The 110,431-nt window shown below is 68.6% G+C and carries 111 protein-coding genes and 1 tRNA gene (2 of these 112 cut by a window edge); 57 read left to right on the top strand and 55 right to left on the bottom strand.

Features of this window, described 5'->3' with window-relative positions:
* Window positions 1–552, top strand: partial view of an NAD-dependent DNA ligase LigA gene (ligA, locus tag NKJ07_RS15885; protein WP_318567768.1) — the 3' end only. 1,554 nt of this gene lie to the left of the window's left edge; 552 of the gene's 2,106 nt are visible here — the last part of the coding sequence; its start codon lies off the left edge, out of view; the stop codon is at window positions 550–552.
* Window positions 553–657: 105 nt separating this feature from the next.
* Here ligA and cgi121 read toward each other — a convergent pair whose 3' ends face one another.
* Both cgi121 and NKJ07_RS15875 read right to left on the bottom strand, forming a co-directional pair.
* Window positions 658–1,176 (bottom strand): KEOPS complex subunit Cgi121, encoded by a 519-nt coding sequence (gene cgi121 / locus NKJ07_RS15880; protein WP_318567767.1) that lies wholly within the window; start codon window positions 1,174–1,176, stop codon window positions 658–660.
* Window positions 1,173–3,650 (bottom strand): ATP-dependent DNA helicase, encoded by a 2,478-nt coding sequence (locus NKJ07_RS15875; protein ID WP_318567766.1) that lies wholly within the window; start codon window positions 3,648–3,650, stop codon window positions 1,173–1,175. Before NKJ07_RS15875 ends, cgi121 begins: the two co-directional genes overlap by 4 nt.
* Window positions 3,651–4,346: 696 nt before the next feature.
* Here NKJ07_RS15875 and NKJ07_RS15870 point away from each other — a divergent pair.
* Window positions 4,347–4,589, top strand: coding sequence for a ferredoxin (locus NKJ07_RS15870; RefSeq protein ID WP_318567765.1), 243 nt, complete (start codon window positions 4,347–4,349; stop codon window positions 4,587–4,589).
* Window positions 4,590–4,681: 92 nt separating this feature from the next.
* Here NKJ07_RS15870 and NKJ07_RS15865 read toward each other — a convergent pair whose 3' ends face one another.
* Window positions 4,682–5,365 carry a bacteriorhodopsin gene (locus NKJ07_RS15865; protein WP_425504771.1) on the bottom strand — a complete coding sequence of 228 codons (684 nt, stop codon included), beginning with the start codon at window positions 5,363–5,365 and terminating at the stop codon, window positions 4,682–4,684.
* 266 nt (window positions 5,366–5,631) lie between these two features.
* On the opposite strand from NKJ07_RS15865, the gene NKJ07_RS15860 reads away from it, so the two are divergent.
* From NKJ07_RS15860 to NKJ07_RS15845, 4 genes are all read left to right on the top strand, one after another.
* Window positions 5,632–6,477 carry a lycopene cyclase domain-containing protein gene (locus NKJ07_RS15860; protein WP_318567763.1) on the top strand — a complete coding sequence of 282 codons (846 nt, stop codon included), beginning with the start codon at window positions 5,632–5,634 and terminating at the stop codon, window positions 6,475–6,477.
* A gap of 2 nt (window positions 6,478–6,479) precedes the next feature.
* Window positions 6,480–7,544 carry a Brp/Blh family beta-carotene 15,15'-dioxygenase gene (locus tag NKJ07_RS15855; protein ID WP_318567762.1) on the top strand — a complete coding sequence of 355 codons (1,065 nt, stop codon included), beginning with the start codon at window positions 6,480–6,482 and terminating at the stop codon, window positions 7,542–7,544.
* Window positions 7,545–7,663: 119 nt separating this feature from the next.
* The gene (locus NKJ07_RS15850; protein WP_318567761.1) at window positions 7,664–7,792 is read left to right on the top strand and encodes a hypothetical protein; all 129 of its coding nucleotides are present in this window, start codon (window positions 7,664–7,666) and stop codon (window positions 7,790–7,792) included.
* Window positions 7,793–7,897: 105 nt separating this feature from the next.
* Entirely contained in the window at window positions 7,898–10,447 is a 2,550-nt protein-coding gene (locus NKJ07_RS15845; protein WP_318567760.1) for a DEAD/DEAH box helicase, read from the top strand.
* A gap of 135 nt (window positions 10,448–10,582) precedes the next feature.
* Here NKJ07_RS15845 and NKJ07_RS15840 read toward each other — a convergent pair whose 3' ends face one another.
* On the bottom strand, window positions 10,583–11,236 hold the full coding sequence (locus NKJ07_RS15840) for an Sjogren's syndrome/scleroderma autoantigen 1 family protein (protein WP_318567759.1): 654 nt from the start codon (window positions 11,234–11,236) through the stop codon (window positions 10,583–10,585).
* Between the two features lie 137 nt (window positions 11,237–11,373).
* Here NKJ07_RS15840 and mdh point away from each other — a divergent pair, with 137 nt between their 5' ends.
* Together mdh and NKJ07_RS15830 are read left to right on the top strand one after the other, a co-directional pair.
* Window positions 11,374–12,297, top strand: a complete 924-nt coding sequence (gene mdh, locus NKJ07_RS15835) for a malate dehydrogenase (RefSeq protein WP_318567758.1) — start codon at window positions 11,374–11,376, stop codon at window positions 12,295–12,297.
* Between the two features lie 709 nt (window positions 12,298–13,006).
* Window positions 13,007–13,951: a CPBP family glutamic-type intramembrane protease gene (locus tag NKJ07_RS15830; protein ID WP_318567757.1), complete on the top strand. Its 945-nt coding sequence runs from the start codon at window positions 13,007–13,009 to the stop codon at window positions 13,949–13,951.
* Between the two features lie 33 nt (window positions 13,952–13,984).
* On the opposite strand, the gene NKJ07_RS15825 is transcribed toward NKJ07_RS15830, so the two are convergent.
* Together NKJ07_RS15825 and NKJ07_RS15820 are read right to left on the bottom strand one after the other, a co-directional pair.
* Window positions 13,985–15,721, bottom strand: coding sequence for an excinuclease ABC subunit C (locus NKJ07_RS15825; RefSeq protein WP_318567756.1), 1,737 nt, complete (start codon window positions 15,719–15,721; stop codon window positions 13,985–13,987).
* A 150-nt stretch (window positions 15,722–15,871) separates the two neighbouring features.
* Window positions 15,872–16,282 (bottom strand): DUF7344 domain-containing protein, encoded by a 411-nt coding sequence (locus NKJ07_RS15820; RefSeq protein WP_318567755.1) that lies wholly within the window; start codon window positions 16,280–16,282, stop codon window positions 15,872–15,874.
* Between the two features lie 276 nt (window positions 16,283–16,558).
* Between NKJ07_RS15820 and NKJ07_RS15815 the strand changes: the two genes are divergently transcribed.
* From NKJ07_RS15815 to NKJ07_RS15800, 4 genes are all read left to right on the top strand, one after another.
* The gene (locus NKJ07_RS15815) at window positions 16,559–16,855 is read left to right on the top strand and encodes a DUF7967 family protein (protein ID WP_318567754.1); all 297 of its coding nucleotides are present in this window, start codon (window positions 16,559–16,561) and stop codon (window positions 16,853–16,855) included.
* Window positions 16,856–16,939: 84 nt separating this feature from the next.
* Complete coding sequence (locus tag NKJ07_RS15810) at window positions 16,940–17,923, top strand: ABC transporter ATP-binding protein (RefSeq protein ID WP_318567753.1); 984 nt, start codon at window positions 16,940–16,942, stop codon at window positions 17,921–17,923.
* Window positions 17,920–18,843 (top strand): ABC transporter permease, encoded by a 924-nt coding sequence (locus NKJ07_RS15805; protein ID WP_318567752.1) that lies wholly within the window; start codon window positions 17,920–17,922, stop codon window positions 18,841–18,843. The genes NKJ07_RS15810 and NKJ07_RS15805 overlap by 4 nt, the downstream gene beginning before the upstream one ends.
* Before the next feature lie 98 nt (window positions 18,844–18,941).
* Entirely contained in the window at window positions 18,942–19,121 is a 180-nt protein-coding gene (locus NKJ07_RS15800) for a hypothetical protein (RefSeq protein ID WP_318567751.1), read from the top strand.
* 151 nt (window positions 19,122–19,272) lie between these two features.
* Here the strand turns inward: NKJ07_RS15800 and NKJ07_RS15795 are convergent.
* Window positions 19,273–19,345, bottom strand: a tRNA-Gln gene (locus NKJ07_RS15795).
* 179 nt (window positions 19,346–19,524) lie between these two features.
* Between NKJ07_RS15795 and NKJ07_RS15790 the strand changes: the two genes are divergently transcribed.
* The gene (locus tag NKJ07_RS15790; protein WP_318567750.1) at window positions 19,525–20,100 is read left to right on the top strand and encodes an IMP cyclohydrolase; all 576 of its coding nucleotides are present in this window, start codon (window positions 19,525–19,527) and stop codon (window positions 20,098–20,100) included.
* A 116-nt stretch (window positions 20,101–20,216) separates the two neighbouring features.
* On the top strand, window positions 20,217–20,876 hold the full coding sequence (locus NKJ07_RS15785) for a metallophosphoesterase family protein (RefSeq protein WP_318567749.1): 660 nt from the start codon (window positions 20,217–20,219) through the stop codon (window positions 20,874–20,876).
* Window positions 20,877–20,923: 47 nt separating this feature from the next.
* Here NKJ07_RS15785 and NKJ07_RS15780 read toward each other — a convergent pair whose 3' ends face one another.
* Complete coding sequence (locus tag NKJ07_RS15780; RefSeq protein WP_318567748.1) at window positions 20,924–22,108, bottom strand: aspartate kinase; 1,185 nt, start codon at window positions 22,106–22,108, stop codon at window positions 20,924–20,926.
* 227 nt (window positions 22,109–22,335) lie between these two features.
* Between NKJ07_RS15780 and NKJ07_RS15775 the strand changes: the two genes are divergently transcribed.
* Complete coding sequence (locus tag NKJ07_RS15775; RefSeq protein ID WP_318567747.1) at window positions 22,336–22,773, top strand: hypothetical protein; 438 nt, start codon at window positions 22,336–22,338, stop codon at window positions 22,771–22,773.
* Window positions 22,774–22,818: 45 nt separating this feature from the next.
* Here the strand turns inward: NKJ07_RS15775 and NKJ07_RS15770 are convergent, their stop codons facing one another.
* A complete protein-coding gene (locus tag NKJ07_RS15770; protein WP_318567746.1) occupies window positions 22,819–24,408 on the bottom strand; it encodes a DNA-directed DNA polymerase II small subunit in 1,590 nt (529 codons plus the stop codon).
* Window positions 24,409–24,778: 370 nt separating this feature from the next.
* Between NKJ07_RS15770 and NKJ07_RS15765 the strand changes: the two genes are divergently transcribed.
* On the top strand, window positions 24,779–25,729 hold the full coding sequence (locus NKJ07_RS15765; protein WP_425504770.1) for a S26 family signal peptidase: 951 nt from the start codon (window positions 24,779–24,781) through the stop codon (window positions 25,727–25,729).
* A gap of 77 nt (window positions 25,730–25,806) precedes the next feature.
* Here the strand turns inward: NKJ07_RS15765 and NKJ07_RS15760 are convergent, their stop codons facing one another.
* Window positions 25,807–27,381 carry a Cdc6/Cdc18 family protein gene (locus NKJ07_RS15760; protein ID WP_318567745.1) on the bottom strand — a complete coding sequence of 525 codons (1,575 nt, stop codon included), beginning with the start codon at window positions 27,379–27,381 and terminating at the stop codon, window positions 25,807–25,809.
* An 891-nt stretch (window positions 27,382–28,272) separates the two neighbouring features.
* Here NKJ07_RS15760 and NKJ07_RS15755 point away from each other — a divergent pair.
* The 5 genes from NKJ07_RS15755 to NKJ07_RS15740 all read left to right on the top strand — a co-directional run bounded on the left by NKJ07_RS15755 (window position 28,273) and on the right by NKJ07_RS15740 (window position 31,364).
* Window positions 28,273–28,914 carry an Era-like GTP-binding protein gene (locus NKJ07_RS15755; RefSeq protein WP_318567744.1) on the top strand — a complete coding sequence of 214 codons (642 nt, stop codon included), beginning with the start codon at window positions 28,273–28,275 and terminating at the stop codon, window positions 28,912–28,914.
* Window positions 28,915–28,920: 6 nt separating this feature from the next.
* The gene (locus tag NKJ07_RS15750) at window positions 28,921–29,319 is read left to right on the top strand and encodes a DUF2073 domain-containing protein (RefSeq protein ID WP_318567743.1); all 399 of its coding nucleotides are present in this window, start codon (window positions 28,921–28,923) and stop codon (window positions 29,317–29,319) included.
* Window positions 29,320–29,324: 5 nt separating this feature from the next.
* On the top strand, window positions 29,325–30,077 hold the full coding sequence (locus NKJ07_RS15745) for a Zn-ribbon domain-containing protein (protein WP_318567742.1): 753 nt from the start codon (window positions 29,325–29,327) through the stop codon (window positions 30,075–30,077).
* 400 nt (window positions 30,078–30,477) lie between these two features.
* Complete coding sequence (locus tag NKJ07_RS24450) at window positions 30,478–30,567, top strand: hypothetical protein (protein WP_425504670.1); 90 nt, start codon at window positions 30,478–30,480, stop codon at window positions 30,565–30,567.
* A gap of 5 nt (window positions 30,568–30,572) precedes the next feature.
* Entirely contained in the window at window positions 30,573–31,364 is a 792-nt protein-coding gene (locus tag NKJ07_RS15740; protein WP_318567741.1) for a DUF7089 family protein, read from the top strand.
* 1 nt (window position 31,365) lies between these two features.
* Here the strand turns inward: NKJ07_RS15740 and NKJ07_RS15735 are convergent, their stop codons facing one another.
* The 3 genes from NKJ07_RS15735 to NKJ07_RS15725 form a co-directional block, all read right to left on the bottom strand.
* On the bottom strand, window positions 31,366–31,950 hold the full coding sequence (locus NKJ07_RS15735; RefSeq protein WP_318567740.1) for a DUF7090 family protein: 585 nt from the start codon (window positions 31,948–31,950) through the stop codon (window positions 31,366–31,368).
* Window positions 31,951–32,060: 110 nt separating this feature from the next.
* Entirely contained in the window at window positions 32,061–32,525 is a 465-nt protein-coding gene (locus tag NKJ07_RS15730) for a DUF2391 family protein (protein ID WP_318567739.1), read from the bottom strand.
* 202 nt (window positions 32,526–32,727) lie between these two features.
* Entirely contained in the window at window positions 32,728–34,104 is a 1,377-nt protein-coding gene (locus NKJ07_RS15725) for an aryl-sulfate sulfotransferase (RefSeq protein WP_318567738.1), read from the bottom strand.
* A 111-nt stretch (window positions 34,105–34,215) separates the two neighbouring features.
* Between NKJ07_RS15725 and NKJ07_RS15720 the strand changes: the two genes are divergently transcribed.
* On the top strand, window positions 34,216–34,896 hold the full coding sequence (locus NKJ07_RS15720; RefSeq protein WP_318567737.1) for a class I SAM-dependent methyltransferase: 681 nt from the start codon (window positions 34,216–34,218) through the stop codon (window positions 34,894–34,896).
* A gap of 24 nt (window positions 34,897–34,920) precedes the next feature.
* Here the strand turns inward: NKJ07_RS15720 and NKJ07_RS15715 are convergent, their stop codons facing one another.
* The 3 genes from NKJ07_RS15715 to NKJ07_RS15705 all read right to left on the bottom strand — a co-directional run bounded on the left by NKJ07_RS15715 (window position 34,921) and on the right by NKJ07_RS15705 (window position 39,278).
* On the bottom strand, window positions 34,921–36,036 hold the full coding sequence (locus tag NKJ07_RS15715) for an ABC transporter ATP-binding protein (protein WP_318567736.1): 1,116 nt from the start codon (window positions 36,034–36,036) through the stop codon (window positions 34,921–34,923).
* Window positions 36,037–36,340: 304 nt separating this feature from the next.
* The gene (locus NKJ07_RS15710) at window positions 36,341–38,056 is read right to left on the bottom strand and encodes an ABC transporter permease (RefSeq protein WP_425504669.1); all 1,716 of its coding nucleotides are present in this window, start codon (window positions 38,054–38,056) and stop codon (window positions 36,341–36,343) included.
* A 67-nt stretch (window positions 38,057–38,123) separates the two neighbouring features.
* Complete coding sequence (locus NKJ07_RS15705) at window positions 38,124–39,278, bottom strand: thiamine ABC transporter substrate-binding protein (protein ID WP_318567735.1); 1,155 nt, start codon at window positions 39,276–39,278, stop codon at window positions 38,124–38,126.
* Between the two features lie 100 nt (window positions 39,279–39,378).
* Between NKJ07_RS15705 and NKJ07_RS15700 the strand changes: the two genes are divergently transcribed.
* A complete protein-coding gene (locus NKJ07_RS15700; protein ID WP_318567734.1) occupies window positions 39,379–40,392 on the top strand; it encodes an AI-2E family transporter in 1,014 nt (337 codons plus the stop codon).
* A 9-nt stretch (window positions 40,393–40,401) separates the two neighbouring features.
* Here the strand turns inward: NKJ07_RS15700 and NKJ07_RS15695 are convergent, their stop codons facing one another.
* The gene (locus NKJ07_RS15695; protein WP_318567733.1) at window positions 40,402–41,199 is read right to left on the bottom strand and encodes a sulfurtransferase; all 798 of its coding nucleotides are present in this window, start codon (window positions 41,197–41,199) and stop codon (window positions 40,402–40,404) included.
* A gap of 309 nt (window positions 41,200–41,508) precedes the next feature.
* Here NKJ07_RS15695 and NKJ07_RS15690 point away from each other — a divergent pair, with 309 nt between their 5' ends.
* Window positions 41,509–42,369 carry a sulfurtransferase gene (locus NKJ07_RS15690; RefSeq protein WP_318567732.1) on the top strand — a complete coding sequence of 287 codons (861 nt, stop codon included), beginning with the start codon at window positions 41,509–41,511 and terminating at the stop codon, window positions 42,367–42,369.
* 285 nt (window positions 42,370–42,654) lie between these two features.
* Complete coding sequence (locus NKJ07_RS15685; RefSeq protein ID WP_318567731.1) at window positions 42,655–43,140, top strand: hypothetical protein; 486 nt, start codon at window positions 42,655–42,657, stop codon at window positions 43,138–43,140.
* Between the two features lie 74 nt (window positions 43,141–43,214).
* Here the strand turns inward: NKJ07_RS15685 and NKJ07_RS15680 are convergent, their stop codons facing one another.
* Window positions 43,215–44,960 carry a stage II sporulation protein M gene (locus NKJ07_RS15680; protein ID WP_318567730.1) on the bottom strand — a complete coding sequence of 582 codons (1,746 nt, stop codon included), beginning with the start codon at window positions 44,958–44,960 and terminating at the stop codon, window positions 43,215–43,217.
* A 291-nt stretch (window positions 44,961–45,251) separates the two neighbouring features.
* On the opposite strand from NKJ07_RS15680, the gene NKJ07_RS15675 reads away from it, so the two are divergent.
* Together NKJ07_RS15675 and NKJ07_RS15670 are read left to right on the top strand one after the other, a co-directional pair.
* Complete coding sequence (locus NKJ07_RS15675) at window positions 45,252–48,053, top strand: STT3 domain-containing protein (RefSeq protein WP_318567729.1); 2,802 nt, start codon at window positions 45,252–45,254, stop codon at window positions 48,051–48,053.
* Window positions 48,050–48,661 carry a transcription antitermination protein gene (locus NKJ07_RS15670; RefSeq protein ID WP_318567728.1) on the top strand — a complete coding sequence of 204 codons (612 nt, stop codon included), beginning with the start codon at window positions 48,050–48,052 and terminating at the stop codon, window positions 48,659–48,661. The genes NKJ07_RS15675 and NKJ07_RS15670 overlap by 4 nt, the downstream gene beginning before the upstream one ends.
* A gap of 232 nt (window positions 48,662–48,893) precedes the next feature.
* Here NKJ07_RS15670 and NKJ07_RS15665 read toward each other — a convergent pair whose 3' ends face one another.
* Entirely contained in the window at window positions 48,894–49,163 is a 270-nt protein-coding gene (locus NKJ07_RS15665; protein WP_318567727.1) for a DUF7553 family protein, read from the bottom strand.
* Window positions 49,164–49,320: 157 nt separating this feature from the next.
* Here NKJ07_RS15665 and uvrB point away from each other — a divergent pair, with 157 nt between their 5' ends.
* The 4 genes from uvrB to NKJ07_RS15645 all read left to right on the top strand — a co-directional run bounded on the left by uvrB (window position 49,321) and on the right by NKJ07_RS15645 (window position 53,716).
* Window positions 49,321–51,369, top strand: a complete 2,049-nt coding sequence (uvrB, locus tag NKJ07_RS15660) for an excinuclease ABC subunit UvrB (protein WP_318567726.1) — start codon at window positions 49,321–49,323, stop codon at window positions 51,367–51,369.
* 3 nt (window positions 51,370–51,372) lie between these two features.
* The gene (locus tag NKJ07_RS15655; protein WP_318567725.1) at window positions 51,373–51,891 is read left to right on the top strand and encodes an NUDIX hydrolase; all 519 of its coding nucleotides are present in this window, start codon (window positions 51,373–51,375) and stop codon (window positions 51,889–51,891) included.
* 270 nt (window positions 51,892–52,161) lie between these two features.
* Window positions 52,162–53,259: a sulfite exporter TauE/SafE family protein gene (locus NKJ07_RS15650; protein WP_318567724.1), complete on the top strand. Its 1,098-nt coding sequence runs from the start codon at window positions 52,162–52,164 to the stop codon at window positions 53,257–53,259.
* A gap of 1 nt (window position 53,260) precedes the next feature.
* On the top strand, window positions 53,261–53,716 hold the full coding sequence (locus NKJ07_RS15645) for a universal stress protein (RefSeq protein WP_318567723.1): 456 nt from the start codon (window positions 53,261–53,263) through the stop codon (window positions 53,714–53,716).
* 92 nt (window positions 53,717–53,808) lie between these two features.
* Here the strand turns inward: NKJ07_RS15645 and NKJ07_RS15640 are convergent, their stop codons facing one another.
* The 4 genes from NKJ07_RS15640 to NKJ07_RS15625 all read right to left on the bottom strand — a co-directional run bounded on the left by NKJ07_RS15640 (window position 53,809) and on the right by NKJ07_RS15625 (window position 57,091).
* Window positions 53,809–53,961, bottom strand: coding sequence for a hypothetical protein (locus NKJ07_RS15640; protein WP_318567722.1), 153 nt, complete (start codon window positions 53,959–53,961; stop codon window positions 53,809–53,811).
* Between the two features lie 112 nt (window positions 53,962–54,073).
* Window positions 54,074–55,246, bottom strand: coding sequence for an SPFH domain-containing protein (locus NKJ07_RS15635; protein ID WP_318567721.1), 1,173 nt, complete (start codon window positions 55,244–55,246; stop codon window positions 54,074–54,076).
* Between the two features lie 85 nt (window positions 55,247–55,331).
* The gene (locus tag NKJ07_RS15630; protein ID WP_318567720.1) at window positions 55,332–56,117 is read right to left on the bottom strand and encodes an HpcH/HpaI aldolase family protein; all 786 of its coding nucleotides are present in this window, start codon (window positions 56,115–56,117) and stop codon (window positions 55,332–55,334) included.
* Window positions 56,114–57,091: a hydroxyacid dehydrogenase gene (locus NKJ07_RS15625; RefSeq protein WP_318567719.1), complete on the bottom strand. Its 978-nt coding sequence runs from the start codon at window positions 57,089–57,091 to the stop codon at window positions 56,114–56,116. Before NKJ07_RS15625 ends, NKJ07_RS15630 begins: the two co-directional genes overlap by 4 nt.
* A 180-nt stretch (window positions 57,092–57,271) precedes the next feature.
* Between NKJ07_RS15625 and NKJ07_RS15620 the strand changes: the two genes are divergently transcribed.
* Window positions 57,272–57,463 carry a DUF7554 family protein gene (locus NKJ07_RS15620; protein WP_318567718.1) on the top strand — a complete coding sequence of 64 codons (192 nt, stop codon included), beginning with the start codon at window positions 57,272–57,274 and terminating at the stop codon, window positions 57,461–57,463.
* An 86-nt stretch (window positions 57,464–57,549) separates the two neighbouring features.
* On the top strand, window positions 57,550–58,059 hold the full coding sequence (locus NKJ07_RS15615; protein WP_318570472.1) for a 2'-5' RNA ligase family protein: 510 nt from the start codon (window positions 57,550–57,552) through the stop codon (window positions 58,057–58,059).
* 107 nt (window positions 58,060–58,166) lie between these two features.
* On the opposite strand, the gene NKJ07_RS15610 is transcribed toward NKJ07_RS15615, so the two are convergent.
* Window positions 58,167–59,516 carry a cytochrome P450 gene (locus tag NKJ07_RS15610; RefSeq protein ID WP_318567717.1) on the bottom strand — a complete coding sequence of 450 codons (1,350 nt, stop codon included), beginning with the start codon at window positions 59,514–59,516 and terminating at the stop codon, window positions 58,167–58,169.
* Window positions 59,517–59,744: 228 nt separating this feature from the next.
* Between NKJ07_RS15610 and NKJ07_RS15605 the strand changes: the two genes are divergently transcribed.
* A complete protein-coding gene (locus NKJ07_RS15605) occupies window positions 59,745–61,727 on the top strand; it encodes a PAS domain-containing protein (protein ID WP_318567716.1) in 1,983 nt (660 codons plus the stop codon).
* On the opposite strand, the gene NKJ07_RS15600 is transcribed toward NKJ07_RS15605, so the two are convergent.
* Window positions 61,700–63,796 carry an ATP-dependent DNA helicase gene (locus NKJ07_RS15600; RefSeq protein WP_318570471.1) on the bottom strand — a complete coding sequence of 699 codons (2,097 nt, stop codon included), beginning with the start codon at window positions 63,794–63,796 and terminating at the stop codon, window positions 61,700–61,702. The two genes, NKJ07_RS15605 and NKJ07_RS15600, sit on opposite strands and share 28 nt — an antisense overlap.
* 381 nt (window positions 63,797–64,177) lie before the next feature.
* Here NKJ07_RS15600 and NKJ07_RS15595 point away from each other — a divergent pair, with 381 nt between their 5' ends.
* A complete protein-coding gene (locus NKJ07_RS15595) occupies window positions 64,178–64,630 on the top strand; it encodes an ester cyclase (protein ID WP_318567715.1) in 453 nt (150 codons plus the stop codon).
* 14 nt (window positions 64,631–64,644) lie between these two features.
* Here the strand turns inward: NKJ07_RS15595 and NKJ07_RS15590 are convergent, their stop codons facing one another.
* From NKJ07_RS15590 to NKJ07_RS15545, 10 genes are all read right to left on the bottom strand, one after another.
* Window positions 64,645–65,316 (bottom strand): hypothetical protein, encoded by a 672-nt coding sequence (locus NKJ07_RS15590; protein WP_318567714.1) that lies wholly within the window; start codon window positions 65,314–65,316, stop codon window positions 64,645–64,647.
* A 134-nt stretch (window positions 65,317–65,450) separates the two neighbouring features.
* Window positions 65,451–66,359, bottom strand: coding sequence for an ornithine carbamoyltransferase (gene argF, locus NKJ07_RS15585; protein WP_318567713.1), 909 nt, complete (start codon window positions 66,357–66,359; stop codon window positions 65,451–65,453).
* 84 nt (window positions 66,360–66,443) lie between these two features.
* A complete protein-coding gene (locus NKJ07_RS15580; protein WP_318567712.1) occupies window positions 66,444–67,493 on the bottom strand; it encodes a [LysW]-lysine hydrolase in 1,050 nt (349 codons plus the stop codon).
* Between the two features lie 2 nt (window positions 67,494–67,495).
* Window positions 67,496–68,644, bottom strand: a complete 1,149-nt coding sequence (locus NKJ07_RS15575; RefSeq protein WP_318567711.1) for an aspartate aminotransferase family protein — start codon at window positions 68,642–68,644, stop codon at window positions 67,496–67,498.
* A complete protein-coding gene (locus NKJ07_RS15570; RefSeq protein ID WP_318567710.1) occupies window positions 68,641–69,546 on the bottom strand; it encodes an acetylglutamate/acetylaminoadipate kinase in 906 nt (301 codons plus the stop codon). Before NKJ07_RS15570 ends, NKJ07_RS15575 begins: the two co-directional genes overlap by 4 nt.
* Window positions 69,547–70,584, bottom strand: a complete 1,038-nt coding sequence (gene argC / locus NKJ07_RS15565; protein WP_318567709.1) for an N-acetyl-gamma-glutamyl-phosphate reductase — start codon at window positions 70,582–70,584, stop codon at window positions 69,547–69,549.
* 1 nt (window position 70,585) lies between these two features.
* Window positions 70,586–71,506: a RimK family alpha-L-glutamate ligase gene (locus NKJ07_RS15560; RefSeq protein WP_318567708.1), complete on the bottom strand. Its 921-nt coding sequence runs from the start codon at window positions 71,504–71,506 to the stop codon at window positions 70,586–70,588.
* A 2-nt stretch (window positions 71,507–71,508) separates the two neighbouring features.
* Complete coding sequence (lysW, locus tag NKJ07_RS15555) at window positions 71,509–71,688, bottom strand: lysine biosynthesis protein LysW (protein WP_136592438.1); 180 nt, start codon at window positions 71,686–71,688, stop codon at window positions 71,509–71,511.
* A 217-nt stretch (window positions 71,689–71,905) separates the two neighbouring features.
* Window positions 71,906–73,363, bottom strand: a complete 1,458-nt coding sequence (gene argH / locus NKJ07_RS15550) for an argininosuccinate lyase (protein ID WP_318567707.1) — start codon at window positions 73,361–73,363, stop codon at window positions 71,906–71,908.
* A 4-nt stretch (window positions 73,364–73,367) separates the two neighbouring features.
* Window positions 73,368–74,612 carry an argininosuccinate synthase gene (locus NKJ07_RS15545; RefSeq protein ID WP_318567706.1) on the bottom strand — a complete coding sequence of 415 codons (1,245 nt, stop codon included), beginning with the start codon at window positions 74,610–74,612 and terminating at the stop codon, window positions 73,368–73,370.
* A 444-nt stretch (window positions 74,613–75,056) separates the two neighbouring features.
* Between NKJ07_RS15545 and NKJ07_RS15540 the strand changes: the two genes are divergently transcribed.
* The 8 genes from NKJ07_RS15540 to NKJ07_RS15505 all read left to right on the top strand — a co-directional run bounded on the left by NKJ07_RS15540 (window position 75,057) and on the right by NKJ07_RS15505 (window position 82,628).
* The gene (locus tag NKJ07_RS15540) at window positions 75,057–76,358 is read left to right on the top strand and encodes an O-acetylhomoserine aminocarboxypropyltransferase/cysteine synthase family protein (protein WP_318567705.1); all 1,302 of its coding nucleotides are present in this window, start codon (window positions 75,057–75,059) and stop codon (window positions 76,356–76,358) included.
* Between the two features lie 268 nt (window positions 76,359–76,626).
* The gene (locus tag NKJ07_RS15535; protein ID WP_318567704.1) at window positions 76,627–77,724 is read left to right on the top strand and encodes an inorganic phosphate transporter; all 1,098 of its coding nucleotides are present in this window, start codon (window positions 76,627–76,629) and stop codon (window positions 77,722–77,724) included.
* 126 nt (window positions 77,725–77,850) lie between these two features.
* The gene (locus NKJ07_RS15530) at window positions 77,851–79,002 is read left to right on the top strand and encodes an inorganic phosphate transporter (RefSeq protein ID WP_318567703.1); all 1,152 of its coding nucleotides are present in this window, start codon (window positions 77,851–77,853) and stop codon (window positions 79,000–79,002) included.
* Between the two features lie 132 nt (window positions 79,003–79,134).
* Window positions 79,135–79,524, top strand: a complete 390-nt coding sequence (fer, locus tag NKJ07_RS15525; protein WP_318567702.1) for a ferredoxin Fer — start codon at window positions 79,135–79,137, stop codon at window positions 79,522–79,524.
* 131 nt (window positions 79,525–79,655) lie between these two features.
* Entirely contained in the window at window positions 79,656–80,669 is a 1,014-nt protein-coding gene (locus NKJ07_RS15520) for an A24 family peptidase (protein WP_318567701.1), read from the top strand.
* 195 nt (window positions 80,670–80,864) lie between these two features.
* On the top strand, window positions 80,865–81,260 hold the full coding sequence (gene hisI / locus NKJ07_RS15515; protein WP_318567700.1) for a phosphoribosyl-AMP cyclohydrolase: 396 nt from the start codon (window positions 80,865–80,867) through the stop codon (window positions 81,258–81,260).
* A complete protein-coding gene (locus tag NKJ07_RS15510; protein ID WP_318567699.1) occupies window positions 81,260–82,393 on the top strand; it encodes a DUF7118 family protein in 1,134 nt (377 codons plus the stop codon). Before hisI ends, NKJ07_RS15510 begins: the two co-directional genes overlap by 1 nt.
* A 7-nt stretch (window positions 82,394–82,400) precedes the next feature.
* Entirely contained in the window at window positions 82,401–82,628 is a 228-nt protein-coding gene (locus tag NKJ07_RS15505) for a hypothetical protein (protein WP_318567698.1), read from the top strand.
* Window positions 82,629–82,637: 9 nt separating this feature from the next.
* On the opposite strand, the gene glmM is transcribed toward NKJ07_RS15505, so the two are convergent.
* On the bottom strand, window positions 82,638–84,002 hold the full coding sequence (glmM, locus tag NKJ07_RS15500; protein ID WP_318567697.1) for a phosphoglucosamine mutase: 1,365 nt from the start codon (window positions 84,000–84,002) through the stop codon (window positions 82,638–82,640).
* Window positions 84,003–84,173: 171 nt separating this feature from the next.
* Between glmM and hisA the strand changes: the two genes are divergently transcribed.
* Together hisA and hisB are read left to right on the top strand one after the other, a co-directional pair.
* Complete coding sequence (gene hisA, locus NKJ07_RS15495) at window positions 84,174–84,896, top strand: 1-(5-phosphoribosyl)-5-[(5-phosphoribosylamino)methylideneamino]imidazole-4-carboxamide isomerase (protein ID WP_318567696.1); 723 nt, start codon at window positions 84,174–84,176, stop codon at window positions 84,894–84,896.
* A gap of 278 nt (window positions 84,897–85,174) precedes the next feature.
* Complete coding sequence (gene hisB / locus NKJ07_RS15490) at window positions 85,175–85,759, top strand: imidazoleglycerol-phosphate dehydratase HisB (RefSeq protein ID WP_318567695.1); 585 nt, start codon at window positions 85,175–85,177, stop codon at window positions 85,757–85,759.
* 39 nt (window positions 85,760–85,798) lie between these two features.
* Here the strand turns inward: hisB and NKJ07_RS15485 are convergent, their stop codons facing one another.
* The 5 genes from NKJ07_RS15485 to NKJ07_RS15465 all read right to left on the bottom strand — a co-directional run bounded on the left by NKJ07_RS15485 (window position 85,799) and on the right by NKJ07_RS15465 (window position 89,262).
* Window positions 85,799–87,115, bottom strand: coding sequence for a DUF5305 domain-containing protein (locus tag NKJ07_RS15485; RefSeq protein WP_318567694.1), 1,317 nt, complete (start codon window positions 87,113–87,115; stop codon window positions 85,799–85,801).
* A gap of 78 nt (window positions 87,116–87,193) precedes the next feature.
* The gene (locus NKJ07_RS15480; RefSeq protein WP_318567693.1) at window positions 87,194–88,360 is read right to left on the bottom strand and encodes a S26 family signal peptidase; all 1,167 of its coding nucleotides are present in this window, start codon (window positions 88,358–88,360) and stop codon (window positions 87,194–87,196) included.
* Window positions 88,361–88,428: 68 nt separating this feature from the next.
* Window positions 88,429–88,827, bottom strand: coding sequence for a PIN domain-containing protein (locus NKJ07_RS15475; RefSeq protein WP_318567692.1), 399 nt, complete (start codon window positions 88,825–88,827; stop codon window positions 88,429–88,431).
* Window positions 88,811–89,080 carry an antitoxin VapB family protein gene (locus NKJ07_RS15470; protein WP_318567691.1) on the bottom strand — a complete coding sequence of 90 codons (270 nt, stop codon included), beginning with the start codon at window positions 89,078–89,080 and terminating at the stop codon, window positions 88,811–88,813. Before NKJ07_RS15470 ends, NKJ07_RS15475 begins: the two co-directional genes overlap by 17 nt.
* Window positions 89,077–89,262: a hypothetical protein gene (locus tag NKJ07_RS15465; RefSeq protein WP_318567690.1), complete on the bottom strand. Its 186-nt coding sequence runs from the start codon at window positions 89,260–89,262 to the stop codon at window positions 89,077–89,079. The genes NKJ07_RS15470 and NKJ07_RS15465 overlap by 4 nt, the downstream gene beginning before the upstream one ends.
* Window positions 89,263–89,417: 155 nt before the next feature.
* Between NKJ07_RS15465 and NKJ07_RS15460 the strand changes: the two genes are divergently transcribed.
* Together NKJ07_RS15460 and NKJ07_RS15455 are read left to right on the top strand one after the other, a co-directional pair.
* The gene (locus tag NKJ07_RS15460) at window positions 89,418–89,669 is read left to right on the top strand and encodes a DUF433 domain-containing protein (RefSeq protein WP_318567689.1); all 252 of its coding nucleotides are present in this window, start codon (window positions 89,418–89,420) and stop codon (window positions 89,667–89,669) included.
* 178 nt (window positions 89,670–89,847) lie between these two features.
* A complete protein-coding gene (locus NKJ07_RS15455) occupies window positions 89,848–90,126 on the top strand; it encodes a PIN domain-containing protein (RefSeq protein ID WP_318567688.1) in 279 nt (92 codons plus the stop codon).
* 205 nt (window positions 90,127–90,331) lie between these two features.
* Here NKJ07_RS15455 and NKJ07_RS15450 read toward each other — a convergent pair whose 3' ends face one another.
* The 3 genes from NKJ07_RS15450 to NKJ07_RS15440 form a co-directional block, all read right to left on the bottom strand.
* On the bottom strand, window positions 90,332–90,622 hold the full coding sequence (locus NKJ07_RS15450; RefSeq protein WP_318567687.1) for a S26 family signal peptidase: 291 nt from the start codon (window positions 90,620–90,622) through the stop codon (window positions 90,332–90,334).
* 90 nt (window positions 90,623–90,712) lie between these two features.
* Complete coding sequence (locus NKJ07_RS15445) at window positions 90,713–90,847, bottom strand: hypothetical protein (protein ID WP_318567686.1); 135 nt, start codon at window positions 90,845–90,847, stop codon at window positions 90,713–90,715.
* A gap of 436 nt (window positions 90,848–91,283) precedes the next feature.
* On the bottom strand, window positions 91,284–91,775 hold the full coding sequence (locus NKJ07_RS15440) for a hypothetical protein (RefSeq protein WP_318567685.1): 492 nt from the start codon (window positions 91,773–91,775) through the stop codon (window positions 91,284–91,286).
* 112 nt (window positions 91,776–91,887) lie between these two features.
* On the opposite strand from NKJ07_RS15440, the gene NKJ07_RS15435 reads away from it, so the two are divergent.
* The 5 genes from NKJ07_RS15435 to NKJ07_RS15415 all read left to right on the top strand — a co-directional run bounded on the left by NKJ07_RS15435 (window position 91,888) and on the right by NKJ07_RS15415 (window position 95,993).
* Window positions 91,888–92,712, top strand: a complete 825-nt coding sequence (locus NKJ07_RS15435; RefSeq protein ID WP_318567573.1) for an IS5 family transposase — start codon at window positions 91,888–91,890, stop codon at window positions 92,710–92,712.
* Window positions 92,713–93,211: 499 nt separating this feature from the next.
* The gene (locus tag NKJ07_RS15430; protein ID WP_318567684.1) at window positions 93,212–93,883 is read left to right on the top strand and encodes a DUF7344 domain-containing protein; all 672 of its coding nucleotides are present in this window, start codon (window positions 93,212–93,214) and stop codon (window positions 93,881–93,883) included.
* Window positions 93,880–94,431 carry a hypothetical protein gene (locus tag NKJ07_RS15425; protein WP_318567683.1) on the top strand — a complete coding sequence of 184 codons (552 nt, stop codon included), beginning with the start codon at window positions 93,880–93,882 and terminating at the stop codon, window positions 94,429–94,431. Before NKJ07_RS15430 ends, NKJ07_RS15425 begins: the two co-directional genes overlap by 4 nt.
* Before the next feature lie 130 nt (window positions 94,432–94,561).
* Entirely contained in the window at window positions 94,562–95,065 is a 504-nt protein-coding gene (gene trpY, locus NKJ07_RS15420; RefSeq protein WP_318567682.1) for a TrpY family transcription regulator, read from the top strand.
* A 289-nt stretch (window positions 95,066–95,354) separates the two neighbouring features.
* Window positions 95,355–95,993 carry an IMPACT family protein gene (locus tag NKJ07_RS15415; protein ID WP_318567681.1) on the top strand — a complete coding sequence of 213 codons (639 nt, stop codon included), beginning with the start codon at window positions 95,355–95,357 and terminating at the stop codon, window positions 95,991–95,993.
* 43 nt (window positions 95,994–96,036) lie between these two features.
* Here the strand turns inward: NKJ07_RS15415 and NKJ07_RS15410 are convergent, their stop codons facing one another.
* The 6 genes from NKJ07_RS15410 to NKJ07_RS15385 all read right to left on the bottom strand — a co-directional run bounded on the left by NKJ07_RS15410 (window position 96,037) and on the right by NKJ07_RS15385 (window position 101,722).
* Complete coding sequence (locus NKJ07_RS15410) at window positions 96,037–98,865, bottom strand: TRAP transporter permease (protein WP_318567680.1); 2,829 nt, start codon at window positions 98,863–98,865, stop codon at window positions 96,037–96,039.
* Complete coding sequence (locus NKJ07_RS15405) at window positions 98,862–99,368, bottom strand: DUF1850 domain-containing protein (protein WP_318567679.1); 507 nt, start codon at window positions 99,366–99,368, stop codon at window positions 98,862–98,864. Before NKJ07_RS15405 ends, NKJ07_RS15410 begins: the two co-directional genes overlap by 4 nt.
* Before the next feature lie 51 nt (window positions 99,369–99,419).
* On the bottom strand, window positions 99,420–100,466 hold the full coding sequence (locus NKJ07_RS15400; RefSeq protein WP_318567678.1) for a TAXI family TRAP transporter solute-binding subunit: 1,047 nt from the start codon (window positions 100,464–100,466) through the stop codon (window positions 99,420–99,422).
* Between the two features lie 110 nt (window positions 100,467–100,576).
* Window positions 100,577–100,807 (bottom strand): DUF7569 family protein, encoded by a 231-nt coding sequence (locus NKJ07_RS15395; RefSeq protein ID WP_318567677.1) that lies wholly within the window; start codon window positions 100,805–100,807, stop codon window positions 100,577–100,579.
* A complete protein-coding gene (gene upp, locus NKJ07_RS15390; protein ID WP_318567676.1) occupies window positions 100,804–101,481 on the bottom strand; it encodes a uracil phosphoribosyltransferase in 678 nt (225 codons plus the stop codon). The genes NKJ07_RS15395 and upp overlap by 4 nt, the downstream gene beginning before the upstream one ends.
* 61 nt (window positions 101,482–101,542) lie before the next feature.
* Window positions 101,543–101,722, bottom strand: coding sequence for a DUF8107 family protein (locus NKJ07_RS15385; RefSeq protein WP_318567675.1), 180 nt, complete (start codon window positions 101,720–101,722; stop codon window positions 101,543–101,545).
* Window positions 101,723–101,781: 59 nt separating this feature from the next.
* Here NKJ07_RS15385 and NKJ07_RS15380 point away from each other — a divergent pair, with 59 nt between their 5' ends.
* Window positions 101,782–102,123, top strand: coding sequence for a hypothetical protein (locus NKJ07_RS15380; protein WP_318567674.1), 342 nt, complete (start codon window positions 101,782–101,784; stop codon window positions 102,121–102,123).
* Window positions 102,124–102,260: 137 nt separating this feature from the next.
* Entirely contained in the window at window positions 102,261–102,698 is a 438-nt protein-coding gene (locus tag NKJ07_RS15375; RefSeq protein WP_318567673.1) for an SRPBCC family protein, read from the top strand.
* A 182-nt stretch (window positions 102,699–102,880) separates the two neighbouring features.
* On the opposite strand, the gene NKJ07_RS15370 is transcribed toward NKJ07_RS15375, so the two are convergent.
* Together NKJ07_RS15370 and NKJ07_RS15365 are read right to left on the bottom strand one after the other, a co-directional pair.
* Window positions 102,881–104,350: a TIGR00341 family protein gene (locus NKJ07_RS15370; protein WP_318567672.1), complete on the bottom strand. Its 1,470-nt coding sequence runs from the start codon at window positions 104,348–104,350 to the stop codon at window positions 102,881–102,883.
* An 82-nt stretch (window positions 104,351–104,432) separates the two neighbouring features.
* Window positions 104,433–105,737, bottom strand: coding sequence for a CobW family GTP-binding protein (locus NKJ07_RS15365; protein ID WP_318567671.1), 1,305 nt, complete (start codon window positions 105,735–105,737; stop codon window positions 104,433–104,435).
* 109 nt (window positions 105,738–105,846) lie between these two features.
* Between NKJ07_RS15365 and NKJ07_RS15360 the strand changes: the two genes are divergently transcribed.
* The 3 genes from NKJ07_RS15360 to NKJ07_RS15350 all read left to right on the top strand — a co-directional run bounded on the left by NKJ07_RS15360 (window position 105,847) and on the right by NKJ07_RS15350 (window position 109,142).
* The gene (locus NKJ07_RS15360; protein WP_318567670.1) at window positions 105,847–106,143 is read left to right on the top strand and encodes a DUF7990 family protein; all 297 of its coding nucleotides are present in this window, start codon (window positions 105,847–105,849) and stop codon (window positions 106,141–106,143) included.
* A gap of 4 nt (window positions 106,144–106,147) precedes the next feature.
* On the top strand, window positions 106,148–107,113 hold the full coding sequence (locus NKJ07_RS15355) for an ArsA family ATPase (protein WP_318567669.1): 966 nt from the start codon (window positions 106,148–106,150) through the stop codon (window positions 107,111–107,113).
* A gap of 226 nt (window positions 107,114–107,339) precedes the next feature.
* Complete coding sequence (locus NKJ07_RS15350) at window positions 107,340–109,142, top strand: carbon starvation CstA family protein (RefSeq protein WP_318567668.1); 1,803 nt, start codon at window positions 107,340–107,342, stop codon at window positions 109,140–109,142.
* A 218-nt stretch (window positions 109,143–109,360) separates the two neighbouring features.
* Here the strand turns inward: NKJ07_RS15350 and NKJ07_RS15345 are convergent, their stop codons facing one another.
* The 3 genes in view from NKJ07_RS15345 to NKJ07_RS15335 are tightly spaced (at most 38 nt apart) and all read right to left on the bottom strand, a layout consistent with a single transcriptional unit that may run on beyond the window.
* Window positions 109,361–109,738, bottom strand: coding sequence for a DUF6517 family protein (locus NKJ07_RS15345; RefSeq protein WP_318567667.1), 378 nt, complete (start codon window positions 109,736–109,738; stop codon window positions 109,361–109,363).
* Window positions 109,739–109,776: 38 nt separating this feature from the next.
* Window positions 109,777–109,986, bottom strand: coding sequence for a hypothetical protein (locus tag NKJ07_RS15340; protein WP_318567666.1), 210 nt, complete (start codon window positions 109,984–109,986; stop codon window positions 109,777–109,779).
* A protein-coding gene (locus tag NKJ07_RS15335; protein ID WP_318567665.1) for a DUF8052 family protein crosses the window boundary here: on the bottom strand, window positions 109,983–110,431 show its 3' portion. It continues 253 nt past the right edge of the window; 449 of the gene's 702 nt are visible here — the last part of the coding sequence; the start codon falls outside the window, past its right edge; it ends in the stop codon at window positions 109,983–109,985. The genes NKJ07_RS15340 and NKJ07_RS15335 overlap by 4 nt, the downstream gene beginning before the upstream one ends.

Here is a 110,431-nt window from a genome sequence, read left to right as displayed (position 1 = left end):
GTCGACGACGCGCGCGAGCCCCCGCTGGACGACTTTCTCTCGGCGCTCGGCATCCCCGAGGTCGGCCAGTCCACGGCCCGAAACGTCGCCCGGGAGTTCGGCTCCCTCGACGCCCTGCCGCTCTCTGACGACGCCGACTTCGGCGGCTTCGAAGACCGCCTGCAGACGGTTCCGGACGTCGGGCCGACCGTCGCCCACCACGTCCGGGAGTTCTTCGAGAACCACGAGAACCGTGCCGCGATCGCTGACCTCTTGACGGCGGTCGACCCCCAGGACCTCGACACCGACGACGGTGCGACGCCGTTAGAGGGGCTGACGTTCGTCTTCACCGGCTCGCTGTCGGTGTCGCGCGCGGACGCCGCCGACCTCGTCGAGCGCCACGGCGGCCGCGTCACCTCCTCGGTGTCGTCGAACACCTCCTACCTCGTCGTCGGCGACTCGCCGGGGCGGAACAAACGCGACGACGCCGCGGCGAACGACGTACCCGAACTCACCGAGACGGAGTTCGAGACCGTCCTGGGAGAACACGGCGTCGACTACCCGCCGGCGTGAGTGGACGGGCGTGACCGCGGTCCCGGACGGCCGAACGGGACCGTCGGGACGAGCGGCCAACCGATAAAATGTATAACAATATGGAGAGGAAACGAAGGGGTCGGTCTACTTCTCGACGTCGAGCAGCGCGACCCGTTCGAGTACGATATCGGCGAGGTCACCCTCGACCGCCGCCAGTTCCGGGTCACCGACGTCGAAGTACGCCCGGATCAGGGACGCGTCGACCTCGCCGAGCGTCTCCACCGGGTCGAGGAGCGACGCGACCGCTGCGGCCGCCGCGGTCTCGTCCCCGTCCGTTTCGCGTGCCACCCGATCCGGCGGCGCGTCGATCAGCACGACGACCGGGCGCTCGCCGGGCGAAATGCCGAGTGTGAGCGCGCGGTCGATCTGTCGGCGGCCCGCGGCGTAGAGGAGGATCTCGACGCCGCGGTCGCGGGCGACGTTCGTCCCGCGTGCGAGGGCGCGGTCGGCGAGTTCGACCGCGCGTTCGAGGTGAGCGCGAGAGACGACGTACCGCGCGTCGAACGCCTGGACGGTCACCCCGTGGTCGTCGCCGATCGCGTTCAGTTCCGAGACGAACGCGTCGACGTCGTCGACGTGTGCGACGCCCTCGACGAGTCTCACCCGAAATCACCCAGGCTCGCCTGGTCGCTCCCACCCGCGTCGCCGCGGCCGTCGTCCCGCGTCGCCGAGGCCGTCTCCGCCGTCACCGACTCGTCCGCGTCGACGGCGTCCATCGACGGCTCCTGCCGGCCGACGTTTTCGAGGATCGTTTCCGCCGTCTTCCGCCGGCCCCGGAGCGCCCCCAGCACCACCGACTTGTCGGCCTCGCGGAGGTCCGCGCGCGTCTCGATACCCGCCTCGTACAGCCGTCGGGCACGCTTTCGGCCGACGTTTCTGACCCCCGCGAGGTCGAGCAGTTCGTCCCGAACCCCGTACTCGACGCGCTTTTTCGCCTCGCGGACGGCGACGGCGTCGAAGCCGCGGTCGCCGGCGATGCGCTCGGCCGCGCCGAGGAGCCACGTGGCGGTGTCGACCTTGCCGCGAACGTCGCCCGGGCCGACGCCGTACCGCTCTGTGATGCGGTCCTCGTCGACCTCGTTCGCCCAGTCTTCGAGCAGCCGCGCCGTTTTGAGGGCAGAAAGCCACGCCTCGAAGTCGCTGTCGCTGTACTCGGATGGGGTTCGACCCAAGAGTTCGGCCTCGCGTTCGTAACACTCCTCGGTGTACGTCTCGCGGTCGCCCGACTTCAGGTAGAGCTGGTACATGTCCGGCGTCCGGCAGACGAGGTGGTAGAGGCCGAGCGGGGTCGGATACGTTCGATCCGTCCCGGCCGTGTCGGGCCCGTCGTCGTCGGCAGTGTCGCCGTCAGCGTCGGCGACCATCTCACTGGCCGGTCGGAAGCCACCGGCCTCGGCCGACCCAGCCGACTCATCCGACTCGACCGACTCGGTCGACTCCGCCGACGAACCGGACGCCCGCGTTGTCGTCCCGTCGAGTTTCCGGTGCATCTCGGCCTCGTGCTCGTCGGCCCACGCCAGGCCGTCGACGATCTCGGCGGCGCTCATCGGGTCGAGGTAGAGTCTGGAGACGGTGTGGCCCAGCCCCGTTGCCTTCAGGCGCACGTCGTCCCCGTCGCGCTCGCGGGTGAGGAAGTCGTTCGCTTCGAGGTAGTCGAGCACGGTGTCGGCGACCCTCTCCAGGCGACCGGGGTCGTCGGTCTGCGTCGCGTACAGCGTGCGGTCGAGGAAGTCCAGGAGGCCCGAGCGGGTGTGGGCGAAGCCCGAGGCGACGGTGGCGAGCAGGTGCGTTCTGAGTGCGGGCTCGGCGGCGAGTTTCGACCGGACGGGCTCGGGGTCGGCCCAGACGTACCGCTCGAACAGTTCGTCGCGGGTGTCGTAGTCCGTCGCCAGCAACACCGCCTCGCCGTAGGGGTCGAGGCCGGGCCGGCCCGCCCGGCCCATCATCTGGTGGACTTCGAGCACGTCGAGCGGCTTCATCCCGCCGTACGAGCCGTCGTAGCGCTGCCAGTCGCGGACGATCACCCGCCTGGAAGGAGTATTGACGCCCGCCGCCAGCGTGGGCGTGGCGCAGACGCATTTGATGAGCCGCGCGCGGAAGGCGTCCTCGACGAGCGATCGGTGCTCCGCGGCGAGCCCCGCGTGGTGAAACGCCGCGCCCTGCCGGACGACGCGGGCGAGGTCGGCCGAGGTCTCGGTGCCGGAGACGCCCTCGATCTCGTCGGCGAGCTCCCGCAGGTCCGCTCGCTCCCCGTCGGTGAGCCGCTTCGCCGTGACCTCGCACAGCCGTTTCGCCGCCGCCTCGGCGTTCCGCCGGGAGTTGACGAACACCAGCGTCGAACCGCCCTCGTCGAGCGTGTCGCCGACGAGCGCCGGCGTCTGCCGCTTCCCCCCGACTTCGACCTCCCGCTGGGAGCCGTCGTCGAACGTGATCGCGTTGCCGTAGTGGACCCCGGTCCGGAGATCGATCGGCCGCCAGTCGGAGTCGACGAGGCCCGCGTCGAGCCAGTCGGCGATCTCGTCGGCGTTGCCGACCGTGGCGGAGAGGGCGACGACCTGGAGGTCGGGGTTGATCCGGCGGAGCTTCGCGAGCGTCACCTCCAGTGTGGGCCCCCGGTTCCGGTCGTCGACGAGGTGGACCTCGTCGGCGACGACGCAGGTGAGCTGGTCGACCCACGGCGCGTCGTTCCGGACCAGGGAGTCGACCTTCTCCGAGGTGGCGACGATAATGTCGCGGGAGGCGAGCCACTCGCCGCTGGAGTCGTAGTTTCCGGTGGAGACGCCCACGTCGAACCCCAGCGCCTCCCAGCGCTCGAACTCCGTCTTCTTCTCCGTCGCGAGCGCGCGCAGGGGGACGATGTAGAGGGCTTTGCCACCGCGGGCGACCGACGAGAGCATCGCGAGTTCGGCGACGAGCGTCTTGCCCGACGCCGTCGGGACCGCGGCGACGACGCTCTCGCCCGTGGTGACGCCCGCGTCGACCGCCGCGGCCTGGGGCGGGTACAGCTCCTCGATCCCCTCCTCGTGGAGGTGCGAGGCGACTCCCTCGGGCAGACCGGGGACGTCGGCGGGGTTCATCTACCACCGCTTGGGTCCGTCCTCGGTTTTAGGTTTCGGGTTGCGAGAGGCGGGCGTTCCGGTGGGTCTACGACCCACAGATCGACCGAGAGACGCGCCGGCACCTGGTGGGTGGCGTCCAGTCGAAGACGAAGCGGTCCGACGGCGATCGGCTGGCAGTGCGATGATCCGTCGACGAGCCGTCGGTGGTCGGGACGAGACAGCCGGTTACTCGTCGGCGAACGGCTGATGTCGAGACGAGACAGTCGATTACTCGTCGGCGAACGGCTGGTGATCGGGACGAGACAGTCGCCAGGGCAGTGAGACGCCACGCCCTCCCCAGCCGATCCGGGCACTCCGTCACTCCGTTCGGTCGTGCCCTCATCCCTCGCGCGTCGGCGCGCACGGAGGCGCGCCGACCGCGCCACCGCACCCGTGCCATCGTGTCGTGACACGGGAGGCGCGCGCTGTCGCGGCCGCCCGGCCGCGACCGATGCGTGCGAGGGGCCTGCTCGCGGCTCCGACCGCGAGCCACTGGTTGGGGAGGGTGCGGTCTCTCGTCGCCCTGCCTGCTCCACCGCGTTCGGTCTCGGTCACGGCCCGTCGCCACGCACGTCCGTTCACGAACCGTGCGGCCGGCACGTCGTCGCCCCCTCACAGTGTCGACTCCCGAGGACGGGCGCCACGTCTTTACCCTCCCCCCGCTTCGACTCACGCATGCACATCGAGTACGACCGCGACACCTGTATCGGGATGTTCCAGTGCGTCGACGAGTGGGACGGCTTCGAGAAGAACCTCGACGCCGGCAAGGCCGACCTCGTCGAGGGGGAAGAGCGCGAGGAGGACCTCTTCGTGCGCGAGGTCCCCGAGGACGCCGAGTTCGAAGCGGAGTTCGCCGCGCGGGTCTGCCCCGTCGACGCGATCAAACTGTACGACGACGACGGCGAGCAGATCGTCTGAGGCGGCGGATCGGTGGCCGCGTCGCTCCTGACCGGTGACGCGTCAAAAAAAACCGCGGCTGTCTCGTTTCCGTCTCCGCGACGGGGGCCGGTTCAGTCCGCCGTCGCCGAAGTGCCCGACGGCTTCGCCGCGCTGAGCACGTCGCGACTCTGCAGCAGGATGATGCCGAAGCCGACCTTCGCCGAGAGGTCGAGCACCATGAACGCCGCCGTCTCGATGCCGAGCGGGATGATCGCGAAGCCGCCCTCGGTACCGAGGATCCAGACCACCGGATACGCGGACCAGAGGACGAGTATCAGGTTCCGCAACCGACTGAACAGCGCACCCACCTCGCCGGACTGCCTGCTGGCCTGCTCCGACAGCGAGCCGAGCAGGAAGTACAGCAGGACGAGCAGCGCACCGGTGCTGATCGCCCACCAGAGGATGCGGAACAGCTGTCCCTCGGTGGCCAGTGCGCCCACGAGCCCCGTCACGATCATGAACACGTCGAGCCCGATGAGGGTGTAGATCGTGTTCCGATCGGCCCCTGCCAACAGCGCCAAGTCGAGCAGCAACAGGGGCGTGGTGAACAGCCAGTCCGCGTAGCGGGCCCAGTAGATGTCGAGCGTCCCGAGCCCTTGGACTGACACCTCGATGAGGCCGAACCCTGTCGCCATCGCGAAGTAAGACGCCGCGGCGATGGCGGGGATGAAGATGGTGATGATGTAGTACTCTTGCTGGTCGGGGTCACGCACGGACCATCCCTGTGCGACGAAATACAGGGTGCCGAGGGTCATCCCGATCGTGCCGATCCACAGCGATATCGATTCGATACCTGCACCTGGAGTTACCATACCCAAACGGGGCTAGGGAGTTTCGCGACTTATATTTGATGGCAGACTGTCCGAAAAATGTTGAGATCTCCCGAGTCGAACTCCGTACCGGCCAAAAAGTTGAAGTACATGACCACTCGGATGGCCGGATCGGCCGTGGCCTTAATCCCGTTCGGATCCTTCCTGTCGCCCGTGACGACGACCGCCCGTCCGGCCCCGACGGACACGACGTGGACGAAGCGATGACGCTCACCTACCTGGGGTTCCACCTGGTGTTCGTCCTCCCGCCGCTCGTGGTGCTCGTCCTGGCGGCGCCGACGCTCCCGTCCGGCCGTCGCCGCGTCGCGCTCACCGGACTCGTCGGGATCACGCTGCTCGCGCTCGTCTACACGACCCCGTGGGACAACTTCCTCATCGAACGGGGCGTCTGGTGGTACGGCGAGGGGACCGTCGTCGCCCGCATCGGCGCGGCACCCGTCGAGGAGTACCTCTTCTTCGTCCTCCAGCCCGTCCTCTCGGGGCTGTTCCTCTACGTCATGGGCTTTTCGTCCGCCTTCGAGCCGGGCGACACCCGGCTCTCGCCGCGGCTGGTCGGGGCCGTCGGCTTCCTCGCGCTGAGCGTCGCCGGCGCGGCGCTCCTCTCGACGACCGCCGGCTACTACATCGGTGCGATCCTCGTGTGGGCCGGTCCGCTGTTGGCGCTCCAGTGGGGCGTCGGCGGCGGCTACCTCCTCCGACAGCGTCGGGAGTGGCCGGTCGCGGTCGCGATTCCGACGCTCTACCTCTGGTTCGCCGATCGGGTCGCCATCGGCCTCGGAGTGTGGACCATCTCCGAGACGTTCACCGTGGGGATCGACATCCTCGGCCTCCCGCTCGAAGAGGCCACGTTCTTCCTCGTGACGAACCTCCTCGTCGTCCAGGGGCTGGTGCTGTTCGAGTGGGTGATGCACCGGTGGGGGCGGCTGACGCTCGACGACGACGCCGGTGGCACCGACCGCACCCCGGTCGTCACCGGCGACGACCCGGCCGGCGCGACGCCCCGTGAGAACGCCCGGACGATCGAGCGGGGCCGCTGACCGTGAGCTCCCGCGCCGTGGTGTCGGAGCCGTTGCCAGCCGGCGTCCGACGGACCCTCTCGGCGGCGGTCGTCCGCCCCTCGTGGGTCGCCCTGGGCGCTGCGGCCGTCCTCGCCCCGCTCGTGGCCGTCCTCCCCCGCGCGGCCGTCTACGCGCCATTCGTCGCGAGCGTCCTCGTCTTCGGCCTGCCGCACGGTGCCGTCGACCACCTCGCGCCCGCCCGAACCGCCGGGACCGGCCGCTGGCGGTCGATGATCGGCGTCGGCCTGCTCTACCTAGTCGCCGGCGGGGGCTATCTCGCGTGGTGGTTCCTCGACCCCGTCTCGGCCGCGGTGTTTTTCATCCTCCTCACCTGGGCCCACTGGGGACAGGGCGACGTCTACGCGCTGTTGGCGTTCGTCGACGCCGAGCACCTCTCCACCCGGGCCGAACGCGGCCTCGCGCTCGTCGTCCGCGGCGGGCTCCCGATGGTCGCCCCGCTCGCCTTCCACCCGGCCGAGTACCGACGGGTCGCGAGCGCGTTCGTCGCGCTGTTCGGCGGTCCCGTCGCGGCGCTCGACCCATTCTTCACCCCGACAGCGCGACTCGTCGCCGGCGGCGGTCTCCTCGCGCTCACGCTCGTCGGCGTCGGCGTCGGCGCGTGGCGCGTTCGGGGTGGGGCGGCACGCCACCCCTGGGCCGTCGACGTGGGCGAACTCGCGCTGCTGTGGGTCTTCTTCGCCGTCCTCCCGCCGGTGCTCGCGGTCGGGCTGTACTTCACCCTCTGGCACGCGCTCCGGCACATCGCCCGCCTCCTGCTCGTCGATCCGGGGTCGCGCGAGGCGCTCACCGCGGGCGACGCGGCGGACGCGCTCGGACGCTTCGCCCGCGACGCCGCGCCGCTGACCGCCGTCTCGCTCCTCGGCTTCGTCGGCCTCGCCCTCGTGGTGCCCGGGGCGGAGTCGCTCGGGGCGCTCGCGGACGACCCCGACGGCCTCCTCGCGCTGTACCTCGTCGGCATCGCCGTACTCACCCTCCCGCACGTCGTCGTCGTCACCTGGATGGACCGCGTCCAGGGCGTCTGGTGAGCCGCGAGCCGTCCCAGTCCCGTCTCGGCACCGTCCGTCGGCCGTTCCGTTCCCGACGATCGAGACTGGACACAACCGTTATATGTTCCGTTCGAGATACTCCGTTCGAGGCGTTCGTCATGACTCCACGCACACGTCCGTCCCGGGTCGCCGAGTGGGCCGCCCTCGTCGGCTGTTCGGTCCCCGAGGCGGCGCTCGACGCGGACGAACCGTCGACGTCGGGTCGTTCGACGCGCGACGCGACGTGAACCAGCCACCGTTCGCCCCCTGTCGGCTACCGGCGTCGCCGCTCCCCGTTTCACTTTCACCGCGGTTCGCCAACGCTTAACCCGAGCGACGTCCAAGCGTGAGCGATGGCGGCCACGCCCGAGAACGACGCGTTCGTCGACCACCCGTTGCTCTCGCCGGCGTTCATCGAGCGCCGTCGCTACCAGCTCCGGCTCGCGAGCGCGGCACGGGACGCACACACGCTCGTCTGTCTCCCGACGGGGCTGGGGAAGACGACCGTCTCGCTGCTCGTGACGGCCGAGCGGTTACACGAGCGAGGGGGTACCTCGCTCATGTTGGCCCCGACGAAGCCGCTCGTCCAACAGCACGCGGAGTTTTATCGCGAGGCGCTGTCGATCCCCGACGACGAGATCGTCGTCTTCACCGGGGAGGTCCGCCCCGACGACCGCGCCGCGCTGTGGGACGACGCGCGTGTCGTGATCGCGACGCCGCAGGTCGTCGAGAACGACCTCATCGGCAACCGGATCTCGCTCTCGGGAGTGACGCATCTCACGTTCGACGAGTGCCACCGCGCGACCGGCGACTACTCCTACGTGTACATCGCCGAGCGCTACCACGCCGACGCGTCCGACCCGCTGGTCACCGGCATGTCCGCCTCTCCCGGCGGCGACGAGGAGGCCATCGTCACCGTCTGCGAGAACCTCGGCCTCGCGAACGTCGAGGTCATGACCGACGAGGACGCCGACGTCGCCGAGTACACCCACGACACGGAGGTCGAGTGGAACCGGATCGAACTGCCCGAGCAGGTGCTCGAGATCCGCGACGCGCTCAACGACGTCATCGCCGACCGGCTCGAGAAGCTGACGGAGATGGGCGTGACGAACAAGCGCTCGCCCGATCTGTCCCAGAAGGAGCTCAACGGGATGCGCGCCGAGCTGCAACGGCTGATCAACGCCGGGAAGTCGGAGGGCTACCAGGGCATGTCGATCCACGCGGAGGTGATGAAGCTCCGCCGAGCGGTCGAACTCGTCGAGACTCAGTCCGTCGAATCCGTCCGGCGGTACTTCGAGCGCCAGCGCAACGCCGCGCGGTCGTCGGGCGCGTCGAAAGCGAGCCAGCGCCTCGTCGCCGAGCCCAAGGTCCGAAAGGCGATGCGACAGGTCGAGTCGTACGACGGCATCCACCCGAAGTTCTCGCAGACGCGCATCCTGCTGGCCGAAACGCTTGGAATCGGGGGCGGCGAGCGCGTCATCGTCTTCACCGAGTCGCGCGACACGGCGGAGGCGCTCGTCGACTTCCTGGCCGAGTCGTTCCACGTCCGGAAGTTCGTCGGCCAGTCGGATACGGAGGGGTCGGAGGGGATGACCCAGACCGAACAACAGGAGACGCTCGACGAGTTCCGCGCCGGCGAGTTCGAGGTGCTCGTCTCGACCTCGGTCGCCGAGGAGGGCCTCGACGTCCCCGAGGTCGACCTCGTGCTCTTCTTCGAGCCCGTCCCCACGGCGATCCGGTCGATCCAGCGCAAGGGTCGGACGGGCAGGCAGGCCGAGGGCCGCGTCGTCGTGTTGTTGGCGGAGGATACCCGCGACGAGGCGTTCTTCTGGATCTCGCGACGACGCGAACGCGAGATGGAGGACGAACTCCGCGACCTGAAGGGCGTCGCGGCCGAACTCGAACGCGAGCTAGAGGAGACGAGCCTCGACGAGTTCGACGACGGCGGAACGTCAGGAAACGACGCCGGGGATCCCGGGACCGACGAGACCGGCGGGGCCGACGCGGAGACGACGGCGACCGGAGCGGGGACCGCGGCCACCAACGGCGGCGAGCGCGCCAAGGACTCGTCGCTCACGGAGTTCGGGGCGACCCCAGCCGAACTCGACGACGACCCCGAGGCTGAAGCTGATCCCGGTCCCGGAGACGGAGACGAAGGCGAGAACGAGGACGAAGCGGGCGTCGTCGCCACCGCGGGTGACGCCGAGGGAGAAGCCGAAGCCGAAGACGGGGACGAAGAGGAGGTCGAGGTCGTCGTCGACCAGCGGGAACTCGACTCGACGATCGCCCGCGACCTCTCGACGCGCGAGGGGGTCCGAACCAGGCTCGAGACGCTCGCCGTCGGCGACTACGTCCTCTCGGACCGGGTCGTCGTCGAGCGGAAGACCGTCGCGGACTTCCTCGACACGCTCACCGGGGGGGATCGGTCGCTGTTCGAGCAGGCCCGCGACGCCTCGCGGCACTACGCACGGCCGGTCGTCGTGATCGAGGGCGACGGACTGTACGAGGAACGGAACATCCACCCCGGCGCGATCCGCGGCGCGCTCGCCTCGCTGGCCGTCGACTTCGGCGTGAGCGTCCTCCACACCCGCGACGAGAGCGATACAACGGAGCTCCTGGCGACGATCGCGACGCGCGAGCAGACCCAGCGGGACCGGGCCGTGAGCGTCCACGGCGAGAAGAGCGCGAAGACGCTCGACGAACAGCAGGAGTACGTCGTGAGCGCCATCGCCGACGTCGGGCCCGTCACCGCGCAGTCGCTCCTCTCGGCACTGGGGAGCGTCGAGGCGGTGATGACCGCCACCGAGGAGGAGTTACAGGAGGTGCGCGGCGTCGGCGCGAAGACGGCCGCGCGCATCCGTGAGGTGGTCGGGAGCGACTACGCGTTCGACGAGAGCGAGTAAGAGACGACGGTCACGGGCACCGACGCGCTACGGACCGCGGGGTCGGCGGCGCGCTGGGCGACGGACCTCGCGGGACCGGTCACCGATCGTGTCGTGGCGTCGGGCTGCTCGGAGCCGTCGAGGGGAATACTCGCGTCATCGCCGCCCGTCGAGCGCCGCGAGGGCCTCGGCCGCCTCGCGGACCGCGGTGAGGTGGTCGGTCACCCGGCGTGGGTCCTCGACTGCCTCCGCCCGCTGGGTGTGGTGTGTGATCGTCCGGACGAGCGACGCGCGCGCCGCCTGGAGGTCCGGCTCGGTTCCGGTCCGTGTGGTCGACGCCGGCGGCTCGGACGTCGACACACCCGGCTCGACGGCGGCGTCCGTCGCGCGGCCGCCGGTCGCCGCCTCGCCGTCGATCGCCGCGGGCGGGGTCCCCGGTTCTGCGATCGCCTCCGCGTCGTCGCCCGTCGGCTCGGGCCCCGAGTCGGCCGGTTCGGCCGCGTCGACCGGCGCGTCCGCACCGTTCACCCCGGCCGTCGCCCCGGAGTCGCCGGGGACGTCCGTCGCGGGTTCGTCGGCCTCGGCGGCCGCGGCGCTGGCTTCCTGCGCCCGGCCTTCGCACGTCGCGCAGAACTCCTGACCCTGGTATCTGAACAGGGGATCGCCGCAGGTGTCGCAGTGGCGGTTCGTCATCGTCGCCCCCTGGAGGAGGAGCTGACTCATCCGCTCTGTCTCCTTGCGCTTCTCCCGGTCGTGCTCGTACTTCTCGCGGAGCTTCTCTCGCTCCGCCTCCTTGTCGAAATCGCTCATACCTCCACGCAGGAGAGTCGGGTCGAAAAACCCACCGGGCCGGTCGCCGGAGACGCCGGCTCTCGGCCCCATAGTCGGCGGGTCGCGTCGGCGGTTCCGAAGCGTTTAATCGGAATCCGTTCGCGTGTGAAACTGGTATGACGAAAGTGAGCGTGGTCGGTGCCGCCGGGACAGTCGGTGCCGCAGCCGGGTACAACATCGCGCTTCGGGACATCTGTGACGAGCTCGTCCTCGTCGACATCCCGAAGATGGAGGACAAGACGGTCGGCCAGGCGGCCGACACGAACCACGGCATCGCCTACGACTCGAACACGCGGGTCGTCCAGGGCGGCTACGAGGCCACCGAGGGGTCGGACGTCGTCGTCATCACGGCGGGCATCCCGCGCAAGGAGGGCCAGACGCGGATCGACCTCGCGGGCGACAACGCGCCCATCATGCAGGACATCCACGACTCGCTCGCCGAGTACAACGACGACTTCGTCTCCATCACGACGTCGAACCCCGTCGACCTGCTCAACCGCCACCTGTACGAGGTCGGCGACCGCGCCCGCGAGAAGGTGATCGGTTTCGGCGGCCGGCTCGACTCCGCGCGGTTCCGCTACGTCCTCGCCGAGCGCTTCGACGTCCCCGTGAAGAACGTCGAGGCGACGATCCTGGGTGAACACGGCGACGCGCAGGTGCCCGTCTTCTCGAAGGTCCGCGTCGACGGCGCGGATCCGTCGTTCACCGACGATGAGAAAGAGGAGATCCTCTCGGACCTCCAGGAGTCGGCGATGGACGTCATCTCCCGCAAGGGTGCGACGGAGTGGGGACCGGCGACGGGCGTCGCTCACATGACCGAGGCGGTCCTCCGGGACACCGGTGCGGTGCTCCCCGGCTCGATCAAACTCGACGGCGAGTTCGGCCAGGAGGACACCGCGTTCGGCGTCCCCGTGAAGCTCGGCTCCGAGGGCGTCGAGGAGGTCGTCGAGTGGGACCTCGACGAGTACGAGGAGGGACTTCTCGAAGAGGCCTCCGAGAAGCTCTCGACGCAGTACGAGAAGACCACGGCCGACCTCTGAACCGACGACGCCGGTGCCGCCGCGACCGACAGTTCCCGGGGCGATCGGCGGTTCAGCGGGACGTTCCGTTCGGTAGTCGGACTCGTACCGGAGGACGGTGTACCGGTTGGGTGTCTACGAACGGGTGTGGCGAGTATTCACCTTCGTGTCCGAGAGCGGACGGTGTCGAGAGCGGTCACCAGGGTGATGACGCCACCGCCTCACCAACCGACTCCGTTTCACTCGTTCGCTCAACTCACTCGTTCAGTCGTCCCTCGCACGTTCACTCGCTCCCCGCGGTCGTCTACGGGGCGGCCGAACCCGCCCCGTCCGGCCAGCGGGACGCTCCGTGTCCCGCGCTGCTCGGTCGTCGCGCGCCGACCGCGGTGCGGTGGCGCGTGACGTCGCGGACGTCGGTCCGCGACTCGCGCGCGAGGGATGAGCGAGTGAACGAAGTGAACGAGTGAATCGGCTGGGGAGGACGTGGCATACCCGCTCTGGCGGCTGCACGTCTCCGTCGAGCCGGATCGACTGATGCGCCGCTGTAAGGTTGACTGATACGCGCTGCTGCAACCGCGACGGATGATCGGTCCTGAAGCTCATACTGATACTGGAGCGTGTATTCAGCCGCGATCCGTCCCCGTTCGCCGAGTTCCGGCAGGGTCCCTGTCATCGACCGTCTCGGTGTACGACACGAACCACTACGTAATGGACGGGTGTAGCACCGCGCATGCCCGCGTCCTCTACAGACGCACGCCCGCTGGCCCGCCCTACCTCCCTCGAACGTCGTCGCGTCGTCGTGTTCCTCGCGCTCGCGTTCGGCATCGCGTGGACCGTCGGCGGCGTCATCGCGGCCACGGGTGGGCTCCGCGACAGTCCGCCGCTCGTCGCCGGCTTCAGCCTCGCGACCGCCCTCCTCGCCACCGGCTACATGTTCGCGCCCGCCGTCGCGCACGCGCTCACGCGCCTGCTGACCGACGAGGGGTTCGACGGTGCCCGACGCCTCCTCCGCCCGAATCTCCCGGCCGCGATACGGTCGTACCTCCTCGCGTGGCTCGCGCCCGCCGTGCTCACGATCTGCGGGGTCGGCCTCTTTTTTATCCTGTTCCCCGCGCAGTTCGACCCGACGCTCGCGACGGTCAGAGACCTTCTCCCGCCCGAGGCCCCACTGACGCCCGAACTCGTCGTCGCCGTCCAGGTCGGTGCGGCGCTCACCGTCGGCCCCGCGATCAACACCCTGTTCGCCGTCGGCGAGGAGTTCGGCTGGCGCGGCTACCTCCTCCCGAAGCTCCTCCCGCTCGGGCCGCGCGTGGCCGTCGGCAGCGTCGGCGTCGTCTGGGGCGTCTGGCACTGGCCGATCCTCGCCATGGGCTACAACTACGGGTTCGGCTACCCGGGCGCGCCGTGGACGGGGATGCTCGCAATGGTTCCGATGACGGTCGCGACGGGGACGTTCCTCGCGTGGGTGACGCTCCGGTCGGGCAGTGTGTGGCCCGCGGCGCTCGGCCATGGCGCGATCAACGCCGTTGGCGGGGTCGGCGCCCTCCTCTCCCGACCGTCGCCGCCGCTGCTTTTCGGCCCGACCGTCACCGGCCTCGTCGTGGTAGTTCCCTGGCTCGTGGCGGCGACGTGGCTGTTCTCCGGGCCGGAACGGCTGGATCCCGGGGTGTCGTAGAGCGCTCGGTGCCGTCGGGGACGGCCGAGACGGCTACAGCCGCTCCGTGAGCGTCCGCGCCGTCTTCTCACCCACGCCGGGCACGTCGGTCAGATCGTCGAGGGAGGCCGCCCGGATCGCGTCGACGCTCCCGAACCGCCGGAGCAGTTTCGTCCGCGTCTCGGGACCGACGCCGGGCACCTCGTCCAGCACCGTCGAGACATCGTCGCGGAGCGTCTGGTGGTACTGCACGGCGAAGCGGTGGGCCTCGTCGCGGACCCGCTGGAGCAGGTGCAGGCTCGGATCGGTCGACGGCCAGTCGTGTCTGCGGGTAGGGGTGACGACGACCTCCTCTTCTTTCGCCAGCGCGACGACCGGGACGTCCCAGCCGACCGCGTCGAGCGCGGCGCGGGCGGCGTCGAGTTGGCCGCGGCCGCCGTCGACGAGGAGGAGATCCGGGTCGGGGCGGTCGTCGCGGGCCTCGACCGCGCGCTCGGCCCGCCAGCCGATCAGCTCGCGCATGTGCAGGTAGTCGTCGTTCCCCTCGGTGAGCTTCTTTCGGCGGTAGGCCGCGGTGTCGGCGTCGCCGCCGACGAAACAGACGTCGCTTCCCACGACGGCCCGGCCCTGGGCGTGGCTCACGTCGAACCCCTCGATCCGTTCGGGGCGGGGGATCGAGAGCGCCTCGGCGAGCGCGCCCACGCCGTCCGTCCGGCCGTCGCTCCGGCGGGCGTTCTTCAGCGCGAGTTCGACGAGTTTCGCCTCTCGCCCCGTCCCCGGCACGCGGACGGCGACGCCCTCGGCTTCGAGCCAGGCGACCACGTCCTCGTCGTCGGGCCGTTCCGAGAGCAACACCGCGTCGGGGAGGTCGCGCTCGGCGTAGTACTGCGGGAGGAACGCGCTCAACAGCGCCGCGACGGCCGCGTCGCGCCCGTCGGGCGCGTCGAGGCGGTGCCGGGAGCGGTCGACGAGCTGCCCCCGCTCGGCGTGGAGGCGCGCGACGGTCGCGGCGTCGCCCTCGATCGCCGCGCCGAGGACGTCCACGGTCCGCTCGTCGCCACGGCTGCTGACGGCCTCCTCGCCGCCGCCGTGGAAGGCTTCGACCACCGACAGTCGGTCCCTGAGATTCGCCGCGCGCTCGAACTCCTGGGCCTGCGCCGCCGCCTCCATCTCCCGCGAGAGCGGGTCGGCGAGCACGCCCGTCTCGCCCTCGAAGAACCGGACGGCCGCCGCGACGTCGTCGCGGTAGCTCTCCTCTCCGATCTCGCCCGTACAGGGGGCCGAGCAGAGCCCCATCTCGTAGTCGAGACAGGGCCGGTCGCGGCCGGCGTACTTGTGGTCGGAACAGCCCCGCAGGCCGTACGTCTCCCGGAGCGCTTTTACTACTGTTTCGACCCGACCCTTGTCGGTAAAGGGGCCGAACACCGTCGCTCCCGGTTCGGGGTCACGCGTCACCTCGATGCGCGGGACGGAGTGGTCGGTCAACTGCACCAGCGGGTAGGACTTGTCGTCCTTCAGTCGGACGTTGTACCGCGGCTGGTGCCGCTTGATCAGGTTCGCCTCCAACAGGAGGGCCTGCGTCTCCGTGTCGGTCACGGCGACGTCGACCGTTTCGGCGGCGGCGACCATCCGGCGGATCCGCTCCCCGCGGGGATCGGCGTACGACCGGACACGGCTGCGGAGGTCGACCGCCTTCCCGACGTACAGCGTGGCCTCACCCGCGACGAACTGATACACGCCGGGGCTCCGCGGGAGGTCGCCGGCGCGTGCGCGGACCTCGTTCGGTTCCACGGCCGCGCTAGCCATCCGAGCGGCTTGAGGCTTCGCGTCCACCGGCGGGCGCGAGCGCGGTGGACGTGGGCGTCGCTACGCGGACGTGGCCGCCACTCTGGACGACTGCGGGCCGAAGGACGAGAACGGGCGTCCTGCCGGACGACTGGACTACCGGGCTTCCTCTTCGTCTTCGACCGGTCTGTCCTCGCTCGCGTCGACCTCCGTGAGAAGCGTCCCGATGATCTCGTCGTAGCTCATCCGGACGGACAGCCGGTCGTGACTCCGAATCATCTCGTGGAGGTCGGAGATGGTGTCGAGACACAGGTCGACCGTGACGCTCTCCGACGACTCGATCCGGTCGTCGCATTCGGTCTCCACCCCGAGTTGCCGACCCTCGTCCGTCAGTCCCACGAGCCGTCGCCGGGCGTCGTAGTCGACGTAGCCCGCGTCCGCGAGTTTCGGCGCGTGCACGTGGTGAAGCGCGACTTCGATCTCCTCGACGGCCTCCTGGCTGAGTGCTTCGATCTCGGTCTGCTGGTCGGTGACGGCGATCTGCTCGGCGAGGTCGCGAAGCGTCATCGACTCGTGTGATTGCAGTTGGCTGAGCACCAGCTGCCGTCGGCGGTTTGTCAATACGTCTCCGTGGTCCCCCTGGTTGCATCTATCCCCCATCGTCACGACATATGAACGGCCTCCGTATTAATTACCAGCCAAAGTATGTCGGTATATCTTTCCGGTTGACAGGTGCCGTCCCGGCGGGGACACACCCCGGATGGTCGGTCACGACGACAACGACGAGCGCGGCTGCGGTCGCACATGACAGGCGGTATATGCCCGCCGCCACGAGGCGGACGTATGACCGACGCCGACGACGCGTCCGCCGAAGGAACCGAGAGCGTCCGTGCCTGGCTGGTCGAGCGATCGTACGACGACCGGAACCTGATCACGCTGGTCTACGCGACGCCGGACGGCGCGCGGGCCGTGCGGAAGGAACGATCCGCGACGGTGATGCACCAGCAGGGGAGCCGCGTCACCGCCGCCGTCGACGTCGACTCCGACGCGCTGAGCGCCGTCGACGCGGCCGACCGCGAGCGGTACGCCGGCGAGGCCGACCGAATGCGCGACCGACACGACCCCGACGACGAGGTGTGACCCCGGCGCGTTCAGCCGCACGTGAAGGTCAGCGTTGATACCGGGACCTAAACCCTTTATTCCGTGGTGCGACAAGGCCCCGTCATGGCCGCCATCGAACTCGACGGGGTGACCAAACGCTTCGGCAACGTCACTGCCGTTCGCGACCTCTCGCTCCGCGTCGAGGAGGGCGAGGTGTACGGTTTCCTCGGTCCCAACGGCGCGGGTAAGTCGACGACGATCAATATGCTCTTGGACTTCGTCAGGCCCTCCAGCGGGCGTCTCCAGGTCCTCGGCATGGACGCCCAGGCGGACAGTGTCGCCGTCCGCGAGCGGACGGGCGTCCTCCCCGAAGGATACGACGTGTACACCCGCCTCACCGGGCGGAAACACGTCGAGTTCGCCGCCCGGTCGAAGGGCGTCTCGATCGATCCCGACTCGGTGCTCGAACGGGTCGGCATCGCCGACGCCGCCGACCGCCGGGCCGACGAGTACTCGAAGGGGATGCGCCAGCGACTCGTCCTCGGGATGGCGCTGGTTGGCGATCCGGACCTGCTCGTCCTCGACGAACCCTCGTCGGGGCTCGACCCCGCCGGCGCGAAGGAGATGCGCGACATCGTCCGCGCCGAAGCCGACCGCGGGACGACCGTCTTCTTCTCCAGTCACGTCCTCGGGCAGGTCGAGGCCGTCTGTGACCGCGTCGGCATCCTGCGCGAGGGCGAGCTCGTCGCCCAGGACAGCATCGAGGGGCTCCGTGACGCCCGGGGCGGCGACACCCGCCTCGTGGTCAGCGTCGCCGGCGACCTCGACGGCTCCGTCGAGACGGTCCGCGGCCTCGACGGCGTGACCGACGCCGGACTGGACGGGACGACGCTCACCGTCTCCTGTACGAGCGACGCGAAGACGCGCGTCATCGGCGCGCTCGAATCGTCGGGAGTCACCGTCGACGACTTCAAGACCGAGGAGGCCTCGCTCGAAGATCTCTTCCTCACGTACACCGACGCGGCCGAGTCGCCCGCGGCGGTCGACGCGGCCGACGGCGAGTCGGTGGCCGAGGAGGCCGACACGGACACGGAGGTGCGCACATGAGCTGGCAGGCCGTCGCCCAGAAGGACTTCGAGGACGCGATCCGTTCGCGGTGGCTCTGGGGTCTGTCGGCGTTTTTCCTCCTCTTTTTCGGTGGGACTACCACGCTGTTTTACGCCTACGTCGCCACCGGCTCGGACGCGAGTTCCGACGCGCTATTCGGCCTCTTCGCCTCGGGCTTTCTCTCCTTCTCGTACACCGGCTTTCTCGCCTTCGCGCTCGCGTTCATCGCGCTCATCACCTCGTACGGGGCGGTCGTCGACGAGCGCGAATCGGGCACGCTGAAGCTCCTGTTGTCGCTCCCGCACGACCGCCGCGACGTCGTCACGGGGAAGATCGCCGGCCGGAGCGCCGTGGTCGTCATCCCGGCGCTCGTCGGCTTCCTCATCGCGCTCGTCGCCCTCTTGGCCACGGGAACCCGGATCGTCCCGGAACACTTCTTCCCGCAGGTCGCGCTGACCGCCCTGCTCGCGGTGGCGTTCGTCTCCATCGGCGTCGGTGTCTCCGCGTCCGCCGACTCGGGGCGGCAGGCCACGCTGGGAACGCTGGGGCTGTACTTCCTCTTCGCGCTCCTCTGGTCGTTCGTCGCTCGCGGTTTCCCCCAACTGCTCACGGAGATCGCAAAGCGCGTGCCGGGGATGGAGCCGCTCTCGAACGCCCTGACCGTCAAGCTCCGTCTGTTCGTGAAGTACCTCAACCCCCTCCGGGCGTACGAGACGCTCGTCGCGGAGGTGTACTTCGGCGATCCCGTCCAGGCGCGGCTCGTCAAGGAGGGCTTTTTCGCACAGGCGCAGGCGGCTCCCGTCCTTCAGGAGTCGCTCCCGGTGTATCTCACCGGCTCGTTCATCTTCGCCGTCCTGCTCGCGTGGATCGTCGTCCCCCCGCTGTTGGGCTACTGGAGCTTCCGGGATCGGGACCTCTGAACGCGCCCGACTCCGGCGTCGGCGTCCCGTCCCCGGCACGTCCCGGCCCCACGCTGAGGGCAGGAACGCTCAAATCCTCGGGCGGCCAACGTGTCGATATGTTCCGCGTCCTGTTCCCCGAAGGGCAACTCGAGTGTGAACGCTACGAGCGAACCGACCACGGCGTGGACCTCTACGACGACGAGGGGAAGGTGGCGTTCGTCCCCTACGAGAACCTCCACGCGATCATCGACGAGGCGGGCTTCGACGACGACGAGACCGAGCCGTCGGTGATCTGAGTCGATCGTCGAACCCGCGCGATACGTCGGAACGCGACGCGTTACCGTGGATCCGGCGTTCTGATCCGTGTCTCAGTCGTCCGTTCAGGACCACGTGACCCGCATCATCGCGCGGTGCTCGCGTCTGTGAAGATTAGAACGCCGGAAAATGTAGTCCCACCAGGATTCGAACCTGGGTCGTTGCCCCCAGAAGGCAACAGGATTGGCCACTACCCCATGGGACTGTACGCGAAGCGACGAGACACCGAAACAAAACGCTGTCGCTTCATCCCGGTCGTGGGGTCGATTCGGACGAGTCGGACCGAACCGACGCGCGCCACAGACGGTGCACCGCCACCGCTCGCCGACGAAAGAACGTGCATAGATCGTCACCTACTTCATCCAGAGATGGCCACTGTCGTGCATGTACATCGGTAGATTCGTCGTCGTCGGGCCCGGCCTGGGCGCGTACCGCGTCTCCTCGCGGTCGTTCCCGAACCGTCGCGTCGTCGACCGCGAGGGAACGCTGACCGTCGGCCCCACGGCCGACGCCGAGGCGACGGACAACCCCTACGTCTCGTACAACTGCCTCCGGGCGGCCGGCGAAGGCGTCGTCGTCGGCAACGGCTCGCACGTCGATCCGGTGGCGGAGAAGGTCGACCTCGGCTACCCGTCGCGCGACGCGCTCGCGCTCGCGCTGCTCGCGCTCGACTTCGAGAAGGACGACTACGACACGCCGCGGATCGCCGGCGTCGTCACCGACGAGGAGGCGTTCGTCGGGACCGTCCGCCGCGACGCGCTCCTCGTCGAGGCGGTGACCGAGCCGACGCTCGTCGCGACCTACGAGGAGGACCGACCGATGGCGTTCGAATTCGCGGCCGAGACCGCCGCCGAAGCCGCGAGCGAGGCGTACGACCTCGACTTCGAACACCCCGTCTGTGCGGCCGCCGCGCGCGTGACGGCCGACGGCGTCGAGACCGCGATCGAGAACGGCGACTGAGTCGACCGCGGAGTCGACGGCCCGGCAGCGAGATGAACGGAGCCGCGACCGGAGGGGACGCCGGCAACGACACGGGCTGGGAGAGGAACTAAACGCGCCACGCGTCTAATCCGAGTATGCGCCTCGGAGTGATCTCCGACCTCCACGGGAATCGGGTCGCGCTCGACGCCGTCCTCGCCGACATGCCCGCGGTCGACAGCCTCGTCTGTGCCGGCGACGTCGTCGGCTACAACCCCTGGCCCGCCGACTGCGTCGCGGCGGTCCGAGACCGGGAGATCCCCACGGTGATGGGGAACCACGACCGGGCGGTCGCCTCCGACAGTTCCTTCGGCTTCAACAGCATGGCTCAGGCGGGCGTCGCCTACGCTCGCGACCATCTCGCGGACGACGCGCTGGCGTGGCTGGCGGCGCTGCCGGACGAGCGCACGCTCCTCGACGGACGGGTAAAGATCGTCCACGGCCATCCGGACGACCCCGACCGCTACACCTACCCCGCCGACTTCGCCCCCGGACTGCTCGACGGCGAGGAACTCCTCGTGATGGGCCACACGCACGTCCAGCACCACGCGGTGTTCGCCGAGGGGATCGTCGTGAATCCCGGGAGCGTCGGCCAACCGCGCGACGGCGACCCCGATGCGGCCTACGCGGTGGTGGACCTCGATGCCCGCGAGGTCGACGAACACCGGGTGCCGTACGACGTCGACCGGGTCGCCGAGGCGATCGACGCGGCGGGCCTCCCGGAAAGACTGGGGCAGCGGCTGTACGAGGGGCGGTAGCGAGTAAAACGGGAAAACAGGGGGAACGGAAAACGAGAGCGCGTGGCTCAGCCCTGGAACTCTTCTTGAATGATACGGAGCGTCTCCTCGCGGTCGCCCCAGGCGACGAAGATGGCGACCGACGTCGCGCTCGTGATGACGTCGTGGATGTTGATACCGGCCTCGGCGATGGGCTGGACGATCTCGAGGATGATGCCCGGCCGGTTGGGGAGTTCCCCGCCCGTGACGCGGACGACGGCGATGTCGTCTTCGACCGTCACCGACGAGAGCGTCTCGTCGGAGACGACCCGCTCGTGGAGGACGGTCTCGGCGAGTTCGGCGTCGTCCTCGCCGACGTAGAAGGTGATCGAGTCCATGCCGCTGGCGACGGAGTCGATGTTGACGTCGGCCGACCGCAGCGCCTGGGCGAGTTCCGAGAGGATGCCGGGGCGATTGCGGATGGCACGCCCGGCGACGGTGATGCACGACAGCGGGTTGTCCTCCATGTCGATGAGGTTCTCGAACTCCCCTTCGATGAGCGTCCCCCCGGTGAGAAGGTCGCCGTGCTGGTAGTGGACGACGCGCACGTTGAGCCCGACCCCCTTGTACGAGAGCGCGGAGGGAGCGACGACCTCGGCACCGCGGAACGAGAGGTTCCGGAGTTCGTCGACCGTGATGCGGCCGACGTTGCGGGCCCCTTCGACGACGTGGGGGTCACCCGTCATGACGCCCTCGACGTCGGTGACGATGACGACCTCGTCGGCGTCCATATACTTGCCCATCATCACCGCGGTGGTGTCGGAGCCGCCGCGTCCCAGGGTGGTGACGGTGCCGTCGATCGTCTGTGCGAGAAAGCCCGTGATGACCGGGACGACCTCGTCGAGTTCGGCCGCGAGTTTCCCCGCGCGCTCGGTCGTCGCCTCGACGTCGACCTCACCGTACTCGTCGGTGATGACGGGCCACTCGTCGCTCCCCGGTTCGAGGAACTTCGCTTCGACACCACGGGAGGAAAGCGCGGCCTTCAGCATCCGGACGGAGGTCCGCTCGCCCATCGAGACGATCTCGGCGCGGTCGCGGTCGTCGGCCTCGAACTTGATCTCGTCGAGGAGTTCGTCCGTCGTCGATCCCATCGCGCTGGCGACGACGGCGATCTCATGGCCCTGTTCGACGGCGGCGGCGACCGAGTCGGCCGCTCTGTTGATCCGATCGCCGCTGCCGAGAGAGGTCCCCCCGAACTTCGCAACTACACGCACGGCCGACCCTCCGCCGGTCGCCGCGACGGCCCGGGAGAGACGCGGTTATCAGACATGGCGGCGTCTAACACAGGGTTCGGTATAACTGTGTCCACTTCCATGCCACGGCCGCGGTGGCGGGCGGAAACAGGGTCGCAAACGACCGCCGTCCGTCGGTCGCGGGAAGGGACACGGTCTACCGCCGTCGCCGACGGAGGTTTATATCGGCGCGGGCGGAATGTGGGGGTATGGAGGTCCGCGACGCCGTCGAGGCAGACGCCGACGACCTGGCCGCCATCGTCGACGCGCCGGCGGACGTGATGCGCAACGTCGTCCACGACCGGACGGTTCGCGTGGCCGTCCGGCGCGACGAGCCAGGGCCGAACGCCGACGTCGAGACCGAAGACGGAGAGAGCATCCTCGGGTTCGTCAGCTTCGACGCCCGCGAGGACACGGTGTACGTGACGCAGCTCGGTGGCACCACGGACGCATGCGAACGGCTCCTCGGTGAGCCCGTTCGGTTCGCCACCAACGAGCGGATGACCGTCGAACTGTTCGTCGGGGCCGACGACGATGCGCTCCGCTCGGCGGTCGAGAGCGCCGGGTTCGGCCACGACGGGACCGGGCCGAGTTTCGACGGGCAACGGACGGTGAAGTACCGGCTCGACCCGAAACGACGGGAGTGACAGGGGACCGAACCCGGATCCGGTCCGGACCGCGTCCACCGCCGCTCAGGTGAACTTCCGGAGCGTCAGGTTCAGCGTGTCGAGGTCGACGATGGGAGCGAAGCCCACGTCGGGATCGATGTTGACGGACTTCTGGAAGGCGGTCTGCGCCTGCCAGCACCCGGAGTTCACCGCGAGGACGTTGTGGTACTTGCCGTACCCCAGCTTGTGGACGTGGCCCGTGTGGAAGATGTCGGGCACGGAGTCGATGGTGAGGTAGTCTTTCTCCTCCGGCGCGAGCCGGTTCCGTCCGCCGAACTGCGGGGCGACGTGACGCTTTTTCAACAGCTGGTACATCGCCCGGTGGGGGTCGTCGTAGCTCGCCTTCTCCTCGGGGAGTTCGGCGATGACCTCGTCGAGCGAGACGCCGTGGTACATCAACACCGAGACGCCCTCGATCGTCACGGTGGAGGGGTTCCCCGTGATGCGGGCGTCGTGCGCCGACATGATCTCGCGGAGTTCCTCGTCGAAGCCCGGCTGTGGCTCCGCCAGCCGAACGGCGTCGTGGTTGCCCGGGATCATCACGATCTCCATGTCGCCCGGCACCTCCTTCAGGTACTCCGCGAACGTCTCGTACTGCTCGTAGATGTCGATGACGTCCAGTTCCTCGTCCTGGTTGGGGTAGACGCCGACGCCCTCGACCATGTCGCCGGCGATCAGCAGGTACTCCACGTGTGCGGCCTCCTCGGTGTGGAGCCAGTCGGCGAACGCCGACCACGCGTCGGCGACGAACTCTTGGCTCCCGACGTGGACGTCGGAGATGAGCGCCGCCTGGACGTGTCGGTCGGCGGTCGACGGCCTGTAGGTGCGAGGGACGTCCGGGAAGTAGAGGTCGTCGACGAACAGGATCCCGGCGTCGCCCGAAAGCGTCCCCGACACCGCGATGCACTCATCCAAGAGGAGTTCCTCGACCGACGCGGCGATCTCCTTGTCTTTCATCACGAGACAGGGGAAAACACCGGTCGTGTCCTCCAGTTCGACGAGCCAGTGGCCCGACGCGGTCGACCGCACGTCGTTCACCAGCCCGATCATCTCCGCGTCGCTCCGTCCTGGCATGTCCTGGATGGCCGACGCCGGGCGGTGGTTCACCCGCCCGCGGAGCTGTTTCGAGAGGCGCTCGTACCGGTCGCGGAAGACGTTCACGAAGTCGTCGTACGCCCCCGTCCCGGTCGACTGCCCCGTGATGTCGCCCTCGACGGTGATCGACCGGCGGCTCGGATCGGCGCTCCGGCCGCCTTCCGACCCCTTCGTTTCCACTGGAACACGACCCACCGAATCACCCGAAGGTGAGTGGGGAGTTCCACCCGAAACGGAGGGGTCTGCGGTGGCGACACTTTTGCCCCCGCTTCCGCCGCTTTCGCCGTCCCCGCCGTCGACGCCCGGCGGGTCGGCGACCGGTTGGGTGTCGGCGTCGAGCGCCGACCGGACGTGTTCGGTCGTGATCCGGAGCGCGCCGTCGGGTGCCAGCTCGACCGCCGCCGAGAGGGCCCGAGTGGGATCGTCCGCGCTCGCGATGAGCGTCACCGCCTCCCGCTCGGCGTTGTAGCCGTGTCGGGCGAGTTCCCGGACGATGCGCGTCGTCGTCTCCAGCGGCACACCTGCAGGTGGTGAGGCCGCGAGAAAAGCGTGCCGGACACGTCGTCCCGCCGCACGCCACAGGGCGAGCATCGGGCCAGTCGTGTCGACACCGACGGTCGAATTCGACCCGTCGGGGGATCGCACACGCCCAGCGCGGAGGAGACGGACGGTCGACAGGCCGCACGGCTGGCAACCCAGAAGCTTGAAACCCGGGGCGGCGGTACCGGAAGTGATGACCGCCGATGAGGGCCGTCGGCCCTCGCCGGACGACGAGACGCCGGCGAACGACGCTTCCTCCACATCCTCGTCCACCCCGCCGACCGACCCGGACGCTCGCGAGTCGGCGCCGTCGCATCCCCCGACCGACGAGAGCGACCGACAGGGGGGGATGGAGGCGTCCGGGGCGAACGGTTCCGCCGCCGGCGACGAGAACGACCCCTCGACGGCGACACGGGAGAGCGGCGGTACCGGAAGCCAGCCGCCGGACCCGGTCCCCGGCCGGAGCGACGAGTCGTTCGCCCGTCGGCTGTGGACCGCCGAGAGCGGCCCGCTGTTCTTCCTGCGAGAGGTCGCGACCAGCGCCGGTGCGGTCCTCCTCGTGGGGCTGTTGTTGTTCGGCGTCAGCGGGGTCTGGCCGCCGATGGTTGCCGTCGAGTCCGGGAGCATGGAACCGCACATGCACAAGGGTGATCTCGTCTTCATCACCGAACCCGGGCGGTACACTCCGGACGTGGCGTACGGATCGACGGGCGTCGTCACCGCCGAGAACGGGGCCGAGGCCGGCTACCGGAGCTTCGGTGGCGAGGGCTCCGTCGTCGTCTACGACGACCCCGGACAGGGCGGCCCCCCGATCATCCATCGGGCACAGTTCTACGTCGAATCGGGGGAGAACTGGTACGACAGGGCCGATCCGGAGTACGTGTCGGCCGAGAGCTGTCGCGAGCTCCTCAACTGTCCCGCGCCGCACGCCGGTTTCATCACGAAGGGCGACGCGAATGGGCGGTACGATCAGGCGTCGGGGATCGCCAGCCCGGTCAGGTCGTCCTGGATCACGGGCATCGCGCGGCTCCGGATCCCCTACCTCGGCTGGGTCCGGCTCGGGCTCGCCGACGTCGTGCAGGGCCGCGAGTCGACCGTGCTCGCCACGTCCTCACGTCACGCCGTCGGAGCGGGGTCGAACGTGACCGGAACGGCAGGAGTGGTCCAGGCAGCTTTGGCACCGGCCGACGGCGCGAACGCGAGCGCACCCGTGACGGCGGATCGCCCAGCGGCGTCCGCCTCGCCGCGTGTTTCAGGTGGAACCGGGCTCGCGCCGGGTGAGGCCGTGGCGACGGGGTAGCCGGCGGGAGTCCTGCGGATCACGACGTGCCGATCGAGAGCCGGGGCTACTGGGTCGTGAGCGTCGAAGCCGGGAGCTCAGTTGTCGAACCGTGCCTGGACGAACGGCTGTGCGTTCTCGATGTCGCTGAGCCGGGAGTCCGAGAGCAACACCGCTTCGGTCTCGTCGATGGGGACCGAGATCGAGATCTCCTTCGTGCGGCCGTAGCGCCCCTTGGAGACGACGACGGCGTTGGCGATGCCGAGCATGTCGAGTTCGGAGATCAGATCCGTGACCCGTCGCTGGGTCAGGATGTCGGCGTCGATCTCCTCGCAGAGGTGCTTGTAGATGTTGAACACCTCGCCGGTGTTGATGTTTCGGACCCCGTTCTTCTCGAGGAGGATCGTCGCGAAGAGGACGATCTTCGACTGCGTCGGGAGCGTCCGAACGACCTCGACGACGCGGTCGAGTTCGATCTTGTCCTGCGCCTGGCGGACGTGCTGTTCTTCGACCGTGTCAGCCTGCCCCCGTTCGGCGAGTTCGCCCGCGGTCCGGAGCAGGTCGAGCGCACGGCGGGCGTCGCCGTGTTCCTGGGCGGCGAACGCCGCACAGAGCGGAATGACGTCTTCGGTCAGCGCGCCGGCTTTGAACGCGACGTCCGCGCGGTGCTGGAGGATGTCGCGGAGCTGCGTGGCGTCGTACGGCGGGAAGACGATCTCTTCCTCGCCCAGCGAGGACTTTACCCGGGGATCGAGGAAGTCGGTGAACTTCAGGTCGTTCGAGATACCCATGATGGAGATCCGCGAGTTCGTGAGTTCGGAGTTCATCCGCGAGAGGTTGTAGAGGGTGTCGTCGCCGCTCTTCTCGACGAGTTTGTCGATCTCGTCGAGCATGATGACCACGACCCGCTCGTGGTAGTCGACGGCGTCGAAGAACGTCGAGTACACCCGGTCCGTGGGCCACCCCGTCATCGGGACGGTCTCGATCTCCTCGCGGTCGGCTTCGAGCGACTCGATCCGGTCGTCCAGCGCCGCGACGGAGTCGAACTCGGTCCCGGCGAGCGCCCCCGGATCGTCGGTCACGCGCGTGCGGACGTCGCGGAGTCGGTCGAGTCGCGCGTCGATGACGGCCTCGTTCTTCTCGATGAACTTGTTGGCGAGCTGGGCCAGCACGCGGTACTGGGTGTCGGTCACCTCGCAGTTGATGTACTCCACCTCACACGGAACGTCGTACTTCTGTGAGGTCGACTCCAGTTCCTGTGAGACGTACTTCGCGCTGGCCGTCTTTCCGGTCCCGGTCTTCCCGTAGATCAGGATGTTCGAGGGGGTCTCCCCGCGGAGGGCGGAGACGAGGATGGTCGCCATCTGATTGATCTGTTCGGTCCGGTGCGGGAGTTCGTGCGGGGTGTACGACGGTCGGAGGACTTCCTTGTTCTCGAATATCGGCTCGCCGGAGAGGAGGTCGTCGAACAGCCCCGTGCTCTCGCCCGTGTCCTCGAGGACGACCTCGTCGAGGTCGAGGTCGGTCGCCGGTTCCGGGTCGTGGTCGACGCCCGTCGTGAGATCGTCCCCCGAAGCCATCGCGTCAGCATCGCCGTCGGCCGTCGAGCCGACCGGGTCGCTCTCGCGTTCGCCAGTGTGGTCGCCGGCCACGTGTGTATCGTCCTCGTCCATTTGGTTGACCCCACCGTTTCAACTGGAGATATCCCCTCACGCGGAATCAATGCCCGGGATACGGCGTGTACGGGCGTTTTTGTGATCCCTTGACTGTGAGGAGCGTCCAGATGATGCAGACGAAACAGATGAAGAGGAGGTATAAAAAGATTGTTTCTCCCCAGTCAGATTCCCGCGAGGACCGGTCCGGCAGGCACGGAGCCGGAGCCGCCACCCCGGTCGTTCGGAGGGGAGTGACGGTTCCGATCCGTCGGCGGACGGAGAATCACCGACGACCGACTGGTTGCCAGAGTCGACGGTGAAGCCGACGGGCTCGAGAAGCGAGTCGCGAACCCGACCCTCCCAGCCACGAACCCGACCCCCCCACCCCTTCGTTTCTACTGGAACGAGAGCCGAAGGGGGTGGGGGAGGGGCCTTTCTCGAATGGAAACGCTTAAATAAAATAATGTAAAACAATACCCGTACTGCTACACCATCATATTTTTTCGTACAGTGTATCTAGGTATCTAGTCACGACTGCGGTCGACTACCGGTCCCGTGGGGTGTCTCTCGGTCGTGTTCCAGTGGAAACGAAGGGGTGGGGGGTGGGACGACGCCCCGGCTGGACCCCAGTGGGCTCGGACCAAGGGGCGGTGTGGGGAATCGGCACCCACCTGGCACCGACACTACTCGTGGGAACGAACCCACCACTCCTCGCGTGTCGGACCGGCCTTCGCCCACCGGTGGACCGACACGCGCTCGTCGGAGAGTGACGAACGCGCTTCGAACAGAATCGACCCGTACGCTCCCCTGACGGCCGATGACGCACGTCTGACGCAGAGTTAAGTGGAGTCGAATATGTTGTAACCGCATACGCTCCTCTGTGGCAGACAGAGGGTGTAGGAGGCCAGGATGGGACTGCTTACAGACCTCAGAGACAGCATATCGCGCGTGGTCGATCGGCTGTTCGTCGACGCCGAACCCAAGCGGATCGGTATCTACGGACCCCCCAACGCCGGGAAGACGACGCTCGCGAACCGAATCGCACGCGACTGGACGGGTGACGCGGTCGGGCCCGAGAGCCACATCCCGCACGAGACCCGCCGTGCCCGTCGAAAGGAGAACGTCGAGATCGAACGCAACGGCAAGACCGTCACGATCGACATCGTCGACACGCCGGGAGTGACGACGAAAGTCGACTACAAGGAGTTCATCGAGCACGACATGGAGAAGGAAGACGCCGTCCGGCGCTCCCGGGAGGCGACCGAAGGCGTCGCCGAGGCCATGCACTGGCTCCGCGAGGACGTCGACGGCGTCATCTACGTTCTGGACTCCACGCAGGATCCGTTCACGCAGGTGAACACGATGCTCATCGGCATCATCGAGAGCCAGGACCTTCCAGTCCTCATTTTCGCGAACAAGATCGACCTCGACGAGTCGAACGTCCAGCGCATCGCGAGCGCCTACCCACAACACGAGACCGTCCCCCTCTCGGCGCTCGAAGGCGAGAACATGGACGAAGTGTACGAGAAGATCGCGGAGTACTTCGGGTGAGCCAGGATGCCTGAAGCGACCCCCGAACCCGAACCGGAAGCCCCCGACGGCGTCCAGATCGACCTCATCAGCGGGGCCCGCATGGAGAAACTGCGGTCGATGGAGAAGATCCGGCTCATCCTCGACGGCGTCCGCGACGGCAACATCGTCATCCTCGAGGAGGGGCTCTCCCCCGAGGAGGAGTCGAAGCTCATCGAGGTGACGATGACCGAGATCAGCCCCGACGAGTTCAACGGCATCGAGATCGAGACCTACCCCACGACGGGAGGCGGCGGGAGCGGCTTCTTCGGGAAACTCATCGGCCGGGACTCCCCGAAGAAGCTCACCGTCATCGGTCCGGCCAACCAGATCAAGACGCTCCACAAGGACGAGGACTTCATCAGCGCGCTCGTCTCGCGGAAGTAACGCCGATGCCCCACCAGTGTACCAACTGCGAACGGGTGTTCGCCGACGGCTCGAAGGAGATGCTCTCAGGCTGTCCCGACTGTGGCGGCAACAAGTTCCAGTTTCAGCCCTCGTCGGCGACGGCCACCGGAGACGCCACCGAACCCGACGACGCGACCCCACCCGCCGACGACCAGAGCGGGTCCGACCCCGCTCCTCCGTCGACGGCTTCGAACCCACCCGAGCGGTCGTCCTCAGACCCCGGCCCCCATCCCGACCCTGACCCCGCGTCCGCGTCGCCGACCTCCGCTCGACAGCGACCGACGGCGGACTCAGAGGCCAGCACGGGGTCGTCTGCCCCGTCCTCGTCGACGACGCCGCCCGCCGACGGCACCGACGCGGACACGGACGTCGAACGGCGGACCGACACCCCCACGGACGGACGCCCCCCCGCAGAGGACAACGCGCAGGCGAGCGCGCGGACGGACATGGTCAGCCCCGACGAACTCGCGGACGCCGCGACGGACCGGTCCACTCCCCCCACCGACGACGTCGACGGACGGGTCATCGAGCCCCAGAGCGACGACCGTCCCGGCCTCGACGAACTCCGCGAGGAACTCAACAGCCAGTTCGAGAGCATCAAGATCGTCAGCCCCGGGCAGTACGAACTCAATCTGATGGAACTGTACGACAGACAGGAGTACATCATCTCCCTCCAGGAGGACGGTCGGTACGTCATCGAGGTCCCCGACTCGTGGGGCGACCGCGACGGCGAGTGACCCGCTGATCTCCACCGTTCCGAACGCGTCCTGGCCACCGCTCCGTTCCCCCATACCCCTTCGTTTCGACTGGAACTTGCTCCATGCAACCCCTTCGTTTCGGGTCGAAACTGCTCCCTCTCGGTCGTTTTCGAACCGGGATCACGGCTTCGTTCCAGTCGAAACGAAGGGGTACTCCGTACGGGACAGTCAGTGGACGACCGGGCTCTGTCGGCCCCGAGCCCCGTTCGGCGGACGCGCCGTGTCGACGTTGCCGACCCGGCCGCCGTCGGGTTCGATCGTTGCCGACCCGGCCGTCGCTGCCGACCCGGCCGCCGTCGAGTTCGATCGTTCCCGCCCCCCGCCGTTCGAGGCGACCGGAATTGAAGCCTTTAAGCGACCGGCCCCAGACCGTGAGGACATGAGTCAAGCGACGAAGATCGTGCTCGGGACAGTCGGCCTCTCGGTCGTGTTGGTACTGCTTCTCATCGCCGTCGCGGCGTTCGGCTAGGACCGATGCCGACCTTCGAGCGACGGTCACTCACGGGCGAGGCCGCGGCGGTCCACGACGCGTACGCACCCGACGCGCTCGTGTTGGACGTCGGGCGCGACTTCGAGACGCTTCCACCCGCCGTCGCCGAGGACCTCGGCCTCCTCGCCGACGCGCTCGACCCCGCGACGTACCCTCAGGAGTGGCTCCCCGACGACGCGCCCGCGGCGCTCGTCCGCTACGCTGGGTCGGACTTCACTATCGGACTCCCCAGCGACGGCACCGTCCTCTGGACGCGACAGACCGTTCCCCCGACCGTGCTCGTGAAGTTCCGCGCCCGCGGCACGCCCGAGGCGTTCCTCGAATTCCTCCTCGCGGAGGCGTTCGTCCAGCTCTCGCTCGACGTGCCCGAGAGCTTCTTCCCCTTCTTCGGCGACCGCTACCCCGACCTCGACCGGGCGGTCGACTCGGGGCCGGTCGACACCTACCAGGTCGCCGCGGCGCTGTTCGACGCGTGGGTGGGACTCCACACTCGTGAGGTGTTCGCCGACTGGGCGGACGACTACCCCGGGCTCTTCGACACGTGGGACGACGCCGGCGACCGGTTGGCGGGGCGGCTCACCGACCTCGCGAGCGAGGTCGCCCGCGGGAAGACCTCCTTTGCGGCCGCGACCGAGTACGCCTGCTCGGCGGTGAAACACGGGCTTGACCTCCCGGCTCCCTTCGGGGCGCTCGACACGACTGCCTACCGCGAGTACGGCGCGGACTACGCGGTCAGATGGGCGGAAAAGACGTTCGAGCAGTTGAACGACGCCTAGCTTACGACCCGTCGTCGTAGCTGACGTCTCCCTCGACGCCGAGGTCGATGACGCCGTCGAACAGCCCGCGGAAGCGTTCGAGCGTCTCGTCGTCGTGGACCTCTTTCGAGAGGTGGAAGAGCCCGACTGCGCCGTGTTCCGCCAGCAGTTCGAGCAGTTCTTCTGTCGCCGCGTACGCCTGGTCGACGTCGGCGTAGTAGGCCATCTCGGTGACCGAGTCGACGCTCACCCGGAGCTTCCCGTCGTGGGTTTCGAGGAAGCCGCGGACCTGTTCGACGATCCCTGCCAGGTCGTCCGGCGAGCGGACGTAGTGGATGTGGTCGGTGCGCCGGCGCGAGTAGCCGCGCTCGACCGAGATGGAGTCGAGAATGACCGCCCGGGACTCGTCGACGTCGTAGTGTTCGAGCTTCTGTTCGACCTCCCTGGCCGTGGTGCGGGTCGAGACGACGAGGAAGTGATCGGTGTCGGTCTTCAGAAAGTCGGTGTCGATCCGGTCCGTCTCGCCGATGCTCGGATGGAGGAGCAACAGTCCCGTGCCGCCCGGTACCGTCTCGGGGGCGTTCTCGATGGCGAGGGTGTAATCCATACGCGATGGACCGACTGGACGGACTTAAGACTGCGGGCTCCCGACGGCTCACGCTACCGCACCGCACACGGATCGCCCCCCGGACCGGGCGACGGTGTCACCGCCGCGTCTCAGAACAGCGAGTCGGCCGTCGCCGCACCGATGACGCTGAACACCGCGCCGACGCTCGTCGCCTTCAGCGTCACCCCGAGAACGGCCACACTCACTGTCACCCCGAGGACGGTGGTCGACGTCGGGTCCGCCTCGGCGATGTCCGCGAGGAACGTCCCGGGGGCGTCGAACGCGAGGGCGAGGATGAACACCGAGAGGTACGCGACGGAGATGAGCGAGACGAAGCGGACGGGGACGCCGGCGATGTCGACCTCGCGGTCGGGGTCGCGGTCGTCAGCCTTGTACAGGGCCCCGTAGCCGATCCCGAGGACGATCAGGAAGGTGAACAGTCCCTGCACCGCGGACATGCTCCGCGCGAGCACCCACACCTCCTCGGTGACGACGAACGGGCCGGCGAGGAGGAAGCCACCGACGACCTGCTGGGCGGTGTCCGCGACCGCGAACCGTCTGTTCTTCCCGACCATACGTGTCGGAGGCGGTACCTCCCTTTCAACGTTCCCGTGTTTTCACGTCCGATCGGCTCCGCCGTTCGGTCGCTTCGGCTTCAACCGTCTCGTCCGCCGTTCGGTCGCGTCGCGGTTCAACCGACTCGTCCGCCGTTCGGTCGCTTCGGCTTCAACCGTCTCGTCCGTCGAGTGCGACGCGGCCCGACCGTCGTCCTCGTCGTTACCCCGCCCACCGGTTCCATCCTATCCCCACCACCACCCCGACGGCCGCGAGAACGAGCGTCAGGACGTGCCACTGGGAGACCCAGTGCGGCACCGGCGCGACGTGCCGGAGGCTCGACAGCGCGTAGTGGAACACCGGTAGTCTGACCGCCGACTTACCGATCGAGGTCGGGCCGGCCGTCGCCTCGTTCGAGCTGTTCGCGCCGTCCGTTCCCCCGCCGGCGTACGGCGGGCCGGCGGGATACTCGTCGCGGCCCCGGTCGGCTTCGTACGGGAGGCCGCTCACCGACGCGCTCCAGACGACACCACCGGACTCGTTCAGTTCGACGACGCGGTTGTTCCGGCTGTCGGTGACGAGCGTGTTGCCGTTCGCCAGTCGGTCGGCGTCACGCGGCCAGTCGAAGGGGATGCCGCCGGCGGACTTTACCTCCCAGACGACCTGCCACTCCCCGTCGATTTCGTGCAACTCGACGACCCGGTCGTTCTCCGAGTCGGCGACGAGCACCGCTCCCGGACCGAGCCACTGCGGGTTGTGCTGCTTTCTGAGGAGGTCGGTGTCGCGCTGCTCGTTGATCACCTCCACGACCTGGCCGCCCCGCTCGCCGTCTCCACGCTCGATGATAAGCACCTGATCGGCGTTGCGAACCGACACGAGGAAGCGGTCCTCACCGATGAAATCGACGTCGTTGATGTGGAGCCAGTCTCCCCGCGTGGGATCCGGCGGCGGGTCGTAGTGGCTGCTGGCGTTCCAGACCCACGTCCGCGCTCCCGTCTCCGGATCGACCGTGAAGATGCTCTCGTACTCCATGTCTGCGACGACGTACTCACCGCTCGGCAACCGCTCCGTGTCGTGAACTTCGCTCGCCTGTGCCGTCCGGACGGGGTACGACCACTCGAGACGGATCTCCTCGCGCGCGTCGCCGACGGCGTTCGGGCGCATCTCGATCAGCCGGAAGCCCGTCCGCGCGCAGGGGGGCTCGTACGGCCCGCACTGCTCGCGCCCCTCTTGGATGTACGACGCGAGGAGCGTCCCGTTCGGGAGCACCGACACGTCGTGGTACGACAGCGACGGCTCGCTCTCCCAGACGACGGTTCCGCCGGCGTCGAGGGCGACGACGCGCCCGTTCGGGTCGCCCTGGACCCCGACGAACGTCACGTTGGGGTCGGTTCCAAGTTCCGTGGCCGAGGCGGGGTCGGCCCCCGCGGGTCCCGCGGATTCGACCGACGGCGCGAGCGCCATCCCGGCGACGAGCGAGAGGACGAACAGTCCGACGGACGCGACTGCGAGGGCGGTTCCGCCTCGGATCGACAGGAAGGACGACGAACCGGACGACGAAGACGGGGACGACTCGTCGTCGGGGCGATCGGAGGGCATAGCGTTCGAACGACAGACAGATCGAAATAGCTTCGCAGCCGTTGGGTTCCCGATAATTCACCCATCGTTCGATGTCGAACGGGTTTTGCTCCCGGACCGACACCTCCCGGTATGAGCGTCCGTGACGAGTTCGACGCCTGGGCCGCCGACGGTCGCGACCGCGGGATGGAGCAGCGCCACTGGCACACCGCCAAACACGTCCTCGCGCGGATGCCGGTCGAGTCGGGCGACGCCGTCCTCGATCTCGGCTCCGGGAGCGGCTACGCCGCCCGTGCCCTGCGCGAAGCCGGCGGCGCGGGGCGCGCGGTGGGACTCGACGGCGCGCCCGCCATGGTCGAAAACGCCCGCGAGTACACCGACGACCCCATGGTGGAGTTCGTCGTCGGCGACTTCGACGAACTCCCCTTCGCCGACGACGCGTTCGACCACTGCTTCTCGATGGAGGCGTTCTACTACGCACCCGACCCGGTCCACACGCTCGAGGAACTCGCCCGCGTGCTCCGGCCCGGCGGGACGTTCTACTGCGCCGTCAACTTCTACGAGGAGAACGTCCACTCCCACGAGTGGCAAGAGCGCATCTCGGTCCCGATGACGCGCTGGTCGGCCGACGAGTACCGCGCGGGCTTTCGCGAGGCGGGGCTGTACGTCGCCGAACAGGACAATGTTCCGGACACCGAGATCGAGATCCCGCCCGCCGAGGCGTTCCCGACCGAGGAGTTCGAGACGCGCGAGGCGATGGTCGAGCGCTACCGCGAGCTCGGCACCCTCCTGACGGTCGGCGTCGCTCCCTGACGCGTCGCCCCGCCACCGACGCGCTCAGTCGTTCCCGCTCGCTTCCCGTTCGCCCTCGACGCCGACGACCCGGGCGTCCGCCGGGTCGAAGCCCACCGTCACCGCGCCGTCGAGCGGATCGACTGTCCGTACGGTGAGTTCCCGTCCCTTCCAGTCGAGCCACACCCGGGTCGTCTCGCCGAGGAACTCAGACCGCTCGATCCGGGCTCGGAGCCGGTTCTCATCGGCTCCACCCTCGCGTTCTTTGTCTCCCTCGGTCGATGGCGAGCGCACGCGCAGTCCTTCGGGGCGGACGGCGAACGTCACCTCGGAGCCGACGCGCGGGGACGGATCGTCGGCGGTGACCCGGAACTCCCGGCCGGCGACCTCGACGGTGATCCGTCCCGTCTCGGTCCCGTCTCCGACGACGCGACCCTCGAACAGGTTGTTGTCGCCGACGAACGACGCGACGAACGGCGTCGCCGGCCGTCGGTAGATCTCCCGTGGAGCGCCGACCTGTTCGACCCGGCCGCCGTTCAGCACCGCGACGCGGTCGGAGACCGCGAGCGCCTCCTCCTGGTCGTGGGTGACGTACAGCGTCGTGACCCCGAGTTCGCGCTGGATCGCCCGGACCTGCCCACGCAGGCGTTCGCGCAACTGCGCGTCGAGCGCGCTCATCGGCTCGTCGAGGAGGAGGACCCGCGGCCCGGGTGCGAGTGCCCGAGCGAGCGCCACGCGCTGTTGCTGGCCGCCCGACAGCTCCGTGGGGTCGCGGTCGCCGAACCCCGAGAGGTCGACGAGCGCGAGCAGGTCGTCGACGCGCTCGTCGCACGAGACGCCGCCGGGCGGGTCCGAAAACCGGAGCCCGTAGGCGACATTCTCGGCGACGGTCATGTGCGGAAAGAGCGCGTAGTTCTGGAAGACGACACCGACGCCGCGCGCTTCGGGCGGAACCGCCGCGACGTCGCGGCCGTCGAAGGCGATCCGGCCCGCGGTGGGTGCCTCGAAGCCCGCCACGAGTCGGAGCGTGGTCGTCTTGCCACAGCCCGAGGGACCGACGAGGGTGAAGAACTCGCCGTCGTCAACCGACAGCGAGACGTCGTCGAGGGCGGTCGTGCCGTCGTAGCGCTTCGTGACGCCCGAGAGGTCGAGAGAGGTCATATCGTCGGTGTCGGCTCCTGGTCGGTCGTCGTGCGCGGCGACGGAGCGTTCGGGTGTGAACTCCCGGCGTGAGTCGCAAAGTCGTTCCGCTCTCGGCTTCGTCGGATCACCGAGACGACGCCGATGCGACCCGCGTTGCGCCGGTACGCGCGACCCCTCCGTTTCGTGTCCAGTCGATCGATTGTCATGCTTTCGTGACAGACAAAAGCCACGATGAGTTCCCGTGCGACGAGGGACGCTCGGTTCACGACTCCCTCCTCGGAGATGTGACTCGTGAGTGGTTCGCCGATGCAACTGCTCACTGTCACGACTCCCATCTCCCCCCAAACCGGTCGATGACGACGAAGCTCGCGGCGGTCACGACGAGGAGCACGGAGCCCATCGCCGTCGCCGGCCCCAGCCGCCGCCCCAGGTAGCGTTCGACGGCGACGGGCATGGTGTAGCTTCCCGACCCCGACGCGAGGATCACGGTCGAGTCGAACTCGCCGACGCTGATGGCGAACGCGAACGCCGCGCCGGCGACGACGCCGGCGGACACGAGCGGGAGTTCGATGTCCCAGAGCGCCCGCGCCCGCGTCGCCCCGAGGCTCCGCGCGGACTCGACGAGCCGCGGGTCGAGCCGGGAGAGTAACGGCGCGACGTTCCGCGTGACGAACGGGTAGGCGGCGACGGCGTGGGCCGCGACGATTGCGGCCGCACCGGTGACCGCCACGCGCGTCCCGAAGAGGTCGACGCCGAACACCAGCCCGCGGAGGAGCCCGAGGCCGACGACGATGCCCGACACCGCGAGCGGTGCCATCGCCAGGGTGTCGACCACCTTCCGCCCGAGCCCCTTCCGCGCCGAGAGCACGCCGACGACGACCCCCATCGGGAGCGCCACGGCCAGCGTCGCGACGCCGAAGAAGATCGAGTTGCGGATGGCCGGCCACGGCTTCACCTGGAACGACGCCCCCGTCGCCTGCCGCTCGACGAGAAAGCGGTAGTGTGCGAGGGTCCACCCCTCCGAGCCGGTGACGCTCGCGAGCAGCATGCTGACGATGGGTCCGACGAACACGATGCAGACGACGACGCCGTAGCCGAAGACGGCGGCGCGCGTCAGGAGCGCCCTGGCGCCGACGGAGTCGGGCAGGAGCGACCGTCTGGGGAGGGGGCTCGCGCCGGCCGCCTGGCCCGTCGTGCGGCCCTCGTACCGGAGGTACGCGTAGGTAAGCGCGAGCGAGACCCCCGTCTCGACGGTCGCCAGTGCGGCCGCCTCGGGGTAGTCGAGGTCGGTGACGAGCTTGAAGATCCACACCTCGACCGTGGCGAGCTGGAAGCCGCCGAGCGCGAGGACGATGGGAAACGAGGCGAACGTGAAGACGAACGTCAGCGTCGCGCCGACGGCCACCGCCGGAAGCAACTGCGGGAGGACCACGTCGCGGAACGCCCGCGTCGGCGACGCTCCGAGGCTCCGTGCGGTCTCGACCGCCCGGGCGTCGACGCTCTCCCACGCCGCCGTCACGACGCGCGTCACGAGCGGCGCGTTGTAGAAGGCGTGGGCGACGATCACGGCTTCGAGCGTGAACAGCAGCTCGACCGGGCCGGCTCCAACCAGCGCCAGGGCGGTGTTAAGCGTCCCCTCCCGGCCGAACATCGCCACGAAGCCGATGGCGACCATGATCGACGGGAGGACGAACGGGAGGATCGTTACTGATCGAAGGGTCCGCCGGCCGGGGAAGTCGAACCGCGAGAGGATCCACGCCCCCGGTAGGCCGAGCGCGACGCTGGCGAGGGTGGACAGCGCCGCCTGGTACGCGGTGAAGCCGAGGATGTCGACGAGGTAGAACTCCGAGGTCAGGATCTCACGAAGGGGGTCGAGCGTGAACTCCCCGGCGACGACGACGCTCTCGACGAACACCGTCCCGACGGGGTAGTAGAAGACGACGAGGAGGACGACGGCCGTCGCAGCCGCCATCGCGGGGACGAGCGCGCGCTCGCCGACCCCCCGGACGCGGGCGAGCCGCCCACTCGCTCCGCTCACTGACCCGGTGTCGCGTCCTGCTCGTCCCCCTGCCCGCTCGTCGTCGGGGGCCGGAGTGGTCGCCCCGTCACTTGCTGGCGAACGCTCGGGCCCACGCGTCGGTCCACTCACCGAGCGAACCCTTCAGTTCGTCGTACGTGAAGGTGACGGCCTCCGGGGGCTCGTGGGCGAACTCCGCGAACTCCGCGGGGAGTTCCGCCGTCGTCGTCGCCGGGAACTGGACGTTCCGGACCGCGATGCCCGCTTGGACCTCCGGCGAGAGCACGAAGTCCATGAACTCGTTCGCCAATCCCTCCTTCTCGCTCGCCGCGAACCGGGCCATCCCCTCGGGGTTCGCGTAACCCTGGTCGTTCAGGAAGCGGAGCTGGTGTTCCTCCATGGGTTCGTCGTACTCGTTGGCGAACACCTGATCGGTCGAGTACGACACCACCATCGGGGCCTCACCGTTCGAGTAAGCGTTGTACGCGTCGTCCCAGTTGCCGAGCACTCGGACGTCGTTGTTCTTCAGCCCCTCCCAGTAGTCGAGATAGCCGTCTTCGCCCTTCGCGGCGACCGTGTGGAGGAGAAACGCCTGGCCCGTCGCGCTCGACGTGGGGTTCTGCACGATGAGTTCGCCCGCGTGGGCCGGGTCGAGCAGGCCGTCGAACGTCTCGGGGGCCGTCGTTTCGGTCTCGTTCCACACGAGACAGATGTAGCCCGTGTCGTACGGCACCGCCCGGCCCTGAGGGTCGAACTCCAGCGACGACTTCACCTCGCCGCGCCGGTCGAGCGCGCCCTCCGGCACGGGCGCAAAGAGCGGGTCCGAGAGCCGCTCGTCGAGTCGGATGAGCATGTTCGTGTCCAGGCCGACGTAGACGTCGGCGTCGATGGCCGCACCCCCCAGCTGGCGTTCGATGAAGTAGTTCAGCCCGTTCTCGGGCGTCTCCCACGCGAGCGTGGCGTCGAACTCGGACTCGAACTGCTCTTTCAGCCACGGCCCGGGCGAGGAACTCGGCGCGTCAACGAACGAACTGTACGTGGCGACGACGAGTTCGGACGACCCCGTCGACCCGACCGTGGTCCCGGTTTCCGTCCCCGCCTCGGTCGCGGTCCCGTCCTCCGTTCCGCCGTCGGTCGACCCCGTGTCCCCGCCACTCCCGTCGGTTCCGCCGCCGAGACAGCCCGCGACGAGCGCCGCGACGCCGCCGGCCCCTGCGCTCCGCACGAAGTCACGTCGATCCATTACCGAGTGATTGCACTCGGTATTACTTAACCGGCCTGATCCGGCACGCCGAGCGGTCCCGAAGGTACGGATTTAATCCGCTGTGTCACACACGGCCGGTGTGGCACCCTCACGCCGGTACGTCCTCGGCGGGCTGTTCGCCGCGCTGACGCTGGCCGCGGCGGTCCTCCTGGCGGACGTCCTCGGGACGGTGTTCTTCGCCGTCACCGTCGCGTACCTCCTGGCTCCGCTCCGCGCGGAACTCACGAGGCGAGGGGTCGATCCGCGGGTCGCGAGCGTCGTCGTGACCGTCGCGGCGCTCGTCGGCGTCGTCACCGTCGTTGCGCCGCTCGTCCTCGTCACCGCCAGTCGACTCTCGGAGGTCCTCGCGGTGCTGTCGGGGCTCCCGGCGACGTATGACGTCGCGCTGCTCGGCCAGCGGTTCACCGTCACGGTCGCCGACGTGCGTGCGTCGGTCGTGGCGTTCGTCCGGGGCGTCGGCCGTCAGGTACTGGTCTCGCTCCCCGTCCTGCTGGTCAAGTTCACCCTGTTCGTCTTCCTCGTCTACTCGCTCCTCCAGGGGAGCGAGGCGCTCGCGCGGTCGCTCCTGGCGGTCGTCCCCCCGAACTACCGCCGGGTCGCGAAGGCGCTCAACCGACGGGCGCGGAACACGCTGTTCGGCATCTACATCCTCCAGGCGGCGACCGCGCTCGGCACGTTCCTCATCGGGCTTCCGGTCTTCGCCGCGCTGGGGTACCGATCGGTCCTCACCCTCGCGACCATCGCGGCCCTCCTCCAGTTCATCCCCATCGTCGGCCCGAGCGTTCTGCTCGCGGTCGTCGCGGTGTTTCACCTCGCCGCGGGCGACCTCGTCCGTGCCGTTCTCGTGGTCAGCGTCGGCGGATTCTTCATCGCGTGGCTCCCCGACATCCTCATTCGTCCCCAGCTCGCCGAGCGGACGGCCGACCTCTCGGGCGGGGTCTACTTCATCGGCTTCGTCGGGGGGCTGCTCTCGATGGGTGCGATCGGCATCATCGCCGGGCCGCTCCTCGTCGCCTTGGTCGTCGAGGCGGCGACGCTCCTCGCGGACGAACTCAACGCCGTCCCCGTCGAGGAGGACCACCGAACGGAGTGAGCGAGGCCGTCAGGCGGATTCCAGCGGACCGCCCCGGGCCTCCCACTCGGTCAACGACCCCTCGTAGAACATGACGTCCTCGTAGCCCAGGTGTCGAAGCACGACGTACGTGTGGCTGATGCGCCGGGCGGTGTTGCAGTACAGCAGGACGCGGCTGTCGGGCGTGACGCCGTGGTCGGCGAGGATGGCCTCGATCTCCCCGACCGGCTTCAACCCCCGCGTCTCGTCGTCGACGAACTCCCGCCAGTCGAGTTGGACCGCGCCGGGGAGGTGTCCCGCCTCCCACTCGTGGGGCTCGCGCGTGTCGAGCACGGCGACGGCATCCGAGTCGACGGCCTCTCGGACGGTCTCGTAGTCGACGAACGGCGTCGACTCGGGTTCGCGGGCGACGTACGCCGTCTCCGCGATCTCGGGCGTGCCGCGTTCGACCTCGTGGTCGCGGCTCCACGCGCTGAAGTCCCCGTCGAGGAGGTGGACGTCGGCGTGGCCGTACGCGAGCGCGGTGACGAGAAACCGCGCCGCGAAGACGCCGTGGGTGTCGTCGTAGGCGACGAGCGTGTCGTCGGGTTCGATTCCCGCCTCGGACAACACCGCCTCCCAGGCCGCCGCTCCGGGGAGCATGCCCTCGCTCGCGTCCGCACCGCGCTCTGTGGCGTGCGCTTCGGCCCGAAACGTGTCGAACGGCACGTTCACGGCCCCGGGCACGTGCCCGATGCCGTCGAACTCCCAGGCGTCGCGGACGTCGACGACCGTCACTTCCCCGAGGTGGTCGACGAGCCACGCCGCCGAGACGACGATATCAGTCATGACGGGGGCTTGTCGTCGCCCCGACTTATACCGTCGGTCGTCCCTCCGCGGGCGAGGCCAGCGACGCCGACTCCGCGCCGATCTCGGCGTCAGTGTCGGCGCTGGCGTCAGAGATACCGGCAATTGTATCCGCGCACGACCGCGGCAGTTCTTTTGCCCCGGTCGCCGTTCCCCCCTGGTTCGGGCGCCGTCGCCGTGGCCCGGCGACCGTTCGCGCGAAACCCGTTATATTTGCCCCTTCACCGGATGAATGGCCGTCTCTGCCGTTGGTGTGGGAGTTATGCGGGCGGGATGCCTAGGGAGGGACGCATGTCAGACACAGAGTACGCGAAGGACGTTCTCGTCTCCGCCGACTGGGTGGAGAACCACCTCGAGGACTTCCAGAGCGACGACCCCGAGTACCGACTGGTCGAAGTCGACGTCGACACGGAGGCGTACGACGAGGCCCACGCCCCCGGTGCGATCGGTTTCAACTGGGAGACCGAACTGCAGGACCAGACCACACGCGACATCCTCACCAAGGAGGACTTCGAGGACCTCCTCGGGAGCCACGGGATCGCGAGCGACTCCACCGTCGTCCTGTACGGCGACAACTCCAATTGGTTCGCCGCCTACACGTACTGGCAGTTCAAGTACTACGGCCACGACGACGTCCGCCTCCTCGACGGGGGTCGCGACTACTGGCTCGACAACGACTATCCGACCACGGACGAGGAACCCGAGTTCTCGGCCGCCGAGTACACCGCTCGCGGTCCGTTCGAAGACATTCGAGCCTACCGGGACGACGTGGAGAAGGCGATCGACCGCGGCATCCCCCTCGTGGACGTCCGCTCGCCCGAGGAGTTCTCCGGCGAGATCCTCGCGCCCCCGGGACTGCAGGAGACCGCCCAGCGCGGCGGCCACATCCCCGGCGCGCAGAACATCTCGTGGGCCGCCGTGACGAACGACGACGGGACGTTCAAGTCGCGCGACGAACTCGAAGCGCTGTACGCCGACGAGGGCATCACCGGCGACAACTCGGTCGTCGCGTACTGCCGCATCGGCGAGCGCTCGTCCGTGGCGTGGTTCGCGCTCCACGAACTGCTCGGCTACGACTCCGCCGTGAACTACGACGGCTCGTGGACCGAGTGGGGCAACCTCGTCGGCGCGCCCATCGAGAAGGGCGACTGAGTCGATCCCGTCGCGCCGTCCGGGCCCGCTCCGATCGAGCCGTCTCGCACACCGATTCCACTATTCGATCATTTTGCCTGCGCGAAGACGAACCAGTCCACGCCGTCGGTCGCTCGACCTGATCGACATCGCTCCGCGCCCGGACCAGCCGGTTAGGATCTTCCTCACCGCCCCGTAAGGCGTGTCATAGTTAGTACGAACGCGGACAGTCTGTCCCTCGGATATGATCGTCACTCGTCCCGTCGTCGAACCGAACACGGAGGGAACGGCCGACCGGAGCGCCCGATGAACGACAGCCGCGCGCAGGTGTCGGGGCTCCTCGTTGGCGTCGTCGCCGCGAGCGTCCTCCTCAGCGTCGTCGTCGCCGCGGGGCTCTCGATGTCCGGCACGACGTCCGACCTCAACCTGAACGAGCACTCGAACGTCGACGTCCCGAACGGGCCGGCGATCAGCTACGCCGCAGTCTGCGTCCTCGGCCAGTCCCAGGGAGACGACCCGGGCGAGCGATCCACCGTCGCCGCGGGCCTCTCCACGGCGGACGTCGAGATCACGTTCTCGAACGCGGCCGAGCCGGGTGAGTTCTTCACCGCCGAGTTCACCGCGACCCAACCGATCGACTACGTCGTTCTGAAGGGCGGTCAGCGCATGGAGGAGTTCGTCTTCGGCGACCCCACGACCGACGGAACGGTCACCTTCGGCCTGGGCGACGTCGTTGACCCCGCTCGCCCCAACAACGCCCCGTGCAGGGTGGGTGACGTCGGCGTCAAGTAGAACCAGGGCGGGATCGAAGAGCCCGTCGGACGTCCCGGCGGTCCCGGCCCGGTCTGACTGACGATGAACGCATCTCAGCCGAGCACTGCGGCCGCCACCCGCGGGGTGACGAACGCCTCGACGAAGCCGGCGACGACGAAGACGACCGCGAGGCCGACGACGACCCGCCAGGTGCGGCCGATCTCGTCGACGAGCGCGGACCGCGACCGAGCGCCGCGCCACGTTCCCCACGCGACGTGCCCGAGGCGGAGGCCGACGCCGCCGGCGACCGCGATCGCGGGGAGTTCGACGATCCCGTGCGGGGCGACGAGCGCCGCGAAGAGGAGCGGTTCGACGACGCCCGCTACCGCCCCGACGAGCAGTCCGTTGAACAGGAGCGTCGCCACGGTCGGAACCCCGGCGAACAGCCCCGAAAAGCCCGCGTGGGTCGCCACGAGCCAGTTGTTGACCGAGATGTTGACGAACGGGCCGACGGGCACGGCACCGAACACCGCCCCGGGGTCGTCGGGCGCGCCGATCCGGACCCCGTAGCCCGCCGTCGCCGTCCACCCAGCCACGATGCCGACGGCGAGTACGATCGCCGCGACGAGGACGTACCCCCAGTCCCGCCGGACGAACCCGCCGAGTTCCGCGATACCGCCGCCCAGCGCCCTCCGCACGCCCGACACGACACCGCCGCTGTTTCGACCATCACCACTCTCTTCCTGCGTCTCCCCGCGGTCCGCCCCTGCGGGGTCGTCCCACTCGTCACCCGACTCCGGGGAGCCGTCGGCCTCCTCGGTCGCGCCGACGGGACCGAAGACGAACCCCGACTCGTCGGTCGCGGCCGCTCGGCGCTGCTCACCCGTATCCGCATCCGCATCCAAGCCCGTGTCCGCTGGTTTCGACCTCTCGGACTCGCGGTCGTCCGCCCACCCGACGTACAGCGCGACGGCGATCCCGTCGAGCACCGGTGCGACGAGGAACGCCGAGACGAGCGCGACGACCCGGTTGACGCCCGCGACGCCGAGGACGGCCGCTCCGATCCCGAGCACGACGTAGGTCGCCACGACCACGACGCCGTAGAGGACGAACCCGCCGGGGTGGGCGAACGGGACCCCCGCGCTCCGGCGGACGGCACCACGGACGCCCACGTCGTCGACGACGACTGCGGGGCCCGCAAAGGCCAGCAGCGCCAGGACGACGAGGACCGCGGCGGCGGTGACGATCACGCCCGCGAGCGCGGCGAGGATGGCGACGGCGGCCCCCTCGTCGAGCGCGGTTCCGACGTCGGCGGTGCCGAGCGTTCCGGCCCCGGCGATCACCGCCGCGACGACCGGGACCCCGGCGACGACGAGCAGTCCCCACCGCACGACGACGAGGGCGGCGAACGTCCGCCAGCGACCGACGCCCGCGACGCCGGTGGCGAGGGGGTCGCGGTCGTCGTCGGAGTCGACACCTGCTTTCACGGCCGCGAGCGCCGCCGCCCGCGTTACGCCCCGCGCGAGGACGTAACAGACGACGCCGCCGACGCCGGCGGCGAGCATCGTGGCGACGACCGTCGGCGAGAACAGCGTCGTCGCCAGCCGGTCGCTCAGTTCGGGCGGCACTCCTCCCGGCTCCGGCGAGAGCAACTCGGGGTTCAACCCGGCGAGGTCGTCGACCAGGGTGGCGAGTCGGCCGGTCGACGCCAGGAAGACGTAGACGACGATCGCGCCGGCGAGCAGGGGGACGCGGGCGACGTCGACCGCGGCGGCGAGTAACGCGTAGTACGGGAGGACGGTGGCGGCGTTCTGCCGGAGGAGGCCGGCCGCCGCCCGGAGGGCATCGTCGACTGTCACGGGGGGCGGTTAGACCCCACGAGTCCTATTTCTTGTCCAGTGACGAGGCGACCGGCCGCGCGTTTCCTATCCGCCGGCGTCGACTTCCGCGGGCCCAGGGAGTTAACGGGATCGTAACGTTCTCGCGTCCGAGACTGTTCGCCGTCTCCGGCCGTGCTCTCGACCCGCTGGCCCGCCCCGCCGACGGGCGAACTGGACGGCCGCCGGGCCCCTCACGCGGCTCACCGTCGGCCGCGGCCTGCGCCCGTTAGTCGGCGACCAATTATGCCGTGAGCCGGCGAGTTCACTCCGATGGCGGACGCTCACCCGCGGATCCGGTCTCACTTCGCTCGGACGTGGACGGCCGCCCGTCGGCTCGTGGCGTCGCGCTCGGCGGTCGTCGGCCCTCGTCTCGTCGTCGCGCTCGCGGCCGTGTTCGTCGTCGCTGCGCTCGCCCGGACGGCCGTCTACGGCTCCGTCTTCCGCGGCGACGCCGTAGTTCTCCTCTCGAACGACCCCTACTACTACCGCTTCGTCGTCGAGCGACACGTGGCGGCCGGGTCGGATCTCGACTCGCTCCTGCGGTACGACGGGCGCGACCCGCTGTTCGTCGTCTCGCTCTCCGTCGTCGTCGCGCTCCTCGGTGGGGTCGACCACGCGGGGGCGGTGCTCGCGTGGTACCCCGTCGTCGTCGGCCTGCTGACGGTCGGTCTCGTCTTCGCGTTCGCGACGCTCGTGACCGACTCGCGCGCCGTCGGCGTCGTCGCCGCGGCCGCACTGGCGCTCTCCCCGGCGCACGTCGCCCGCACCGCGCTCGGCTTTTCGGACCATCACGCCGCGGACTACCTCTGGCTCGTCGCCACCGCCACGCTCGTCGTCGCGCTCGCCCGCCTCGACGGTCGCCCCGAACGCCGCCTCGCGCTCGTTCCCCTCCTCGCGGTCGCGCTCGCCGCGCAGGTCCTCTCGTGGGAGGCCGGCGTCGCGCTCCTCGCGCCGACGGCGGTCGTCGTCGCGCTCCTCGCGCTCGTCGACGCCGCGGCCGGGCGTCGGCCGACCGTCGGCATCGCCGCCGCCGCGGCGTTTGTGGTCGCCGCCGGTCTCGTCGCCGCCGCGACCGCGTTCGGCTGGCACGACAGCCGGATCGCCGTCAGCGTCGCGGTGCTCGCCGGGCTCGTCGTCGGCGTCGTCGGCGTCGCCGCCCTGTCCGTCCGGGTCGGCGCGCCCGCCCGCGCGACGCTCGGCCCGACGCTCCTCCTCGCCGCGCTCGGCGTCGTCGCGGCGGGTCGGGTCGCCGAGGTGGCGAGCGTGCTCTCGGCGGGACGGAACTACCTCGCGGCGACCGCCGGGAGCGGCGTGGCCGAGACGGTCCCGCTCGTCGGCGGTCCCCTCGGCCCGCTCACGGGGCCGCTCTCGCTGTTCGGGGTCGGGCTGTTCGTCGCGCTCCCCTTCCTCCTCGGCGAGAGCCGCGCCCTCCGCCGCGCGCCCGACGCCGGACGCTTCCTGCTCGTGACGTTCACCTGGATCTTCCTCGCGCTAGCGCTCGTCCAGCGACGCTTCGCCGGCGAACTCTCGCCGTTCGTCGCCGTCCTCGTCGGGATCGCGCTCGTCGACTTCGCGTGGCGCGCCGGCGTCCTCGACGCCGACCCGCTCGCGCGGCGTCGCCGGCGGCCGGTCGGTGCCGCTGCCAGCCGTCTCGCCCCGGTCGCGTTCGCGCTCCTCGTCGTGATGGCGACCGTCACGAGCGCGGGTTTCCTGGCGATCAAGCTGAACCAGTCGGTCGTCTCCGACGGCGAGTACGAGGCGGCCCGCGCGATCCACGCCGACGCCGCGGCGCGGGGGCTCGACTACCCCCACAGCTACGTGCTCAGTTCGCTCGGGCGCAACCGGCTGTACAACTACGAGGTCAGCGGCCACGCCGCACCGGAGCTGTCGTACCGGTACGCGGCGGCCAGCTACGACCCGTTCCTCGCCGCTCCGTCCCCCGACGAGCGGTACTGGCACCTCCACGACCGCGTCGGCTACGTCGTCACGACCGACGGCCACCGCCCGTCGCCGGCGTCGACCGGGGCGGTGCTCCACGACCGGCTCGGGTCGGACGGCGACGGCGTCACCGGGACCGGTCACTTCCGGCTGGTGTACGCCAGCGACGACGGCTCGGTGAAGGCGTTCGCGCTCGTCCCCGGCGCGGTCGTGGTCGGCACCGCCGACCCCGGCCGGTCGGTGGCGGTCGCCGTCCCGATCACCGTCGGCGACCAGCCGGTCACCTACGCCCGCGAGACCACGGCGACCGCCGCCGGCTGGTACGCCGTCACGGTTCCGTATCCCGGGCGCTACACGGTCGACGGCCGCCCCGTCACGGTGTCGGAGCGGGACGTCCTCGCGGGCGGATTCGTCGACGCCGACGGCCGGTCACCGGCACCGACCCGCGCTCGCTGGTCGTTCGACGCCGGCCGCGGCGACGTCGCCTTCGACGCCCACGGCGGCGCGCACGGCCGCGTCGTCGGCCCCGCGTGGACCGCCGGGGGCCTCGACTTCCGCGGCACCGGCGGCGTCACGATCGCCGGCGTTCCGACCCCGACACCGGAGACCGGGCTGGCGCTCACCGTCCGCTTCGCGGCCGTCGACCCGATCGACCCCTCGGATCCCGAGCCGACGCGTTTCCCCCGCCTCGCCGCCGCCGCTCCGTCCGGCCGGTACACCACGACCGACGGCTACCAGCTCGGTCTCGTCGACGGCCGGATCGTGGGCGCGGTCGGCGACGGGCCGGGAGCCGGCGTCGTCCGCGGCCCGGCGGTCGACGACGGCCGCCAGCACGTCGTCAGCCTCCTGTGGGACGGTGCCGTCGTCCGCCTCGTCGTCGACGGTGACGTGGTCGACGCGGTGCCGTACGATGGTCCCGTCACTCGCTCCGACACGCTGGTCGTCGGCGCGACCACCGACGACCGCTACCACCTCCGCGGCGTCGTCACCGACCTCCGGCTCGACCTCACGCCCGAGGGAGCCGTCCGCGACGGGACCACTCCGATCCGGACCCACACGGAGCTCACAGACGTACACCCTCCCCTGCCTCTGTCGACGGTTTCTAACACTGAGCCGTCCTACCGGGGGGTATGAACGGCCAGGAGTTCACCGACGCTCTGCGGGACGACCACGAGACGCCGCTCTCGCGACTCGGCTCCTCGAAGTGGGTGTACGCGCTCACCGGCGGCGAGATGGACGGCGACGCGGTTGAGGCGGCGTGGGCGACCGAGACCGCCGCCGCCCACGCGACGTTCGCCGCGTGGGCCGACGACGAGGAGAGCGACGAGGCCGCGGCCGCCTTCGTCGACGTCGCCGAGACGGCCGCCGGCCACGGCGACGGACACGGGGACGCCGAGACGGAGACGCCCCCGATGTACGAGGCGCTCGCCGGGATCGAGGGGACGGCCGAGCGCGCCGGCGGCCTGCTCGCGTGGACGCTCGTCACCGAGAAGACGCTCGCACAGCTGGTGGGCTTCTTCGTCGGCGACGCCGACCCCTCGTCGGCGAACACGTTCCGCGGCTATCGGAGCGACCTTCAGGACCAGGGGACGACCGCCGCCGACCTCCTCGACACCGTCTGTGACGACGAGACCGACTGGGACGCCGCACGCGAGGGTGCCGACCGCGTGATCGAGGCCGCCTACGACGACTACGTCGAGACGCTGGAGTCGATGGGAATCAAACCGAAGAACGTCTGCTGACGCCACCCCGACGACGGGTCGATCCAGCGGACAAACACCGAAACCTTACTTTCAACTCGAACGGAATCTGTCGGATAAGACCGGTTCGACCCCGTTTATTTCCACTGGAACCCGCCTTCATCGATCGTCAGCGCTCGACGTGGGTCGCCGCAGTGGTCCGGTTTCGGGAACTGCCGAACGAATCGGCTCGAAACACAGTTCAAGCTTTCCACATGAAACGAGGGGGTTCGAATCAGACGCCCGCGACGCCGGTGCGGTACTCCTTGAGGTGCTCGCGGGCGGCGACGACGTGGTCGTGGAGCGCGCCGTCGGTCTCGCCGGCGATCTCGTACAGGGCGTTCATGTGTCGGTCGAGTCGACCGTGGTCGGGTCCCTCCTCGCGGCTCGCGAGCTCCGCGACCTGGTTCGAGTGGTTGTACAGTCGCCGCTGTCGGTCGCCGTCGGCCAACTCGCTCGCCCTGCGCAGTTCCTCGCTCGCCGCTTCGAGTTCGTCTCGTGACATAGCTCCCCGTACTCGACGCCAAGACAAAACCGTTGGTACGGCGGGACGGATTGACGGTATCTGCGACGCGGCCCGAGGGCCGCCCGATCCCGTCGGGGGGAACGCGTCGCCGGATCCGGCCGAGCGACCCAAGTAGGTCCGAACCCTACTCCGGGGCGTGACAGACAGCCCGCTCTCCGTGGACCGTCCCGACGCCGACGTTCCCTTCCGCGTCGATGCGCCGTTCGACCCCGCGGGCGACCAGCCGGACGCCATCGAGACGCTCGCCCGGGGGTTCGACCAGGGGATGGAGCGACAGACCCTCCTCGGCGTCACCGGTTCGGGCAAGACGAACACAGTGTCGTGGGTGATCGAGGAGATCCAGAAACCCACGCTGGTCATCGCCCACAACAAGACGCTCGCGGCCCAACTGTACGAGGAGTTTCGGAATCTCTTCCCCGACAACGCCGTCGAGTACTTCGTCTCGTACTACGACTACTACCAGCCCGAGGCGTACATCGAACAGACCGACACGTACATCGACAAGGACATGTCGATCAACGAGGAGATCGACCGTCTCCGTCACTCGGCGACGCGATCGCTTCTGACCCGTGAGGACGTCGTCGTCGTCGCCTCGGTCTCGGCCATCTACGGCCTCGGCGACCCCCGGACGTACGAGGGGATGGCCCTCAGGCTCGAAGTCGGCGACGAGATCGACCGCGACGACCTGCTTCGGAGGCTGGTGGATCTCAACTACGAGCGCAACGACGTCGACTTCCAGCAGGGGACGTTCAGGGTCAGAGGCGACACCGTCGAGGTGTTCCCGATGTACGGCCGTCACGCGGTCAGGGTGGAGTTCTGGGGCGACGAGATCGACCGCATGGCGAAACTCGACCCGCTGACGGGCGAGGTCGTTTCGGCCGAGCCCGCCGTGTTGGTCCACCCGGCGGAGCACTACTCGATCCCCGAGACCCTGCTGGAACAGGCCACAGGCGAGATTGAGGAGCTGATGCGAGACCGGGTGCGGTACTTCGAGCGCCAGGGTGACCTCGTCGCGGCCCAGCGAATCGAAGAGCGAACCACGTTCGACCTCGAAATGTTGCAGGAGACGGGCTACTGCTCGGGCATCGAGAACTACTCGGTCCACCTCTCGGACCGGGAGTCGGGCGACCCGCCGTACACCCTCCTCGATTACTTCCCCGACGACTTCCTCACCGTCATCGACGAGTCCCACCAGACCCTGCCACAAATAAAGGGCCAGTTCGCGGGCGACAAATCGAGAAAGGACTCACTGGTGGAGAACGGCTTCCGCCTCCCGACCGCGTACGACAACCGCCCGCTGACGTTCGAGGAGTTCGCCGAGAAGACCTCGAAGACGCTGTACGTCTCGGCGACGCCCGCCGATTACGAGCGCCGGGTTTCAGAGCAGATCGCTGAACAGATCGTCCGGCCGACCCACCTGGTCGATCCGGAAGTCGAGATCACGCCCGCGACCGGGCAGGTCGACGACCTCCTCGACAGGGTGGCAAAACTCCCCGACGACGAGCGCGCGCTCGTGACGACGCTGACGAAGCGGATGGCCGAGGACCTCACCGAGTACCTCGAGGAGGCGGGGGTCGCGGTCGAGTACATGCACGACGAGACCGACACGCTGGAGAGACACGAGATCATCCGCTCCCTGCGATTGGGAGAGATCGACGTCCTCGTCGGGATCAACCTCCTCCGGGAGGGGCTCGACATCCCCGAAGTCTCGCTCGTCGCGATCCTCGACGCCGACCAGGAGGGCTTTCTCCGTTCGGAGACGACGCTCATCCAGACGATGGGCCGGGCGGCCAGAAACGTCAACGGCCGGGTGGTGCTGTACGCCGACTCCCCCTCGAACGCGATGGAGTCCGCCGTCGGAGAGACCCGCCGTCGCCGCCGCATCCAGCGGGAGTTCAACGAGGAACACGGCTACACGCCCGCAACGATCGAAAAAGCGGTCGGCGAGACGAACCTCCCGGGGTCGAAGACCGACACCGGCGGCGTTTCGAGGGAGGAACCGACCGACAGCGACGGGGCTCGGACGCAGATCCAAGAGCTAGAGGTGCGGATGGAGGAGGCCGCGAGCAACCTGGAGTTCGAACTCGCCGCCGACATCAGGGACCGGATCCGCGATCTGCGCCGGGAGTTCGACCTCGACCGCGAGGACGACGGTGTCGCGCCCGAACTCGACCCGGAGTTCTGACCGATGGCCGAGAGAGAGATGGTGTTCGCCGCCGGCGGCCTCCTGTGGCGAAAGCGCGGGGACGAGCGCGTGACCGACGCGATCGACGCGACCGACGGAGGCGACGCGATCGACGCGGGCGACGACGGCGACGGTGACGAGTGCCGCCTCGCCGTCGTCCACCGGCCGCGGTACGACGACTGGAGCCTCCCGAAGGGGAAGGTCGAACCCGGCGAACTGCTCCCCGAGACCGCGGTCAGGGAAGTACGTGAGGAGACCGGCATCTCGGTCGACCGCGGGGCGTTCGCCGGCCGCTACCAGTACGACGTCGCCGCGGGGCCGAAGTCGGTGTTCGTCTGGCACATGCGGGCCGTCGACGACGTGAGCGCGCCGGACGACGAGGTGGACGCCCTCGCCTGGCTCCCCGTCGACGCCGCGCTCGACCGGCTGACGTACGACCTCGAACGGGAGCTGGTTGGGCGCGTCGGCTCGCCCTCGTCGGTCGATTTCGGGCCGTGGTGTCGACCCTCACGCCGTCGGTGAACCTCAAGGCATTTCAACGGGCGCTTCCCTACCGATAGTCACGATGACTCGTGACGCCACGAGCGGACGCGCTAGTGCTCGACACCACTTCCACCCGGCGACGGGAGGGATCTCCTGACCGATGTCCCCGTCCGATACCGATCCGGTGAACCGACCTGCAGGGAACGCTTCTCTATCGCCACTCCTCGCAGAGAGCCGCGTCTCGGCACCGTCGCTGCCGACCGTCACGGACGCCACTGTCGTCGATCACTGATCTGACTCACCAACGCAATGAACGCTCCTTCATACAGCCGTGTCCAGAAGTCGTTCCTGAAGTACCAGCACCTCTTCGTCCTGCTCGCGCCCGTGATCTTCGTCACGTCGGTGTACCTCGCGGCCCCGACGCCCGCGGACGCCGGCGCGGGCTACTGGCTCGAGTTCTGGTGGCTCCTCCCGGTGTTCATGCTGGGGGCAACCATCGTGAACACCGTCGGGATCAGCGGGTCGGCGCTGTTCGTCCCGTTCCTCATCTTCGTCTTCCCGCTGTTCGCCCAGTCCCTGACGCCACAGACCATCGTGAAGGTCGGCCTCATCAGCGAGGCGTTCGGCCTGTCGAGTTCGGCGGTGGCTTTCGTCCAGTACGGCCTCGTCGACCGCCGACTGGCGCTGTCGCTCGTCGCTGGTGCCGTGCCGTTCGTCGTCGCCGGCGCGTTGCTGTCGTTCGTCATCCCCGAGGTGTTGTTCCACTCGCTCCTCGGGCTCGCGCTGCTGGCCGCCTCGTACCTGCTGTTCCGGGCCGACCTCGGTCACGACGGCGACCACGAGGAGTCGTCGACGGCCGACGACGGGACCGCGGTCGCGGCCGACGGAGGCGGGCGCGAACTCCCGGACGACCCCGGTAAACTCGGCCCGGCTGGCGTCCGCACCGACGACGACGGCACGGTGACGCGCGTCGACCGCGAGGGCGACGACTACACCTACGAGCGGTCGGGCTACCTCCGCCGGTTCGCCAACTACAGCGTCGGCGGGACGTTCCAGGGGCTCGCCGGCTTCGGCGTCGGCGAACTCGGCATCGTCTCGATGCTCGGGACGAACGTGCCCGTCCGCGTCGCCATCGGCACGAACCACATCGTCGTCGCGCTCACGGCCGTGTTGGCCTCGCTCGTCCACGTCTTCGGCGGCGGCCTCGTCGGCGGCCACTCGCTCAGCCTCGCGACGACCCCGTGGAACATGGTCGTCTTCACCGTTCCCGCCACCGTGGTCGGCGGACAGATCGCCCCGTACGTCTCGAACGCGCTGGAGACGGACACGATCAAGAACTTCGTCGGCGTGCTGTTCGCGGTCATCGCCGTCGCGCTGTTCCTCATGGCGGCCGGAGGGGTGCTCTGAGATGCGGGCGACGACCGGCTACGACCGCCTCCTCCTCCCGACCGACGGGAGCGACGCGACGCGGGCGGCCGTCGCGGAGGCCGGCCGCATCGCGGCCCTCTCGGATGCGACGGTCCACGTGCTCTCGGTCGCCGACAGCCGCAACCGGTTCGAGAGCCCGACCGCGGGGATCGCCGCCGACGCCTGGGAGCGCGCCGAACGCGAGCGCGCCGAGGCGGCCGTCGACGAGGCGATCGACGCCCTCCCCGACGACGTGGCGACCGAACGGATCGTCCGCGAGGGGATCCCCAAGACCGAGATCCTCGACTCCGTCGCCGACGCCGACGTCGACCTGGTGGTCATGGGGACGCACGGCCGGACCGGCCTCGATCACTACCTGATCGGCAGCGTCACCGAGCGCGTCGTCCGCAACGCGCCGGTGCCGGTGCTCACGGTCCGCGCCGGCGCGACCGACTGAGCGGGCGAGCCGCTCGCGACGGCCGTCGCTCCGACGCCCGGTCGACTCGTCGACCCACCTGTCGGTCCTCGCCGCCGCCCCGACGACCCCCGTCAGGGCCGTCTCCGGCCGACGCGCATCTCGACGTAGCGCCGGGGCCACTCCGAGACGTGGCCGCGCACGCGTCCGAGGAGTCGACGCAGCGGCGTGGAAGGCGTCGGTCGACCGCCCTCCGGTGCCGGCACTGATCCACGTTCGTGACTCATGGCTCAGTGTCCCTCACGGTCTTTGATAAACGTTGGTGTGCTCGCCAGTCGATCCGCCGCGAACGGGGCCAGCCCCGCCGGCGGGTCGGACGCGCGGTCTCTCCGTCCGTGCTCAGTCGCCGTCGGCGTCGTATTCGAACTCGACCTCCGGATCGCCGACCTCCCCGTTCGTCACCTCGGTCGCCTCGGCCACGAGTTCGTCCACGCTGTCGAGGTCGAGCAGTTCCCGCGTCTCGTCGTCGAACGCGAGGCTCTCCAGCCCCGCCGCGGACTGGACGTCGCTTCCGGTCAACTGCCTGCCGTATCTCCCCAGCAGCGACGTGAGTTCCTGCGGGAGGACGTACGTCGTCGACGGTGCCTGGCCGATGCGTTCGAGCGTCTCCAGTCCCTTGTCGACGATGGCGCGCTCGCCCATCGATTCGGCCGCCCGCGCTCGGAGGACGGTGGCGATCGAGTCGCCCTGCGCCTCCAAGACGGCGGCCTGTTTCTCCCCCTGCGCCTCGATGATCGCGGAGTGTTTCTCCCCCTCCGCACGCTCGACGGCGCTGCGGCGTTCGCCCTGTGCTTCGAGGATCATGGCGCGGCGGTGCCGTTCGGCGGAGGTCTGTTCTTCCATCGCGTTGACCACGTCCGCGCTCGGGGTCACCTCACGCACCTCAACCGACTCGACGCGGATCCCCCAGCGGTCGGTGGGTTCGTCGAGCTCCCGTCGGATCCTGTCGTTGATCTGGTCGCGCCGCGACAGCGTCTGGTCCAGTTCCATGTCGCCCAGCGCGGCCCGGAGCGTCGTCTGCGCCAGGAGCGACACCGCACGCAGGTAGTCGTCGACCTCCAAGAAGGCGCGTTCGGCGTCCATCACCCGGATGTAGACGACGGCGTCGGCCGTCACGGGCGAGTTGTCCTCGGTGATGGCCTCCTGGGAGGGAACGTCGAGCGTCTGCGTCCGGAGGTCGAACGCGTACGTCCGCGAGACGAACGGCGGCACGACGTTCAGTCCGGGTCGGAGGAGTCCCCGGTACTCGCCGAAGACGGTGAGCGCCCGGGCCTCGTACGCCTCGACGATCTCGACAGCGCTGTACACCGTCGCGACGGCGAGCGCCAGGAGGGAGAGCCCGACGACCGTGACCGGCGTGATGGGGACGACGAGGAGCGTGAGAACGACGAACACCACGGCGACCAGCCCCGTCTGGAGGGCGCGTCCGAGCCCGCCACGCCGCTGGACACCGTCGCCCCCCCCGGACGTGAGCCGACCGACGGTCCGACCCAGCCGGCGGAAGATATTCATACCTCTCGTAGGGACGTCCGCCTGATAAGGCTTGAGACGACTGACAAGAGCCCCGGCCGGTGGCGGGTGACGCGCCGCGTGTCGGTCACCGCTCGAGTTCGTCGAGCCGGGCCCCGAGCGTCGCGCGGATCGACCCGAGGTCGCCGCCCACCCGGACGATCCGGTAGCCGGCGTCGACCGCCTCCTGCGCCTCGGTCACGTCGTTTCTGATCCGGCCGACTGGGACGTCCGCCGCCAGACAGGCCTCGCGGGTGCGGTCGATCGCCGACTCGACGGCTTCGGGGTTCTTCGCCAGGGGGTCACCGTCCGACATCGACATCGTCAGATCGGCCGGGCCGACGAACGCGAAGCCCAGTTCGGGCACCGCGAGGATCTCCTCGATGTTCTCGACGGCCCGCTCGTTCTCGATCATCGTCCCGACGAGCACCTCGCTGTCCTCGCCGCCCACGTGGCTGTCGACGTAGCCGGCCCACTCCGCGGTCCGGCCGACGCCGACCCCTCTGTCGCCGACGTCCCCGTCGTACGAGAAGTACGCCGCCTCGACGCCCCGGCGCAGTTGGGCGGCGGTTTCGATCCGGGGGAGCAGGATCGTCCGGACGCCGGCGTCGAGCACCTTCCGGATCAGCGGCGGATCCGGGGCGGGGAGTCGAACCAGCAGTTCGATGCCGCCCGCCTCGGCCGCCCGCGTCAGCTCCTCGAACACCGTGCTGTCGTACGGGCTCGGCCCACCGTGCTCGAAGTCCAGCCAGACGAAGTCCAGCCCCACCTGGCCGAACGTCTCGATCACCGTCGGCGAGAACGTGGCGGCGCTCGCCCCGAACACCGTCCCGCCGCGTTCGAGCGCGCGGCGGAGCCCGTTTCGGGTCCTCATCGTCGCCCCTCCCGGCCCAGCGCGTCGCGGTTCACCGTCGAGTCGGGGAGGCCGCCCTCGTAGACGGTGCGAACGTTCGCGGCCGCCTGCCGGCTCATGCGCGCCAGCGCCTGGTCGGTCACGCCGCCGACGTGCGGCGTCAACAACACGTCGTCGCGGTCGTACAGCGGGTGGTCAGGCCCCGGCGGCTCCGTCGCGAACGTGTCGAGGCCGGCCCCGCCGAGCAGTCCCTCATCGAGCGCCGCGACGAGCGCCGCCTCGTCGACGACCGCCCCCCGCGCGGTGTTTATGAGGACGCCCCGCTCCCCGAGCGCCGCCAGCTCCTCGGTCGAGACCACGTGTCGCGTCTCGGCGGTCAGCGGGGCGGCGAGGCTCACCGCGTCCGAGCGGGCGAACAGCGTGGTCAGCTCCTCGACCCGCTCGACGCCCGCCGGTATCTCCTCGTCGTCGGCGTACGGGTCGTACGTGACGACGTCCTGTCCCATCCCCAGGGCGAGGTCGGCCGTCTCCTGTGCGATGGTCCCGAAGCCGAACAGCCCGAGCGTGTCGCCCGTGAGTTCACGACCCGCGAACGCGGCGCGGTCCCACCCTCCCTCGCGGACGTGTTCGTCGGCGGCCCGGAGTTGCCGCCGGACGCCGAACAGGAGCGCGAGCGCGTGTTCGGCGACGGAGCGCGCGTTGGCACCGGGCGTGTTGCAGACGACGACGTCCCGACGCGACGCGGCGTCGACGTCGACGTTGTCGAGCCCGCTCCCGTGTTTGGCGATCACTTTCAGTTTCGACGCCCGCTCGATGACGGCGGCGTCGATCTCGGTCACCCTGACGACGACGGCGTCGTACCGGCCGACGTCGGCGAGCGCGTCCGTGACGCTGTCGTACTCGTCCATCCCGGTACACCGCGCGAAATCGGCGATCGACTCCGGACCCGACGGATCGATCTCCTCCGGGAGGAGCACCTCCCACGAGCGTTCCATGCCTCGCCGTTTCACACGAGGAGATGAAAAACGTACACCCCGGACAGGTTCGACTTCGGGGTCGGCCGGCGCGCCGGCGTTCCGTCCGGACGGGGATGTGGCCAGTCGGGCCCGGCCCCCGACGGCGTCCGGCCCGGCGAGTCACAAGACACTCCTGTGTCGGCCCCGTCCGCCGGCGTGATGCCCGAACGCGCCGCCATCGAGGTCGAGGACCTGCTGAAGATCGTCCTCGGCCTCGCCGTCGTCTGGCTCGTCCTCGAAATCGTCGGCGAGGTCGTCGGCGTCTTCACCGCGCTTTTCGGCCCGCTCCGACCCCTCCTCGGCCTCGCCGCCGTCGCCCTGATCGCCCTCTGGTTCCTCGACTACATCTGAGTCCCGGGCTCGCGGGGGTCCACGACCCACCGCGCTCGCCGTGGGTCTCGACACGCTCATGAGCGCGTGTGCCCGATCACTACGCCGTGTTCAGTCTCAACGTCTCCACTCCGGGGTCGGTGGCGCGGGTCGCCGCCGACCTCCACCCCGCGCTCGTCGCCGCGGGCGTCGATCGGTTCCGCGACCGGCACTCACTCGTCGTCAAGCGGTTCGAGGGCGAGGAGTCGCTCCCGCACCTGCGCGAGCGACTCCGGACGGCGCTTGTGGGCGCACCGGCGTTCGAGGTCCGGACCGACGGGGTCGACACGTTCGAGACCCCGCCGCGGGGGCCGGGTCCCGTGGTGTATCTCGCCGTCGAGAGCGCCGGACTCGCGGCGCTCCACGAGCGCCTCGTCGACCGGTTCGGCGCGGTCGCGGGGCTCGAAGGCGACGACTACACGCCGCACGTGACGCTCGGTCGCGGCGGGACGTTCGACGCCGGGACGCTCGCCGACCTCTCCGACCGGGCCGACTCGGCGACCTGGACGGTCTCCGAACTCGTCGTCTACGACTCGCGCTACCGCGAGGCCGCCGCGCGGCTGTCGCTGCCGGCGTGACTCTGCCGACGACTCCCGAGCCGTGTCGCCCGCGACGTCCCGGGTCGGGGGTACGGAGCCGTCGAGTCACGAGCGACGACTGACGCCGGGCGGGACGGTCGGCCGTGCTACCGCTCGACGACCCGCATCGACATCGCCTGGCGGGGGTGCATCGTCAGCGACCCGCGGAGGTCGAACGGCTCCCCGCCCTGGTACTCGAGGCGGTACTGCTGACAGACGGTCCCGAGGATGAGCCGCGCTTCGAGCAGCGACAGCTGTTTGCCGATACAGAAGCGTGGGCCGCCACCGAACGGGAAGAACGCGAATCGCGGGCGGTCGTCTGCGCGCTCGTCGAGCCAGCGATCGGGGTCGAACTCGAGCGGAGAATCCCAGTAGCGCTCCGAGCGGTGGACGGCCCACTGCGGGAGCATCACGGCGCTCCCGGCGGGAACCCGATAGCCGCCGAGACGCACGTCGACCTGCGGTTCGCGGAAGATCGTGTACACTGGCGGGTACAGCCGCATCGCCTCGTTCAACACGGCCTCGGTGTACTCCATCCCGCGCACGTCGGCGAACGTCGGCCGCTCCCCGCCGAGGAGCGAGTCGAGTTCGTCGTGGAGTCGCGACTCCACCTCGGGGTGTTCCGAGAGCAGATACCAGGTGTAGGTGAGCGTGAGCGCGGTCGTGTCGTGGCCGGCGAGCAGCATCGTCACCATCTCGTCGCGGAGGTTCTCGTCGGACTGCTCGCCCCGGTCGCGCGCGCGCAAGAGGATCGACAGCAGGTCCATCGGCTCGCCCTCCTCGCCCACGCCGCCGGCGTGGTGGGTCCCCTCGCGCTCCTCGATGAGGTCCCAGACGATCCCTTCGATCGTCGACAGCGCCTGCTTGTACTCGCGGTTCTCGCGGGTGGGCGCCCAGTCGGGGATGGCGAAGCGGAGCGGATTCGGCTCGAAGCGCGAGCCGAGCGGTTCGAGGTTCTCCTGGACCGTTCGGACCCGCTCGTCGTCGATCGACGACCCGAACATGGCCTCGACGATGATCTTGACGGTGAGTCGGGCCATCTCGATCTCGACGTCCACCACGTCGCCCGGCGACCAGTCTGCGAGGGTCTCCGCGGTGTAGTCGGTCATCATCTCCGACAGCCCCGAGAGCCGCGACATCAAGAACGCCGGCTGCGCGAGTTCGCGCTGTTTCCGCCACGTCTCCCCGTCGCTCAGGAGGAGCCCCTCGCCGAGCAGGTCGCCGATCGCGTCGTCCTGGAACGCCGGCTTTCGGTACTTGGCGTCGTCGGTCACGAGCACCCGCTCGATGTCGGCGGGGTTCGTGATCATGTACGTCTCGATAGGTCCGAGTTCGAAGTGTGCGACGTCGCCGTACGCTTCGGCACACGCCGTGATGAACGAGAACGGGTCACGGGCGTACTGGCCGCTGTTACCGATGATCGGGGAGCCCTTCGGGCCGGGCGGTTCCGTGCTCATTAGCCGTCACTTCGGCTGGAGAGACATGAAGCGTTCGGCCCCCACGACCGCCCGCCGACCGCACCCACGAACCGTCTCCGGCACGCTCCGCGGCGACGCTCGTCGGCGTCGCGCTCGGGACGAAGACGGTCGTCACGCCCCCCTCGACAGGCCTCTGACATCTCCCGCGAAAGCTATCTAGCTGGTGCGCGTATCGGGGGCCGCGAGCGACGATCACTGCTCGTGGACATGAGCACCGACACTCCACGACCGCCGGCGGCCGGCCGGTCCGACGGCCGGCCCATCCGGGTGTTGCACGTCGACGACGACCGGCCGTTCACCGCGATCACCGCCGAGTTCCTCTCCGGCGAGGACGACCGCTTCGTCGTCCGCTCCGACGTGGACGCCGCCGCGGCGCTCGACCGCCTGGCGACCGAAGCCGTCGACTGCGTGGTGAGCGACTACGAGATGCCCGGGATGGACGGACTGGCGTTCCTATCGCGCGTACGCGAGCGGTGGCCCGACCTCCCCTTCGTCCTCTTCACGGGGCGGGGCTCCGAGGAGGTCGCTGCGGAGGCCATCTCCGCCGGCGTCTCGGACTACCTCCAGAAGGGTGGGACGGACCGGTACCCGCTTCTCGCCACCCGCATCACGACCCTCGTCGAGAAGTACCGACTGACGCAGGAACTCGCGACGACCCGCCGCCGGTACGAACTCGTCGGGAGGGTCGCCGCGGACGCCTTCTTCGAGTGGGACGTGCGGTCCGACGCCGTCTGGCGGAGCGACGGCTACGCCCGCGTCTTCGGCTACGACGCCGACGAGGTGGGCGACAGTTTCGACTGGTTGATCGAGCGGCTCCACCCCGACGACCGCGAGCGGGTCGCGGCCCGCCTCGACGCGACGTTCAGCGCGGGCTCCGACCGGTACGAGGACCGGTTTCGCTTCCGGCTCGGCGACGGTTCGTACGGCCACGTATCGGCACGCGCCCACGTCGCGTACGACGACGGCGAACCGACGACCGTGACGGGCGCGCTGACCGATCGCTCGGAGTCCCGCCAGCGAGAACGCGAACTCGAACGGGCCAACGCCCGCCTCGAACTCGCGCTCGAGGGGACCGAGACCGGCGTCTGGGAGTGGGACGTCGGGACGGACGAGGTCGTGTGGGACGGGACGATGGAACGGCTCTTCGGCTTCGGTGCTGGCGAGTTCGCGGGCACCCGCGGGGACTACCTCGACCGGATCCACCCCGACGACCGGCCGAGCCTCGAACGGGCTATCGGGCGTGCGGTCGAGACCGGTGAGACGTACGAGGTCGAACATCGACTCCGCCCGGACCTCGATGAGCCGAACCGCTGGATCAACGGCAAAGGGGTAGTCGTCTCCCGCGACGGCCGCCCCAACCGGGTGATCGGTCTCGCCCGGGACGTGACCGAACGGCGCTGGAACGAGGCGGAACTCCAGCGACAGAACGAGCGACTGAACGAGTTCGCCAGCGTCGTCAGCCACGACCTCCGGAGTCCGCTGGCCGTCGCCACCGGACACCTCGACCTGATCCGGACGGTCGATCTCGCCTCGATGGGACACCGCGCCGCGGTCGCTCGCGCACATGACCGAATGCACGCGCTCACCTCCGACCTCCTCACGCTGGCCCGCCAGGGCGAAACCATCGCCAACCCCGAACCGGTGTCGCTGTCCACCGTCGCCGACACCGCGTGGTCGATGGTCGACACGGGGGACGCGACGCTCGCCGTCGACGACGCGGTCGTCTTCGCCGACGAGCGCCGGCTCGGGCAGGTGTTCGAGAACCTCTTCCGAAACGCTGTCGAGCACGGCTCGACGGGCCCTCGCTCGCAGGACCGCGTGGAGCACGGTTCCGCGAGCAACCGGACTGCACGGCAGTCCGGTGGCAGCGTCGAAGACGGGTCGGCGGACGACCGGCCCTCCGTCTCGATCAGGGTGGGACTCCTCTCGGGATCGGAGCTCACCGACCAACCGTCCGGCTTCTTCGTCGCCGACGACGGCCTCGGCATCCCCGAGAGCGACCGCGGATCGGTCTTCGCCCCCGGCTTCACCACGTCGGCGGCGGGGACGGGCTTCGGGCTCGCCATCGTCTACCGGATCGCGGCGGCACACGGCTGGGCCATCTCGGTCACGGAGAGTGACGTCGGCGGGGCGCGCTTCGAGTTCGTCGGCGTCGACCGGCCTCACGGGCGCGGCGGGTCGCCGTCGTAAGCGTCGTGATCGGTGAAGAAGTTCAGCATCGCGAACTTCGCCTTCTCGGGCGCGACGTCGACGAACTCCGTCCGCTCCTCGGTCGGGAACGAGCCGCGGACGCCGTACCGACCCATGTCGCGGCTCTCGCGCGTGTAGCGACGGTCGAGCAGGAGCCGCACGCCGAAGTCGTCGGGCGAGCGGATGACGCGCCCGAGCGCCTGTCGGGTCTTCCGGATCGTGGGGATCTCGACGCCGTAGCGCCAGCCCGCGTCCGTCCCGGGGTACGCGCGGTCGTACGCGTCCTGGACGGCCTCCATCCGCTCCGACAGATGGGGGTACGGGACGCCGACGACCGCGACCGTCCGGGCGTCGTCGCCGTCGAAGCTCACCCCTTCGCCCAGCGTCCCCCACAGCGAGGTGAAGAGCGCGCCATCGTCGCCCGCGACGAGCCGCTGTCGGAGTTCCTCCGTGTCGACGTCCGACCCGTCGAGCAGCAGCTCCGTGTCGCTTCCTCGAAGGCGCTCGTAGTAGCGCTCTGCCTCGGCGTACGAGGGGAAGAACACGAGCGCGTTCCCGGGAGTGAACCGGAGCAGGTCGTCGAGCGTGTCGGCCACGACCCGCTGGGTCTCAGGGTCGCTCCGCTCGGCGCTGAACAGCGGCGGTACGTCGACGGCGAGCGTCCGGCGGTTGGTCTCGGGATACGCCAGGCCGTACGCCATCGTCTCGGGGTCGTCGAGTCCGAGGACGTCGCGTGTCACGTCGAACGGGCGGAGCGTCGCGCTCATCAGGACGGTCGCCGATACCTCCTCGAACAGGTCCGCCGTGACCGCCCGCGGGATACAGGTGTACAGCTCCGCGCGGCCGTACACCTCGCCGCTCCCGCCGTCGCGCCGGACCGAGAGCATCGGGTGCTGACCGAGGTCGCCGCCCTCGTCCATCCACGCCGAGACGAACGCCGCCGCGCTCAGCGTCTGGCACTCCCGACGCGAGGTCGTCTCACCCCGCTTGTACGCCTCCTCGTACTCCTCGTCCAGCGTCTCCCCCAACTGGCGGGCGAGGTCGATCTCGGTCGAGATACCCCGTCCCTGGTAGGCGTCGAGAAAGCGGAGCGTGAGGCCGTCCCGGCGGTCGGGGTTCGAGATGGAGAGGTCGTACCAGTTCTCGTCGACCTGCTCGCGCTCGCCGAACCCCAGCGCCTCGTCGTACGCCGAACGGAGCGCGTCGTGAAACGCACCGAGCACGTTTTCGGCGGCCGCCGCCCGCGAGTCGTCGACCTCCTCCAACTCGGAGAGTGCAGACGCGAGCGTGTTCTCGGTCAGCGTCCGCGTCGCGTGGTCGCGCGCCGCCGACTCGACGTTGTGCGCCTCGTCGAAGACAGTGATGACCTCGCCGGGATCGCGGCCGAGCCACCGGAAGAACTGTTCTCGGATCAGGGGGTCCAGCAGGTGGTGGTAGTTGCAGACGACGAGGTCGACGCCCTCCATCCCTTCCTTCAGCAGTTCGTAGCCACAGAGCCCCTCGCGGTCGGCGTAGTCGTAGACGTCCTGTGGCGTGCGCACGTCGTCGAACAGCCACGAGAAGAACTCACCGGTGTCGCGCGTCAGGTTCGCGCGGTAGTGGTCGCAGACGTTTCCGCGCTCGAACGATTCGAGTTCGGATTCGAGCGTCTCGAGCTCGTCCAGCACCGCCTGGCGGGCGTCGGCGGCTCCGTCGGCTCCCTCGCGCAGTTCGTCCAACAGCGCCTGCTCACGCGTCTTCAACTCCGCGACCTCCGCTCGCTTGTCGACGAGGTCGCGCGTCGTGTCGCGGAGGGTCTGGCACTCGCGGTAGTCGACGTCGATGTGACACATCGACGCCTTCCCCTTGAACACGACGGCGCGGATCGGCTCCTCGCGGGTGATCGCGCGGGCGTCCGCGACGAACTGTCGCATCTGCTGGTGGACGTTGGTCGTGATGACGACCGTCTTGTCCTCGGCGCGGGCGTGTTCGAGCGCCGGGACGAGCGCCGAGAGTGTCTTGCCTGTCCCCGGTGCGCCCTCCAAGAGGACGTTCTGTTCCGATTCGAGCGCCTCGGCGATCCGCGCCATCGCCTCCGCCTGGTTCGGGTACGGCTCGTCGTACGGAAAGAAGCGCCAGTGATCGTCCCCGCCCGAGGACTCGTTCGAGGCTGCCACACACGCTCTCGCGCCCCGATCGGCAAAAAACGCTCGCCACCGACCCCACGCTCACGCCGCGCTCGAACCCCCCTGTTTCCGGTGGAACCGCACCCTTCGCGGTCCGTCGGTGTCCCTGATCCTCGACCGTTCGCCGACGCTCTGCCGGCGGACGCCACCGCGACGGACACGGCACAGATGTCGAGCGATCGTCGGCGAACCGTTGGCTTCGATCGTCGGGGAGTCGTTGCCCACGTCTGCCGTCGGCGGGACCGTTTTGTACCGGGACGACGACGTGGTATGTGGTGACATGACATGTCTGAGACGAACGCCGAGGAACTCGTCCGCCGGTGGTTCGACGAACTGTTCAACGACGCGGACCTCCCGGTCGCCGACGAGATCCTCGCGTCGGGCGTCCGGTACCACGGTCCCGAGAGCCTGACGCCGACCGACGTGACCTCGCCCGCGGACGTCAAAGACTACGTCGGGGTGTACCGCCGGGCGTTTCCGGACCTCCGGTACGCGGTCGACGACGTGTTCGGCTCCGACGGACGGATCACCGCGCGGTGGACCGCGACGGGTACCCACCGGAGCGAACTGTTCGGTATCGAGCCAACCGGGGAAGTGTTCGTCGTCGAGGGGATCAACGTGTTCAGCGTCGTCGACGGCGAGATCGACGAGATCTGGTCCGAGTGGGACACGCTCCGGATGGTAGAGGAACTGGATGTGATCCCGGAACTGAGCGCCGATGTCGAGCAGGTCGGGTGACACTCACGGCCGCGCTACGATCTCGGTCCCCGCACCAGCGTCCAGCCACCCCCGACGAGCGCCGCGGCGACGAAGACGGTTCCCGCCGTGACCGTCCAGACCGGTCCCGTCGGCGCGGCGTGTGCGAGGACGAGTCCGACCACCGGCCCGGCCGTTCCGAGCAGCGCTGCCGAGCGCCACCCCGTCTTCGCCCGGAGCGCCGTGCCGACCGTCGCCCCGCAGAGCGCGAGCACGCCGACCGGCAGCCCGGCGACGAACGCGAGGAGCAGCCCCGCCGGAAGCGGTCCGACCCCGACGACGACCGCCAGCGGCGGACCGAGCGCGAACGCGGTCGCGACCGCGCCGGTCGCGGCGTAAAACCGCACCGCCGCCGCGACCGAGTCGGGATCGGCGGCGGCCTCGCCCGAGGTGGCGACCCCGCTCGGCAGGAGCAGTCCGACGTAGACGGAGCCGACGGCCCCCGCGAGGACGCCGAACACCAACGGCGCGTGGAGCGTGACGAACGCGACCGCGGGCGTGGTGTCGTACGCGGTAGCGGTCGCCTCGACCGCCCGACGGCTCGTCGCCGTCAGCACGTCGGGGTTCGTGACGACGGCACCCGAGAGGGCGGCCACGGCGACGCCGAGCCCGACGGTCCCGAGGCGGAGCCGACGGCGGAGCGCGGCGTCGGTAGGGCACGAAGTCATGGCCGTCTCGTGGCACGCGGGTTACTCACGCCTTCCGGTCGGTCGGCTCTGGGACAAAGATTCGAACTTCGAACTCGTACATCGGGAGGCCCGGATGTTATGCTTTGATTTTCGAACCAAAAGAGCAGCGGCGTTCAGTTCGCGTCCAGCAGTTCGACCAGCAGGCCGTTCTGGGCGTGCAGGCGGTTCTCGGCCTGGTCCCAGACGATGGCACGGTCGGATTCGACGACGTCGTGGGTGATCTCCTCGCCGCGGTGGGCGGGCAGACAGTGCATCACCTTCGTCCCCGGCTTCGCGTTCGAGAGCAGCGCGGCGTCGACCTGGTAGCCGTCGAACGCCGCGAGCTTCTCCTCGCGCTCGGCCTCCTCGCCCATGCTGACGAAGACGTCCGTGTAGACGACGTCGGCCCCGGCGACCGCCGATTCGGGCGTGTCGGCGATCTCGGGTGCCGACCCGAGCGCGGCCGCACGGTCGAGCACCGACTGGCTCATGCCGTAGCCGTCGGGCGTCGCCACGACGAGGTCGATGCCGACGAGCGCACAGCCGAGCGCGAACGACTGGCCGACGTTGTTGCCGTCGCCGACCCACGCCACCTGCACGTCCTCGAAGCCGAACCGCTCGCAGATCGTCAGGAGATCGGCGAGCGTCTGACACGGGTGGGCATCGTCCGTGAGCCCGTTTATGACCGGGACGTCGGCGTACTCGGCGAGTTCCTCCACGTCGGCGTGATCGAACAGGCGAGCCATGATGGCGTCGACGTACCGCGACAGCGCTCGCGACGTGTCGGCGATCGGCTCGCCGTGACCGAGGTGGATGTCGTCGGGCCCGAGGAACACGGCGTGCCCGCCTAGCCGTGTCATCCCCGTCTCGAACGAGACGCGGGTTCGGGTCGAGGGCTTCTCGAAGATCATCCCCAGGGTTCGCTGGGGGAGCCGTGTGTCGTCAGTCCCCGCCTTGAGCGCCGTCGCGCGGTCCAACACCGCGTGGACGTCCGCGGCCGAGAGGTCGTCGATATCGAGCAGATGAGTTGTCGAGAGCGTCATGTGACTTCGTGTCGTCTCCGTGGCAGTCGTCCGTGGTCTGTCGTCTCCGTGGCAGTCGTCCGTGGTCTGTCGTCTCCGGGTCGGTCAGCCGTCCGCGAGCGTTCGCGCGACGTCGGTCAGGATCTCGACCGAGGTGTCGAACTCGTCGAGCGGGAGGTGTTCGTCCGGCGCGTGGTCGAGGTCGGAGTTGCCGGGGCCGTACGTCACCATCGGGCAGTCCCACGTGTCGGCGTAGAGGTTCATGTCGCTCGTGCCCGTCTTCCGAAGCAGGCGTGGACTGCCGCCGGCGCCGCGGATGGCGACCCGGAACGCACGGGCGACTTCGGTCCGGGGTGACTCCATCACCGGGGGGATGGGTTTCTCCCAGTGGACCGTTCCTTCCACCAGTTTGGAGTCGGCGAGTTCGCGGAGTTCGTCGGCGGAGAGCGCCGGCGGGATGCGGAACTGCACCTCCATCGTCGCCTCCACCGAGAGACCGTCCGCCCCGAGACCGCCGTCGAAGCCGACGGGCTTGGTCGTCACCTGCTCGAAGATGGGTCGCCACTCGTCGGCCTCGAAGGCGTTCTCGACCTTCTGCCACCAGTCCATCGCCTCCTCGATGGCGTTCATGTCGGGGCGCGAGGAGTGCCCCGACTCGGAGGTGGCGACGTACGTCCCGTCGAGGAAGCCCCGGTAGCCGAGCGTGATCCCCTCCCAGCCGGAGGGTTCGCCGTTCACCACGGCGTCGGGTTCGGTGCGGTCCTCACAGAGGAAACGCGCGCCCGACGAGGTGGTCTCCTCCTCGACGACGCCCGCGAAGGAGACGCCGGTCTCGACGGCCGCCGTGGCCATCGCCGCGAGCGGCCCGGTCGCGTCGACGCTCCCACGGCCCCACAGCTCACCGTCTCTGATCTCGACCGGGATGTTCCCCGGGACGGTGTCGATGTGTGACGTCAGGAGCACGGAGTCGTCGGCCGGGGCGCGCACGTTCCCGGCGTCGTCGACGTACACCTCTCGGTCGTGTACCTCGAAGAACGCGACCAAGAGCGCGGCCGCATCGGCCTCCTGCCCCGACGGCGACGGCGTCGACACGAGATCGACAAGCAGTTCGCGCGCGTTCGTCTCCGTCGTCCGTGTCTTCGATTTTGTGCTCATGGTTACGTCATCACCTCGACCAGTGCCTCGACCACGCGGTCCGCGTGCTCCTCCCCGATGGTGAGCGGGGGCAGGAGCCTGAGAACGGTTCGCCCCGCGGGGAGCGCGAGGACCTGCTCGTTCAGCGCGAGATCCCGCAGCAGGCGGTTCGAGCCGCGTTTGACCTCGATGCCGATCATCAGGCCGAGGCCGCGTACCTCCCGAATGGGGAGGTCGTGTTCTTCGGTCGCGGCCTCGACCTCCGACTGCAGATACTCGCCGACCCGGGCGGCGTGGCCGGGGACGTCCTCCTCGACGATCGTGTCGAGGGTGGCGTTCGCCGCCGCACACACCACGGGCCCGCCGCTGAACGTCGAGCCGTGTTCGGGATCGGCGTCGGCGATCCAGTCCGCACAGAGCGTCGCCCCGAGCGGGAGGCCGTTCGCGATCCCCTTCGCCGTCGTCAGCATGTCGGGGACGACGCCCGCTCCCTCGCAGGCCCAGAGCGTGCCCGTCCGGCCGACGCCCGTCTGGATCTCGTCGAAGACGAGCGCCGCGCCCGCCTCGTCGGCCGCGTCGCGGGCGGCCCGGAGGTACTCGGTCGAGGCGGGGTGGATGCCGCCTTCGCCCTGGACGGGTTCGAGGAACACCGCGGCCGTCTCGCCGTCGACCGCTTCCTCCAGCTCCTGGGCGTCGCCGTAGGTGACGAACTCGATCCCACCGGCGAGCGGCTCGAACGGCTTCTTGTACTTGTCCTTCCACGTCATCGCCAGCGCGCCCATCGTCCGGCCGTGGAAGCCTCTCTTGGTGGCGACGATCTTCGACCGACCGGTGGCGTTGCGGGCGAACTTCATCGCCGCCTCGTTCGCCTCCGTTCCCGAGTTGCAGAGCCAGACCTTCCCCAGCGCGCGCTCCTCGTCGGCGGGGCCGAGCGCGCCGAGCTTCTCGTACAGCTCCGTCCGGGCCGAGTTCGGATACGACGCCTGGACGTACACCAGGTCCTCGACCTGCGCTTGGACGGCCTCCGTCACCCGCGGGTGCGCGTGGCCGAGCGCCGCCACCGCGTACGACGCGCCGAAGTCGAGATACTCGGTGCCGTCGTCGGTGTACAGGTACGGTCCCTCGCCACGTTCGATCTGGATCGGTTTCTCCGAGAAGACGAAGCCACTCATTGTTCTGCTGTCTCCCGTTCGGCTGTCTGATCCTCGTCCGCAACGGCGCTCCGCTGGACGTGTGTGCCGCCCCCGTCGACCGCCGACGTGACGGGCGCGTCGGCGTTCGCGCTCGCGACGATTACCGCCGATGCGCCGCCGTCGAGCGCTTCCTTCGCCGCCATGACTTTCTTCGTCATGAAGCCTTCGGCGGCCGCTTCGAGCGCCGCCCACTCCGCGGGCGTCTCCACCCGTGAGATGAGCGTCGCCGGATCGTCGGGGTCGGCGTAGACGCCTTCGACGTCGGTCAGCAGGACGAGCGTCGCGCCGAGCGCACCCGCCACCGCGGCCGCGGCGCGGTCGGCGTCAGTGTTGACGGGCGTTCCGGCGGCGACGCCGCCGTCATCCAGCGGCGTCTCCGACGCCGCGCTCCCGTCGTCGCCGAGCATCGGCGGACCGGTGACCGGGGTGCGTCCCGCGCCGAGCAGTGTCTCCAGCAACGCCGTGTCCACGCTGTCGATGCGGCCCGAGTGCTCGCCTCGCTTGATCTTCTTCTTGCCGTCTTCTACCACGCGGACGGCCGACTTGCGCGTGCCCGTGAGGAGGCCGCCGTCGACCCCCGAGAGACCGAGCGCGTCGACGCCCTGGTTCCGGAGGCCGGCGACGAGGTCGGTGTTGACCTGCGACATCGCCATCGTGAACACTTCCATCGTCTCCGCGTCGGTGAAGCGGCCGGTGACGCCCGCGGGCGTCTCGACGTACGTCGGCTCGATTCCCATCCGTTCGAGCGTCTCGTCGACCTTCGTGGAGCCGCCGTGGACGACCACGACGTCCTCCCCCGCTTCGACCAGCGCGGCGATGTCGGCCAGCGCGCCCTCGGGGTCGACGGCGCGTGCCCCGCCGATCTTGACCACTGTCGTCATTTAGGGCGCCCCCACGGGGTGGAAGCCGGTCGCTTCTAACCCTGCGGTCTCCTCCAGACCGAGTGCGACGTTCGCGCCGTGGATCGCCTGTCCGGCCGATCCCTTCATCATGTTGTCGATGGCCGAGAGGACGACGAGCCTCCTGTTTCCGGGGTCGATCTCGAAGCCGACCTCTCCCATGTTGGTGCCGGCGACGACCTTCGGTTCGGGGTAGCGGTAGACGCCACCGCCGCCCGCGACGGTGCGCATGAACGGCTCCTCCGAGTACGAGTCTCGATACGCGCCCCAGAGGTCGCTCTTGGTCACCTTCGACGAGGGGAAGACGTGACAGGTCGCGCTCGCGCCGCGGACCATGTCGACCGCGTGGACGGTAAAAGACACCGAGAGGCCGAGGAACTCCTCGATCTCGGCCTCGTGGCGGTGGCCCGTGGGCGCGTACGGTCGGACGATGCCCGACCGCTCCGGGTGCGAGGAGGCGTCGCCGCCGCCGGCTCCACCTTCGGAGGAGCCCACCTTCACGTCGACGACCACCTGCTCGTCGCCGCTCATGATCCCGGCGTCGAACAGCGGCTTCAGCCCCAGGATCGTCGCCGTGGCGTTGCAGCCGCCGGAGGCGACGAGTTCGGCACCCGGGAGGTTCTCCCGGTTGAGCTCGGGCAGGGCGTACTCCGCCTTCTCCAGGTACTCGGGGCAGACGTGGCCGTCGTACCACTCGTCGTACTGCGCCTCGGTGGAGAGCCTGAAGTCCGCCGAGAGGTCGACCACGGTGTCGGCGCTCTCGAAGAAGGTGTCGACGTGCTGCATCGAGACGCCGTGGGGCGTCGCGGCGAACAGCACGTCCACGCTCTCGAGCTCCTCGGGCGACGAGAAGCGCAGGTCCAGTTCGCGCAGGTTGGGGTGGACTCTTCCGACCGTTTTGCGTTCGTACTGCCGGCTCGTCGCCTGCACCACCTCGAACTCCGGGTGCTGAGAGAGCAGCCGGAGGAGTTCTCCTCCCGTGAAGCCGGAGCCGCCGACGACGCTCGCACGGAGCGTCATGCTACGCCGTCGCCTCCGTTTCGGTCTTCGCTTTGGCTTCGAGCCAGTCGACCACGCGACCGGGCACGTCGACGCTCTCTCCCACGGCGTCGTTCAGCGCCTTGAACTCGACCGTGTGGTTCACCTCGTGGACGGTGTAGTCGGCGTGGGACGGAGTCCCACGAGCCTCCGAGTCTCCCGACTCGGAGACGGAGCCGACCTCCATCAGGTCCACACCCAACAGTCCGCCGCCGACGGCGGCGGAGGCCTTCTCGACCAGTTCGAGCGCGCGGTCGTCGAGTTCGAACGCGGCGGTCTCCCCGCCCTTCGCGGCGTTCGTGAGCCAGTGCTCCGACGAGCGCGTCATCGCGGCGACGGGGTCGCCGTCGACCGCGAGCACCCGGATGTCCCGGCCGGGCTTCTCGACGAACTCCTGGACGTAGAACACCTTGTGCTCGTAGTGCCCGAGCGTCGCCTTGTGTTCGAGGATGGCCTCGGCCGCGTCACGGGTGTCGATCTTCGCCATGAGGCGGCCCCACGAGCCGACGACCGGTTTGAGCACGCAGGGATAGCCGAACGCCTCGATCGCCTCCAGCGCCGCGTCGGTCGTGAACGCGACCGTCGTGTCGGGCGTCGGGACGCCCGCGGCTTCCAGTGCGAGGCTGTTTTTTACCTTGTCGGCACACAGCTGTGCCGTCTCCGAGCTGTTGACGACTTCGACCCCATAGGCGTCGAGGAAGCGCGTGATGTAGAGGCTCCGACTCGTCGCCAGACACCGGTCGAGCACGACGTCGATCTCGTCGAACACAGCGGGCGCAGCCGAGATGTTGAACTGCTCCCTCCGGACGTCGATCTTCGTCACGTCGTGCCCGCGCTCGCGGAGCTCGGAGAGGAGGAGTTTCTCGTCGCGGCGGATCCGGGAGTACAGCAGTCCAACGTGCACCGCTACTCTCCCCAGTCCTCTTCGAGCTCGGGCGCCTCCTCGAGGACCACGGGGTCCAAGGAGACGACCTCCAGTTCGGCACCGCTCACGGGACTGTCGATGATCTCGCCGACCTCGACGTCGGCCGGGAGCGTGATCTCTTCGCCGGTCAGCGGGTCCTCCGCCGTAATCTCTTCTGGCATCGTACTACGTTCTCACCCGTGAGAGGACTTAAACCCATCGAACTTGTAAAGGAAAATAAATGAATAGGCTGACGGCTAATCGCACGACATCGGTGCGGTCGTCGTTTAAATCTCCACTCCGTATCAGTAATGTAGTAGGTAGTCCCCTGCCGGGGACGGCGGCGGAACCGCGACGGCCGGCACGCGTGGCACCCGTCGGTCCCGGCCGCGGGTCGGCTCAGTCATACCGCGCCACCTCCCTGTCGAGGCGCGCCCGCGCGTCGGCCAGCGCCGTCCGGCGGCGCTCGACCGTCTCCGCGTCCTCGGCGACTCCTCCCCGGACGGTGTCGAGCGCGGCCGACACCGCGGCGGGTGCGGGGCCGCCGACCGAGTCGCGGCTCGCCACGCTCTCGACGGGGTCGAGCGCGCGCTCGACGGCATCGCGGCTCACGTGGTCGAAGAGCGAGTCGCCGACGACCGCCTCGGTGACCGCGTCGAGCGTGGCGAGGTCGGGCGTGCCCGCGGACTCCGCCGCCGCCTCGGCGACGATCTCGTGGGCCGTCCGGAAGGGGAGGCCCGCCATCGCCAGCAGATCCGCGACGCCCGTCGCGGTCGCAAAGCCCTCGGCCGCGGCGTCGCGGAGCGCCTGCGTCTCCCAGGTCGCGGTCGCCACCGCGCCCGCCGTCACCTCCGTCGCCTCGACGACGGCATCGACGGCGTCGAACGCGTGGGGGTGGGCGTTCTGCAGGTCACGGTTGTACGCCCGCGGGAGGCCCTTGAGCGTCGTCAACAGCGCCGAGAGGCCGCCGACGGCGTCGCCCGCGACCGACCGGACGAGTTCGAGCGTGTCGGGGTTCTTCTTCTGGGGCATGATCGAAGACGTAGAGGAGTAGTCGTCCGCGAGGTCGACGTACCCCTTGTTGGCGAAGACGACGAGGTCCTCGGCGAGCCCCGACAGCGTCACCGCGTGGGTCGCCAGCGCGCCCGTCGCTTCGAGGAGGAAGTCCCGTGCCGAGGCGGCGTCCATCGAGTTCTCGACGAGGCCGTCGAACCCCAGCAACTCGGCGGTGCGCTCGCGGTCGACGTCGAACGGCGTACCCGCGAACGCGGCCGCGCCGAGCGGCGACTCGTTCACCCGCGAATAGGCGTCGAGCAGCCGGCCGGTGTCGCGGGCGACCGCCGACTCGTACGACAGCAGGTAGTGTGCGACCGTCGTCGGCTGGGCGGGTTGGAGGTGGGTGTAGCCGGGCATCACGGTCTCGGTGTGCTCGGCCGCGGTCTCCGCGAGCACCTCCCGCAGGCGGAGCGTCGTCTCTGCCGCGTCGAGGAGGTCTCCTCGCAGACGGTACCGCAGGCAGGTCGCCACCTCGTCGTTGCGCGACCGGGCGGTGTGCATCTTCCCGCCCGCCGCCCCGATCTCTGCGATGACGGCCGTCTCGATCGCCTCGTGGACGTCCTCGCCGTCCGAGAGCGAGCTGTGCCCCGCCTCGGCGACCGCTGCGAGCGCGCCGAGGATCTCGCCGGCGACCGCGTCCTCGACGATCCCCTGTTCGGCGAGCATCACCACGTGTGCGCGATCGACCGCGAGGTCCGCCTCGAAGATGCGGGCGTCGGACGCGAGCGAGGAGAGGAATCCCCGCGCGGGGCCGCCGCTGAAGCGGTCGCGGCGAACGGCTCCGGGGGCGTCCTCGCTCATCGGTCTACTCGCTTTCGCTCTCGTCTTGGTTCCCGCCGTCGGTCACCGCTTCGGCCGTCTTCGCCTTCGCCGACTCGTACGCGCGGTTCGCGAGACGCTCCTGGAAGCCGTGGTACTTTGCGACCCCCGTCGCGTCGCTCTGTTCGATGCCCGCCTCGACGTCGGCGGAGTTGAACGAGGCGTGGGACTCGGAGTACACCGCGAAGTCGGACTGGCGGCCGACCGGGCGCGCCTGCCCGCCTTCGAGTTTGACCGTCGCCGTCCCCGTCACCTTCTCCTGGGTGACCTCGACGAAGCCTTCGAGCGCCTTGACGAGCGGTCCGGAAACGAGCCCCTCGTACGCCTTCTCCGACCAGCGGTGGTCGATCTGGGTCTTGAACGAGCGCTCCTCCTTGGTGAGCACGAGGTCTTCGAGCGCCTCGTGGGCGTTCAGAAGCACCGTCGCCGCGGGGTGCTCGTAGTTTTCGCGAACCTTGAGCCCGAGCATGCGGTCCTCCATCACGTCCGTTCTCCCGACGCCGTACTCGCCTGCGAGGGAGTTGAGGTGCTGGATGAGCGAGACGGGATCCATCTCCTCGCCGTCGATCGCCACGGGAACCCCGGCGTCGAACTCGATCTCGACGAGTTCGCTGTCGCCCGTCGGCGACTGGGTCCACTTGTAGATCTCCTCGGGCGGCACGTAGTTGGGGTTCTCCAGTTCGCCGCCCTCGACGGCGCGCGACCAGAGGTTCGTGTCGATGCTCCAGACGCCCTCGTTGCCCGCCTCCACTGGGAGGTCCTTCTCGGCGGCGTACTCGATCTCCCACTGGCGCGTGAGCCCGAGTTCGCGCACGGGCGCGATCACGTCGAGGTCGGAGGCGCGCCAGACCGCCTCGAACCGGAGCTGGTCGTTGCCCTTCCCGGTGCAGCCGTGTGCGAGCGCGTCGCAGTCGTGTTCCTCGGCCACGTCGAGGATGGCCTGGGCGATCACGGGGCGGGCGAGCGCCGTCCCGAGCGGGTAGCCCTGGTACGTCGCGTTCGCCCGCACCGCGCGGAAGCACGTCTCCGCGAACTCCCGTTTCGCGTCGACGACGTAGTGTTCTAACCCGAGGGCCTCCGCGGTCTCCTCTGCCTCTTCGAACTCCGATTCGGGCTGGCCGACGTCGACGGTGACGCCGATGACCTCGTCGTGCCCGTACTCCTCTTCGAGGAGCGGGACACAGACCGTCGTGTCGAGTCCGCCCGAGAACGCGAGTGCCACGCGTGTCATGTACCTGGAGGTAGCGGCGTTCACGTGCTTAAATTCTTTGTTTTAGATTTAGAAAGAAAGTCTGAGAGATGCCTATAGCCGACACAAGCGTCGTTGAAGTCGTGTGAGCAAACGCGGGGTGAGTGAGTTGAGTTGGGCCTACCGGCCCGGTCGTCGCGGTCGTCGGACACCCTCGGCGAGGACAGGACGGACTCCCGAAGAAACGTGCGTGAGCAGGGGAGTCCGCATCATCGTTCGATTGTTGTCCCCCCTCGATACTAAAACGTTGCGAGACGGCCCCGATGGTGCTTCCTGGTGCGGGCGTTCAGACGCCGCCGTCCCACCGAGCGGTCGACGTCGGGGCTGGACGACCGGGCGACCCGCGCGGCCGCCCGTCGTAGTCACCGGCAGTCTCTACCAGCCACACCTATCTTTACGTCACGTCCGGCTGAAACGAAGCCACTGATGTCAGACGATTCCGACTCGGACGGACCCGGATTCAACACGCGAAGTCTCCACGCCGGTCAGGAACCCGACGCGGCCACGGGCTCGCGGGCTCCCCCGATCTACCAGACGACCTCGTACGTCTTCGACGACGCCGACGACGCCGCGGCGCAGTTCGCCCTCGAAGCCGAGGGCTACATCTACTCGCGGCTGATGAACCCGACACTGGAGATGCTTCAGGGCCGCATCGCCGCGCTCGAAAACGGCGTCGGCGCGGCCGTCACCTCGTCGGGGATGGCGTCGTTCGACCTCGCGACGTTCCTCTTGGCCGAAGCGGGCGACAACATCGTCTCCGCCTCGTCGCTGTACGGCGGCACGTACACCTACCTCACCCACACCGTCGAGCGCCGCGGGATCACGACGCGGTTCGTCGACACGCTCGACTACGACGCGTATTCGCAAGCTATCGACGAGGACACCGCCTACGTCCACCTCGAAACCATCGGCAACCCCGCTCTCGACACGCCCGACATCGAGCGCATCGCTTCGATCGCGCACGAGAACGGCGCGCCGCTGTTCGTCGACAACACGTTTGCCACGCCCTACCTGTGCCGCCCGCTCGACCACGGTGCGGACCTCGTCTGGGACTCGACGACGAAGTGGCTCCACGGCTCGGGCTCGACCGTCGGGGGAGCGCTCGTCGACGGCGGCTCGTTCCCCTGGGCGGAGCACGCAGAGAAGTACAGCGAGCTCGCCAAACCGAACCCGGCGTACCACGGCGTCAACTTCGCCGAGACGTTCGGCGACGCCGCCCTCACGTACGCTGCCATCGCCCGCGGCCTGCGCGACCTCGGGAACCAGCAGTCGCCGTTCGACGCGTGGGTCACGCTCCAGAAACTGGAGTCCTTCCCGCTCAGGATGGAGAAACACTGCGAGAACGCACAGATCGTCGCGGAGTTCCTCGACGACCACCCCGACGTCGCCTGGGTCAACTACCCCGGCCTGGAGAGCCACCCGACCCACGACAACGCCTCGCGCTACCTGGAGGGCGGCTACGGCGGCATGATCAGCTTCGGGCTCGACGGCGGCTACGACGCCGCGAAAGGCACCGTCGACGGTGCCAAACTCGCGTCCCTGCTCGCGAACGTCGGCGACGCCAAAACCCTGGTGATCCACCCCGCCTCGACCACGCACCAGCAGCTCACGGACGCAGAACAGGAAGCCGCGGGCGTCACGCCCGACATGGTCCGTCTGTCGGTCGGGATCGAGAACCCCGAGGACATCCTCGCGGACCTCGACGAGGCCATCTCCGAGGCGTCCTGAACCGGGCGGGCCCCACCCTTCCATCTCGGCTCCCTCCCCGCGTTCGTCGGTTCGCGTCTCGGTGACGAACTCCTCGGAGCGACGGGACACCCGTCGGGGCGAGGAGATGGACGTCAGACCGACGAGACGGACCTTCGAGCGGTGAGGTAGTACGGACGGGGCGGACTCCGAGTGACCGAGCGGCACCGCCAAACGGACACACGACCCGCGCGCCGGCGGAATCCCGTATCCACACAATACTTACTCACTCGAATTCGAACGTCTACGCGTGTTTTCGCTCCTCCTCGTCATCGGGCTCGTGGTCGCCGCCTTCGTCGGTTTCAACGTCGGTGGCTCGAACACCGGTGTCGCGTTCGGCCCGGCCGTCGGCAGTGGAGCGGTCTCGAAGCTCGTCGCCGGCGTCCTCATGACCGCGTTCGCGTTCTTGGGGGGTTGGACCGTCGGCCGCCGCGTGGTCACCACGCTCGGGAGCAACCTCGTCGCCGGCGATCCCTTCACCCTCCCGGTGAGCATCGGCGTGCTCTTTTTCATCGGTGGCGCGCTGTTCGTCTCGAACGTCTTCGGCGTGCCGGCGTCGACGTCGATGACCGCCGTGGGGGCGATCGCCGGACTCGGGCTGGCCCGGAACGCGCTGGCGACCGACGTCGTCCTCGAGATCGTCTCGTGGTGGATCGTCGCGCCGCTCATCGCGTTCTGGGTCAGCGGCGTGGTCGGACGCTACGGCTACGACGCCATCGAGGCGCGCCTGGCGATCGGCGGCGACGGTGGCTCGCTGTTCACCGTCGACACCGACGGCACGATCCCCACGCCGGAACTCACCGACGGCACGACGCCTCGCGAGGCGACCGGTGGCGTCCTGGTCGTCGGGATCGCCTGTTTCATGGCCTTCTCCGCGGGCGCGTCGAACGTCGCCAACGCCGTCGCGCCGCTCGTCGGCTCGGGCCAGTTGACGATGAACGCGGGGATCATCCTCGCGGCGGGAGCCATCGGGCTCGGTGCCGTCACCATCGCCCGCCGGACGCTCGACACGATGGGCGACGGACTCACCGATCTGCCGCTGGCGGCGGCGCTCGTTGTCGCCGTGGTGAGCGCGACGCTCGTGACGGCGCTGTCGGCGATCGGGATACCCGCGAGCTTCGTCGTCATCGCCACGATGAGCACCGTCGGGCTGGGCTGGGGACGGGCGACGCGCGCGGAGGGCCGACTCCTCGTGGAGGCCGACGACGTGGTCCAGGGCATGACCGACCCGGACGTCGCGGTCGGCGACCTCTACCGCCCGTGGGCGACGCTCCGGGTCGTCGCGCTCCAGAACGCCGTCCCGGCCGTGGCGACCGTCGGCGCGTATCTCCTCTTCTCGGCCTGGTAGCGGACACCGCCCGACGACGCGGTACTGCGACGCTCCGACGTTCCGACGCTTCGACGCACCGGCACAGGGCGTTCACACTCCGGCCGAGAGCGGTAGGCACAAAACCCGTGGGAGGTAACTCCGCCCGTGGTCGAACTCCTCCTCGTCGTCGGGCTCGGGGTCGCCGTCTTCGTCGGGTTCAACATCGGTGGCTCCTCGACCGGCGTCGCGTTCGGTCCGGCCGTCGGGAGCGCCGTCGTCTCGAAACTCGGTGCCGCCGGGCTGATGACCGGGTTCGCGCTCCTGGGTGGGTGGACCGTCGGACGCGAGGTCGTCGAGACGATGGGTGCCCGGATCGTCCCGCGCGACGAGTTCACACTCGCCGCGAGCGTCGGCGTGCTGTTTTTCGTCGGCGTCGCGTTGCTCATCTCGAACGTCTTCGGCGTGCCGGCGTCGACGTCGATGACTGCCGTGGGGGCGATCGCCGGCCTCGGTGTCGCGACGGGCACGCTCGACGAACGCGTCATGCTCGAGATCGTCTCGTGGTGGATCGTCGCGCCGGTGCTTGCCTTCTGGGCCTGTGCGGTCATCGGCCGTTACGTCTACCCGTATCTCGACGCCCGGGTCTCGCTCGACCGGTCCGACGGCCCGCTGCTCGAACTCGACCGCTCCGGCGTTCCCACGCCCAGGCTCGGCCCGGGAACGACACTCCGCGAACTCGGGACGGTCGTTCTCGTCGTCGGGATCGCCTGCTACATGGCGTTCTCGGCGGGGGCGTCGAACGTCGCTAACGCCGTCGCACCGCTCGTCGGGTCGGGGGCGCTGAGCCTCGACGCCGGCATCCTGCTCGCGAGTGGGGCGATCGGCGTCGGCGCGTTCACGATCGCCCGCCGGACGCTCGACACCGTCGGCAACGACCTCACGGAACTCCCCTTGCTCGCGGCGCTCGTCGTCGAGACCGTGAGCGCCACGTTCATCTCCTTCCTGTCGGCGATCGGGATCCCGGCGAGCCTCGCGGTGTCGGCGACGATGTGTATCGTCGGGCTCGGATGGGGTCGCGCCACGCGGACGGTCACGCTGGGCGAGGCGGTCCGTGGGGAGTCGCCCCGGCTGTCGGTCAACGCCCTCGCCGCCGAACCGACCGACGAGGTCACTCCCATCGGTCAGGCGGACGAGTCGCTCACCGCCCACGAACTGTTCAACCCGGGGACGACCGGACGCATCATCTTCTTCTGGCTGCTCACACCCACGGTCTCGGCTGTGACTTCCTACCTGCTTTTCTCCGCCGTCACGATCTGACCCCGCGCCGGCGACGGTCGTGTGGATCTCACGCTCGAACGGGTTTTGGCTGGCCAAAACCAGTGACAGCGGCGGGGAAAACAGATCAGAACAGCAAAGCATAATGAGGTGGCCTCCGAAGGTTGGAGCGAGATGCCTACGGTAGAATACCTCAATTACGAAGTACTCGACGACCAGGGCTGGGACATGGACGACGACGACCTCTTCAACAAGGCCGCCGACGCAGGGCTCGCGGACGAGGATTACGGCTCGCTGGAGGTCAACCAGGGCGAGTACATCCTCGAGGCCGCCGAGGCCCAGGGCTACGACTGGCCCTTCTCGTGTCGCGCCGGTGCCTGTGCGAACTGCGCCGCCATCCTCAAAACCGGCGGGATCGACATGGACATGCAGCAGATCCTCTCCGACGAGGAAGTCGACGACGAGAACGTCCGGCTGACCTGCATCGGGACGCCCACCGAGGACGAGGTCCAGATCGTCTACAACGCCAAGCACCTCGACTACCTCCAGAACCGCGTCATCTGAGGCGGGTCGGTTTCCCCTTTCGTTTCTTTATTCAGCCCCACAGCGGCCGCGCCGGTCGTCTCGTCCCCTCCGGTTCTCTCTCCTGATTCTCACGCCAAAAGGGCTAATTCCTTCGCCGACGCGCCACCTGTATGTTCGCTTCGGTACCCGACATTCTGCGGCTCGTCGCCATCCCCGTGTTGGGCTGGGCGGCCCTCTCGGACGTGCGGACGCGGCGGGTCCCAAACCGACTGTGGCCACCGCTCGCGGCGCTCGGGATCGTCCTCCTCGCGTGGGACCTCCTCGGAGCGGTCCCGCCCGCCGGTTTCGAAGACCGGCTCTTTCTCGTCCAGACAGCGATCAGTCTCGTCTTCGTCGTCCCCTTCTCGTATCTGTTCTGGCGGCTGGGCGGCTTCGGCGGTGCCGACGCGAAGGCGCTCATCGTGCTCGCGATCGTTTTGCCCACCTACCCGGTGTACTTCCTCCGGACGACCGCCCTCCCGCTCGTCGAGGCACCCCTCGGCGTCTTCTCGTTTACCGTCCTCACGAACACCGTCGTCGTCGCCGTCGCCTATCCGGTCGTTCTCGGCGTCCGGAACCTCCTCGCCGGCGACGTCGCCTCCATCATGCTCTTCGGTCGCCGGGTCGACGTGGCCGACCTCCCGAGCGCACACGGTCGACTGTTCGAGACGCTCGACGGCTACAGCCGGGGCGGCCTCGACGTCGATGCACTCCGGATGTACCTCCGGTGGCGTGGGAGCTCCCTCGCGGCGCTCCGGGCGGAGCCCGAGGCACACCGCGACCCCGACACCGTCGGCGAGACGTTCGACCCGACGGACGGCCGGGTCGAGGCCGTAACCGATGGCGGGCTCGCACGCGGGGCCGACGCGACCGACCGGCACGAACCGGTAGCCGTCGGCGTCGACGGTCGGGACTCGTTCGACGATCCGTGGGCGGCCGAACAGTTCCTCGCGAGCATCGACGGCACCGCCTACGGCACCACGCCCGAGACGCTACGGGAGGGACTCGAACTCGTCTCGGCGCGCGAACGCGTGTGGATCTCCCCCGGAATCCCGTTCCTCGTCCCGATGTTCGCCGGACTCCTCCTCGCGTTCGTCTACGGCGACGTCCTGTTCGGCGTGCTCGCGGCGCTCGGCATCGCCTGATCGCGTCTCGATTGCGGACACGGACGACACGCTCCCGTACGGTGGACGGTGTGCCGTCACGCCGCGGTCCGCCCACCGGCGACTGTCAGTACATCGCGCTCACTGGCCGCCGTCTCGTATTTGAACGTTCGGCGTCCGGCGAGACCGAGCCACCCACACACAAGACATATCGGCGGTACGCTCGTCACCTCGCGTATGAGTGACACAGACGCCGCAGGGGAGACGGCCACGGCCGGGGTCGACCTCGACTTCGGTGACGACGGCCTCGTTCCCGCGGTGGCGCAGGACGCGGAGACGGGCGAGGTGTTGATGCTCGCGTACGCGACGCGCGAGGCGCTCGACCGGACCACGGAGACGGGTCACGCACACTACTACTCGCGCAGCCGCGACGAACTGTGGGAGAAGGGGGCGACGAGCGGCCACACGCAGGCCGTCGACGAGATCCGCGTCGACTGCGACGGCGACGCCGTCCTCTACCTGGTCGACCAGGCCGGCGGGGCCTGCCACACGGGCTACCGCTCGTGTTTCTACCGCCGACTCGACGGTGCGGTCGTCGGCGACCGCGTCTTCGACCCCGACGACGTCTACTGATGGCCGACGCTACGTCCGGGTCGTCGGTCTCGGTCGACGACCTCGAGGCCGCCCGGGAACGGCTCCGACAGGCGGAGGCGGCGGTCGACGACTACGGCGAGGACGAGGCCAAACGGGTCACCGAGGCGTACGACGCCGCGACGGACCTGCTCTCGGAGTACGTGGAGTCGGCGACCGGCACCGGCGACTTCGCGGCGTACGTCGAGTTCGAAGAGCGCTTCGTGAGCCTGGTCGAGGGGCTCCCCGACGACCTCCCGACCCGCGAGGCGTTCGAGGAGGCGAACGAACTGCTCGATCGCCGCCGGCTCTCGGAGAAACACTTCGAACAGGCTCGAAACGTGCTCGCGCCCGCACGTGAGGCCGCAGAGACGCTCGACGAACGCGCGGCGGCCCGCGAGCACCTCCGCGAGACGCGCCGGACGGTCCGGCGTCGGCTCTCGACGCTCGACGACGAGATCCAGGCCCGAGAACGGCTCGTCGACCTCGGGTCGGCCGATCTCGACGCGCCGACCGAGGAGCTCCGCGAGCCGATCGAGGCGTACAACGACGCCGTCACGGACGCGTTCGACCGCTACCGCCGCGAGGCGAGCGCCCGCGACCTCCTCGGCCTCGTGTCGGCGACGGACGCGTACCCCCTCGTCGACTACGAAGCCCCGCCGGCGTCGATCCGTGCGTATCTCGACGAAGCCGCGGTCGGTACCGAACCGCTCCCGACCGTGCTCGACTACGCGGGATACTCCCGCTCGAAGCTCACACATTACGTCGACGACTCCGACCGCTTCCGACAGACGGTGGGGACGAACGAGACGTACCTCTCCCGGCTCGACGCGACGCCGCTGACGGTCGGGTGGCCGCCGTCGGTCGCCGGCCGTCTCCGTCGTCGCGCCGAGGAACTCGTCGCGGTCGTCGCCCGGTTCGCCGACGAGTCGGTCGTCGCGCGCGCACGGACGGTCCGTGACCTTACGTTCCGCGCGGACTACGACCACCTCCGTCGGGCGGCAGTCGCCCGCGACGAACTCACCGACGCCGAACGCGACCGCCTCGCCTCGGGGGCCGTCGAGGCCGAACTGTCCGACCGGCGCGCTGAGCGCGAGCGCCTCCGCGCGGCGCTCGACGCCGACGCGCCGGAGTGACCGACCGATGCCGCTCACGCCCGTGACGGCGGTGGCCACGGTCGTGGGCTGCGTCGCGGTGCTGGCCGGCGCGGCGTGGCTCCGTGCTCCGGCAGCCGTTCACGACCTCCAGGTGGCGTATCTCGGGAGCACCCGGCGGGACGAACAAACCGTGCGCAGCGGCGCGCTTCCGCGGGGTGTCGTCCTCCTCGTCCTCGGCGTCCTCTGTCTGCTGTTCGTCGTCGTCTCCGTCTGAAAAGGCTGCTCAGGCGTCGTTCCGACCGTCCGTGAGCGCCGCCTCGACCTCGCTAGCCAGCGATTCGGCGCGCTCGGCGTCACGCGCCTCGGCGTAGATCCGGACGACCGGCTCCGTGCCCGAGGGTCGGACGAGTACCCACGCGTCGCCGTAGTCCAGCCGGTAGCCGTCGATGGTGTTCGGCTCGACGTCGGCCGCGTTCGCGTAGCGCTCGGCGGCGTCGAGCATCGCCGCGAGTTCGCGCTCGGCCTCGTAACGGAGGTTCACCCGCGTCGTGTGGTAGTCCGTGAAGGGGGCGGCCACCTCGCTCGCGGGTCGGTCGGCGACGAGTTCGAGGAACTTCGCGCCCGTGTACGCGCCGTCGCGGACGAGCCGGTACTCGGGGAAGAAGATCCCTCCGTTGCCCTCGCCGGCCACCGGGACCGTCTCGCCGTCGGCTTCGAGCTTGCGGATGTGCGTGATGATGTTCGTCGAGCCGATCGGCGTGAGTTCGAGCGCCGCGCCCGCGTCCGTGACGGCGTCGACGACCCGCTGTGAGACGTTGACCGCGGAGACGAACGTGTCCCCCGCCGAGAGCTCCGCCGCGGCGAGCGCCGCGAGCGACGACTCGCCGTCGATGAACGCGCCGGTCTCGTCGACGAACACGGCGCGGTCGGCGTCGCCGTCGTGGGCGATGCCGACGTCGGCGGCCGTGGCGCGCACGAGCCGCGAGAGGCTGGTGAGGTGACTCCCGACGGGCTCGGGCTGGCGGCCGGGGAAGTGGCCGTCCGGTGTCGCGTTCACCGTGACGACGTCGCACCCCAGCCGGCGGAAGAACTCCGGACTGGTGAGCGTCCCCGCGCCGTGGCCCGGATCGAGCGCGACCGTCAGGTCGGCCGCCGAGATGGCCTCGCGGTCGACCGACGCGAGGAGTTCGTCGACGTACGCCCGGTTCGCCGACTCGACGGTCCGGACCGAGCCGACCCCGTCCCACGGCTGCAGGTCGAACTCCTTCGAGAGGACGTGCGATTCGACCGCTTCGAGCACGTCGACGGTGAGTTCCACTCCATCGTCGCCGACCAGCTTGACGCCGTTGTACTCCGGGGGGTTGTGCGAGGCGGTGATGTGGACCGCCGGTACCGCCTCGACCTCGCAGTAACGGACGACCGCCGGCGTGGGCGTGACGCCGAGGCGGTCGATGTCGATCCCGGCGCTCGCCAGCCCGGAGGCGGCGGCGTTCTCGAACATCTCACCGGTGGTTCGCGTGTCCCGCGAGACGACCGCACGCTCGGCACCCCAGACGGTCCCAGCGGCCTGTGCAACCCGCAGGACGAACGAGGGGGTCAACTCCTCCGCGACCACCCCTCGCGTCCCGCTGGACCCGAAGATCTTCATTCGGCTTCCCATCCGAGGGCCGCCCCCAAAGCCGTTCCGAACGGGCAGCCCACGGGGCCGACGCGTGGCGGGTGGACCGCGACCCGCGGAGGGTAGACGGCGACCCGCGGACACCGGGTGGATCCTGCGCGTGTCGGTGCGTTTACCACCTGGCCCCCCCTCCGACACGCCATGTTTCCCGACTTCGAGGTCGTCCCCGCGGTCGACATGCAGGACGGCGAGGTCGTCCAACTCGTCCAGGGCGAACGCGGCACCGAAACCCGGTACGGTGATCCGGTCGAGGCGGCACGCCGGTGGGTCGACGCCGGTGCCCGGACGCTCCACCTGGTCGATCTCGACGGCGCGTTCGAGGGCGAACGGAAGAACGCCGCGGCGGTCGACGCGGTCGTTGACGCCGTCGACGTCCCGGTCCAACTCGGTGGCGGCATCCGGACCACGGCGGACGCACGCGGCCTCCTCGACAGCGGCGTCGACCGCGTCATCCTCGGTACCGCCGCGGTGAACGAGCCCGAGATCGTCGCGGATATCTCCGAGACCCACCCCGGAAGCGTCGTCGTCTCGCTCGACGCCAAGGCGGGCGAGGTGGTCGTCGAAGGGTGGACGCAGGGGACGGAACTGGACCCTGCCGACGCCGCCAGCCGGTACGAAGCGCTCGGCGCGGCGGGCATCCTCTTCACCGACGTCGACGTCGAGGGGCAACTGGCGGGTGTCAACACTGCCGCCGTCGAACGGGTCGTCGACGCGGTCGACCTGCCGGTGATCGCCAGCGGCGGGGTGACGACGCTCGACGACGTCCGTGCCCTGTCGGATGCGGGCGCGGCGGCGACCGTCGTCGGGACGGCGCTGTACGAGGGCCGCTTCACGCTCCGCGAGGCGATGGCCGTCGCCGAGTGAGAGGCCCGTTTCGACTCGAACGCCGACACGCTCCCGTCCGCGCTGGCGTCTGCCGGACGTCGGCCGTACGTCTGACACAGGTCGTTCGTCCGGCGTTCTCGACGTTCGTCTCGACCGACGCGACCGATCGCTCGACCGGAAACGAAGGGGTTTGAGATCGGCTCACATACGCACCGGTTCGCCGGCCGGGCCGTCCTCACCGTTCGGTGGCCCTCCGAGCCGCGGACCGACGGTCCGTGGACGAACCTTCTTTATCCGTGCCCCGCCTCGGCGCAGGTATGACACGGACCGCCGCCGTCTCCCGCGAGACGGCCGAGACGACGATCGATCTCACGCTCGACGTCGACGGCGACGGGGACAGTGTCGTCGACACCGGCGTCGGCTTCTTCGACCACATGCTCACCGCGTTTGCCAAGCACGGCCTCTTCGATCTCACGGTCGACTGCGACGGCGACCTCCACGTCGACGACCACCACACCGTCGAGGACGTCGCCATCGTCCTCGGTGAGGCGTTCGCCGAGGCGCTCGACGACAAACGCGGCATCCGGCGCTTTGCCGACCGCAAAGTGCCCCTCGACGAGGCCGTCGCCTCGGTGGTCGTCGACGTCTCCGGCCGGCCGCACTTCGAGTTCGAGGGGACGTTCTCACAGGCCTCGGTCGGCGAGTTCACCAGCGACATGGCGCGGCACTTCGCCCTCTCGCTGGCGATGAACGCCGGACTCACCCTCCACGCCTCGGTCGACGGGGAGAACGCTCACCACGAGGTCGAGGCGCTGTTCAAGGCGCTCGCGCGCGCGATGGACGACGCCACCCGACTCGACGACCGCCGGAGCGACACCCCCAGCACGAAGGGCGACCTCTGAGACACCTCTTCGTTCCGTCGCTCCGCCTCCGGTCTCCGGTCAGTCCTCGGTCGTCCCCGGGTCCGTCTCCTCCGCGTCCCGCGTCGGGGGCTCGTCGGTCCCGTCGGACGTCCCGTTCTCGTCGCCGGACGCGCCGAAGCCCAGATCGAGCGCCGCCGCTTCGAGACCGGTCGCCTCCGACTCGCTGTCGTCCGTCCGCTCCGACTCCGCATCGGTCGCGGCTTCCGACTCCGCATCGAGCGCGGTCTGGGACTCCGGATCGCTCACGAGGCCGCGCGGTGGCGTCCGCGGTGCGGTGTACGTGTAGAGGACGTCGTCGTGGACGACGTAGTACTCCGTCTCGTCGGGCGCTTCGATGACGCCGCTGTCGGTGTCGATGGCGAAGTCGACGAGGTCGGCGAGTGACGCCGCCTCGGCCTCCGGGCGGTCGAACGCCTCGAACGGCAGCCGGAACGACGTGATCCACTCATCGAACTCCGAGCGGTCCTCCCGGTAGGCGAGCCACTCGCGTTCGGCGTCGGTGAGTTCGAGCCGGTACCGCGACCGGCCGACGGCCAGTCCCGCGAGCCCGGCGAGCGAGAGTGCGAGGAGCGCCGGCCCGCCGACGCTCCGGAGCGGCCCGTACGTCCGCGGCACCGTGACGCTCTGCGTGGTCTCGAACTGCTGTCCCGACGCCTCGGCCGGTCCGACGCGGTAGGTGTTCCCCTCGATCGTCACCGGGAGCGTGTGCACCGCCTGCCTGTCGACGCGTTCCCCGTTGACCGTCCCCTCGATGTCGACGGTCGCGCGGACGAACGTCTCGACCGTGCCCACTCCCCCGCCCAGTCGGTCCTCGATCCGCCCGCGCTCGCTCTCGACGGCCGAGGCGTTGAACGAGAAGGGCGCTCGCACGTCGTCTCCCGGTGCGACCGTCGCCGCATCACTCTCGTGGAGCGTCCGGCTCCGCTCCCAGAGGACGGTCGCCCCGCCACTCTGGTCGCCGGTCTGTTCCCCCACGCTCCGCGTGACCAACACGACGTCTACGCTCGTCTCGACTGTCCCCCCATCGCTCGCCCGGTAGCCGAACGCGTAACTCCCGTTGACGGTCGGCGCGATGGACGAGAAGTAGACCTGCCGATCCTCCAGCGTGCGGCCGACCGGAAACAGCGGGTTCTCCCGCGTCACCGTGGCCGCGTGGTCGAACGTGCCCGAACTCTCCCACGTCGCGACGACCCGCTCTTCCGTGGTGGTCCCCGGGTCGACGTGTGCCGTGTACGTCGCGAACCCACCGACGAGCGCGCAGACGACGAGCACGGCCGCGACGGTGGCGAACTGTCGGTCGAGCAGCGCGCGGAGGCGGAGATCCCAGAGTGACACTCGTGGCTCTCTCTTGTCATCTCCGGGTATTTGTATATTCGCTCCCGAATTCACGTTTTGAGACTCGGTCTCGGGTTCTCAGGAGTACCACCGACGCACGGTATCGCGGACCGACGAGCCGAGATTCGTCTCCTTCTTCCGAGTCCTCCGTCGGATCCGGCCGCTCCCCAACAGTCCGACGCCGAGAAGGTAAAACGGGACGCCGATCAGCAGGTCGATGACGACGATGGGTACCCAGGGATGGACCGCGTGGAGCACGTCGATGGTGGAAGGCGGGAGGAGCGCGAGATAGCGGTGTTCGACGACGAACCGTCGGTAGTAGCCCGTCTGCGGCGGTGCAGAGAGAGTGACGGAGGTGTTCCTCACCTCGCCGCGCTCGACGCGCAACCGATGGGGTTCGACGGTGACGCCCTCGCTCGCGGGCTCGACGTAGACGTAGACGGGGACGAAGCCGTTGTTCCCGACCGCGTAGGGAATCGTGTTCGACTCGCCCATCGGGATCACGGTGGGCCGTTCGGACTCGAACTCGGCGCTGACGACGCCGTACTGTTGTTGACCCGCCGGGCCGACCATGGCGGCTGTCATACTCCCGACGAGCAGGAGCGTGAAGCTGAGAACGATCAGCCGCGAGTCGAGGCCCGTCTCGCGGCCTCGGTCCCGACTCCCCCTGTCTCGGCCCTCGCGCGAGCGGAACTCCCCGGCGAGGTAGTACAGTACGGTCACGCCGAAGAGGAGGTAGGCGATACCCTGCGTCCCGAGGAGCGAGCGCGTGCCGAACAGCGACGCGAGGGTTCGTTGCGTCCATTCGAGTCCGCCCTGGACGGCCTCGACGGCGGTGCCGAGCGCGGGCACGACGAACACCTCGCCCCCGGGTTGCCAGGCGACGGCGACGATCTGTGCGTCTTTGACTGGGGGTTCGTCGCCGTCCTGATCGGTGAACGGGTTGGCGTCACCTCTGGTGACGTATCCGCGGTCGGTCTCGCCGACGACCCGGTGGGTGGTGAGTCCGCCGCCCTGGATCTCCTCGGCGCGGAACGTGACGACGTCCCCTTCTTCCATCGGGCCGGCGAGTTGCGTCGGGATTGCGACGAAGCCGTCGCCGGGTTCGAGCGTCGGGGCCATGCTGCCCGTTTCGACGAACGCGAGGAGGACGGGTTGGCCGAGGAATTGGCCGACGAGAAGCGAGAGGACGACTGCGACGGCCAGGAGTTCCAGTGCGCGTGTGACCGTCCGGCGAACCGACATTTAGTAACCGACTGAGCAGTTCGTGTAACCAATTAAAAAGCCTCCGGTGACGCTGTCTCCCCGTCCTGCTACCCGTCGTAGAACACGACATCCAGTCCGGGGACATCCTCGAAGTCGTGATCACGGGTGACGAGCGTGTAGCCGTGTTCGCGGGCTGGTGCGGCAACGAGTGTGTCGCGAGCGGAAAGCGGTGCCCCGTCAGCGTGGAGACGGCCGTCCAGGTTGCCCGCGGTGATAGCTCCCGCGAGTCCGAGCTCTATCCTCTCCAGCGTCCGGAGGAACCCGACGGCGCGGTCGAACCGATCGTCGCCGACCCGTGCCGTCCCACGGAGTACCTCGAACGCACAGATGACAGGTGTGGCGAACCCCTCGCGTGATCGTTCGCGCATCCACTCGGTCGCCGCCTCGTGGTGTGTCTGTTCGGGATCAAGGAAGTCCACGAGAAAAGCGCTATCTAAACAGTTCATCGTGCGTGTCGTCGAGGTCGTCGGCGAGTTCGCCCCGGGCTTCGTCGACTCGGGCACCGAGACCGGGACACGATCCGGCGAACGCCATCGGGTCGGTCTGCTCGGTGAGACGGGTGACGAGGTCGCTGAAACTCTCGTCTTCGCGTTTGAGCGCTTTGAGACGGTCGTACGCGTCTTCGGTGATGGTGATGTTCTTCGAGGCCATCGGTTGCATGTACACGTACTTGTAGATGCCACTTGAGCGTTTGGTCACTCGTACGTCTCTGTCGGCACGTCCAGCGTCCGGAAGTGCTCGACGTTGTCCGTCACGTCCGTCGCGTCGAGTTCTGTCGCCGCTCCGGCGACGATGGCGTCAGTCGCGAGCGAGTTGATATACGGTTTCGGTTTACGTCGTCGGCTCGGTGCCGTCGGGCCTCGACTTCGGCTGTTTTCCACGCGGTCTCCGGTGTGACCGGGACCACTGACCCACTCGAACTGCGTCCTGATCTCGACGGGGTCAAATTCCGCAACGAGCTTCCGTCCGACCACAATCCCCTTGAGATCGATATAATAGTCCCCGGCGGCCGGGAGTGTCGGCGCGTTTCAAGTCGGTGGAGGTGCTACAGTCGTGTATAGGCGTCGTCAAGCACCGACAGCACAGTGACGGTGCGCCGACGATCGAGGGCACGGGGACACGAGTAAAGGACGTTGCCGTGGCGTACGAACACAGCGGATACGATCCAGACGCGATCACGCAGTTGTATCCGGACCTTTCGCTGGGTGACGTTCACAGAGCACTGGCGTACTACTACGACCACGTCGACGCGTTTCGGTCGGCTCCCACCGAGTCGTCCTCCGCATGACGCGGCCGGTGTACTGCAGCGAGAGTATCTGGATTCCAGTCGCCGACGGCCTCCGTCGTCGTGGGTGGGACGTTCGCACGGACAAGGGCGAAGGTAGGCTCGTCGACCCTGACCGCCAGCAGTTACAGTACGCCCGGGAGAACGACTGGATCCTCCTGACGTTCGACGAAGACTGTTCGTGGAACTCGCTCGTGAACTGGACGTCGGTGAGGCTGCGGCAATCACACACGCGATCGAGCAAGAGGCGGATCTGGTGCTGCTCGACGAACGCGAGGGGCGGAAAGCGGCCCGTCGTCACGGACTCGACGTGACGGGTGTGATCGGTGTCCTCCTCCGCGGTGTCGAGGACGGCACTGTTGAGTTGCGGACCGAACTCGATCGACTTCGGAACGCTGGCTTTTGGATCTCCGACGAACTCTACACGGAGGCACTCGAACGGGGTCGATCGGACGGGTAGCGACTATCGGACGTGGATACAGGACTCGTCTGGTTCCGCCGGGAGAAAGCCGTGGCTCTAGTTCGTTATCCTTCGGAGGAAAATCGTCACGTCCGAGAACGTCGACGAGTTCCGACCTCGGACGACAGGCGTGTCACCGCGTCGCGTGCCGGCGATGCAACGGTTCACTCACCAAGATATTTCTTGATAATCGAGTTTACGTGGCTCAGTGTGACGTAGCCGCACTCCGCCTCGCCGACGACGTTGTAGTGGTGAGACCGCTGCCTTGGATCTCCCTGGTGGGGAAGGTGACGACGTCGCCCTGTTCGGCGGGGCTGGCGAGTTGCGCTGGGATGGCGACGAAGCTGTCGCCGGGTTCCAGCGTGGGTGACATGCTGGCGGTTTCGACGAACGCGAGGAGGACGGGCTGGCCGAGGAACTGCCCGGCGAGTAACGCGAGGACTACGACGACGACGAGGAGTTCGACGGTGCGGACGAGCGTTCGACGGATGGCCATTTGGACAGTAGAATGAACTGTTGGTGGAGTTGAACAAAAACGCTCTGGTGGCGTTCTCTCTCTCTCTCTGGGTTGGTTCGCCGTGTCGTCTCAGTACGTCTCTACTGGAACGTCCAGCGTTCGGAAGTCCTCGACGTTTCTCGTTACGACTGTCGCGTCCAACTCGGCTGCCGCACCGGCGATTATCGCGTTGACGGCGACCGCGTCGATTCGGTCTCGGTTCACGTCTTCTGTCTGGTGTAACCGGGCCTCCAGTTCTGCGATTTGCCACGCTGTCTCTGGTGTAATCGGGACGACGCGGACCTACCCGAACTGCGCGGTATTCGATCGAAGCCTAACTCGTCGTCTCGCTTGCGGATCTTCAGTCGTTTGTACACGCCTTCGCTGAGTTCGATACTCTTGGTATTCCTATTTTGTACGCTCAAAAACTATTAAATAGATTGACTGCGGTTGCGAAATAGACATTTCGGTATCAATGCTTAGGTGGTGTCTTGTTTCGTTACGCAACACGCGCTTCAGCGTAATCACATGTGAAAGTCCACTAGAACCAGTATGTTTTTAATTATATAAACAGGTAACATGAACAATTCACGATCAAAATTCCTACTTATTGGGCATCTTTATACCGGGTCCAGCAAAAAGTATTGTTTATATTGGTAATTTAGAGGTCGCCCTGCGGCGGCAGGGCACTTGCATAAAAGCCAATCTCGTCGGGAACTGCGCTGAGACTCGTGGTGATCTCGTCAGTGACCCGAACATCGTCGCTATCCAGCCAGAAATCAACGTGAACGTAGGCTGAATCACCAGAACCAAGTTCTAGTGCTGACGACGTGGGGCTAGTACCGGGATCACCCTGCAATGGAATCGGTGAGTTCGGGAACGCGTTCAAATTACTCCAGCTCGTGCCCTCATCAGCTTCATCGCTCCACGACAAAGTCATCGGTGAATCATCCGGGAATCCGATGAACCCACTGGAACTATCTGTAGATCGACCGTCGATCAGCTGGAACTTGAGTTCGTTACTTCCCTTGTTGACAATTTGGAAGACGTTCCGGAACGCTGTATTGGCGTCTTGGTTCAGACTGTCAAATTCTAGTGTGAACTTTCCTCCACTCCGGATGTATGCGTAGTCGCTGGTAGGGTCGAAGCCCATATACGCGCTACCATCACCTGCAGTGTTGACTGAAATGCGGTGTTGAATAGCGATCTAATCTGTCGATATCGCTGCTTTAGAAGGGTGAAGCCGAGGAATTCGATTCTGACTTATGGAAGTCGACCTCCTCGACTTCGTTGAACGGTGTCGTCACCTAGCCAAACAAGCTTTAGGAAAGCACGCGGGCGAGCCCGCCAGCGGCGGGTTCGCCCGCTGGATCCACGTCGTTCTACACTGCTTTCGGCTCGAAGAGGGCCATAGCTACCGTGAAACGCCGAATCGGCTGGAGTACATGGCTGAGATACGTGATGTACTCGGGCTTGATCGGGACGATCTGCCCGAGTTCAGCACGGTCTACAAGTCGTTCGATCGGTTCAAGATGTGGGTGTGGCGGGCGTTGCTGCGCGTTTCAGCGCAGCAACACCCGCACTCTGGGCACGCGGCTCTCGACAGCACATTTTTCGACCGACGCTCAGCCTCGTCGTACTACCGCCAACGATCCGGCAGCACCGTCCAGACACTGAAAGTGACGACGCTAACCGATGTAGAGTCTCTTGCCGTCCTCGACGTTCATATCTCGGCACGGTGGAAGCACGATACGAAGACAGGGCCGCAGGTCGTCCGCCGGAACGCGGACGACCTGCTGTCCGTGGCGGCTGACAAAGCCTTCCACAACTGGATCACGAAATACGAGTTCTACGCACTCGGTGTCGATCCACTCATCTTACAGCGTGGATCGAAGCCGCTCACGGTAGGTCATAACGCGTTCATCCGGACAAAAGGCTACTCTCAGCGCTGGATGGCCGAAACCTCGTACTCGACAACGAAGCGCTCGCTCGGCGACGCCGTGCGAGCGCTTGGCTGGTATCGGCAGTTCCGTGAAATCGTCCTCATGTTCGCCATCACTAACATAGAACCGCTTTGTGAGCCGCTCTGACTATGACTCAGAGGCTATTCAACACGGCAGACTGAAATACTTCGATCCACGGTTGAAACCGCAAACGCACCAGTTCCAGTCATCGCTGCCCCGCCGGCAGCGAGCGATCCGAGCGCCGCGAGATACTTGCGTCGTTGCATAGTCTTGGGTTTCTTCTGTACGCACCGCCGGTGATCAACCGCGTGGATCACTCGACGGCGCTCACTCACGTCATGCGATGCTACCATTGTGGTTATTCACCGGACTGTCACGTCACTGCCCGAGCGTTGCCGCGTGAAACACCGACGAAGTCCGCTCGAAATACGGAATGAGTCGACCGAAGTCGAACCGAAGTCGGACCCCAACGATTCCGTAAAACGTCTTAATCACCTATTTAATACCGGTTTTCGGCTGGCCGTCACGTTCTATATCGAATGCTTGCCATACATAATTTCTACTTTGCTGAAATGATAGAAAGGATTAAGTGGTTAGTATACCGGTAAATGCACGGGAGGTACATGTGAGCACAGGGACACGCGTCGGCGGCACCGTCGACGCCGCGGCGGACGAGTCGCAGGAGTCCGACCGAACGGAAGATGTGGGTGAACAGGACACGACGACAACCCTCGAACCGGACGTGTCGGACGATCGGATCACGGACGGCGATGTGTTCGAGGTACTGAGCAATCAGCGCAGACGGTACGCCCTGCACTACCTCATGCAACACGCGGACGAACCCGTCGAGATGGGCGACCTCTCGACGCAGGTCGCGGCGTGGGAGGTCGGCGTCGAGCCGCAGGCGGTGACGTACGACCAGCGGAAGTCGGTGCACACCTCGCTGTATCAGTACCACGCACCGAAGCTCGACGACACGGGGCTCGTGGAGTACGACTCCCGACGCGGGGTCGTCGAACTCACGACCGCGGGGTCGGAGCTCGACCTCTACCTCGAAGCCGTCCGCGGTAGGGAGATTCCCTGGGCGTCGTACTTCCTCATCCTCTCGGCGTTCGCCACCGCGCTCGTGAGTGCCGCGTGGCTCGACGTTCCGTTCTTCGCCGAGCTGCCGGCGTTCGCGTACGCGGGGTTCGTCTCGGCGGCGTTTCTGGCCTCGTCAGTGGTCTTCGCGTACGACAACCGGACCGCGATGCGCCTCGGCTCGACGGGACCGCCGCCCGGGGTGACCGAGGAGTGAACCGCGGGGCGCTCGTTCTCGTGGCGCTCGCGCTCGTCGGCGCGACGTCGATAACGGGCGTCGGGAGCGTGAGCTCCGTCTCGGCCGATCGTGGCGTCTCGGTCGCCGTCGCTCCGGACGGCGAGGCGTATCTCGGGATCGAGTTCGGCCCGCCTGACAACGGCACGCGCGATCTCGTGGTGTCCAACCACGTCTCGACCGACGACGTCACCGTGACTGTCGATGGAGACGGGTTCGAGTCGACGGCGGATGCCGGTCCCGGCGATCCGGCCGAGTTCGCCGTTTCCTGCGGGTCGACGGTCGAACTCGTCGGCGTCGGCTCGGGCGTCCGGATCGAGGCAACGCGGGACGTGGAGGAGTGCACGCCGTCCGGACCGGGCGGAGACGACGCGGACGAGAACGGCGAGGCTGAAGACGGGGAGGACGGCGACAGTGGTGACGGTGACGACACCGACGAGAACGACGAGGGCGAAGACGGGGAGGACGGCGACAGTAGTGACGGTGACGACACCGACGACGGCGACGACGATGACGACGAGGACGAGTGACTCCTTTCAGCATGCGCTTCTCCAGCCTCGCAGTCGGACGTAGTCGCGAGCCCTGTCGGCGCTCCCGTGGGCCCGTCGCTCCGGCACAGAAAACGACTAAACGCCCCGCCGTCGTACACCGGGGCAGGCGATGTTCGACGAGATCATGCGGAAGTTCGAGGGGAGTCCGAGCCAGCAGGCAGTCATCAGACTCCTGCTCGAACGCGGCTTCTCCGTCAACGACGACGGCCGGGTCGTCTCGGGCGGGATCGAGATCCCGAACACCGGCATCGCCCGCGAGATCGGTGTCGACCGGCGCGTCGTCGACTCGACGACCGATACGATCCTCGCGGACCCGGAGCTCCGGCGGATCTTTCAGAACATCTCGTCGATCCCGAGCCTGATGGACCTCGCGCCCGTCCTCGACCTCACCGTTCTCACGGTCGAGGTCGACGACGCCGACGCCCCGGGGATCGTCGCGCGCGTCACCACGCTCATCGCCGACCACGACATCTCGATCCGGCAGACGATCAGCGAGGACCCCGAGTTCACCGACGACCCGAGGCTGTATCTGGTGACGGACGGCGAGATCCCCGGCGACCTCCTCACGGAACTGTCGAACCTCCCGTTCGTCCGTCGCGTGAGCATCGCCTGACTCGTCGGCCGAGAGTCGGTTCGGTTCCGTCGTTCGGTGACGCCCCGTTCACGTCTCCTGTGAGTCGTCGTGGACGGTCGCTAGGGCGGTGGGGCCACGGACCTCCCCACCCGACTGCGCTCCTCGCCGCTCACGTCCGTTCGCGGCGCCGGTGCTCGTCCCTCGCGTGTCGGTCCGGCACGGAGGCCGGACCTGCCGCGCCACCGCGTGCCGTGCGATCGTTTCGTTCCTCGTCCGGTCTCCGCTCGCCGCTACCCTTTTGTCCGCCCGTCGGCGACGGAGAGCCGAGATGACCGCAGGTGACGCCGACGACGCGCCCGACTCGTACCGCACTGTCGCGGGTCGCGGGCAGGCCGAGTTCGAGATCAGGGGCTCGGAGTTCGTCGGCTACGTCTCGCCCGCCGAGACGGTCGCCGACGCGGAAGCGTTTATTCAGGCCGTCGAGTCCGAACACCCCGACGCGACGCACAACGTCCCCGCGTACCGCGTCCCGGCCGACCCCTCGAAGGCCGACGTCCTCCTCAGAGAGTGGTGCTCGGACGACGGCGAACCCGCCGGGTCGTCGGGCAAGCCGGCGCTGAACGTGCTCGTCCAACGCGACCTCCGCAACGTCGTGAGCGTCGTCACGCGCTACTACGGCGGCACGAACCTCGGCGTCGGCGGGTTGGCGCGGGCGTACTCCCGGGCGGTGACGGAGGCGGTCGACGACGCCGGCGTCGTCGAGGAGCGCCCGCACGAGCGATTCACCGCGACGGTCGACTACGACGACTCTGGTACCGTCCGCGGGATCCTCGAATCCACGGGCGCCGAGTTCGAGGCCGACTACGGGGAACGGGCGTCGTTTTCGGTTCGCGTGCCCGTCGAGGAGGCGGCCGGGCTCAGGGATCGGCTCCGAAGTGCGACCAGCGGACGGGTCGAACTGTGTTGAGAGGAAGGGGAGTCGCCTCGATGCGGCCGCTCGATCCGTCCACTCAATCGGTCGCTTCCGCGCGTCCCGTCGGCTGCGGCGGCTGTTTCTCGCTCGCGGCCCGGTTCTTCAGCGTGAGCGCGCCGAACAGCACTGCGCCCGCGGCCCGCAGCCCGAGGTCGACGACGATCGGTTCGCCGACGTTCCGCGCGATGCCGACGACGCCCAACACGTCGGTCGCGGCGTTGAGCACGAGCAAGGGGGCCATCAGGAGGAACGCCGAGACGGCGAACAGCACACGCTCGCGGCGGCTCACCGGCGCGTAGAAGAAGCCGATGACGGTCGCGCCGAGGGCGACGACGCCGACGAACACCCCGATGATGGGGATCACGACCTCGGGGAGGAAGTACGTGAGCTCGGAGACGTCGGCGGCGTTGAGCACGCGGAAGTCCTGGTTCTGCCCGCGGAGCAGGAGGATGCCCGGCGTGAGCGCGAACGCGAAGGGGACGATCGCCTTGTTGAGCGAGAGCGAGAACGCCTTCGTCCCCGTCCTGAACGGGTTGGACTTCGCCACCCCCGAGGCGGCGTAGGCGGCCACCGCCACCGGCGGCGTGATGTCGGCGATGACGCCGAAGTAGAGGATGAACAGGTGCGCCGCCAAGAGCGGGATCGTCGACGATTCGGCGATGGCCGGACCGAGGAGCGAGACGAGGATGATGTACGTCACGGTCGTCGGCATCCCCATCCCGAGGATGATCGAGGCGATCGCGGTGAACAGAAGCAAGAGGACGATCGAGCCCCCGGCGACGGCTTTGATCAGCGCCGTCAGGTTCGGTCCCAGCCCCGTGGCGCTCACGACGCCGGGGATGATGCCCGCGGCGGCGACCGCGACCACGACCTCCGTGGAGGTGCGCGCGCCGGCGTCCATCGACTTGCCGATGAACGTGACGTACCGGAACGGTCGCGACGACGCGAGATCGGGCCGCGAGAGCGCCCCGGCGAGCCGCTCGCTGGCGGTGTCGACGGCCTCGTCGAAGTTCAACAGCGGCGCGTCGCCGTTCGGGTAGACGAGCATGAACGCGAGGCTCACGAGGACGACGAGGCTCCCCAGCGACCCCCCGGCGGCCAGGAGCGCCTCGCCCAGCGGGAGCGGCTCGGCGGTCGCACCGGTCAGGAGGCCCAGGAAGTCGACGCCGCGGGTGAGGAACGACGCGAGTTCCGCGACGAAGAGCACGGCGATCGTGCCGACGAGCGGGACGCGCGTCCGTTCGTTGTAGGCGGCGACCAGGGCCAAGAGCGCCATGATCGCGACCAGCGTGAACCACGCCGACCGCGCCACCGTCAGCCGTTCGACGAGGAGGTAGTACAACAGAAGCAGGAGGGGGACGAGGTAGAACCACCCCGACTTGAGGTGGGTCACGATGTCGACGACATCGTCGCGTGAGAGGCCCCCGATCCCCGCCCGCGAGGCTTCGAGGTGGACCATCACCCAGACACCGAAGAAGAAGACGATGGCGGGGATCGTCGCCGCGATGATGATGTCGGCGAAGGGGACGCCGATGAACTCGATCATCAAGAACGCGGCCGCTCCCATCACCGGCGGCAGGATCTGTCCGCCCGACGAGGCCGAGGCCTCGACCGCCCCCGCGAACTCGGCGCGGTAGCCCGAGCGCTTCATCAACGGGATAGTGAACGCGCCCGTCGTCACCGTGTTGGCGATCGAGGACCCCGAGATGGTGCCCATGAAGCCCGACGCGAGGATGCTCGCCTTGGCCGGGCCACCCTTCCGGGTGCCCGTCGCGGCGTAGGCGAGTTCGATGAACCACTGGCCCGCACCGGACATCTCCAGGAACGCCCCGAAGAGGATGAAGATGTAGATGAACTGCACCGACACGGTGACTGGGATGCCGAACACCCCGTTTTCGGTGTTGTACCAGAGGTTCTGGACGATGTTCGCCCAGCTTCCTTCGGGAATCGAGAGCACGCCGATGAGCGGCATGTCGGGGGTGATGAGAAAGCCCCAGCGGGCGTAGACGATGAACGACGCGACGATGAGCATGAGATAGACGCCGAGGGCGCGCCGCGTCGCCTCGAGGACGAGCAGGGTTCCCATCGCCCCGAGGAAGAAGGCGTACGACACCTCGTTCAGCGGGATGCCGGTCGCGCTGACGACGTCGATCGGGACCGCGAGGTACGGGTACACTTCGGCGATGGTCCGCCCGGCTTCGAGCCCGAGGACGCGGAGGCGCTGGATCTCGCTGAAGTCCAGCACCATGTACGCCGCGGTGAGCGTCGCCAGCAGGATCAACGCGAGGTCGACGGGCGTCACGCGCTCGCGGTCGGCGTCGACGAACAGCCAGTGGAGGACGCGGCGACACGCCGCGGCGACCCGCGTCACGGGGCTGTCGGTCCCGAACCGCGTTTCGAGCGTCGGTACCACCCACGCGAGTCGGCTGGCGAGTTTCCCCTCGCCGTCGCTCGGCGGGAACAGGAGGAACGCCAACACGAGCGCGAAGGCGACGTGGATCGAGTTGACCTGAAGCAACTGGAGCGAGCCGAGGCTCACCTCGCCCACGAGCGGTATCGAGAGCTCGAAGATGAAGCCGCGGGCGGCGAGCCAGATCTGAAACAGCGAGAACGCGATCCCGATGACGCTGACGGCGAGGGCGGCCGCCCCCGACAGCGTCCGTTTCCGCTCGATCCCTTCGAGGATCTCCTCGGCCTCGGCGTCGCTCAGCTCCTCGGTGTCGGTGTCGGCGTCGGTGTCGATCCCTCCGGGGTCCGTCGTGTCGCTTCCGTCTGCGGCTCCGTCGTCGGCTCTGCGGGGGTGTTCCCCGTCGTCGGAGCCGTCTCGGTCCGGTACGTCGGGTCGGTCCGGGTCTGAGTCGGTCATGATCGGGTCATCGCGAGCGCAACTTCAACGAGAGTTCGGTCCGCGATATAAATACGCACTGAGTTCGCGTCCGAGAGCGCGACGAGGTCGTAGGTCCGGTCTCCCACGTGGAGTTCGTGACCGGCGATCCGGCCGGGCTTGACGTACAACTCCTCGTACGAGCCGTCGGGGTCGAAGACGAACGAGCCGTTCTCCTGGCTCACGTTCACCCGCGCCGGCAGGCCCCAGCCGTACGACTGGAACTCCATCCGCGTCATCACCAGTTCGCCTCCGCGGACGGCGTACCCGTCGAGCACGCGCGTCTTTTCGACGCTGTGGGTGTACTCGAGCGCCACGGTGGTGTTCTCCTCGACGGGCACGCGGAGCAGTTCGTCGCCGCTGTCGGCCGTTTCGACGACGAGCGCCTGGCCCGCGGGCAGGGAGGTGGCGGCTGCGCCACCGACGGCGAGCAACAACACTACCGAGACGGCGACGACGGCGCGTAGTCTGCGTTGATGATCCATCGCGTCAAAGAACGTGGCGTGTCGGGTGTGAGACTTGCTGCGACTCGGCGCTCAGCCGAAGTACGCCTGCGCGCCCGGGTGCAGGTCGATCGACATGCCGTCCTGGGCGGACTCCGCGGAGATGAAGTCCGTCTTGATGGTGAGCGAGTCGACGTTGTCGAAGATGGCCGCCGTGACCGTCTCGACGAGGTCCTCGGGCTGTTCGGCGTTGGTCGCGATCATCGCCTGGACGGCGACGGTCGGGACGGCCGAGTCGAGGCCGTAGGTGCCCTCGGGCACCTCGTCGTCCGCGTAGAACGGTGCGGCGTCCTTGACCGACGTCCGGTCGTCGCCCTCGATGGGGACGATGCGGACGTCCTCGGTCGCGCCGAGTTCCTCGATGGCGCCGACCGGGTAGCCGCCGACGACGAACGCCGCGTCGATGTCGCCGTTCTTCAACTGGTCGGAGGCCTGCGAGAAGCCGGTGTTCTGCTCGGAGTAGTCGGTGATGCCGAGCGCTTCGAGGATCTGGTTCGCGTTGACCTGCGTCCCCGAGCCGAGGTCGCCGGTGTTGATCGTCGCCCCGGAGAGGTCCGAGGGGCTCTCGATACCCGTGTCGGCGAGCGTCACGATGTGGATCGTCTCGGGGTACAGCGTCGCGACGCCGCGGAGGTTGTCGACGGCGTTGCCCTCGAACGCGTCGATGCCCGAGCCGTTCGCCGCGAAGAACGCGACGTCGTTCTGGATGAGCGCGAAGTCGGCGTCGCCGCGGGCGAGCGAACCGACGTTCTCCACGGAGGCACCGGTCGACTGCACCTGGACCGTGATGCCGTCGGCGTTCGACTCGATGACGTCCTTGAACTCGTTCGAGAGCGGGAAGTACGTCCCGCCGGTGCCGCCGGCGTGCCACGAGATGCGGTTGGTTCCACCGGAGCCGCCGTCGCCGGACTCGGTCTCGGTTTCGGTCTCCATCTCGCCGGACTCGGTCTCGGTGTCGGTTTCGGCACCCCCGTCGCCACCATCGCCGCCGTCGCCACCGGCACAGCCGGCGAGGCCGGCGATTGCGGCGGTCCCTGTCGCTGCGAGGAAGTCGCGTCTGTTGAACTTCTTTCGGTCCATAAGCCAACGAAGGAGACTCGACATATATATGACTACCCATACACATATTCATAACTGAATGAATATACTGAACGTCTCTGATATCCCGTCGGGGCCGGTCGCCGCGTCGCTCAGTCGACGATGATCTCGGAGTCGCCCTCGCCCGTCGATGCGGGCCGCATCTCGCGGTCGTAGCGGTCGACCCAGCCGGCGAAACAGTCGGGACAGAGCCGGTGGCTGTGGAGTTCCGCGCGGTCGACGGTCACGCGGACGGTGCGCGCGAGGGCATCCGAGACGGGTTCGCCGCAGTCGTCGCACGGCTCCCCGGAGCGGCCCCCGTCCGAGCGCGGGCCGTCGTTCATGTCGTCCGGAACGCGCGGTCGCCGGCGTCGCCGAGCCCCGGGACGATGTAGCCGTCGTCGTCGAGGTAGTCGTCGATCGCGACGGTGAGCAGGTCCGCGTGTGGGTACTCCTCGCCGACGCGGAGCAGGCCATCGGGCGCGGACACGGCCGAGAGGACGAACAGGTCGGTGGGTTCGGCGGCGTTATCCAGCACGTGGTCGAGGACCGCACACATCGTACTCCCCGTCGCGAGCATCGGATCGGCGACGATGACGGTGTCTTTCTCGCTGATCTCGGGGAGTTTGACGTAGTCGATGGTGATGGGGAACTCGCCCTCCTCGTTCATCCCGGCCTCCTCGTCGCGGCCGGCGGAGATGACGCCCTGTTTCGCCCGGGGGAACGCCTTCAACAGCCCCTCGACGAACGGCGTCGCCGCTCTGAGCACGTTGATGATGACGACGTCTTCCAGCCCTTTCACCCGCTCGCCGGTGGTCTCTTCGAGGGGCGTCTGGAGCGTGACGTACTCGGTCTCCATCGCGCCGTCGATGATCTCGTAGCCACAGATGCGACCCAGTTTCACGAGCCCCTTCCGGAAGGCGACCTGTTCGGTCTCGACGTCTCGCAGGCGCGAGAGCGTGTCCTTTGCCAGCGCGTGTGTGATGAGATACGCGTTGTCGCGGTCTTCGATCGGCATCGGTCTGTGTGTCCGCGGGACGCGTACGGGCATAAAGCAGGGGTGTTCGCCGCCGGGCGTGTCACTGGACGACGACGAACGTGAGGATCGCCAGCCCGAGTGCGCCGATGGCGACGTTCTGGAGGCTGAAGGCCACGATGTCGAGGAACGACAGCCCCCAGACGACTACCGCGGCGAACAGCGTCGACAGCACGAGGTTCATCACGAGATGGACCCGCGGATCGCCCTGTGAACCGGTCATCGCTCACCGGTCGCCGCGGTCCGACTTAGTTTCTTTGCGCTGGCCCGCGTCGATCGACCGTGGACCGCACCGACCTCGAACTCCGAAACCGCGAGGGCACGCCGGTCGACCCGTGGCCGTTCGTCGTCGTCTGCGGGATGGGATTCCTCCTCGCCTTCTCGTTCGGGCCGGGCTACCTCCTCTCGGTCGGTCTCGACCTCGCGGCGGCGCTCGCCGTCTCGGCGCTCGTCTTCGTCGGGTCGGTCGCCGCCGCGTACCACCGGCTCGTCTGGCTGGCCCGGCCCGACCTCCGGGGGGAGATCCCCGCACCCGTCCGCCTCCGGCGGATCGTCTACTGGGGCGTCGCCGTCGCGCTCCTCCTGTTCGGCCTGTCGCTTCCGCTCCTGACGGCCCTGTTCTGATACGGTCTGTCGTCACTGGGTACCGGTCCTCGCCACCCCCGGGGGTGTGGCGATAGCCGGCACTGACCGACAACAGACCGTCTGACACCGCTTTCGACTCCGCTACTCTTTCACCCCCGGTGGGCGTAGCCGAGCGTATGGCCGAGGTGGAACGCTCGCGATTCGTCCGAGCCACGCCCGCCGAACTCGCTCGCCGGCTCTCCCCCGAGACGATCGTCGCGGCCGAGGGGAGCTTCGAGGTCCGCCGCGTCGACGACTCCGGCGACTCCGGCGACTCCGGCGACTCCAACGACGACGCGACCGTGGTCACGGTCGGCGGCGGCGGCCTCTCGTTCGACCTCCGCTTCGAGCGGCGGCCGGACGGCTACTACTACACGCAGGTCGGCGACGCGGGTCCGTTCGAGTCGATGGAGACGTGGCTCCGTTCGACCCGCGAGAACGAGGGGTCACGCCTCACCGCGCGGTCCGCGGTGTCGCTCGCGGTGCCGCTCCCGTTCGCCGACCGACTCGCCGCGTGGAAACGCGGCGGCGAACTCGACCGCGCGCTAGACGCGCTCGCCTCGTCTGTCGAGTGAGACACCGTCGCGCGACTGACGCTCGTGCGAGCGCGTCGCACGGTCGCGGCGGGATTTATCACGAACGATCCGCTGAATCCACTCATGGGACTGTTCGGAACGCTCAAGCAGGCGTTCGCGGCGTCGACGCAGTCGACCGACCGCGGCACCGGCACGACGGAGTCGAAGGGGGCGTACTGGTGTCACGACTGCAACGAGCGGCTGTTGGACCTCGACGTCGAGGGCGAGGACCCGCCGTCGTGTCCCGACTGCGGCGCGGAGATGACGTTCGAGCGGTCGCCCGGCTCGACCGGGTGTGCGTGCTGAGACGGATCGATCCGTCGGACGTCGCTCGCCGCTTCCGTCCTCGCCCGCGCCGTCGCGGTCGCCGACTCCACGAACTCGACCGAGACGGTCACGTCAGCCCCCGTCGCGGCGCTGATCCGGCCGGCGAACCGTCCGGGGAGCGCCGCGTACGACTCGTCGGCCGGCCGCCTGAGCCGGACCGTCACCTCCCGCGGGGACGACGCCACCCCGAACCCGCCGAACTCGACCGAGACCGACAGGAGAGAGAGCGCCCGGTGTCCCGGATCGTCTAACACCTCCTCGACGGCGGCGTTCGCCGTGTTCTCGAACGCGCTCTGCTCCGCGACGGCCGCCCCGACCAGTCCCGTCACGACCACGATACAGACGCCAGCCACGAGCGTCGCGTTCAGCGCGCCCGACCGGAGCGCCCCGCGCGGGGTGCGCTCGCGCCACGCCTCGGGTCGGTAGCCCAGATACCAGAGCGCGACCGCCCCGCTCGCGGTGATCGTCAGGATGTTCACCACGAGGAGGACGCCCGCGCCCACGGCCACGGCGGGGTAGCCCCACGCGAGGCCGACGCCGACGGCGGCCGCCGCCGGGATGAGCGCCGCGGCGACGGCGACGCCGACGAGCGACACCGGGAGGTCGGTCGAGAGGCCGAACGCCCCGGCCGCACCGGCGCAGACACCTACGAGGAGCGAGAGCACGCCCGGCGACGTCCGGCTGCTGAGCTGTGCGATTGTCGTCACGTCGACCGCGCCGGAGACGAACGCGGTCGAGCGGAGGACCCATCCAAGCGCCGTCGCGCTGGCGACCGCGAGACCCAGCCCGAGCACCTGTGCGCCGAGGCCGTCGCGTACCATCCGCTCGTCGCTGAACGCCACGCCGACGCTGGCCGTCAGCGCCGCCCCGACCTGCGGGGCGATCACCATCGACCCGACGACGATGGCGGGCGAGTCCAGCAGGAGCCCGACCGTCGCGACCACCACGCTCAACAGCGTCATGGCGTAGTACGTCCGCGCGCCGGGATTGAGGTTCCGCGCCTTCGACCTGATCTCCTCGGGGACGACGGCGTCGTCCTCCTCGCCCTTCTCGACGAACCGCTCTTCGAGTTCGGCGAAGTGCGGCGTCGCCGCCGTCTCGGCGTTGGCGATGACGGTGAACGAGTCGTCGAGGCCGGCGTCGCGGAGGTCGTTGAGGACCGTCTCGACCGCCTGTGCCGGGAGGGGAAACTGGACCACCACCGCGCCGTCGCCGTCGCCGCCGCCGACCTCCTCGGTCACGACGTGATCGATGTGCTCCTCCGAGAGCACGTCGAGTACGGCGTCGACGTCCGTTCGGGGGACCCGGGCGTGAATGAACCGCATTCCTCTGTGGCCATGCCCGGCGCGCACATATACGCTGACACCGGTCGGATCGGCCGACCGTCTCCTCGACCGACGCGACCCCTTACTCCCCCTCCGGCGTCGCCAGCCGAACCTCTTCGCCTGTCTCGGCGGGGAAGTCGCCCACGTCCCACGTCGCGGGGTCGTAGTCGGCGAACGCCTCGTCGGCGAGGAGGCAGTCGTCGAGACGGTCGACGAGCGCCGCCTCGTCGATTCCCGTGCCGATGAACACCAGTTCGGTCCGGCGGTCGCCCCACTCGTCGTCCCACGGCAGGTCACGGTGATTGCGCCGATAGGCGTCCTGCTCGAAGTCGGGACGGGTGGCGACCCACGGCCCCGTGGCCTCGACGTGCGCAGAGGGGCCGGCCTGGCTGAACCCCTGTGTGAGTTCGGAGCCGGCGACCCACAGCGTCCCCTTCGAGCGGACCACCGACGCCGGCAGGTCCGAAAGCACCGCCGCGACCCGCTCGGGATCGAACGGGCGGCGACGCCGGTAGGCGAACGAGGTGACGCCGTACTCCTCCTCGGGGTGGCTGTGGCCGCCGTGGTGGTCGTAGCTGTCGTGGTCGGCGTGGTCGGCGTGGCTGTCGTGATCGACGTGGTCGGCGTGGCCGTGATCACCGTCCGCGTCGTCCTGGTTCCCGTCGTGCGACTCGGTCTCCGCGAGCACCTGTCGCCACCCGGCGGCCTCGGCGGTCCGTGCGGGATCGTACAGCCGCCGCCCGAGCAGTTCGTCGGGGTCGACCGCCGAGTACTGCGTCCGCACGATCTCGGCGTCGGGCCGCAGGCCGTGGACGAGTTCCTCGACGGTCGCCAACTCGGCCTCGGAGACGAGATCGGCCTTGTTCAACAGGACGACGTTCGCCAGTTCGATCTGTTCGACGAGGAGGTCCGAGAGAGGTCGCGTCTCGCCCTCGGTCGCTCCCCGCCGCTCGACCGTCCGCTCCTCCCCGAACGCGGTCGAGAACTGGTGGGCGTCGACGACGGTCACCAGCGCGTCGACGACGTACCGCGCGGAGGCGTTGCCCCGCGTGAAGAGCTTCGCCACGGGACCGGGCTCGGAGATGCCCGAGGCCTCGACGACGAGGTGGTCGAAGTCGCGCTCGCGCGCCAGCCGCATCACGGCCCGGTCGAGGTCGCCGCGGAGTTCACAGCAGATACAGCCGTTCGAGAGCTCGGTCACGTCGCCGGCGAGGCCGCTCGACCGACCGCTCACGAGTTCGGCGTCGACGTTGATCTCGCCCATGTCGTTGACGAGGACGGCGATCTCTCGGCCGTCGGCGTTGTCGAGTAGGTGGTTCACCAGCGTGGTCTTCCCCGCACCCAGACTCCCCGAGAGGATCGTCACCGGTATCTCGTCCCCTGGCATCGGTTCGAGGGTGACGGTCTCGCACTATTGAATGGGTGGGTTGTCCGTCCGTGGCGCACGGCCGCGCGCATGCGACACGCTTTTGCTTCGGACGTGGTGGTGTCACGGTATGACACTCGCCGACCGCATCGCGGCCTTCCTCGCCGTCGCCGAGGAGTGGGCACGCGGGCTGTTCCACGGCCTGTTCACCCACCCGGCCTACGAGAAGATCGAACAGGAGGCCGAGGACGTGGAGGACACGTTCATGCTGGCGTGTTTCCCCGACGCGTTCGGCATCCCCTCGCCCGTGTCGTACTACACCGCGGAACTGCTCCCCTACCTCGAAGACGAGTTCGAGGCGTGGGAACGACGCATGTGGAACCGCGGGTCGCTGCTCGAACGCAAGGGCGAACAGTACCACTTCTGAGCCGATGCGCGAATTCGTCTTCTTCGGCGGTAAGGGCGGCGTCGGCAAGACCACGGTCTCGTCGGCGTACGGGTTCAAGTGCGCCGCCGCGGGCCTCGACACGCTCGTCGTCTCGACGGACCCCGCCCACTCCACCTCGGACGTCTTCGACCAGCAGTTCGCCGACGAGCCGACTCCCGTCGACGGGATCGACAACCTCCACGCGATGGAGATCGACCCCGACGACGAGGTCGAACGCCACCTCATGGAGACCAAGCGGGCGATGGGCGATCAGGTGAGCCCGGCGATGGTCAACGAGATCGACCGCCAGCTCGAGATGGCCCACCAGACGCCCGGCGCGTACGAAGCGGCGCTGTTCGACCGCTTCGTAAGCGTGATGCGCGACAACGCGTACGACCGTGTCGTCTTCGACACCTCCCCGACGGGCGGGACTCTGCGACTCCTCTCGCTCCCGGAGTTCCTCGAGGGGTGGATCGACCGCCTCCTGTACAAGCGAAAAAAGAGCATCGACCTCTACGAGAAGGCCGCCATCGGCAACAACGAGCCCCGGCGCATCATGGACGGCGACCCGATCGTCGCCCGACTCGAAGAGCGCAAGGAGCTGTTCGAGTTCGCCGGGCGAACCCTCCGGGAGCGGGCGGCGTTCTTCCTCGTCGTCAACCCGGACGAACTCTCGCTGAAAGAGACCTCGCGCGCGGTCGAGAACCTTGTCGACGCCGGACTCGCCGTCGAGGGACTCGCGGTGAACAAGCTCACCCCCGAACCGGACCCGGACGAGAACGGCCGCGGCGCGCGGTTTCTGCGCGACCGCGTCGCCACCGAGACCGAGCGACTGCGGACGCTCCGCGAGGAGTTCGACCAGCCCGTCGTCGCCGAGATCGAGACGCGCGTCTCGGAGGTCAAGGGCTCGCTCCTCGCCGACGTCGCCGACGAACTCGACATCGGGGTCTCGGCCGAACCGCCCGCATGAGGCGGGTCTCCGCCTCGATATCGGCGCTCGTGTGAGACGGGTGCACAAGCCTCCACAAGACATACAATCAGCTGTCTCCACCGAGAGACGATAATTCGGCTTCGAAAAAAAGTAAACAAACGCTCTACCGGCCGTAGAGCTACTCTGCTCGGTTCAAATTCCATTCATCTGAGATATCAAATTTTAAGTAGGGCTTTCCTCATGGTTCTTTCTGAGGTACCAGAATATGGTACAAGCACTATGGCTGGTCATCGCGGTGCTGGCACTGTTCAGCGCGGGGTATCTGGGGTACTCGCGGTACCTGTCGAGGTTCGTCGAACTCGACGACGCGCGTGAGACGCCGGCACACAAGTACGAAGACGGACAGGAGTACGTTCCAGCGAAGAAGCCGGTCCTGTTGGGGCATCACTATTCGAGTATCGCGGGCGGGGCACCGATCGTCGGTCCCATCACCGCCGGCATTCTGTGGGGCTGGGTGCCGGCGCTCCTGTGGATCGCCATCGGCAACCCGCTGATGGGGAGCGTCCACGACTTCGTCTCGCTGTCGTCGAGTCTCCGGCACGAGGGGAAGTCGATCGGCTACATCATCGGCGAGTACGTCGGCGAGAAGGGCAAGAGCATGCTCCTGTGGTTCGCCTTCCTCACCATCATCCTCGTCGTCGCGGTGTTCGCGCTCGTCGTCGCTATCGTCTTCGACGCGTTCCCGAGCGCGGCGACCGCGAGCCTCATCTACATCGGGCTCGCGTTCCTGTTCGGCATCTATCTCTACCAGCTGGATCTGCCGTTCATCCCGGGGACCGCCGTCTTCGTCACTGGCGTCTTCGCCGGCGTCTGGGTCGGCATCCAGTACCCGCTGGTGCTCGTTCCGGAGGGCGGGAGCATCTTCCTGCCGACGGTGATCAACGCCAACGTCTCGGCGTGGATCCCGGTCGTCATCATCTACGCGGCGCTCGCCAGCGCGTTGCCGGTGTGGATGCTGCTCCAGCCGCGTGACTACCTGTCGTCGTTCCTCCTGTACGCGGGCGTGGGCGGCGCGCTGCTGGCGATCATCGTCGGCACCGTCGGCGGCATGTGGCTCGGCATCACGCCGATCCCGACCCAGCCGCTCGCGGTCAACATCCCGGCGTTCAACGGCTTCTGGGGCGTCACCGGGACGGCCCCGCTGTTCCCGCTGTTGTTCATCACCATCGCCTGTGGGACGATCAGCGGGTTCCACTCGCTCGTCTCCTCGGGCACGACGGCCAAGCAGCTCGACAAGGAGAGCGATGCCCGGACGATCGGCTACGGCGGCATGCTCGGCGAGGGCCTGCTCGCGACGGTCGCGCTCTCGGCGCTCGCGGTCGCCGGCGCGAGCCTCGACCCCGCCGGTGGGATCGGCGTCGCCCTCCCGAACTTCGCCACGGGCGGGGGTATCTTCCTCACGTCGTTCGGCATCCCCCAGAGCTTCGGCGCGCCGTTCATGGCGCTGGTCCTCGTGAGCTTCCTTCTTACCTCGACCGACACCGCCGTCAGGCTGGGTCGGTACATGATGGAGGAGATCGTCGGCACGCCGGAGTCCTCGGCGGAGTCGTTCGCCGTCAACCGCTACGCGAACGCCGCCGTCCAGGGCGTCCCCGCCTACATCCTCATCACCAGCGGCTCGTGGGTGACGCTCTGGCAGCTGTTCGGCGGCGCGAACCAGCTGCTCGCGGCGCTTGCGCTCCTGACGGCGACGGTGTGGCTCGCCAACTGGGACGACTCCAAACAGCTCATCTCGACGGGCGTCCCGATGGCGATCATGGTCACGATCACGACGCTCGGTCTCGCCTGGCTGGCCTTCTACAGCAACCTGTACACGAAGTTCATCCAGGGGAACCCCGCCGACTTGGGCACGTTCGGCATCCTCTCGGCCATCGTCCAGATCATGCTCGCGCTGACGCTCATCTTCCTCGCGCTGTCGCTCGTGAAGATGGGCTACGACAACATCCAGAACGTCCGCGGCGGCACCGGTGCGCTCGCCACCGACGGCGGAACGCCCGACGACGACTGACCGGCGCACTCGCCGCCGACCCAATCGACCATCCGTTTCTCGTTCTTTCGACCCGCCGAGCGTCAGCCCTCCCGTCCGTTCTCCCGCTCTCGACCACGTCCTCGCCAGTCGCGCGCGCCGGTGTCGGCGCGCGCCTCGCTCAGCGCCCCTGCCGACACCCCCACTCTTCGCCCGCCGCCGGGCGCCCGCTGCTCGCTGCTCGCCGCCCGGCGCCCCGCTCAGTGCTCGACGCCGGCGACGATCCCGGCGACGTCGACGTCGCTTCCGACCGGGGCGACGACGATCACGGTGACGAAGTCGTCGCCGTCGCGGCCCCGCGTCAGGGACACCGTCACGGGTTCCCCGCGGGCCGCCGCCTCGACCCGTTCGAGCGCCGTCTCGTTGCCGAACAGCGTGACGTTCCGCACGCGCTCGCCCGCGCCGACTTCCGCCACGTCGTACCGCGTCTGTGCGTAGTCGACCTGCGCTTCGATCGCGAGCGTCGCCAGTGGATCGCGGTACGCTGGGCGGTTCTCGACGGGCCGAACCGCCGGGGTGCTCACGACCCCCACCACGACGCCGTCGTCGCGGCGGTACTCGCGAACCGGCGTCGTCACGTTCACCTCGACGACCGACCGGACGCTGACGTCGCCGCTCAGCGTCGTCTCGACCCGCTCTCCAGCGTCTCGTTCGCCTCGCGGTCGAGCGTCAGGCCGGTCGCCTCCTGCGTGGCTCCCGAGAGCGTGGCCGGCGTGCCCGTGCCCGTCACTCGCCTGTTCTGTGGCCCGCCGACGCAGCCGCCGACGAGGAGAAGGGCGACACAGCAGAGCAAAAGCCGCTCAGCGCCGCGCCGCCGCGCCGTCATCGGCGGAGCGCGCGAGCGAGGCGCGCGAGGAGACCGCCCGAGCGCTCCGCGCCCGCGCCGGGGTCCGCCCAGAGCGCAAAGGCCCGGTCGACGTCGGTGTTCGGCGAGGCGACGACCGCCTCCGCGTCGGGGGCGACGACCGCGACGTTCACCTCGTAGTGGCCGTAGTAGCCGAACTTGAGCAGTTGGCGCTCGGTGAACGACGCGACGAACTCGCGGACGTCGTCGGGGATGGCCGGCACGACGAGGACGAACGTGAACTCCGTCCCCTGGTGTTCCTCGTCGGCGTCGATCCACTCGTCGGCGAGGTCGTGTGCGAGGTCGACGAGCCGCTTTATTTCGCTCGTGGTGACGCTCGACGCGCGTCGGGCGAACAGGTACTCCTCGACGTGGTGGTTGGCGAAGTTGATCGAGCGGTGGAAGAACTGCTTCTGGTTCTCGATGC

This window comes from Salinigranum marinum, assembly GCF_024228675.1.
Classification (GTDB): domain Archaea; phylum Halobacteriota; class Halobacteria; order Halobacteriales; family Haloferacaceae; genus Salinigranum; species Salinigranum marinum.
The sequence above is the reverse complement of the archived record's forward strand: the minus strand, read 5'-3'. Positions and strand labels throughout refer to the sequence as shown.

Excerpts from the sequence above, each read along its gene's own strand:
- NKJ07_RS15875 (WP_318567766.1), bottom strand. The coding sequence starts at position 3,650 with ATGAACCCCGCCGACGTCCCCGGTCTGCCCGAGGGAGTCGCCTCGCAC.
- NKJ07_RS15870 (WP_318567765.1), top strand. The coding sequence starts at position 4,347 with ATGCACATCGAGTACGACCGCGACACCTGTATCGGGATGTTCCAGTGC.
- NKJ07_RS15865 (WP_425504771.1), bottom strand. The coding sequence starts at position 5,365 with ATGACCCTCGGCACCCTGTATTTCGTCGCACAGGGATGGTCCGTGCGT.
- NKJ07_RS15850 (WP_318567761.1), top strand. The coding sequence starts at position 7,664 with ATGACTCCACGCACACGTCCGTCCCGGGTCGCCGAGTGGGCCGCCCTC.
- NKJ07_RS15845 (WP_318567760.1), top strand. The coding sequence starts at position 7,898 with ATGGCGGCCACGCCCGAGAACGACGCGTTCGTCGACCACCCGTTGCTC.
- NKJ07_RS15840 (WP_318567759.1), bottom strand. The coding sequence starts at position 11,236 with ATGAGCGATTTCGACAAGGAGGCGGAGCGAGAGAAGCTCCGCGAGAAG.
- mdh (WP_318567758.1), top strand. The coding sequence starts at position 11,374 with ATGACGAAAGTGAGCGTGGTCGGTGCCGCCGGGACAGTCGGTGCCGCA.
- NKJ07_RS15830 (WP_318567757.1), top strand. The coding sequence starts at position 13,007 with ATGCCCGCGTCCTCTACAGACGCACGCCCGCTGGCCCGCCCTACCTCC.
- NKJ07_RS15820 (WP_318567755.1), bottom strand. The coding sequence starts at position 16,282 with ATGACGCTTCGCGACCTCGCCGAGCAGATCGCCGTCACCGACCAGCAG.
- NKJ07_RS15815 (WP_318567754.1), top strand. The coding sequence starts at position 16,559 with ATGACCGACGCCGACGACGCGTCCGCCGAAGGAACCGAGAGCGTCCGT.
- NKJ07_RS15810 (WP_318567753.1), top strand. The coding sequence starts at position 16,940 with ATGGCCGCCATCGAACTCGACGGGGTGACCAAACGCTTCGGCAACGTC.
- NKJ07_RS15805 (WP_318567752.1), top strand. The coding sequence starts at position 17,920 with ATGAGCTGGCAGGCCGTCGCCCAGAAGGACTTCGAGGACGCGATCCGT.
- NKJ07_RS15800 (WP_318567751.1), top strand. The coding sequence starts at position 18,942 with ATGTTCCGCGTCCTGTTCCCCGAAGGGCAACTCGAGTGTGAACGCTAC.
- NKJ07_RS15790 (WP_318567750.1), top strand. The coding sequence starts at position 19,525 with ATGTACATCGGTAGATTCGTCGTCGTCGGGCCCGGCCTGGGCGCGTAC.
- NKJ07_RS15785 (WP_318567749.1), top strand. The coding sequence starts at position 20,217 with ATGCGCCTCGGAGTGATCTCCGACCTCCACGGGAATCGGGTCGCGCTC.
- NKJ07_RS15775 (WP_318567747.1), top strand. The coding sequence starts at position 22,336 with ATGGAGGTCCGCGACGCCGTCGAGGCAGACGCCGACGACCTGGCCGCC.
- NKJ07_RS15765 (WP_425504770.1), top strand. The coding sequence starts at position 24,779 with ATGGAGGCGTCCGGGGCGAACGGTTCCGCCGCCGGCGACGAGAACGAC.
- NKJ07_RS15760 (WP_318567745.1), bottom strand. The coding sequence starts at position 27,381 with ATGGACGAGGACGATACACACGTGGCCGGCGACCACACTGGCGAACGC.
- NKJ07_RS15755 (WP_318567744.1), top strand. The coding sequence starts at position 28,273 with ATGGGACTGCTTACAGACCTCAGAGACAGCATATCGCGCGTGGTCGAT.
- NKJ07_RS15750 (WP_318567743.1), top strand. The coding sequence starts at position 28,921 with ATGCCTGAAGCGACCCCCGAACCCGAACCGGAAGCCCCCGACGGCGTC.
- NKJ07_RS15745 (WP_318567742.1), top strand. The coding sequence starts at position 29,325 with ATGCCCCACCAGTGTACCAACTGCGAACGGGTGTTCGCCGACGGCTCG.
- NKJ07_RS24450 (WP_425504670.1), top strand. The coding sequence starts at position 30,478 with ATGAGTCAAGCGACGAAGATCGTGCTCGGGACAGTCGGCCTCTCGGTC.
- NKJ07_RS15740 (WP_318567741.1), top strand. The coding sequence starts at position 30,573 with ATGCCGACCTTCGAGCGACGGTCACTCACGGGCGAGGCCGCGGCGGTC.
- NKJ07_RS15735 (WP_318567740.1), bottom strand. The coding sequence starts at position 31,950 with ATGGATTACACCCTCGCCATCGAGAACGCCCCCGAGACGGTACCGGGC.
- NKJ07_RS15730 (WP_318567739.1), bottom strand. The coding sequence starts at position 32,525 with ATGGTCGGGAAGAACAGACGGTTCGCGGTCGCGGACACCGCCCAGCAG.
- NKJ07_RS15725 (WP_318567738.1), bottom strand. The coding sequence starts at position 34,104 with ATGCCCTCCGATCGCCCCGACGACGAGTCGTCCCCGTCTTCGTCGTCC.
- NKJ07_RS15720 (WP_318567737.1), top strand. The coding sequence starts at position 34,216 with ATGAGCGTCCGTGACGAGTTCGACGCCTGGGCCGCCGACGGTCGCGAC.
- NKJ07_RS15715 (WP_318567736.1), bottom strand. The coding sequence starts at position 36,036 with ATGACCTCTCTCGACCTCTCGGGCGTCACGAAGCGCTACGACGGCACG.
- NKJ07_RS15705 (WP_318567735.1), bottom strand. The coding sequence starts at position 39,278 with ATGGATCGACGTGACTTCGTGCGGAGCGCAGGGGCCGGCGGCGTCGCG.
- NKJ07_RS15695 (WP_318567733.1), bottom strand. The coding sequence starts at position 41,199 with ATGACTGATATCGTCGTCTCGGCGGCGTGGCTCGTCGACCACCTCGGG.
- NKJ07_RS15690 (WP_318567732.1), top strand. The coding sequence starts at position 41,509 with ATGTCAGACACAGAGTACGCGAAGGACGTTCTCGTCTCCGCCGACTGG.
- NKJ07_RS15685 (WP_318567731.1), top strand. The coding sequence starts at position 42,655 with ATGAACGACAGCCGCGCGCAGGTGTCGGGGCTCCTCGTTGGCGTCGTC.
- NKJ07_RS15675 (WP_318567729.1), top strand. The coding sequence starts at position 45,252 with ATGGCGGACGCTCACCCGCGGATCCGGTCTCACTTCGCTCGGACGTGG.
- NKJ07_RS15670 (WP_318567728.1), top strand. The coding sequence starts at position 48,050 with ATGAACGGCCAGGAGTTCACCGACGCTCTGCGGGACGACCACGAGACG.
- NKJ07_RS15665 (WP_318567727.1), bottom strand. The coding sequence starts at position 49,163 with ATGTCACGAGACGAACTCGAAGCGGCGAGCGAGGAACTGCGCAGGGCG.
- NKJ07_RS15655 (WP_318567725.1), top strand. The coding sequence starts at position 51,373 with ATGGCCGAGAGAGAGATGGTGTTCGCCGCCGGCGGCCTCCTGTGGCGA.
- NKJ07_RS15650 (WP_318567724.1), top strand. The coding sequence starts at position 52,162 with ATGAACGCTCCTTCATACAGCCGTGTCCAGAAGTCGTTCCTGAAGTAC.
- NKJ07_RS15645 (WP_318567723.1), top strand. The coding sequence starts at position 53,261 with ATGCGGGCGACGACCGGCTACGACCGCCTCCTCCTCCCGACCGACGGG.
- NKJ07_RS15640 (WP_318567722.1), bottom strand. The coding sequence starts at position 53,961 with ATGAGTCACGAACGTGGATCAGTGCCGGCACCGGAGGGCGGTCGACCG.
- NKJ07_RS15635 (WP_318567721.1), bottom strand. The coding sequence starts at position 55,246 with ATGAATATCTTCCGCCGGCTGGGTCGGACCGTCGGTCGGCTCACGTCC.
- NKJ07_RS15630 (WP_318567720.1), bottom strand. The coding sequence starts at position 56,117 with ATGAGGACCCGAAACGGGCTCCGCCGCGCGCTCGAACGCGGCGGGACG.
- NKJ07_RS15625 (WP_318567719.1), bottom strand. The coding sequence starts at position 57,091 with ATGGAACGCTCGTGGGAGGTGCTCCTCCCGGAGGAGATCGATCCGTCG.
- NKJ07_RS15620 (WP_318567718.1), top strand. The coding sequence starts at position 57,272 with ATGCCCGAACGCGCCGCCATCGAGGTCGAGGACCTGCTGAAGATCGTC.
- NKJ07_RS15610 (WP_318567717.1), bottom strand. The coding sequence starts at position 59,516 with ATGAGCACGGAACCGCCCGGCCCGAAGGGCTCCCCGATCATCGGTAAC.
- NKJ07_RS15605 (WP_318567716.1), top strand. The coding sequence starts at position 59,745 with ATGAGCACCGACACTCCACGACCGCCGGCGGCCGGCCGGTCCGACGGC.
- NKJ07_RS15600 (WP_318570471.1), bottom strand. The coding sequence starts at position 63,796 with ATGGCGCGGATCGCCGAGGCGCTCGAATCGGAACAGAACGTCCTCTTG.
- NKJ07_RS15595 (WP_318567715.1), top strand. The coding sequence starts at position 64,178 with ATGTCTGAGACGAACGCCGAGGAACTCGTCCGCCGGTGGTTCGACGAA.
- NKJ07_RS15590 (WP_318567714.1), bottom strand. The coding sequence starts at position 65,316 with ATGACTTCGTGCCCTACCGACGCCGCGCTCCGCCGTCGGCTCCGCCTC.
- argF (WP_318567713.1), bottom strand. The coding sequence starts at position 66,359 with ATGACGCTCTCGACAACTCATCTGCTCGATATCGACGACCTCTCGGCC.
- NKJ07_RS15580 (WP_318567712.1), bottom strand. The coding sequence starts at position 67,493 with ATGAGCACAAAATCGAAGACACGGACGACGGAGACGAACGCGCGCGAA.
- NKJ07_RS15575 (WP_318567711.1), bottom strand. The coding sequence starts at position 68,644 with ATGAGTGGCTTCGTCTTCTCGGAGAAACCGATCCAGATCGAACGTGGC.
- NKJ07_RS15570 (WP_318567710.1), bottom strand. The coding sequence starts at position 69,546 with ATGACGACAGTGGTCAAGATCGGCGGGGCACGCGCCGTCGACCCCGAG.
- argC (WP_318567709.1), bottom strand. The coding sequence starts at position 70,584 with ATGACGCTCCGTGCGAGCGTCGTCGGCGGCTCCGGCTTCACGGGAGGA.
- lysW (WP_136592438.1), bottom strand. The coding sequence starts at position 71,688 with ATGCCAGAAGAGATTACGGCGGAGGACCCGCTGACCGGCGAAGAGATC.
- argH (WP_318567707.1), bottom strand. The coding sequence starts at position 73,363 with ATGAGCGAGGACGCCCCCGGAGCCGTTCGCCGCGACCGCTTCAGCGGC.
- NKJ07_RS15545 (WP_318567706.1), bottom strand. The coding sequence starts at position 74,612 with ATGACACGCGTGGCACTCGCGTTCTCGGGCGGACTCGACACGACGGTC.
- NKJ07_RS15540 (WP_318567705.1), top strand. The coding sequence starts at position 75,057 with ATGTCAGACGATTCCGACTCGGACGGACCCGGATTCAACACGCGAAGT.
- fer (WP_318567702.1), top strand. The coding sequence starts at position 79,135 with ATGCCTACGGTAGAATACCTCAATTACGAAGTACTCGACGACCAGGGC.
- NKJ07_RS15520 (WP_318567701.1), top strand. The coding sequence starts at position 79,656 with ATGTTCGCTTCGGTACCCGACATTCTGCGGCTCGTCGCCATCCCCGTG.
- hisI (WP_318567700.1), top strand. The coding sequence starts at position 80,865 with ATGAGTGACACAGACGCCGCAGGGGAGACGGCCACGGCCGGGGTCGAC.
- NKJ07_RS15510 (WP_318567699.1), top strand. The coding sequence starts at position 81,260 with ATGGCCGACGCTACGTCCGGGTCGTCGGTCTCGGTCGACGACCTCGAG.
- NKJ07_RS15505 (WP_318567698.1), top strand. The coding sequence starts at position 82,401 with ATGCCGCTCACGCCCGTGACGGCGGTGGCCACGGTCGTGGGCTGCGTC.
- glmM (WP_318567697.1), bottom strand. The coding sequence starts at position 84,002 with ATGAAGATCTTCGGGTCCAGCGGGACGCGAGGGGTGGTCGCGGAGGAG.
- hisA (WP_318567696.1), top strand. The coding sequence starts at position 84,174 with ATGTTTCCCGACTTCGAGGTCGTCCCCGCGGTCGACATGCAGGACGGC.
- hisB (WP_318567695.1), top strand. The coding sequence starts at position 85,175 with ATGACACGGACCGCCGCCGTCTCCCGCGAGACGGCCGAGACGACGATC.
- NKJ07_RS15480 (WP_318567693.1), bottom strand. The coding sequence starts at position 88,360 with ATGTCGGTTCGCCGGACGGTCACACGCGCACTGGAACTCCTGGCCGTC.
- NKJ07_RS15475 (WP_318567692.1), bottom strand. The coding sequence starts at position 88,827 with ATGAACTGTTTAGATAGCGCTTTTCTCGTGGACTTCCTTGATCCCGAA.
- NKJ07_RS15450 (WP_318567687.1), bottom strand. The coding sequence starts at position 90,622 with ATGGCCATCCGTCGAACGCTCGTCCGCACCGTCGAACTCCTCGTCGTC.
- NKJ07_RS15440 (WP_318567685.1), bottom strand. The coding sequence starts at position 91,775 with ATGGGCTTCGACCCTACCAGCGACTACGCATACATCCGGAGTGGAGGA.
- NKJ07_RS15435 (WP_318567573.1), top strand. The coding sequence starts at position 91,888 with ATGGAAGTCGACCTCCTCGACTTCGTTGAACGGTGTCGTCACCTAGCC.
- trpY (WP_318567682.1), top strand. The coding sequence starts at position 94,562 with ATGTTCGACGAGATCATGCGGAAGTTCGAGGGGAGTCCGAGCCAGCAG.
- NKJ07_RS15415 (WP_318567681.1), top strand. The coding sequence starts at position 95,355 with ATGACCGCAGGTGACGCCGACGACGCGCCCGACTCGTACCGCACTGTC.
- NKJ07_RS15410 (WP_318567680.1), bottom strand. The coding sequence starts at position 98,865 with ATGACCGACTCAGACCCGGACCGACCCGACGTACCGGACCGAGACGGC.
- NKJ07_RS15405 (WP_318567679.1), bottom strand. The coding sequence starts at position 99,368 with ATGGATCATCAACGCAGACTACGCGCCGTCGTCGCCGTCTCGGTAGTG.
- NKJ07_RS15400 (WP_318567678.1), bottom strand. The coding sequence starts at position 100,466 with ATGGACCGAAAGAAGTTCAACAGACGCGACTTCCTCGCAGCGACAGGG.
- NKJ07_RS15395 (WP_318567677.1), bottom strand. The coding sequence starts at position 100,807 with ATGAACGACGGCCCGCGCTCGGACGGGGGCCGCTCCGGGGAGCCGTGC.
- upp (WP_318567676.1), bottom strand. The coding sequence starts at position 101,481 with ATGCCGATCGAAGACCGCGACAACGCGTATCTCATCACACACGCGCTG.
- NKJ07_RS15385 (WP_318567675.1), bottom strand. The coding sequence starts at position 101,722 with ATGACCGGTTCACAGGGCGATCCGCGGGTCCATCTCGTGATGAACCTC.
- NKJ07_RS15375 (WP_318567673.1), top strand. The coding sequence starts at position 102,261 with ATGGCCGAGGTGGAACGCTCGCGATTCGTCCGAGCCACGCCCGCCGAA.
- NKJ07_RS15370 (WP_318567672.1), bottom strand. The coding sequence starts at position 104,350 with ATGCGGTTCATTCACGCCCGGGTCCCCCGAACGGACGTCGACGCCGTA.
- NKJ07_RS15365 (WP_318567671.1), bottom strand. The coding sequence starts at position 105,737 with ATGCCAGGGGACGAGATACCGGTGACGATCCTCTCGGGGAGTCTGGGT.
- NKJ07_RS15360 (WP_318567670.1), top strand. The coding sequence starts at position 105,847 with ATGACACTCGCCGACCGCATCGCGGCCTTCCTCGCCGTCGCCGAGGAG.
- NKJ07_RS15355 (WP_318567669.1), top strand. The coding sequence starts at position 106,148 with ATGCGCGAATTCGTCTTCTTCGGCGGTAAGGGCGGCGTCGGCAAGACC.
- NKJ07_RS15350 (WP_318567668.1), top strand. The coding sequence starts at position 107,340 with ATGGTACAAGCACTATGGCTGGTCATCGCGGTGCTGGCACTGTTCAGC.
- NKJ07_RS15340 (WP_318567666.1), bottom strand. The coding sequence starts at position 109,986 with ATGACGGCGCGGCGGCGCGGCGCTGAGCGGCTTTTGCTCTGCTGTGTC.